The organism is Vibrio sp. D420a, assembly GCF_030248625.1.
GTDB classification, from domain to species: Bacteria; Pseudomonadota; Gammaproteobacteria; order Enterobacterales; family Vibrionaceae; genus Vibrio; species Vibrio fortis_A.
In genome coordinates, this window is record NZ_JAHGAN010000005.1 from 57,672 (window position 1) to 173,014 (window position 115,343).

The 115,343-nt window shown below is 44.4% G+C and carries 104 protein-coding genes (2 of these 104 cut by a window edge); 68 read left to right on the forward strand and 36 right to left on the reverse strand.

Translation table 11 applies throughout. The features are described 5' to 3' along the window. A protein-coding gene (locus KI743_RS05780; protein ID WP_032550209.1) for a response regulator transcription factor crosses the window boundary here: on the forward strand, nt 1-608 show its 3' portion. It extends 79 nt beyond the left edge of the window; the window shows 608 of its 687 coding nt (coding positions 80-687); its start codon lies beyond the left edge, outside the window; its stop codon occupies nt 606-608. 31 nt (nt 609-639) lie between these two features. Beyond that, nucleotides 640-1,965: a HAMP domain-containing sensor histidine kinase gene (locus KI743_RS05785; protein ID WP_285465677.1), complete on the forward strand. Its 1,326-nt coding sequence runs from the start codon at nt 640-642 to the stop codon at nt 1,963-1,965. A gap of 168 nt (nt 1,966-2,133) precedes the next feature. Here KI743_RS05785 and KI743_RS05790 read toward each other — a convergent pair whose 3' ends face one another. Next, the gene (locus tag KI743_RS05790; RefSeq protein WP_285465536.1) at nt 2,134-2,664 is read right to left on the reverse strand and encodes a GNAT family N-acetyltransferase; all 531 of its coding nucleotides are present in this window, start codon (nt 2,662-2,664) and stop codon (nt 2,134-2,136) included. 225 nt (nt 2,665-2,889) lie between these two features. Here KI743_RS05790 and KI743_RS05795 point away from each other — a divergent pair, with 225 nt between their 5' ends. From KI743_RS05795 to KI743_RS05815, 5 genes are all read left to right on the forward strand, one after another. Further along, the gene (locus KI743_RS05795; RefSeq protein ID WP_152470276.1) at nt 2,890-4,173 is read left to right on the forward strand and encodes an HD-GYP domain-containing protein; all 1,284 of its coding nucleotides are present in this window, start codon (nt 2,890-2,892) and stop codon (nt 4,171-4,173) included. A gap of 117 nt (nt 4,174-4,290) precedes the next feature. Next, nucleotides 4,291-4,617: a hypothetical protein gene (locus KI743_RS05800; protein ID WP_285465537.1), complete on the forward strand. Its 327-nt coding sequence runs from the start codon at nt 4,291-4,293 to the stop codon at nt 4,615-4,617. A 587-nt stretch (nt 4,618-5,204) separates the two neighbouring features. Beyond that, a complete protein-coding gene (locus tag KI743_RS05805) occupies nt 5,205-6,413 on the forward strand; it encodes a NupC/NupG family nucleoside CNT transporter (RefSeq protein WP_032550213.1) in 1,209 nt (402 codons plus the stop codon). 253 nt (nt 6,414-6,666) lie between these two features. Beyond that, nucleotides 6,667-6,939 (forward strand): hypothetical protein, encoded by a 273-nt coding sequence (locus tag KI743_RS05810; protein WP_285465538.1) that lies wholly within the window; start codon nt 6,667-6,669, stop codon nt 6,937-6,939. Then, nucleotides 6,939-7,547 carry a trans-aconitate 2-methyltransferase gene (locus tag KI743_RS05815; protein ID WP_285465539.1) on the forward strand — a complete coding sequence of 203 codons (609 nt, stop codon included), beginning with the start codon at nt 6,939-6,941 and terminating at the stop codon, nt 7,545-7,547. Before KI743_RS05810 ends, KI743_RS05815 begins: the two co-directional genes overlap by 1 nt. A gap of 110 nt (nt 7,548-7,657) precedes the next feature. Here the strand turns inward: KI743_RS05815 and KI743_RS05820 are convergent, their stop codons facing one another. Further along, a complete protein-coding gene (locus KI743_RS05820; protein ID WP_285465540.1) occupies nt 7,658-8,803 on the reverse strand; it encodes a DUF3541 domain-containing protein in 1,146 nt (381 codons plus the stop codon). Nucleotides 8,804-9,115: 312 nt separating this feature from the next. On the opposite strand from KI743_RS05820, the gene KI743_RS05825 reads away from it, so the two are divergent. Beyond that, nucleotides 9,116-10,468 (forward strand): diguanylate cyclase domain-containing protein, encoded by a 1,353-nt coding sequence (locus tag KI743_RS05825; protein ID WP_285465541.1) that lies wholly within the window; start codon nt 9,116-9,118, stop codon nt 10,466-10,468. Between the two features lie 150 nt (nt 10,469-10,618). Further along, nucleotides 10,619-12,220 carry a DEAD/DEAH box helicase gene (locus tag KI743_RS05830; RefSeq protein ID WP_285465542.1) on the forward strand — a complete coding sequence of 534 codons (1,602 nt, stop codon included), beginning with the start codon at nt 10,619-10,621 and terminating at the stop codon, nt 12,218-12,220. 474 nt (nt 12,221-12,694) lie between these two features. Here KI743_RS05830 and KI743_RS05835 read toward each other — a convergent pair whose 3' ends face one another. Beyond that, a complete protein-coding gene (locus KI743_RS05835) occupies nt 12,695-14,227 on the reverse strand; it encodes a DUF3612 domain-containing protein (RefSeq protein ID WP_084181830.1) in 1,533 nt (510 codons plus the stop codon). A gap of 170 nt (nt 14,228-14,397) precedes the next feature. Here KI743_RS05835 and KI743_RS05840 point away from each other — a divergent pair, with 170 nt between their 5' ends. Next, entirely contained in the window at nt 14,398-14,991 is a 594-nt protein-coding gene (locus KI743_RS05840; RefSeq protein ID WP_032550221.1) for a malate synthase, read from the forward strand. A 197-nt stretch (nt 14,992-15,188) separates the two neighbouring features. On the opposite strand, the gene KI743_RS05845 is transcribed toward KI743_RS05840, so the two are convergent. The 6 genes from KI743_RS05845 to KI743_RS05870 form a co-directional block, all read right to left on the reverse strand. After that, on the reverse strand, nt 15,189-16,205 hold the full coding sequence (locus KI743_RS05845) for a GGDEF domain-containing protein (protein ID WP_285465543.1): 1,017 nt from the start codon (nt 16,203-16,205) through the stop codon (nt 15,189-15,191). A gap of 300 nt (nt 16,206-16,505) precedes the next feature. After that, nucleotides 16,506-16,718: a cold-shock protein gene (locus KI743_RS05850; protein WP_004740083.1), complete on the reverse strand. Its 213-nt coding sequence runs from the start codon at nt 16,716-16,718 to the stop codon at nt 16,506-16,508. A 357-nt stretch (nt 16,719-17,075) separates the two neighbouring features. Then, the gene (locus KI743_RS05855) at nt 17,076-18,353 is read right to left on the reverse strand and encodes a cytosine deaminase (protein WP_285465544.1); all 1,278 of its coding nucleotides are present in this window, start codon (nt 18,351-18,353) and stop codon (nt 17,076-17,078) included. A 9-nt stretch (nt 18,354-18,362) separates the two neighbouring features. Then, nucleotides 18,363-19,601 carry a cytosine permease gene (codB, locus tag KI743_RS05860; protein ID WP_285465545.1) on the reverse strand — a complete coding sequence of 413 codons (1,239 nt, stop codon included), beginning with the start codon at nt 19,599-19,601 and terminating at the stop codon, nt 18,363-18,365. 609 nt (nt 19,602-20,210) lie between these two features. Then, nucleotides 20,211-21,434 (reverse strand): HlyD family secretion protein, encoded by a 1,224-nt coding sequence (locus KI743_RS05865; protein ID WP_285465546.1) that lies wholly within the window; start codon nt 21,432-21,434, stop codon nt 20,211-20,213. Next, a complete protein-coding gene (locus tag KI743_RS05870; protein ID WP_150868621.1) occupies nt 21,428-21,778 on the reverse strand; it encodes an MFS transporter in 351 nt (116 codons plus the stop codon). The genes KI743_RS05865 and KI743_RS05870 overlap by 7 nt, the downstream gene beginning before the upstream one ends. 156 nt (nt 21,779-21,934) lie before the next feature. On the opposite strand from KI743_RS05870, the gene KI743_RS05875 reads away from it, so the two are divergent. Further along, entirely contained in the window at nt 21,935-22,942 is a 1,008-nt protein-coding gene (locus KI743_RS05875) for an AraC family transcriptional regulator (protein ID WP_285465547.1), read from the forward strand. A 12-nt stretch (nt 22,943-22,954) separates the two neighbouring features. Here the strand turns inward: KI743_RS05875 and KI743_RS05880 are convergent, their stop codons facing one another. Further along, nucleotides 22,955-23,635, reverse strand: a complete 681-nt coding sequence (locus KI743_RS05880; protein WP_285465548.1) for a pyridoxamine 5'-phosphate oxidase family protein — start codon at nt 23,633-23,635, stop codon at nt 22,955-22,957. Nucleotides 23,636-23,725: 90 nt separating this feature from the next. Here KI743_RS05880 and KI743_RS05885 point away from each other — a divergent pair, with 90 nt between their 5' ends. Beyond that, complete coding sequence (locus KI743_RS05885; protein ID WP_285465549.1) at nt 23,726-25,171, forward strand: PLP-dependent aminotransferase family protein; 1,446 nt, start codon at nt 23,726-23,728, stop codon at nt 25,169-25,171. Nucleotides 25,172-25,207: 36 nt separating this feature from the next. Here the strand turns inward: KI743_RS05885 and yjeH are convergent, their stop codons facing one another. Continuing rightward, a complete protein-coding gene (yjeH, locus tag KI743_RS05890) occupies nt 25,208-26,467 on the reverse strand; it encodes an L-methionine/branched-chain amino acid transporter (RefSeq protein ID WP_285465550.1) in 1,260 nt (419 codons plus the stop codon). A 238-nt stretch (nt 26,468-26,705) separates the two neighbouring features. Between yjeH and KI743_RS05895 the strand changes: the two genes are divergently transcribed. The 3 genes from KI743_RS05895 (at nt 26,706) to KI743_RS05905 (ending at nt 28,809) form a co-directional block, all read left to right on the forward strand. Continuing rightward, nucleotides 26,706-27,152 carry an Lrp/AsnC family transcriptional regulator gene (locus KI743_RS05895; RefSeq protein WP_285465551.1) on the forward strand — a complete coding sequence of 149 codons (447 nt, stop codon included), beginning with the start codon at nt 26,706-26,708 and terminating at the stop codon, nt 27,150-27,152. Between the two features lie 7 nt (nt 27,153-27,159). Next, entirely contained in the window at nt 27,160-28,107 is a 948-nt protein-coding gene (locus tag KI743_RS05900) for a LysR family transcriptional regulator (RefSeq protein ID WP_285465552.1), read from the forward strand. Between the two features lie 87 nt (nt 28,108-28,194). Next, nucleotides 28,195-28,809 (forward strand): LysE family translocator, encoded by a 615-nt coding sequence (locus KI743_RS05905; protein ID WP_032550234.1) that lies wholly within the window; start codon nt 28,195-28,197, stop codon nt 28,807-28,809. Between the two features lie 81 nt (nt 28,810-28,890). Here KI743_RS05905 and KI743_RS05910 read toward each other — a convergent pair whose 3' ends face one another. Both KI743_RS05910 and KI743_RS05915 read right to left on the reverse strand, forming a co-directional pair. Next, nucleotides 28,891-30,072 (reverse strand): carboxylesterase, encoded by a 1,182-nt coding sequence (locus KI743_RS05910; protein WP_285465553.1) that lies wholly within the window; start codon nt 30,070-30,072, stop codon nt 28,891-28,893. 91 nt (nt 30,073-30,163) lie between these two features. Beyond that, nucleotides 30,164-30,394 carry a hypothetical protein gene (locus tag KI743_RS05915; RefSeq protein ID WP_285465554.1) on the reverse strand — a complete coding sequence of 77 codons (231 nt, stop codon included), beginning with the start codon at nt 30,392-30,394 and terminating at the stop codon, nt 30,164-30,166. Nucleotides 30,395-30,673: 279 nt separating this feature from the next. Here KI743_RS05915 and hcp point away from each other — a divergent pair, with 279 nt between their 5' ends. Both hcp and KI743_RS05925 read left to right on the forward strand, forming a co-directional pair. Beyond that, nucleotides 30,674-32,335, forward strand: a complete 1,662-nt coding sequence (gene hcp, locus KI743_RS05920; protein ID WP_285465555.1) for a hydroxylamine reductase — start codon at nt 30,674-30,676, stop codon at nt 32,333-32,335. 94 nt (nt 32,336-32,429) lie between these two features. Continuing rightward, entirely contained in the window at nt 32,430-33,479 is a 1,050-nt protein-coding gene (locus KI743_RS05925; protein WP_285465556.1) for a hybrid-cluster NAD(P)-dependent oxidoreductase, read from the forward strand. Between the two features lie 202 nt (nt 33,480-33,681). Here the strand turns inward: KI743_RS05925 and KI743_RS05930 are convergent, their stop codons facing one another. Next, nucleotides 33,682-35,118, reverse strand: coding sequence for a glyceraldehyde-3-phosphate dehydrogenase (locus tag KI743_RS05930; RefSeq protein ID WP_032550240.1), 1,437 nt, complete (start codon nt 35,116-35,118; stop codon nt 33,682-33,684). 792 nt (nt 35,119-35,910) lie between these two features. Between KI743_RS05930 and KI743_RS05935 the strand changes: the two genes are divergently transcribed. Then, nucleotides 35,911-38,478, forward strand: a complete 2,568-nt coding sequence (locus tag KI743_RS05935; protein WP_285465557.1) for an ATP-binding protein — start codon at nt 35,911-35,913, stop codon at nt 38,476-38,478. A 54-nt stretch (nt 38,479-38,532) separates the two neighbouring features. Here KI743_RS05935 and KI743_RS05940 read toward each other — a convergent pair whose 3' ends face one another. The 3 genes from KI743_RS05940 to KI743_RS05950 all read right to left on the reverse strand — a co-directional run bounded on the left by KI743_RS05940 (nt 38,533) and on the right by KI743_RS05950 (nt 39,982). Next, entirely contained in the window at nt 38,533-38,769 is a 237-nt protein-coding gene (locus KI743_RS05940) for a hypothetical protein (RefSeq protein WP_032550241.1), read from the reverse strand. A gap of 165 nt (nt 38,770-38,934) precedes the next feature. Beyond that, nucleotides 38,935-39,561, reverse strand: a complete 627-nt coding sequence (locus tag KI743_RS05945) for a D-Ala-D-Ala carboxypeptidase family metallohydrolase (RefSeq protein ID WP_285465558.1) — start codon at nt 39,559-39,561, stop codon at nt 38,935-38,937. A 106-nt stretch (nt 39,562-39,667) separates the two neighbouring features. Beyond that, complete coding sequence (locus tag KI743_RS05950; RefSeq protein WP_032550242.1) at nt 39,668-39,982, reverse strand: DUF496 family protein; 315 nt, start codon at nt 39,980-39,982, stop codon at nt 39,668-39,670. 195 nt (nt 39,983-40,177) lie between these two features. Between KI743_RS05950 and KI743_RS05955 the strand changes: the two genes are divergently transcribed. The 5 genes from KI743_RS05955 (at nt 40,178) to luxQ (ending at nt 45,342) form a co-directional block, all read left to right on the forward strand. Further along, the gene (locus KI743_RS05955) at nt 40,178-40,378 is read left to right on the forward strand and encodes a hypothetical protein (RefSeq protein WP_150897209.1); all 201 of its coding nucleotides are present in this window, start codon (nt 40,178-40,180) and stop codon (nt 40,376-40,378) included. Between the two features lie 60 nt (nt 40,379-40,438). Next, the gene (locus KI743_RS05960) at nt 40,439-41,092 is read left to right on the forward strand and encodes a YceH family protein (protein WP_285465559.1); all 654 of its coding nucleotides are present in this window, start codon (nt 40,439-40,441) and stop codon (nt 41,090-41,092) included. Continuing rightward, nucleotides 41,093-41,416, forward strand: coding sequence for a GIY-YIG nuclease family protein (locus KI743_RS05965; RefSeq protein ID WP_285465560.1), 324 nt, complete (start codon nt 41,093-41,095; stop codon nt 41,414-41,416). A 249-nt stretch (nt 41,417-41,665) separates the two neighbouring features. Further along, entirely contained in the window at nt 41,666-42,760 is a 1,095-nt protein-coding gene (locus KI743_RS05970) for a substrate-binding domain-containing protein (RefSeq protein WP_285465561.1), read from the forward strand. Further along, the gene (luxQ, locus tag KI743_RS05975) at nt 42,760-45,342 is read left to right on the forward strand and encodes a quorum-sensing autoinducer 2 sensor kinase/phosphatase LuxQ (protein WP_285465562.1); all 2,583 of its coding nucleotides are present in this window, start codon (nt 42,760-42,762) and stop codon (nt 45,340-45,342) included. Before KI743_RS05970 ends, luxQ begins: the two co-directional genes overlap by 1 nt. 53 nt (nt 45,343-45,395) lie before the next feature. Here luxQ and KI743_RS05980 read toward each other — a convergent pair whose 3' ends face one another. Beyond that, nucleotides 45,396-46,055: a PilZ domain-containing protein gene (locus tag KI743_RS05980; RefSeq protein ID WP_285465563.1), complete on the reverse strand. Its 660-nt coding sequence runs from the start codon at nt 46,053-46,055 to the stop codon at nt 45,396-45,398. Between the two features lie 248 nt (nt 46,056-46,303). Between KI743_RS05980 and KI743_RS05985 the strand changes: the two genes are divergently transcribed. Next, a complete protein-coding gene (locus KI743_RS05985; protein WP_285465564.1) occupies nt 46,304-46,648 on the forward strand; it encodes a HopJ type III effector protein in 345 nt (114 codons plus the stop codon). 76 nt (nt 46,649-46,724) lie between these two features. On the opposite strand, the gene KI743_RS05990 is transcribed toward KI743_RS05985, so the two are convergent. Beyond that, complete coding sequence (locus KI743_RS05990) at nt 46,725-47,033, reverse strand: DUF1289 domain-containing protein (protein WP_285465565.1); 309 nt, start codon at nt 47,031-47,033, stop codon at nt 46,725-46,727. Between the two features lie 136 nt (nt 47,034-47,169). Here KI743_RS05990 and yegD point away from each other — a divergent pair, with 136 nt between their 5' ends. From yegD to KI743_RS06010, 4 genes are all read left to right on the forward strand, one after another. Continuing rightward, the gene (gene yegD / locus KI743_RS05995; RefSeq protein ID WP_285465566.1) at nt 47,170-48,522 is read left to right on the forward strand and encodes a molecular chaperone; all 1,353 of its coding nucleotides are present in this window, start codon (nt 47,170-47,172) and stop codon (nt 48,520-48,522) included. A gap of 783 nt (nt 48,523-49,305) precedes the next feature. Then, on the forward strand, nt 49,306-50,370 hold the full coding sequence (locus KI743_RS06000) for a porin (protein WP_285465567.1): 1,065 nt from the start codon (nt 49,306-49,308) through the stop codon (nt 50,368-50,370). A gap of 249 nt (nt 50,371-50,619) precedes the next feature. After that, complete coding sequence (locus KI743_RS06005) at nt 50,620-51,252, forward strand: fumarylacetoacetate hydrolase family protein (protein ID WP_285465568.1); 633 nt, start codon at nt 50,620-50,622, stop codon at nt 51,250-51,252. A gap of 241 nt (nt 51,253-51,493) precedes the next feature. Next, nucleotides 51,494-52,123, forward strand: a complete 630-nt coding sequence (locus KI743_RS06010; protein ID WP_150868642.1) for a LysE family translocator — start codon at nt 51,494-51,496, stop codon at nt 52,121-52,123. Nucleotides 52,124-52,234: 111 nt separating this feature from the next. On the opposite strand, the gene KI743_RS06015 is transcribed toward KI743_RS06010, so the two are convergent. Further along, the gene (locus KI743_RS06015; RefSeq protein ID WP_285465678.1) at nt 52,235-53,941 is read right to left on the reverse strand and encodes a phospho-sugar mutase; all 1,707 of its coding nucleotides are present in this window, start codon (nt 53,939-53,941) and stop codon (nt 52,235-52,237) included. Between the two features lie 400 nt (nt 53,942-54,341). On the opposite strand from KI743_RS06015, the gene coxB reads away from it, so the two are divergent. The 4 genes from coxB to KI743_RS06035 are packed head-to-tail and all read left to right on the forward strand — an operon-like array spanning nt 54,342 to nt 58,731. Then, entirely contained in the window at nt 54,342-55,550 is a 1,209-nt protein-coding gene (gene coxB, locus KI743_RS06020; protein ID WP_285465569.1) for a cytochrome c oxidase subunit II, read from the forward strand. After that, nucleotides 55,547-57,193, forward strand: a complete 1,647-nt coding sequence (ctaD, locus tag KI743_RS06025) for a cytochrome c oxidase subunit I (protein WP_285465570.1) — start codon at nt 55,547-55,549, stop codon at nt 57,191-57,193. The genes coxB and ctaD overlap by 4 nt, the downstream gene beginning before the upstream one ends. An 8-nt stretch (nt 57,194-57,201) precedes the next feature. Further along, nucleotides 57,202-57,807 carry a cytochrome c oxidase assembly protein gene (locus KI743_RS06030; protein ID WP_285465571.1) on the forward strand — a complete coding sequence of 202 codons (606 nt, stop codon included), beginning with the start codon at nt 57,202-57,204 and terminating at the stop codon, nt 57,805-57,807. A 39-nt stretch (nt 57,808-57,846) separates the two neighbouring features. After that, nucleotides 57,847-58,731: a cytochrome c oxidase subunit 3 gene (locus tag KI743_RS06035; protein ID WP_285465572.1), complete on the forward strand. Its 885-nt coding sequence runs from the start codon at nt 57,847-57,849 to the stop codon at nt 58,729-58,731. 26 nt (nt 58,732-58,757) lie between these two features. Here the strand turns inward: KI743_RS06035 and KI743_RS06040 are convergent, their stop codons facing one another. Continuing rightward, on the reverse strand, nt 58,758-58,988 hold the full coding sequence (locus KI743_RS06040) for a DUF2909 domain-containing protein (protein ID WP_285465573.1): 231 nt from the start codon (nt 58,986-58,988) through the stop codon (nt 58,758-58,760). Here KI743_RS06040 and KI743_RS06045 point away from each other — a divergent pair. From KI743_RS06045 to KI743_RS06085, 9 genes are all read left to right on the forward strand, one after another. Beyond that, entirely contained in the window at nt 58,987-59,850 is an 864-nt protein-coding gene (locus tag KI743_RS06045) for an SURF1 family protein (RefSeq protein WP_306416782.1), read from the forward strand. The genes KI743_RS06040 and KI743_RS06045 overlap by 2 nt on opposite strands. Then, nucleotides 59,840-60,412, forward strand: a complete 573-nt coding sequence (locus tag KI743_RS06050; protein WP_285465575.1) for a hypothetical protein — start codon at nt 59,840-59,842, stop codon at nt 60,410-60,412. Before KI743_RS06045 ends, KI743_RS06050 begins: the two co-directional genes overlap by 11 nt. Before the next feature lie 52 nt (nt 60,413-60,464). Further along, nucleotides 60,465-61,514 carry a heme A synthase gene (locus KI743_RS06055; protein WP_150868650.1) on the forward strand — a complete coding sequence of 350 codons (1,050 nt, stop codon included), beginning with the start codon at nt 60,465-60,467 and terminating at the stop codon, nt 61,512-61,514. After that, complete coding sequence (gene cyoE, locus KI743_RS06060; RefSeq protein WP_285465576.1) at nt 61,507-62,430, forward strand: heme o synthase; 924 nt, start codon at nt 61,507-61,509, stop codon at nt 62,428-62,430. The genes KI743_RS06055 and cyoE overlap by 8 nt, the downstream gene beginning before the upstream one ends. Nucleotides 62,431-62,678: 248 nt before the next feature. Further along, nucleotides 62,679-63,029, forward strand: a complete 351-nt coding sequence (locus tag KI743_RS06065; RefSeq protein ID WP_285465577.1) for a helix-turn-helix transcriptional regulator — start codon at nt 62,679-62,681, stop codon at nt 63,027-63,029. Nucleotides 63,030-63,127: 98 nt separating this feature from the next. After that, nucleotides 63,128-63,799 carry a DUF3313 domain-containing protein gene (locus KI743_RS06070; RefSeq protein ID WP_285465578.1) on the forward strand — a complete coding sequence of 224 codons (672 nt, stop codon included), beginning with the start codon at nt 63,128-63,130 and terminating at the stop codon, nt 63,797-63,799. Between the two features lie 13 nt (nt 63,800-63,812). Further along, complete coding sequence (locus KI743_RS06075) at nt 63,813-64,028, forward strand: DUF3820 family protein (protein ID WP_032550272.1); 216 nt, start codon at nt 63,813-63,815, stop codon at nt 64,026-64,028. Between the two features lie 293 nt (nt 64,029-64,321). Next, nucleotides 64,322-65,374, forward strand: coding sequence for a 3-deoxy-7-phosphoheptulonate synthase AroG (gene aroG / locus KI743_RS06080; protein WP_150868654.1), 1,053 nt, complete (start codon nt 64,322-64,324; stop codon nt 65,372-65,374). Nucleotides 65,375-65,550: 176 nt separating this feature from the next. Then, the gene (locus KI743_RS06085) at nt 65,551-65,964 is read left to right on the forward strand and encodes a hypothetical protein (RefSeq protein WP_285465579.1); all 414 of its coding nucleotides are present in this window, start codon (nt 65,551-65,553) and stop codon (nt 65,962-65,964) included. 104 nt (nt 65,965-66,068) lie between these two features. Here the strand turns inward: KI743_RS06085 and KI743_RS06090 are convergent, their stop codons facing one another. Beyond that, on the reverse strand, nt 66,069-67,184 hold the full coding sequence (locus tag KI743_RS06090; RefSeq protein ID WP_285465580.1) for a mechanosensitive ion channel family protein: 1,116 nt from the start codon (nt 67,182-67,184) through the stop codon (nt 66,069-66,071). 269 nt (nt 67,185-67,453) lie between these two features. On the opposite strand from KI743_RS06090, the gene KI743_RS06095 reads away from it, so the two are divergent. Both KI743_RS06095 and KI743_RS06100 read left to right on the forward strand, forming a co-directional pair. Then, entirely contained in the window at nt 67,454-68,113 is a 660-nt protein-coding gene (locus KI743_RS06095) for a TrkA family potassium uptake protein (RefSeq protein ID WP_285465581.1), read from the forward strand. A gap of 8 nt (nt 68,114-68,121) precedes the next feature. Then, nucleotides 68,122-69,489 carry a TrkH family potassium uptake protein gene (locus tag KI743_RS06100; protein ID WP_285465582.1) on the forward strand — a complete coding sequence of 456 codons (1,368 nt, stop codon included), beginning with the start codon at nt 68,122-68,124 and terminating at the stop codon, nt 69,487-69,489. 70 nt (nt 69,490-69,559) lie between these two features. Here KI743_RS06100 and msrB read toward each other — a convergent pair whose 3' ends face one another. Then, the gene (msrB, locus tag KI743_RS06105; protein WP_285465583.1) at nt 69,560-70,702 is read right to left on the reverse strand and encodes a peptide-methionine (R)-S-oxide reductase MsrB; all 1,143 of its coding nucleotides are present in this window, start codon (nt 70,700-70,702) and stop codon (nt 69,560-69,562) included. Nucleotides 70,703-70,920: 218 nt separating this feature from the next. On the opposite strand from msrB, the gene KI743_RS06110 reads away from it, so the two are divergent. Further along, nucleotides 70,921-71,319: an OsmC family protein gene (locus KI743_RS06110; protein WP_032550279.1), complete on the forward strand. Its 399-nt coding sequence runs from the start codon at nt 70,921-70,923 to the stop codon at nt 71,317-71,319. Nucleotides 71,320-71,405: 86 nt separating this feature from the next. Here KI743_RS06110 and KI743_RS06115 read toward each other — a convergent pair whose 3' ends face one another. The 4 genes from KI743_RS06115 to phnW form a co-directional block, all read right to left on the reverse strand. Beyond that, entirely contained in the window at nt 71,406-72,482 is a 1,077-nt protein-coding gene (locus KI743_RS06115; RefSeq protein ID WP_285465584.1) for an OmpA family protein, read from the reverse strand. 397 nt (nt 72,483-72,879) lie between these two features. Continuing rightward, nucleotides 72,880-73,698, reverse strand: a complete 819-nt coding sequence (phnX, locus tag KI743_RS06120; RefSeq protein WP_285465585.1) for a phosphonoacetaldehyde hydrolase — start codon at nt 73,696-73,698, stop codon at nt 72,880-72,882. An 80-nt stretch (nt 73,699-73,778) separates the two neighbouring features. Next, nucleotides 73,779-75,185: an aspartate aminotransferase family protein gene (locus KI743_RS06125; protein ID WP_285465586.1), complete on the reverse strand. Its 1,407-nt coding sequence runs from the start codon at nt 75,183-75,185 to the stop codon at nt 73,779-73,781. Beyond that, entirely contained in the window at nt 75,182-76,288 is a 1,107-nt protein-coding gene (gene phnW / locus KI743_RS06130) for a 2-aminoethylphosphonate--pyruvate transaminase (protein ID WP_285465587.1), read from the reverse strand. Before phnW ends, KI743_RS06125 begins: the two co-directional genes overlap by 4 nt. A 299-nt stretch (nt 76,289-76,587) precedes the next feature. Between phnW and KI743_RS06135 the strand changes: the two genes are divergently transcribed. Continuing rightward, nucleotides 76,588-77,598: a putative 2-aminoethylphosphonate ABC transporter substrate-binding protein gene (locus KI743_RS06135; protein WP_285465588.1), complete on the forward strand. Its 1,011-nt coding sequence runs from the start codon at nt 76,588-76,590 to the stop codon at nt 77,596-77,598. A gap of 141 nt (nt 77,599-77,739) precedes the next feature. Continuing rightward, nucleotides 77,740-79,161: an FAD-dependent oxidoreductase gene (locus KI743_RS06140; RefSeq protein ID WP_285465589.1), complete on the forward strand. Its 1,422-nt coding sequence runs from the start codon at nt 77,740-77,742 to the stop codon at nt 79,159-79,161. 129 nt (nt 79,162-79,290) lie between these two features. Here the strand turns inward: KI743_RS06140 and KI743_RS06145 are convergent, their stop codons facing one another. Then, on the reverse strand, nt 79,291-81,474 hold the full coding sequence (locus KI743_RS06145) for a TonB-dependent receptor domain-containing protein (RefSeq protein ID WP_285465590.1): 2,184 nt from the start codon (nt 81,472-81,474) through the stop codon (nt 79,291-79,293). Nucleotides 81,475-81,865: 391 nt separating this feature from the next. On the opposite strand from KI743_RS06145, the gene KI743_RS06150 reads away from it, so the two are divergent. The 10 genes from KI743_RS06150 to gntR all read left to right on the forward strand — a co-directional run bounded on the left by KI743_RS06150 (nt 81,866) and on the right by gntR (nt 92,937). After that, a complete protein-coding gene (locus KI743_RS06150) occupies nt 81,866-82,975 on the forward strand; it encodes a putative 2-aminoethylphosphonate ABC transporter ATP-binding protein (protein WP_285465591.1) in 1,110 nt (369 codons plus the stop codon). Between the two features lie 20 nt (nt 82,976-82,995). After that, nucleotides 82,996-84,705, forward strand: a complete 1,710-nt coding sequence (locus KI743_RS06155; RefSeq protein ID WP_285465679.1) for a putative 2-aminoethylphosphonate ABC transporter permease subunit — start codon at nt 82,996-82,998, stop codon at nt 84,703-84,705. Nucleotides 84,706-84,782: 77 nt separating this feature from the next. After that, entirely contained in the window at nt 84,783-85,487 is a 705-nt protein-coding gene (gene phnR / locus KI743_RS06160) for a phosphonate utilization transcriptional regulator PhnR (RefSeq protein ID WP_032550290.1), read from the forward strand. A 106-nt stretch (nt 85,488-85,593) separates the two neighbouring features. Continuing rightward, a complete protein-coding gene (locus KI743_RS06165; RefSeq protein ID WP_285465592.1) occupies nt 85,594-86,496 on the forward strand; it encodes an EamA family transporter in 903 nt (300 codons plus the stop codon). A gap of 203 nt (nt 86,497-86,699) precedes the next feature. Further along, nucleotides 86,700-87,716 (forward strand): TRAP transporter substrate-binding protein, encoded by a 1,017-nt coding sequence (locus KI743_RS06170; protein WP_032550292.1) that lies wholly within the window; start codon nt 86,700-86,702, stop codon nt 87,714-87,716. 85 nt (nt 87,717-87,801) lie between these two features. Continuing rightward, nucleotides 87,802-88,359, forward strand: a complete 558-nt coding sequence (locus tag KI743_RS06175) for a TRAP transporter small permease subunit (protein ID WP_285465593.1) — start codon at nt 87,802-87,804, stop codon at nt 88,357-88,359. After that, nucleotides 88,352-89,674: a TRAP transporter large permease subunit gene (locus KI743_RS06180; protein WP_285465594.1), complete on the forward strand. Its 1,323-nt coding sequence runs from the start codon at nt 88,352-88,354 to the stop codon at nt 89,672-89,674. Before KI743_RS06175 ends, KI743_RS06180 begins: the two co-directional genes overlap by 8 nt. 85 nt (nt 89,675-89,759) lie before the next feature. Continuing rightward, entirely contained in the window at nt 89,760-90,266 is a 507-nt protein-coding gene (locus tag KI743_RS06185; protein ID WP_032550295.1) for a gluconokinase, read from the forward strand. 29 nt (nt 90,267-90,295) lie between these two features. Then, a complete protein-coding gene (gene gndA, locus KI743_RS06190) occupies nt 90,296-91,789 on the forward strand; it encodes an NADP-dependent phosphogluconate dehydrogenase (protein ID WP_285465680.1) in 1,494 nt (497 codons plus the stop codon). 146 nt (nt 91,790-91,935) lie between these two features. Then, nucleotides 91,936-92,937 (forward strand): gluconate operon transcriptional repressor GntR, encoded by a 1,002-nt coding sequence (gntR, locus tag KI743_RS06195; protein ID WP_150897256.1) that lies wholly within the window; start codon nt 91,936-91,938, stop codon nt 92,935-92,937. A 90-nt stretch (nt 92,938-93,027) separates the two neighbouring features. Here the strand turns inward: gntR and KI743_RS06200 are convergent, their stop codons facing one another. The 3 genes from KI743_RS06200 to KI743_RS06210 all read right to left on the reverse strand — a co-directional run bounded on the left by KI743_RS06200 (nt 93,028) and on the right by KI743_RS06210 (nt 97,300). After that, nucleotides 93,028-93,813 (reverse strand): siderophore-interacting protein, encoded by a 786-nt coding sequence (locus tag KI743_RS06200; protein WP_285465595.1) that lies wholly within the window; start codon nt 93,811-93,813, stop codon nt 93,028-93,030. A gap of 227 nt (nt 93,814-94,040) precedes the next feature. After that, the gene (locus tag KI743_RS06205; RefSeq protein WP_285465596.1) at nt 94,041-95,519 is read right to left on the reverse strand and encodes a peptide MFS transporter; all 1,479 of its coding nucleotides are present in this window, start codon (nt 95,517-95,519) and stop codon (nt 94,041-94,043) included. Nucleotides 95,520-95,929: 410 nt separating this feature from the next. Further along, complete coding sequence (locus KI743_RS06210; protein ID WP_150868672.1) at nt 95,930-97,300, reverse strand: L-serine ammonia-lyase; 1,371 nt, start codon at nt 97,298-97,300, stop codon at nt 95,930-95,932. A gap of 308 nt (nt 97,301-97,608) precedes the next feature. Here KI743_RS06210 and KI743_RS06215 point away from each other — a divergent pair, with 308 nt between their 5' ends. After that, nucleotides 97,609-98,472 carry a YdcF family protein gene (locus KI743_RS06215; protein ID WP_285465597.1) on the forward strand — a complete coding sequence of 288 codons (864 nt, stop codon included), beginning with the start codon at nt 97,609-97,611 and terminating at the stop codon, nt 98,470-98,472. A gap of 4 nt (nt 98,473-98,476) precedes the next feature. Here KI743_RS06215 and KI743_RS06220 read toward each other — a convergent pair whose 3' ends face one another. Both KI743_RS06220 and KI743_RS06225 read right to left on the reverse strand, forming a co-directional pair. Beyond that, the gene (locus KI743_RS06220; protein ID WP_285465598.1) at nt 98,477-99,166 is read right to left on the reverse strand and encodes a hypothetical protein; all 690 of its coding nucleotides are present in this window, start codon (nt 99,164-99,166) and stop codon (nt 98,477-98,479) included. A 227-nt stretch (nt 99,167-99,393) separates the two neighbouring features. Further along, nucleotides 99,394-99,648, reverse strand: coding sequence for a DUF333 domain-containing protein (locus KI743_RS06225; protein WP_285465599.1), 255 nt, complete (start codon nt 99,646-99,648; stop codon nt 99,394-99,396). 239 nt (nt 99,649-99,887) lie between these two features. Here KI743_RS06225 and KI743_RS06230 point away from each other — a divergent pair, with 239 nt between their 5' ends. The 4 genes from KI743_RS06230 to KI743_RS06245 all read left to right on the forward strand — a co-directional run bounded on the left by KI743_RS06230 (nt 99,888) and on the right by KI743_RS06245 (nt 103,052). Beyond that, nucleotides 99,888-100,820 carry an exopolyphosphatase gene (locus tag KI743_RS06230; protein WP_285465600.1) on the forward strand — a complete coding sequence of 311 codons (933 nt, stop codon included), beginning with the start codon at nt 99,888-99,890 and terminating at the stop codon, nt 100,818-100,820. Between the two features lie 195 nt (nt 100,821-101,015). Further along, nucleotides 101,016-101,534, forward strand: a complete 519-nt coding sequence (locus KI743_RS06235; protein WP_285465601.1) for an NUDIX hydrolase — start codon at nt 101,016-101,018, stop codon at nt 101,532-101,534. Between the two features lie 322 nt (nt 101,535-101,856). Next, nucleotides 101,857-102,363 (forward strand): DUF2059 domain-containing protein, encoded by a 507-nt coding sequence (locus tag KI743_RS06240; RefSeq protein ID WP_285465602.1) that lies wholly within the window; start codon nt 101,857-101,859, stop codon nt 102,361-102,363. A gap of 83 nt (nt 102,364-102,446) precedes the next feature. After that, complete coding sequence (locus tag KI743_RS06245) at nt 102,447-103,052, forward strand: glutathione S-transferase family protein (protein WP_285465603.1); 606 nt, start codon at nt 102,447-102,449, stop codon at nt 103,050-103,052. 5 nt (nt 103,053-103,057) lie between these two features. On the opposite strand, the gene KI743_RS06250 is transcribed toward KI743_RS06245, so the two are convergent. Further along, nucleotides 103,058-103,957: a LysR family transcriptional regulator gene (locus KI743_RS06250; RefSeq protein ID WP_285465604.1), complete on the reverse strand. Its 900-nt coding sequence runs from the start codon at nt 103,955-103,957 to the stop codon at nt 103,058-103,060. Between the two features lie 150 nt (nt 103,958-104,107). On the opposite strand from KI743_RS06250, the gene KI743_RS06255 reads away from it, so the two are divergent. Together KI743_RS06255 and KI743_RS06260 are read left to right on the forward strand one after the other, a co-directional pair. Continuing rightward, nucleotides 104,108-105,070, forward strand: coding sequence for an NAD(P)H-dependent oxidoreductase (locus KI743_RS06255; protein ID WP_285465605.1), 963 nt, complete (start codon nt 104,108-104,110; stop codon nt 105,068-105,070). Between the two features lie 380 nt (nt 105,071-105,450). Further along, on the forward strand, nt 105,451-106,824 hold the full coding sequence (locus KI743_RS06260) for a carbohydrate porin (protein ID WP_285465606.1): 1,374 nt from the start codon (nt 105,451-105,453) through the stop codon (nt 106,822-106,824). Nucleotides 106,825-106,994: 170 nt separating this feature from the next. Here KI743_RS06260 and KI743_RS06265 read toward each other — a convergent pair whose 3' ends face one another. Then, entirely contained in the window at nt 106,995-107,981 is a 987-nt protein-coding gene (locus KI743_RS06265) for a LacI family DNA-binding transcriptional regulator (RefSeq protein ID WP_285465607.1), read from the reverse strand. 233 nt (nt 107,982-108,214) lie between these two features. On the opposite strand from KI743_RS06265, the gene KI743_RS06270 reads away from it, so the two are divergent. From KI743_RS06270 to KI743_RS06280, 3 genes are all read left to right on the forward strand, one after another. Beyond that, nucleotides 108,215-109,654, forward strand: a complete 1,440-nt coding sequence (locus tag KI743_RS06270) for a sucrose-specific PTS transporter subunit IIBC (RefSeq protein ID WP_285465608.1) — start codon at nt 108,215-108,217, stop codon at nt 109,652-109,654. 165 nt (nt 109,655-109,819) lie between these two features. After that, nucleotides 109,820-110,752, forward strand: a complete 933-nt coding sequence (locus tag KI743_RS06275; RefSeq protein ID WP_285465609.1) for an aminoimidazole riboside kinase — start codon at nt 109,820-109,822, stop codon at nt 110,750-110,752. Between the two features lie 23 nt (nt 110,753-110,775). Continuing rightward, entirely contained in the window at nt 110,776-112,221 is a 1,446-nt protein-coding gene (locus KI743_RS06280) for a sucrose-6-phosphate hydrolase (protein WP_285465610.1), read from the forward strand. A 109-nt stretch (nt 112,222-112,330) separates the two neighbouring features. Here KI743_RS06280 and KI743_RS06285 read toward each other — a convergent pair whose 3' ends face one another. Continuing rightward, nucleotides 112,331-113,338 carry a polysaccharide lyase family 7 protein gene (locus KI743_RS06285; protein WP_373417819.1) on the reverse strand — a complete coding sequence of 336 codons (1,008 nt, stop codon included), beginning with the start codon at nt 113,336-113,338 and terminating at the stop codon, nt 112,331-112,333. A gap of 387 nt (nt 113,339-113,725) precedes the next feature. On the opposite strand from KI743_RS06285, the gene KI743_RS06290 reads away from it, so the two are divergent. After that, nucleotides 113,726-115,060: a dihydroorotase gene (locus KI743_RS06290; RefSeq protein WP_285465612.1), complete on the forward strand. Its 1,335-nt coding sequence runs from the start codon at nt 113,726-113,728 to the stop codon at nt 115,058-115,060. Nucleotides 115,061-115,096: 36 nt separating this feature from the next. After that, nucleotides 115,097-115,343, forward strand: partial view of a carbonate dehydratase gene (locus KI743_RS06295; RefSeq protein WP_285465613.1) — the start only. The gene runs 314 nt beyond the window's last position; only the first 247 of its 561 coding nucleotides appear in the window; the start codon lies at nt 115,097-115,099; the stop codon falls past the right edge of the window.

Consider the following 115,343-nt stretch of genomic DNA (forward strand, 5'->3'; position numbering starts at 1 on the left):
GCTATGAGGTAGAGGTTGTCGATCAAGGTAACTTGGCGGTACAAGCTATTCGAGATGTCGAGCCAGATTTAGTGCTTTTAGATTTGATGCTACCAGGGCTAAGTGGCGCACAAATTTGTCGACAGGCTCGTGAGTTTTACAATGGTATTATTCTCGTATTGACAGCATCGGCTGACGAAATGAGCGAGGTAAGCTTGTTTAAGTTTGGTGCAGATGACTATGTAACAAAGCCGATTCGAGGCCATGCTTTGTTGGCTCGAATCGAAGCGTTATTGCGCCGTGCGTCGTCTAGTTCTCCATTAGAGAGCAATGAAGAGAAGACATGCGATATTGTGGTCAATACAACAATTCAAAGTGCGACTCTTTATGGTCAGGACTTGCAGCTCACTTCTGCTGAGTTCGAGATCCTAAATTTATTAGTGAATAACCTTGGGGAAGTGGTCACGCGAGATCAATGTTGCCAGCTTTTCCGTGGTATTGACTATGCGTTCAACGATCGCTCGATCGATATGCGAATCTCTGGTTTACGCCGTAAGCTGCGTAACCACGCAAAGGACAAACAACTGATTAGGACGGTAAGAAACAAGGGGTACATGCTTGTTTCGTAAAGATGTAATACGCAAGCTAAGAAATATTTCGATGTTTGCGCGGCTCTATATTGGGATTGTGACGGGGATGATCGCAACGATCTATCTGTTTCTCAGTTTAGGTGAAGGGCACATGCGTCGTACAGAGATTGAAACGTTTCTCAACGACGGAACCTATTTTGTTGAGCAGTATATTCATCAACGCAACCATCCGACATCACTATACAGAGAGCTAGACAAAACAGGCTATCAGCAGTTCTACATTTTTAATCTTCGACTTATTGAAAACTGGGATAGCCAAGCTCCATGTTCGGACTGTACTCACTTCACGACACTGAACGGTGTTCCCATTTACCTCAGCGATCGCAATCTCTACTCGGCGGTATTTCAGCTTCCAAATTCTAAGTACAGCTTTGTGTTTAGTGAGGTTGGTGAGTTTTTCTCACCTAGTATAGAGTGGTATGAAGATTCTGAGAGACACTTTCTGATTGCATTGCTCATTGCTGTCATTATCGCGATTGGGGCGAGCATCTATCTACCAGTGCGCCGCTTTCAAGAGCGGATAGAGTTGTTGGTGGAAAAGCAGCAGCAATTTGGCCGAGGTAGACTCAGTACTCGCTCTGATATGGATGATATTCATCCCGTGTCAGAATTAGCTAACAGTTTTAATCTGATGGCGGAGGAGATCGAGAGTAAGGTAAAGCAGAATCATATATTTGCTCAAGCCATTCCTCATGAAGTTCGAACGCCATTGAGTCGGATTCAACTCGCGACCGATCTATTACGCAGGGGAGCGTCGGCTGAACAGCAAGTTCTGTTCGATGATATCGACGGCTATATTGGCGATATCGACCAGCTTACTTCTGAAATTATTATGCTCTCTAAGCTGAACGTTATCGACAGCGCGTACTTCGATTTGATAACCACAAGTTGTGACTTAGTTGACCACTGTTTGGATCGCATTCGCTATTCAAAGATCGAGAATGTTGAGTTTGAGTCGTTGGTTATCAATAGCTTTGCAACCAAATGCGACTGCACTATGGCGCGACTGGTGCTGGACAATATTCTAAAAAATGCGGGGAATTATACGCGTGATAAAGTTTGGGTGACGCTGGATGAGAACTCCGAGAGCTGGCTGATACAAATCGAAGATAATGGTGACGGAATTCCAGAAGATAAACGCGATGAAGTCTTGTTGCCTTTTGCGCGTCTTGACCAAAGTCGAACCGCAAAAACAGGAGGTTTTGGTCTAGGATTGGCAATAGCCAATGCTGCGGCGAAAAAAATGCGATGGCAGCTTAAATTAGAGGACAGCGTTTATGGCGGAGCAAAGTTTATTATTATTGTTCCTAAACGTAAGGCAGACAGTAATTCCTGATTTAGAGTTAATATTCAAAATAAATGTTCTCGTAAGTGTTTTTTGAGTTTATTTTATACGTTTAAATGCCAGTTTTTTCGCTCGGAATAAATATTTCAATCTCAATGACAAAAAAGGAGGGGTAAATATTTCCCCTTTCCTCATACTCTAATTATGCAAGCTTGTTTATTATTTGCGCGTTAAACCGTAAATAGCATGGTCGACAATTCGTCCATTTAAGTTTTCGCCTCGAGTAATGATTCCCTCAAGCTTACAGCCAAGTCGTTCACAAACTGCTCGGCTTGCCGTGTTTTCGACCGCTGCTGAGATCTCCACTTTCTCCATATCTAACTCGTCAAACGCTATCTGAGTGAGCTTGCGGACGACTTGCGTGACAATGCCTTTCCCTTGTTGAGGCTCAGATAGCCAATAACCTATCGTTACCTTTTTTAGATTGTGGCAGATCGTGTTGAAGCTACAATTTCCGACGATGTTATCTTGATAAACAATCGCGCAAGTCATGCTTTTCCCCTCGGCATAGTCGTGGAGTGAGCGTTGGATAAATATACGAAAGTCTTGTTCAGTTTTACAATGAGGTGGCCAAGCTAGCCATTGGCTTAAATATTCAGTTTGTGCTGATACCAGCTCTGCATAATGAGAAGCAAAGCTTTCTTGTACTAGTGCAATAGAAATATCGTCGTTGATTTTTATTTTAAACATCGTGTCCTCATTAACAGCATTAAGGTCATTATACTTTGGTACTAGTTTGCTCTTTATACCGTTATCTGTCTAATTTTTATGCAAACTGTGGCACGGAAAGTTCGTTATACGTTATTCATGTCACGAAACTCAATAAACCTTACATAATTTGTGACTATATACTCAAGTAATCGATTAGTATTGGCCTCCAATAAATATAAAAACGATAAAAACTAGGCTTAATTGATGAATTTGTACTGCCAAAACGTGACGGTAGATTTGCGCAAAGCGCTATTTGGTATTGCTAAGGCTCTGGATAATGTCGGTTTCGAGAGCAAGCACCATGGACAAAGAGTCGGATACATCGCGTATCGATGTGCACTGAGTGTAGGTTGGGAAGAAGAGCAAGCCCAACTCGCATTTTCACTTGGACTCATCCACGATTGTGGTGTGTCTCAGATAGATGAACAGCTCAGCCTTATCGCTGGCTTCATTCCAGACTCTACGCATCACCACTGTAAGAAGGGTTATCAGATACTTAAAGAGTGTCCGGTACTCTCTATCTTTGCTAAACCTGTGTTGTATCACCATACACCGTGGAATGAACTGAAAGACTTACCTGTTAGTCAACTAGAGAAAGAGCTAGCAGCTGTTGTTATGCTTGCGGATCGAGTTGACTATCTATGTGGTGTCGCATCGGCTGACCGCTTCGGTAACCTCACTCCTGCCGGCAAGGCGTACATTATTGAGCGCTTAACTGAACAAGCAGACCTTCTGTTCGAAACTAACCTTGTTCAGCATATGTGTGAGCTGGTCGATACCGATGATTTCTGGTTCTCTATGGATGTGTCATACATCCAGATCATGAGCGATAGGTTTAAACCAGTCCCGTTCTTTTCTCAGCAGATGTCACTAGATGAGACGGTCGCTTTCGCGGAGTTCATCGCTAACGTAGTTGATGCCAAGAGCTCTTTTACGTTTAAGCATTCATTGAAAGTAGGGCAGTTATCAGAGTATCTGGGTAAGCAGTTAGGCTACTCCTATACAACACAGAGAAAGCTCTATTTGGCCGGGCTCGTCCACGATATTGGTAAATTGCAAACGCCACGAGAGATCCTACATAAGCCAGGAGCACTTACTCCTGAGGAATACTGCTGTATTAAACGCCATGCGACAGATTCGCGCTTTGCTTTGCATGAGCTATTTAGTTCGCCACAAATCTGCGAGTGGGCGTCTAACCACCATGAGCGCCTAGATGGCTCGGGCTATCCCATGGGGAAAACGGCAGAGCAGCTCGATAAACCAAGTCGGATTGTTGCAGTTGTTGATGTATTTCAAGCGTTGACTCAGTCTCGTCCTTATCGTCCAGGAATGAGCTTAGAACAAACGTTGGCGATATTGGATGATCATGTGCAGAACCACAAACTCGACGCTGAAGTATTCAGCTGCTTGAAAAAACACGCGCAATACTGCTTTGAGTTGTCGACTGACAAGTGCAGTGATGCACAGGCCACCGCAGCTGAATATTAGTCTAGCGCGACGATGTTTTTCCGCACGCCTTACATATAAAAGTCTGTTCTTACAGCGGCTTACAGCTATTGCTGCTCTTTGATGGTAATCTTTACTATTCAGTTTAGGAGAGGTGTTGTGTTGAATAAAACATTGCTTGTGTTGTTGGCTCTATTGATGAGTGCGGTATGGGTTTCATTCTCTGACGAGCTGGGGCAACTCGTCGATCGCCCGAAGAATGTCGATTACACAAAACTTGAACAGCTTGTAGAGAAGAAAACGACCCGACAGGAAGTGATTGAGTTGTTGGGTGAACCGAAACAAAAGCTCAATAAAGAGTATTCGGTCTCCTATCTGTATGAATACAGTGATCAACTTATCGCTCTGACCTTTCATGAGGATGTGTTGTTGTTCGAAGAAAGAGCTGAAAACGATGGCCGCTATGACTTTAAGTTGGTTAAGTAAATTAAGTTGGTTAAGTAAAGAGCCAAATTGGCTAAATAGCGGACCTAGCTGGTTAAATGATGGAACATGAAAGTTGGAACAAATCGCGTAAAAACACAACGTGGACGTTATAAAGTCACGTTCTGCTACTTAATTATAGTTATTGGGATTGTTTTAATTCGTTGGACCTATGTGCCCTAATACGTATTCCTAAGAGAAGCGACAGTGAAAATTGTCGCTTTTTTTATTTCTGTTTTCCGATAAATCCCATTAAATTTGAGCGAATTGATGCATCTTTGACCGCGCGATCGTTTGCCTTTAAAAATGTGATGAAAGTCTCATTAAGTTGTTTATACTTCTCTTCCGGTTTTAAGCCGGTGCTTAGCCAATACAAGCCGTCACATGGATATGTGAATGACCCCACGGACCGGACCAGCTGCGTTCCACTGCTTGTATAAGGTGATCTTACATGAACAATTCGTTGTTACATTCGTTAACGTTGTTAACGCCCTCTTCGCGTAGCGTATTGCTTGCGATTCTTTGTCCTTTTCCTTTGATGTCATTCGCTTGGCTCATGTTCACTCTTTAAGGATTTCTAGGACAATTTTATGAATATTTTATTTGGTTTTGTTGGTGTTTTCGCACTAATTGCTTGCGCGTACTTGCTATCTGAGAGCCGTTCGGCGATCAACTGGAAAACGGTAATCCGCGCTTTTCTACTTCAAATTAGCTTTGCTGCTCTAGTGCTGTATTTCCCTTGGGGGCAAATGGCATTAACTAGCTTAAGTAGCGGTGTATCAAGCTTGCTTGGTTTTGCAGATGCGGGTATCTCATTCCTATTTGGTGGCCTTGCTACTGAAGGGTTTATTTTCGCAGTGCGTGTACTTCCTATCATTATCTTCTTTAGCGCGCTGATTTCTGCACTTTACTATCTGGGTGTGATGCAGAAAGTGATTCAAGTTCTGGGTGGTGCCGTTCAAAAACTATTAGGTACCAGTAAAGCAGAGTCTTTGGTTGCAACGGGTAACATCTTCCTTTCTCAAGGCGAGTCGCCACTTCTTATTCGTCCTTTCTTAAAGTCAATGACTCGTTCAGAGCTATTCGCAGTGATGGCTGGTGGTATGGCATCGGTCGCTGGTAGCGTGTTAGGGGGTTATGCTGGACTTGGTGTTGAACTTAAGTACCTTATTGCAGCAAGCTTCATGGCCGCGCCGGGTAGTCTTTTAATGGCTAAAATCATTGTGCCAGAGCTGGGCACACCGAGTGACTACGATAATATTGAGCTGGACAAGGCTGATCAGAGCAACGTCATTGACGCGTTAGCGAGTGGCGCAATGAACGGTATGAAGGTCGCTGTTGCTGTTGGTACTATGCTGATTGCTTTCGTGAGTGTTATTGCAATGGTCAATACAGGCCTTGAGAGCCTAGGTGAAACCGTTGGCTTTACTGGTATCACGCTACAAGCTGTATTTGGTTACCTATTCTCACCATTGGCTTGGGTTATCGGCATTCCAAGCGATGAAGTGCTAATGGCAGGTTCTTACATTGGTCAGAAGATCATTATGAATGAGTTTGTTGCTTTCATCGATTTCGTCGAGAACAAAGCGTTACTTTCAGAACACAGCCAAGTGATCATCACTTTTGCATTGTGCGGCTTTGCGAACATCGGTTCTATTGCGATCCAGTTAGGTTCTATCGGTGTTATCGCTCCTGAGCGTCGTGCTGAGGTAGCAAACCTTGGTCTTAAAGCGGTTGCAGCAGGCACATTGGCTAACCTAATGAGCGCATGCTTGGCGGGTATCTTTATCTTGCTTTAACCTGCGGTTACTCTTTCTCTCAGTTGACGCCTTTATGACAATGCGAGAGCCGTAGAGTAGAACCATATATGTATTTAACGGGCACTTGGGGCTTTTCTCCCTAAGTGCCCGTTTTTTGTTTTCGTGTTGATTGTTCTGGAAAACTCAGTATCGCTCGTTAGGGGAATAGTGGGGTGAATCCATCTCGTATATACTTCTAAGGTGCGTCATCCCCAAAGCATTGTTTTATCGCGTTATTTAAGAAAGGCTTTTTATGAAAACAAGAGTATGTGTTGGTTTGCTGGTTGCTATTTCATTAGTCTCCGCTCTGATTTTTTTGTTGGCAGGTGATAGCCACTTTCCAGTGACGCAATGGCCGAAAGAAGCGTATCTAGGTTTGGTATTTAGTGTTGTTTGGGGTGGTGGCGTGATGGCGAGTGTTGCTTACGTTTTCTCCGCGATGGTTTTTGTCACGGTAGCCGTGGTGGGTTATGCCATTGGTTACAAGATTGGCAGTTACTTACCGACTTCTAGCGATGCGAAATAATGCACTGGTTCGATAGACTCCGAATATATTGGTATCACCGAAAGCAATCGAAGCGCTGGCCTAAAGACGGCGCGCGTTCTCTTGGTTGGACCGACCGAGATTCACAACATGCTCGTTTTTCTGCGATTGCTAGTAATGTCGAGTTTGATGGACAGACGGTACTTGATCTTGGTTGCGGTTATGGCGATCTGTATCCGTTCTTGACGGCACAATACTCGATACCTTCTTATCTTGGGGTTGAGCAGCATGCGGCGTTTTATCAGCAGGCCAAAGAGCGATATCAAAACGCAACCTGTGCCTTTACACGTGGCGATATCAGCACGATTTCTTTGAAGCCATATGATGTGGTTGTCGCGAGCGGCTCGTTGAATTACGCATCTAAAAACAAACACTATCTGACTTCAATGATCACAAGAATGTATACGTTGGCGAATAAAACGGTGGTGTTTAATTTGTTAGACAAACATTACTATCCAGCTCGACAATTGCTCGTCAGTTATCACCCACAAGGGGTTTATCGATTTTGCAAAACGCTCTGTGAAGATGTCGCGCTGATTGACGGCTACTGTGATGGTGATTTTACGATTGTAATGAACAAAGCGAAGTGAAGAGCAAGCGGAAATAACGGAAAAGTAATCACCCAATGAAACAAACCCAAGCAGATGATGCTTGGGTTTGTTGTATAGACTTGAGTGCTGAGCAACTTTAAGTCGAGTCCTTAGTGTGGCTTGTTCTCCACTAAACCGTAAGGCAGACTTTTGAATACTTCCGGATGCTTTTGGAAGGTTGGCGCTTCATTCACTTGTTGCCAATCGAGCAGCATAATCGCCAGTACATTTCGGTGCTCACCATACTCTAAATCAAAATCACCTGTAATGGATGGAATCATACCTTGCTGTTTGTCGATAGACGCTTGTATTGCCAGACGAGTCTTCTCTACAACTGGATCATCTTCTAAGCCTGCTAATAAGAAGGTTAAACCAACCTCGGCAATCACATCTTCCTTGGCACGTAACAGTATTGTGTCGATATTTTCACGAAAGTAATCGTAGATCCATTGGTGCTCTTTTTCACTGACTTGATGTTGGTAGTATTCTGAATCACCAAAAATGATGTGTGTCATCCCGTAGATTTTATTACCAAACTGTTGTGTAGAGAGCTTTTTGTCCTGATCGTCAGGGTAAGCGGATTTGAATGTCTCGACGAACTCATCAACCACATCTTGTTCACCTAGTTGTCGTAACCAGTACACTTGATTTGCTAGCTGTGCAGCCCAAGCTTTTACCATCTCTTCGTTGGTTGCGTACTTAGAAAAATCGTAGCGGTGGATGACTTCTCTTAGTTTGGCATCGTTTTTATGTTCTAACCCATACTCGTTAGCGCGAGCCATTGAGCCGAGTAGATCAACTCCTAAGAATAGATATTCTGGCATATGCTTAGTGATGTTGTAGCGACGAACGCTACGCTCATCTTCTTCATCAACATACGACGCAATGCGCTTTTCTGAGTAGAGAACAATTTGTTCTTGGGTGTAAACCTCATTAGAAAGTCTGCTCAGCTTACTGGCAACGCGTGCCATGTCACTCCAAACTGCAGCCGCGTACTTTTCATCTTGGGTTTGTCGAAACATACGAACACCATAGTGTCCCTCTTTAAATGCAGGGAGCGTATAAAGTTGGCTTTCGTAAGTATTTCGAATGATATCAGCAGAAGCTTTGAAGCTTTGTTGTTGCGATGAGTTGAGTGTGCTTTGGGCGGTATTTTGTTGCGTTGTATTCTCAGCAGCTGCATTAGACTGCGCATAGGCGCCAGCAATAGCGGAGGTCGATAGCAAAATACAGAGTGTTATTGTTTTTAGCTTCATATCAAAGGTACCGAGCAGAGGGAGAGAGCTCAAAAATAGCACTGAGCTATATAATGAATGTAAGTGTTTGGTCAGCTTGTTGTTATTTTTATAGCTCAAGAAAACCATTTAAAGCAAAGTGATAACTCCAATAAATGTTTATTGGTGATGAAAAGCTCACTATTCGCATGCGGTTTTTGCAAGTTATAGATTTTTGGCCTGTTAACTGCATACTAAGAGACAAACTAAAGCAAAAAGTAGTGATTGATGTTTATTGAGCCTTATTTCTTGGCAATAAACATACAATAATAGACAGAGCAGGGGGAACGAATTATGACGAATCGTTCAAGTAAGCAGTGGTCTGCCAGGATATTATCTTGTTTATTTTTGCTAACGACCATCAGTGCGGTCGAATTTTTTCATCAAAAGCAGATAACTTTCTTAAAGAACGAAGCCTTTGCAGAGGCTCAAAAACAACTAGCCGTCGTACGATCACGCATTGAAGCGGTGATCGTGACCGATATGTATCTTCTTAACGGTATGTCCACACAAGTTGCTATTGCCCCCCAAGGCAGTGTTGAGGAGTGGAACAAGATCGCAGACAGCATTATTCAAGATGGTTCGCATATCCAATTGATTGGGTTGGCACAAAACGATGTACTTAGCTTCGTATACCCGATGGAAGGTAACGAAAGCATCCTAGGAATTGATTATCGAGACCATCCAGAACAGTGGCTTTCGGTTGTTTTAGCTCGTCAACTTGGAAAAACCTTCATCTCTGGCCCCGTAGAACTCTTCCAAGGTGGTTGGGCACTGATCACTCGAACTCCTATCTTTATGGACCCTCCCTTTAATAGAGAGTATTGGGGAGTATCAAGCGCGGTTATCAGTTTGGAATCCTTGTTAAAAGACGCCGGTGCTGAGCAGTTGGAGAGTCGCTATCATTTTGCTATCCGAGGCTTCAATAGTGCGGGAAAAGATGGTGATGTTTTCTATGGTGATGAAAGCGTTTTTGAATCTGCATTTGCTACTGAAATGGCGAGCTTCCCATATGGTGGTTGGTTTTTAGCTCTGTCAGGTGAAGAGAAGGTACTGATGGATGTGTCCTGGGTACGCATAAACATTATGCGGATTATAGGCTATTCCGTGTTGCTTTTGCTCTCGCTAGCCTTCTTTACTATCTATCGCCTCTATACCGTCGCTCACGGGCGTGCAATGCACGATGAACTGACGATGTTGCCCAACAGACGTTATTTTATGTACAGCCTTAAAATGGCTTTCAGAGATGCTAAGAGTAGTGGCTCAGAACGTTTTGCGGTGATGAATATTGACCTGGATGGCTTTAAGTCAATTAATGATACCTATGGGCATGCGGCAGGCGATAAGGTACTGGTTGAGGTTTCAAAGCGTATTCGTACTGTACTTCGAAGCTCTGATATCGTGGCACGTATGGGGGGCGATGAGTTCCTGATTTTACTGCCACGAGTGCATGATGATCAGAATCTACTTTCAATCCGCAGCAAGCTAGAACGAGATATCTGTCTGCGACCCGTTGAGTTCGATGGGCAGGAGATTGCTCTAAATGCCAGTATTGGCTGGGTAGCTTACGCCGAGGCGTTTAATGACGTCGATGAGCTACTAAAAGCCGCTGATGAAAAAATGTACCAGAGAAAGCGCGCAAGTTAATACAAGTCGAATTAGAATTTAGTTGCTGAATTGGGTTAAAAGCCTCAGAATACCGCGCTTCGTAACGCGATGTTGGTCATGATTTAGCGTTACACAGCCCATGCGAACCTCGCACTGAGCTTACCTTTTCGTTAACTGAGACATTATTCTATGAGTTTTACCTCCCTAGGCCTTTCTGCTCCTATTCTAAAAGCGATTGAAGCACAAGGTTATGACAAGCCATCACCTATCCAAGAAAAAGCGATTCCAGCCGTTTTGAAGGGAAAGGATGTGATGGCAGCCGCTCAAACTGGTACAGGTAAAACAGCTGGCTTCACGCTCCCTATCCTTGAGCTTCTTTCTAAAGGCCCACGCGTGCGTGCTAATCAAGTACGAGCTTTGGTTTTGACACCGACTCGCGAGTTGGCTGCACAAGTCAACGGTAGTGTTGTCAAATATGGCATCAACCTACCTTTGAACTCATCGGTAGTATTTGGTGGCGTGAAGATTAATCCACAAATGCAGAAGCTGCGTAAAGGTAGTGATGTATTGGTTGCAACACCGGGTCGCTTGCTTGATCTTTATAACCAAAATGCAGTGCGTTTTGATCAGCTAGAAATCTTGGTATTAGACGAAGCTGACCGAATGCTAGACATGGGTTTTATCCGTGATATTCGCAAGATCTTAGCTTTTCTACCTAAAAAGCGTCAAAACTTACTGTTTTCAGCAACATTCTCAGATGAAATTCGCAGCCTAGCAAAAGGGCTAGTGAATAACCCTGTCGAGATCTCAGTGAATCCAGCAAACTCGACGGCGAAAACGGTAGAGCAGAGCATTTATCCTGCCGACAAGAAAAAGAAAGCGCCAATGTTGGCCAAGCTTATTAAAGATAATGATTGGCAGCAGGTTCTGGTGTTTAGCAAAACAAAACACGGAGCAAACAAGCTGGCTCGTTTTCTTGGCGACCAAGGTATTACTGCTGCGCCAATCCACGGCAACAAGAGCCAAGGTGCGCGTACAAAAGCACTAGAAAATTTTAAGACAGGTCAGGTGAGAGTCTTGGTTGCAACGGATATTGCTGCACGTGGTATTGATATTCCTCAACTACCTCAAGTGGTTAACTTTGACCTTCCTCATGTCTCTGAGGACTATGTACACCGTATAGGACGTACAGGCCGTGCGGGTGAGGTGGGTAAGGCTATTTCTTTAGTGTGTGCAGATGAAGCTTCAGAGCTATTTGGTATCGAGCGCCTTATCCAGCAAGTTCTAGAGCGTCGTGAGCTGGAAGGCTTCAACCCAGTAAACAAATTGCCAGAATCTAAGTTGGATACACGCCCGATTAAGCCTAAGAAACCGAAAAAGCCTAAGAGGCCAAAGACAGAGCATTCGGATGGCCAACGTTCATCTGACAATGCTCGTGGTCATAAGCCCGTGGGTAAGAACAAACGCCATGCGCCTGGCACAGGCCCTGCACCTAAACGTCAGCCGGATACAGCTCATAAAGCGCAAGGTGGTGATGATGCCTCTGTTAAGAACAATGGGAGCAATTTTAAGCGTGGCAAAGGCAAGAAGCCGGCGAATGGTACGGGTTCAAACTCGAAGCCTGTAGGTAACGGAAAGAAGCCATCATCCGCGAAACGCAGCGGTGGTAAACCTAACCAAGCGGGTCAAAGTAAATCGGGTTATGGCTCAAGCTATGGTCCTAAGGGATCAGCAGGTAAATCGAATACGAGTAGTCGCAGCAAGCCAAAGTCTGGAACTAACAACAAATAATAAGCTCGCAAACAGCCTGTCGCTAACCTAACAAACAAGAACGCAAACTGATTTAATCATGTTTGCGTTTTTTTTGGTCTTTAGAGAATAGGCTTTTCTTTCAATATATTACTTATTGTTTATGAATTTTGAAGTTGGTGAGCGTTGAAAAGCTGTTTAAAGAGTGTTTATTGGTTCTCAGTAATAACAACATAATCACTAGCGTTATTAGTATTGGTTGCAAAATGCAATTTCAAATTGCAAATTACGAAGTCATAAACGACCAATAAGTGTGCTGATGCGTAGTAAAATGGGGTTTTAAAAGTTGGCACGCATAGTGCATTAGTATAGGTGACCCTTCTTAAGCCGAGGGTCACCTAGCCAACTGACGTTGTTAGTGAACCTTTATTGTTCACACAAAATATATAGCCAATCACGTTTATTGTGGTTGGTTTTTTTTTGCCTGCAATTTCTAAGTTGATGCTTTGGCAATGATTAATTTTCACCACATTTTGAGTAACAGCTTGGCTGACGTGGACACTCTCCACCTCGAGAACAAATAAGTCTCGCCTCTGTTTCTATCCCGCGTTCAATCCAGTTAATGTTTAGAATCTTCGCGATGGTCGTAAGATCCTTCTTGATATTGCGTGGAATAGCGACCGACCCGCCATTGTTTACACAGGAAGCTTTTAGCTGTTCTGCAATTTCTCGCGAATTACCACCTTGCGCATCAATAGCTGGATTGAGGTCGATGCCTGCACACAATACGCGGTTATTACCCGCTGGGTCCGTCATATTGATGGATTCACAACAGTAGATTCGAGGCTCGTCGCCCACATTCAAAATTGAAATCTGAGCAGAGCTGCCATCTCTAGGTTCCGATAATCGACGAAAAACTGCCCAGTGCTGACATGGGTCGGCTACCGTTCGCATGTTACCCCACGGAAGTGGGATTCCGTTACCTCGATACACCGCCTTGAGTTTCCCTGGACCGTAAGCATCAAAGTAGTGCCAGTGAGGGTAGGGCGATACTACAGTCATTCTTCGCATCGCAACAGAGGGGGAAACCCCCGCTCTTTTGTGGACGTCGATTTCATAACCAGTTCTGTCCAGTAGTTGTCTGAACGGCACTTTAGGGCAGAGTAGAGCGCCAGCAAAGAAGCTAGACTCAAAGTCTCGCCACGCTTGTAGGATGTCTTGAGAGTTAAGCTGTGAAGACGTTTTGCTTTGGGCATCGTCCCAAGTGTTGTTATTGCCCACAGACAGCACACTCTTTAGCCCCTCTTTGCTGTGCAAAATACAATGGCCAATGTAAACAGCAAGGTCATACTTGAGGCGGGTTGGATATTCTTTGAGTATCTCATTGAGATAAATGGTGCCAGGAGGCTCAAAGAATGACGTGACGAGCTGTTTTGCGTTTATCCCTAGTTCATCCACCACATCTTGAGGAGTACGTGTTACCCAGCGAATCTGTATTCCTAACCCACGAGCAATATCGATAAGGTCTTCAACGCTTAAGTTGAGCCGTTTCAGTCCAACTTCTTCGGCTGCACGTTCCAAATCTGGAAAGTGGTTTTGGTTGCTTTCTTGATGCGCTCGAATGAGTAGGTGAGCAAATTGCCGTCCAGAAATGCCCGTTTGTGAGAGCATTTCTGGAATGGCAATCTGAAGAATGTCATTCGAGAATAGGAAACTCGGCTCTAAAGCCATTCCGCTTATTCCACCACGATTTCCCTTGTCGGGGGTTATCGCTTGCTGTTCTGGCTCATCGTCCAAAAACCAAGTGGGATTTTTCTGAAAAACTTCTGCGATCACCTCGAGCATATCAATACTCGGGACGCGTTTCCCTCGCTCAATCATAGAGAGATAAGAGACCGAAGGCGCGTACTCCGGATTCACTCTAATGCAACGAGCAGAGAGATCTTCCATGGTTAAATGGTTGCGTTTCCGTAGGTTACGTATCTTCGTACCCAAGAAATGAGACTGACGAACTAAACTTTTTGACAAGGCCATATTTGTAAAATTCACATTGTAAAATTTTTGTTGTGAAATTGTAGGTAAAAAAGCGCTAGTCTACAAACTAAGCAATTCACAAAATGACGAAGAAATTAAACGTTTGTTTGGAATAATTGCTCTAGGACACACATTTGCTATGAAAATCGATGATTTTTCATCGGACTGGTCAAGAGGGAAAGACTATGAATATGCTGACATTCGATAAAACTGAAATCCAAAAACAATCTAAGCCATTTATCGCTGAAGCTGTCTTTGCCGTGGAGACGCTCAGTGCAAACCAGCAAACGGAAAAACAGATTAAAGCAAAACAGCTACTAGACCGTCTGTTTCCACTAGAGAATGGTTCACATCAAGACGTAACCAGCTATGTAATCGATTACCGTCATATCATGGCATATTTCAAAGATGGTCAACACAGCGGACTTAAACATCCTAAGCAGTTTGTTGCCTACATGGGCGAGAAATGCGACCCAGATTCAATTTTGTTCCGTGATGGAAGCGGTAGCCACCTTGAAGTAATGTTTGGTTGCCACAAAGGGACAGGGCGTATCGAACTGGTTGATATTGATGATATCCAGTTGGAAACTTGTACGACTTTCGGTCAATCACCAATGGAAGCGACTCAATCTGAACAGCGCGAAACCGCTGCCTTACGTCACTGGATCAGTCTGGTTCAAGGCGATGAGAAGGGTAAGCCGAAGGCATGTAGTGAAGACAAAGAATTTCGAGCAAAAAGTGGCGAAGATTACTGCTTAAATTACTGCTACAACATTTAAGAGCTTATAAGGGACACTGACAACGTTAAATGGCTAATGTGTTTCTAAGAAAAACAAAGCCCCGTCTATATTGATGGGGCTTTGTCGATTATTGAGGGAAAACTAACACAACCTAGGCCGTTACACAGTGCTTTTACACTTACAGCTTGAGAGTGACAGTCTTTAGAACAACAACCATTCGAGCAATAGTAATCAGCTTATAATGGCATAACTCGATTTCGCCCTAGAGACTTAGCTTCGTATAGAAGCTTATCAGCACGTTCGATCAATGAATCGGCCGTTTCGTTTGGCTGCAGCTCGGCAACACCGAATGAAGCGGTAATGTTACCCACTTGCTCGCCACTGCGACGATCTTTAATCGAAAGCTTTTCTAGAGAGCGGCGACTCGTATCAGCGATCTGACGTGCGATACGCAATGACTTATTAGGAATGATCATCGCGAACTCTTCGCCACCAAAACGGTAAGCTGAGATACCATCACGACACGCCATCTTGAGTTTACGCGCGATGCCTTTTAAGACGGTATCGCCAAACAAGTGACCGTAAGTATCATTGAAGGTTTTAAAGTGGTCGATATCCAGCAGTACCAAACACAGTGCTTGATCAGATTCGCACAACATCTGCAGGTCTTTATTGAAAGAGCGACGATTATAAAGAGTGGTTAGACTGTCAAAGAGTGCGTCTTTTTGCACCTCTACCAGCTGACTTTTTAGTTTACTGATCTCAGAAGTCGCGGCATTCAGTTGTGAATTCAGAAATTGGGTAGAGTGACGAATATTTTGTGATTCAGATACCAGCTGACGAACAAGAGACATCACCTCATCAATCGACATGCTGTTGTTATCGACTTGGGATAAGTCTTCGAAGCTCTTGTCGATCATTTCAGAGAACGCCGATGTATCGGTCAGTGTGTCGTTCATCGAACTCGATACTTCAGAAACCAACAACTCTAGATTGGCACGCAAATCATTAATGGTGGTTTCGGATTTACTCGCAACGTAGTCGTTGTACAGTTGCTCACCCAGTGCTGGTGGGCAGATACCATAATGTTCTAGCACGCCGTCCATGTCTTTGTTGAGTTGTGGAATGGCGTTGTCTACATAGGTGTACCACAAGGCGTAGTTTGCAGGTGTGGTGGACACTCTATTTTTCATCATAAGTGGCACCGCTTTTTTTAAATTTGCGGTGGATTTCTGAAATTCGTCTTTCTTCATTATTTTACTTGCAGATATATAAACCAGCTAAATCTAACGTGAACTCAAGATTAGCGGATTTTCGCTCTATTTGCTTTAAAAATTATACGATTAATGGATGCGGGTTATATAAATTACCCCATTTTCTTAGGGTTTTTGTGTTACTAAGTATTTATTGGGCAAGATATCACCAAAAGAGACTTTATGAGGTATTGGTTTGGTGAATGAAATAGGGTGAGAGTGATAGGGAGTATTTGACGAGCAGAAACAAAAAAGCGCCGGTCGAAACCAGCGCTTTAAAATCTTTTTAGCTAGAAGCTATTATTGAGCAACAACGTTAGCTGCTTGTAGGCCTTTTTGACCGTTTTCAACTTCGAAAGAAACCTTTTGGCCTTCTTTCAGAGTTTTGAAACCTTCAGAAACGATAGCACGGAAGTGAACGAATACGTCAGCACCGCCGTTATCTTGAGAAATGAAGCCGAAACCTTTCTCTTCGTTAAACCATTTTACAGTACCAGTATTTGTGTTAGACATAATTTGTCCCTTATTCAAAAAATTACTAAATTGTTGATTGCATTAATGCAATGCGCTGATAATTGAATTATTTAATATTGCTAAGAAATAAGGAAAAACTACTTACAAAAACGGGTAACGATTTTACTTGTCAATTTTACTTTGGTTCTAACTTAAATAACTCCGGCTAACAGAGCAAGAGCATGTTAACACAGTCTGCATCTTTGTACACACATTCATTACGAATTTGGCGACTTTTTTGCCGCTTAGGGCAGAAAAAATAAGGGCTTGCTGAATTTGCAGCGGTTACGTTTTCACTCTAATCGACAAACAAAAAAGGAAGCTAACTCGCTTCCTTTTCTATCAGTGTAGACGATACTAACGTTTAAAGTTAATTGCTTCTGATTTATCTAGGTTAATTTTGGTTTGCGCAGGCTGTGTTTCTGCGATCACTTTACCATGGCGCACTGAGTACTGAACGGGTACTTGGCGGCGTACAGCGTCAAAACCATTTTCAGCTGGAAGAATCAACAAGCTACCTGGTTTACCCACTTCAATGCCGAACTTGTCTTGGATATTCAGTGTGCGAGCAGAGTTTTTGCTGATCAAATCTAATGATTGGTTGATTTGATCGTAACCCATCACTTGCGTGACGTGCAGACCCATATGCAGGACTTGCAGCATGTTTGCTGTGCCAAGTGGATACCACGGGTCGAAAACATCATCATGGCCAAAACATACGTTGATGTTTGATGCGAGCATCTCTTTCACTCGAGTTACGCCTCGGCGTTTCGGGTAGTCATCGAAGCGGCCTTGCAGGTGAATGTTCACCAATGGGTTTGCAACGAAGTTGATGCCTGACATACGTAACAAGCGGAACAGACGAGACGCGTAAGCCCCATTGTAAGAGCCCATTGCGGTCGTGTGGCTAGCTGTAACCTTGTCACCCATCTCAAACTCGTGTGCAAGAGCCGCTAAGGTTTCCACGAAGCGAGACTGCTCGTCATCGATTTCGTCACAGTGAACGTCAATTAGGCGATCGTATTTGCGTGCAAGTTCAAATACATAATGAAGAGACTCAACGCCGTATTCACGAGTGAACTCGAAGTGAGGGATTGCGCCGATGACATCGGCACCTAACTGTACCGCTTCTTCAAGCAGCTCTTTACCGTTCGGGTAAGAAAGAATGCCTTCCTGTGGGAACGCAACGATCTGGATATCAACCCACTCTTTCATCTCTTCACGAACTTCCACCATCGCTTTGAGCGCGATAAGTGTCGGGTCTGAAACGTCAACGTGAGTACGAACGTGTTGAACACCGTTAGCAATCTGCCATTTCAGTGTTTGTTTCGCTCGCGTCTTTACATCTTCAATTGACAGTAACTCTTTGCGCTCCGCCCAGCGTTCAATACCTTCAAAAAGCGTACCTGAGATATTCCAGTTTGGTTCACCGGCTGTCTGAGTTGTGTCTAGGTGGATGTGTGGCTCACAGAAAGGAGTAACCGCAATGCCGCCTTGAGCGTCGAGAATATCACCTTGATGATCAATCTGATCATCATTGTCTAGAATGCGACTGAATTGACCATTTTCAATCAGAATTTGTTTCAAGCCATCTTGGTCTTGAAGCTTCGCGTTCTTGATCAATAAGGTAGTCATAGTTTTTCCTTAAGCCGTCTGAGATTTCAGAGCGTTTTTGTTCATAAGAGGGTTGAGCACTAGGTAGCTGATAGCACCTCCTAATACGGCGTTGATAGGAACAACACCTGGTAGGAAGTGACCTGCAGCAACACCAATTGCAATCGCGATAATGCCAGCCCAATTCACGGTTTGGAACTCTGCTTTTGCAAAATCTTTGTAGCGTTTACGGTTAGCAAAGAAATCGGCGATGATAACGCCACCGATCGGTGGAATCGCCAGCGATAGGAACGTTAGCCAACCTACAAAGTTGTTGTACAACCAAAGCGCGAAAATCGTACCAATGATGCCGTTCATGATCGACATTAGTGTACTTGAGCGACCGGTGATGTTTGAGAAACCTAGACCCGATGCGTACAGTGCGTTTTCGTTGGTTGTCCAAATGTTCAGACCTAATACGATAATAGCAGGAAGCAGTAGACCTTGAGCGATCATTACATCAGAGATGTCTGATTGGCCTGTCGCTGCTGCGCCTGCTGCGCCAAAGATGAACATTAGAGAGTTACCGATGAAGAAAGCGACCATGGTAACTAAAACTGCGCTCGCTGGTTTTTTACCAAAGCGAACAAAATCGGCAGTGAGCGTACCTGCACTAACGAAAGAGCCTACAACCATAGCCAACGCCATAGAGAAATCCATTGGGGTTTCTGGTTTGATAAGCTGAAGCTGTTCCAAGCCGCCAACGCTGTCTACAGCCGTCATCACTGAGTAGCCACCTAAGATTGCAATTGCAGGAACAGCAATCGCCGATAAGACCATCAAGGCTTTGATACCGAAGTACACTGTCGCCGTCATCAATAAGCCAGAAACAATAATTAGGGTGTTGGTATCAATACCGGTCGCTTTTTGCACAGGGATTGCGAACATTGCTACGCCAACGCCGAACCAGCCAACTTGTGTGCCGCCAAGGAGAGCAGAAGGAAGCCAAGAGCCTTTAGTACCAAAAGAGAATCGAGCGAGAAGGTGGGTTGAGAGGCCAGTAGAAGAGCCGATGTAGCCAAGAAAAGAAGTGTAAATACCTAGGATTAGGTTACCGATGAGAACGGCGAGGAAGAAATCATTGAAGGAGAGACCAGTGCCGAGTGAACCGCCTGTCCACATACTTGCGGAGAAAAAAGTCAAACCTAACATTACCATTGTTAATGAAGCGACTCCTTTCCTAGCCGATGTTGGAACCGGCCCTAGACTGTAGTTATTATCCGCAGCCATTTTTTACCTCCGCAATTTATAAATTAAACTAATTACGCTCGTCATATTTCAGACAAACGTGCGCATTATGGTGATATAAATCACATAGTCAATGTTATTTTTGTCATTAAGCTGTCTAAAAGTCAGTGTGGCAATATTATTTTCAATTAAAACAATTGCTTGTATGTTTGTGTTTTTTTTAATTTTTTATAAGGAAAACGTTTTCTAATAGAGGTTGTGTTTCTTTTGGGGTGGCTTAGCTATGAAAATTGGTTGTTATTGGAATGAATAGGTGTCTGTAAATTTCTGCAGAAATTTAGACAAAAAAATAGCCAACTGCAAAATGGCAATTGGCTTATATATAGTGTGAACAATGTAGGTTCACTAACAACGTCAGTTGGCTAGGTGACCCTCGGCTTAAGAAGGGTCACTAGTAGTATTGCAGGTAGTGTGCCAACTTTTACAGGCCCATTTTCGGCTGTTTTATATCAATTTGATGCGTATTTGACCGTTGTTTTTGCAATTTGCAATTCCAAATTGCGAATGGCACATAAATGCAATGTATTGAATAATAAAAAAGGCCAGCAAAACGCTGACCTTGTTGATTCTTAGTTTGTTGGAGCGTATCCGTTATATCGAGTAGAAGAAGTACAGCTGAGATTTCATTCGAATAATGATGCCACGAATTACATCTAAGAATGCCATAAAGCTGATCGGCTTCTCACCACTTACCCATGCAAGACCAACTGAGCCGACGGGAATGTCATAGCCTTCGGTTTCTTCAATCTTCAAACGAACGAAGTGGTGTTTATTCTGTAAGTTCTTGCCTGTCGTTGCTCGAACTGATTCATCGATACCCAGTAGCGTTGCTTGCGCTTCACCTGTTGCCTCAACAATGCCTTCCACCGTTGCAGAGAAGATTTTACCCGGATACACCGCTGTTGCGAACTCCGCTGGTTGACCCACTTTAATGTTACGAATCGCTTGGTGATTCACACGCATCAGTACGTACTTCTCTTCGGTGTACATCTGAATACGTGGCATCATCGATACACGCTGGCCTTCACGAAGAATGAAGTTAGTAACAAAGCCATCTGTTGGTGCGGTTACCTTAGTGCTCTTTAAATCCCATTCCGCTTGAGCCAATGTAGAGGTTGCCGTGTCTACGTCAGTCTGCTTTTTAGTGACATTGGTTTCCGCTTTTTGAATGTTTAGTTTAGCGTTTTCGGCATCTACCTTTTTCTTGCTCAGTTCGGACTTCAGTGTCGTCAGGCTGTGTTGCGCCAAATCGACAGTAGCTGTTTGCTGATCGATGTCCGATTCCGTAATCGTATGCTCTACCACGCTGTTTTGACGCAAATAGCGTTTAAGTGTTTTCTCTTGCAGTACAAGATCTGTTTTCGCGGACTCAATTTTTGCTTCTGTCGAATTGATGTCTTCGAGTGATGACTGATACGAAATCTTCGCGATATCGACTTCTTGACGCGCTGTTTCTAGAGCAACTTGCGCTGAATTAAGCTGAATCTTTGCCTTGTCACGAGCAATGACATATTTGGTGTCATCAATTTCATAGATCAGCTGGCCTTCTTCTACATCTTGGTTCGGTGTGATGTGAACCTTAGTCGTTTTACCTGACACTGCTGTGGAATCTGGTCGCAGCTGAATATGCGGTGATTGGACTACTGAGCCGCCCGATAGGTCCATCGGAGTATAGTTAATCAATCCAACCCATACGAACAGCAACCACGATGTACCACCTAGGTAAGCGAACGCTTTGGTTCCTTTGTTCCAAGGCATACCAACTAACCTAAGCAGATAAATGAAAAGAGCCCAAATAGCTAAACCTTCTAACATGCTGGCTTCTCCTCGTTGTTATCACTCTCTTGAGTTGCAGTTTTCTCTGGCGAAGGTGCACGCCAAGTATCCCTAAGATTGATAATTGCCTTTTCCATATCGACAAACGCGAGAATCACAGCCAGTACCCATACCCAATGCCAGATAAACCCTATCCAGGTGAGCGCGGTGATCAGCCCCAATTGGTGGTGCTCTTTGCTATGTGCTTTATTAATTGGCAATTCATGAACTCGCCAGAAACCGTAACCTGCAGCAGCAATAGTCGCGACAAGCACAATTCCTGCTACGACGTGAAGTGCTGTATCGGCACCGGTTCCAACAAACGGGACACTAAGAAGACTCATTGATAAACCCTACGTTAACTAAGAAACGCAATTGTGAGCTATGTCAGATATTATGGTTGCAAAGGTACAGATTATTTCTAAATTAGGTCAATTTTGATGTGATCTGTTATTTGTGATATTAAAATTGTTTCGTTTCTATGATGAATGGGTGGTTTTGTGCATAACGTTAACTTTTTGCGGGCTCTGGGTATTTTTAGTATTTATCAGCAAGTCGCGGCTAATGAGATGGCAAACATTGAGAGTTTGGGTATTCCAAGGTCGGTGTTTGATAACCCGATGAACTTGATACCTGTGACAGAAGTTGACGAGTGGTATCAGAACCTAGAGCAGCAGACACACAACCCAGACATCATTTTGCAGATAGGGCAAAAAGTTGATATTGAGAAAGCGGGACCATTAGCGAACTGGTTCTTCTCTGGGCATGATCTCGCTTCTACCATTCGCAGAGTAAACTTAAGCCTCCATTGCTTGCAGTCTGGTGCGTATCTCTATGGTGCGGAAGTAGGGCCGCTGATTAAATGGTGTTATGAGAACCCGGCGTATAGTGCGAAAGGTAAGGTTCACGACTCCATTCGGGTCGCTATTTTCATGACTAAGATATTGCGAATGTATCTTGGTGAAGACTTCAAACCTGCTGCGGTGTGTATTGCTGGCCATCGTAAAAATGTAGAGATTTACCAAGCGTACTTTGATTGCCCAATTCAATGGGGACAACCGAGGACTGAGGTGTGGTTGCCGAGTAATCTTAGGCTATCCGTTAACCAAGTTCGATCTGCTGGGCGTGCCAACCTAGCAATGAATTACCATGATTTGGACAACTACCTAAATATGCCCGATGCAGAAGATGAGCATAAGGTGATATACGAGATGATCAATTACAGCCGACATTTTGGTTTGCCAACGCTTGCCAAAGTTTCTTCTTTGCTTGGGTTATCGGAGCAGCAATTTCAGAGGCGACTGCATCGTCTTGGAGTTACATTCTCAACCATTACGGGTTACGCGTTGAGTAACGTGGCGGTTGAGTTATTGCGTTATTCCACGCCTATCGATGAGATCGCGACACGCCTTGGTTATACCAATACGGCGAGCTTCAACCGTATGTTTAAGAAACATAGAGGTTTAACACCTAAGCAGTATCGCGATCGTTTTCAGGCTCACTTCTAAGCGGCTTCAATGCTAAGCATTGTTGTTACTTTTTGGCGTATTACTCCAACGCGAACCGTAGGCTGCAGAATAGTCCGGTAAATCAATCTTACCTTCCAATTCAGGCACGGTTTCGAGTGGACCTACGACCGTTCTGTAAGGTAGCACTCCCGCCCACACAGGAATTTCGAGGTCAGACTCATCGTCGTTCACGCCGTGCTTACCGATTTTAACTGAAGCCTCGGTTAACGGAATGGCCAGCAGCTCTGTGGCTGCTAACTCTCTTGGGCTACTCAGACGCACTTCTTTTGTTCTACCTGGTGCTATCTGCTCAATGAAATGATTGAGCAGTCGGTCTTTCTCGTCGGCGTCGTCAATGGTCTCAAATGAACCAAATACCACTGCAGAACGATAGTGAGCACTGTGGTGAAAAGCTGAACGCGCTAACACCCAGCCGTCAAACAGAGTGAAAGTAAGGCAAGTCTGAGCACCTTTCTTTAATCCTTTAAGTAGGCGACTGTTTTTAGCGCCGTGGATATAAACATGGTTATCGACACGCCACGCTAGCATAGGGATGACCACCGGACCTTGCTCTCCCTCTAAGGCGATATGGGCAATAAGGCTTTCATCAATGATGTCGTATAGCTTTTGTTGTTCAAACTCCGCTTTGTGGGTTCCTTTCTTAATCGTTGTTCTGTTGGTTCTCGATAACATAATGACATCTCCATGATTGCTTTTTACTCAATCTAACGGTTAACTGGATACATAAATAGAGCCACTTTTGAAGAGTGTTTGGATCCAGTTATGCAGCCAATTGATATCGGAGACCTGTCATTAGATCTCAGTAAAACGACACGTCAGAACGCCTTGTTTCACGCTATCCGAGAAAAGATTGTGCGTGGGTTTTGGAGTAAAGGGAATAAGCTTCCTTCTACACGCAAGCTAGCTCTGGAGCTTGATGTCAGCCGGAATACAGTGATTTTCGCTTACGAACAGTTAGTGAGTGAGGGTTACATAGAAAGCCGCAAAGGAGCGGGCTATTTTGTTTCGATAGAACAGCCCGAATACTATTTAGGGGCTTCAGAAGCTCAATCGGAAACGGTAGGCAAAGAACCTAATGATGTGAATGGAAAAGCGCCTTTTGATGTGAATCAGGGCTTTGCGCCCGGCGTTCCCGATCTCCAAGCTTTCCCATTCGCTAAATGGCAGCGCATACTGCAGCGGCATGTGACGCGGTTAAACCTTGCAGGAAATCAGCAGGTTCAAGGGTCTATTGCGCTTCGAGAAGCCTTGAGTCATTACTTGGCGAGTAGTCGATCTGTTCATTGTGATTCTAGTCGAATCATTATTACGGTTGGTGCACAACAGGCGCTCTCAATAGCGTTGATGGCGACGCTTAAGGCGGGAGATGAAGTCTTGATGGAGGAGCCCGGGTACCGTCAGGTTCATAAGATCATCGATCTTTTACAACTCCAAATGCAGCCTGTTCCTGTGCGTGAGAAGCAAGGACTGTGTTTAGATAAAGTACTGGCGAGTCAAGCTCACGCGCTCTATGTCACGCCAAGTAATCAATATCCAATGGGTACGACGCTTACTACGGAGCAGAGGCTCAAGATCATTAATTGGGCAAAACAGAGACAGGCTTGGATCATTGAGGATGACTACGATAGTGAATTTCAGTTTGCTCATCGCCCATACACCAGCATGCAAGGGTTAGCGGGTAAGCTAGAGCAAGACGAACGGGTGATCTACGTAGGCTCACTCAGTAAGGTGATGTTCAACGGTTTGAGAATTGGCTACATGGTAGTACCTAAACAGTTGGTACCTCGTTGTTTAGAAATCAAAGACGCTATTACTGGCGACTCACCCACGCATACTCAGGAAGCGTTGGCGGATTTTATTAATGAAGGTGACCTGTTAAGGCACATTAGAAAAATGCGACGTCTATACAAGCAGAAGCATGAAGCGATGCTAACAGCATTAGAGCGTGAGTTCGGCCAGGATCTTGAAGTGATAAGCCAAGCGGCCGGATTGCATGTGACGGTGAAGTGGTATGGCGGGATTTCAGAACAAGATTGGAGTGAAAGGGCAGAGCGAGAAAACATTGTCGTGCGTCCGTTTAGTTTTTACGAATACACGAAAAACAGTAGCCGTAATTGGCGTGCCGTAGTTCTGGGCTTTGGAAACATTCCTTTGGAACAAATACCTCAGAAAATGCGCGCCATTGCTCAAGTTTTTTATCGTGAGTAATGGCGCAAAAAGTATCTCATTGTGAGGCGTAGGTGATTATTCCAGTGAAACGCGAGGTCGACCCAGCCAACGACGCCAAGGTAGCAGCAAGGCAGCAAACACGATGCATGCATAGAGCATTGACCAACTTAAGCAGATGAAGACTAAGGTACACAATAGCAGCGACAGCATTGCAATATATTGACCTGAACCTGACAGCAAGCGACAGGCTGCGAGCATCGCCAATAGGTACACTAACACAAAGATCCCGTTGGCAAGCTTGAGGAAAAACTCAAGATCTAATGAAGATAGTTCACCAATCACGCAAGACAGTAGTGCTACAACACCGATAGCAATCGTTGGGTAAAGTGGTGCCCCCCGTGTATTGAGCTGAGCCATTTTACCACTTGGATTGTGTTGACGAGCTTGAGCCCAAATCATGCGTGATAGGCTCTGCGTGTATAGGTTGAGACTTGCAAAGCAGGCAAAGAAGCCGAGCATGCTGATCACGGTTTTGAAGCCTGCACCAAATAGTTGTTCTGTGACCCATGGAATTGCTGTCGCATCAAATTCAGCGGAACCATACGCGCCCAATTTTAAAATCACCACTGAGCAAGCCCAGTAAACCAATCCCGCTACAAAGCAACCTGCGATGATAGCGATGGGAAAGTCTCGTTGCGGGTTCTTAAATTCTTCCCCCATGTGTGCGAATGCTTCAATACCAACAAAACACCAAAACATCACAGCCAAAGCAGAGCCGATTGCCCACATTGAACTTGAATCGACACTTGGAATCGCGACGTCAGCCATCCCGATATCTGCTTTCCAAATAAAAGCGCCGACGAGCGCGAGAATAGAGAGCGCAATGATAGTTTGCAGCCGACCTGAAGACTTGCTGCCTAAAAGATTCACAATGATCAGCAGTACGACAGTTAAAAACTGGGCACTGAGTGGTGCGTTTAGAGGCGCCGGAAGTAACTGCTGAGCAAATCCGCCAGCTAGAGCGATCGCCGCAGGGATGCCAACAGGAATCACACTTACAAATAGCCAAGCTACTGCCGTCTCCATACGTTGCCCAAATGCTTGGCGCACAAAATAGGCTGTACCGCCGGCATTGGGGTAGTGTTTTCCAAGAGCTGCGAAAGTGAGAGCAATTGGACAAATAGCAATGAACAGCAGCAACCAAGCTAATAACGATAATTGTCCTGCGATACCTGCGGCTATTGCGGGAATCATAAATAACCCAGTCCCTAGTAGGGTGGTAGAAAGCTGCCCTATACCGGAAAGCAGGGTGATTTCTTGCTTGAGTTGTGTCATTCGCCGTCCTTGAAGATTTTATCGTGGCTGGAGTGTTTTAAGGAATTCGCCAGCGCTATGTTTTATTGCAAAAGCATACTCCGTCATTACTTAGATTGCAGCTAGCGAAACGTCGTAACTTGGTGTCATTTTAACGGTGTTTTGTTTTTTAGAAGTGAAAGTGTCGGCTGTTCTAACGTTGAAATTTGTGTCAAATTAGGAAGTTGAAATAACTAGAACAATGGAAGTCGTGAGCACAATGGATAAATTTGATCGTCAAATCGTCGATATTCTAAAAAATGATGGGCGCTGCTCGGTCAGTGATATTGCCAGAGAAGTAAATCTATCGCGCTCGGCGGTCAATGCAAGAATGAAGAAACTTGAGAATGACCAAGTCATTCAAGGCTATTATGCGCGAGTCGCAGATTCGAATGCGTCGAAGAATGTATGCGCTTATATCTCGTTAAAGTTCGATCTCTCAAATAGTGACCACAGCTGCGAATCGTATGCACAGTCAATCTATCGAATTGATGGCGTTCAGTGGTGTCATTCTATTAGTGGTGAGACAGATATGATGCTCTATGTAGAAGTTGAAAGTATGGAACATCTCAATCGAATCAGAGATCAGCTGCACAACTATGCTGACCTACGCCAGCTGATGACGCACACGGTGCTCACTGAATTCTTCAATAAGCAAACTCAGTAAGGCTCTCATGTTAGGCAATATTAATCTTAATCTGCTGCGTTCACTGCATGTGTTGCTTGAAGAGTGCCATGTTAGTCGTGCTGCGGAGCGACTGCATATCACTCAATCTGCGGTCAGTCGCCAGCTCTCCCAATTGAGAGATCTGTGTAATGACCCGTTATTGGTCAGAGACGGCAATAAACTCATTCCGACTTCACGTGCTTTGCTACTTAAAGATAAATTGGACGCGCTGCTAGGGGAATTTGACCACCTTCTTGATGATCAGCCTTTTGATCCTAAAGAGTGGAAAGGGGAGTTAGTACTGGCGTCGAGTGATTATGTTGCTCAGTACATCTTGCCCAACATTGTTGCCGACGTTTCTGAGGTCGCGCCGCATATCAATCTCGCCTATCGGTTGTGGGATCCCAGTTACCTTGAATGCCTTCATGATATGGGGATTCACTTAGCATCTAGCATGTTTCCAACTAAACCAGAGCATGTATCAAGCATGAAGTTGGGTGAAGACAAATCGGTATGCCTGATGCGAAGCTCGCACCCTTTAGCACGACAAGAAACATTGAGCATCGATGATCTCGTTAATTTTGCGCATATTAAAGTGACGGGAGGCGGAGATAAAGACACTCAGGCTGACATCGCTTTAAAGCAGCTAGGGTACTCCCGAAGAGTGGCTTTGAAAGTACCGTTTTTCTCGGCGGCGTGTAACGTGCTAAACCAAGATGACTACCTGATGATTGTGCCCGAGCATATTGCTTACAACTTAGCTCGTCATCAATCATTGACCTACCGCTCATTGCCCTTTGAAACTGATAGCCATACCTACTGGCTGATGTGGCATCCTAAGTTTGATAATGATTCTGCTCACAAGTGGGTACGTGAGAAGGCGTATCTTGCTATGCAGAAATCCAGTTACAATATCAGTATGATTTCAAATCATAGCAATGATGATTATCTTTGATTTCAATTTATAGCTTGTTCAAATTAAGGTGACAACATAGTCAGCGAGGATAGTCTGCTCGCAGTAATTGAGTGTAGGAATGGAATAATGACAATAACGATTTGGTTTTCTTTATTAGCAATCTGCTTGTTGGGCGCGATGTCACCGGGGCCAAGCTTAGCAATGATTGCAAAACACAGCCTAGCTGGTGGACGAATGAATGGTCTTATCGCGGCTTGGGCACATGCGGCAGGGATCGGTATCTATGCGTTTGCCACTATTATCGGTTTGGCGGTCGTGTTAGAACAGTCGCCAATGCTATTTAAAGGCATTAGCTTAGCGGGTGCCGCTTACTTGGCGTATCTAGGTGTTAACGCGCTGCGATCAAAAGGTGGTGTGGCGGCAAAATTAGAAGGTGGTGAGCCTGTCACGTACATGCAGTCTGCTCGTGAAGCCTTTCTTATCTCAATTCTTAGCCCAAAGATCGCGCTGTTCTTTATCGCTCTGTTCAGTCAGTTTGTCGCTTTAGGCAATGAGCTGATGAACAAGGTAATCATCGTATCGACACCGTTGATTGTGGATGGCCTATGGTACACCTTCATTACACTGGTATTGTCGAGCCCGATTATTGTTGATCGTATCCGTTCGCAAGCCCAGTTGATAGATAGGCTATCGGGTGTGGTATTGATTCTATTGGCTGCACGTGTGGTATGGACAATCTAGAAAAGACGCTTTAGAACGCAAACAAAGGCTCATCATGTATTGTGGTGAGCCTTTTTTTGAGCATGGTAACTGGCTATGAGCTTACTTTGAGTTTGCCATAACAGTGCCAGACGCCATCATCTCACTAAGTTTGTGCATGTTATCTTCAAAGTATGGGTTGAAGGTTAAGCGAGCGTGATTTTTGTCCGGCTCTTGATAACCCCAAGCGGAATACCATGTTTCCTCTCCAGCTTGGCACTCCTCTTCTAGTCCTTCAACTTGACCATTGGAGCATATCTTCTCGCTACCGTTTACTCCGTAATAAGGGTTCTGTGGAGAGAACAGTAGCCCCATATGAGAGCCATTAGAGATGCGTTGCTCTGGTAGCTTCATACTATAACGTACCGCTCTTGGATCGCTTAACTCTTGCTCCCCTTGCCAAATCATCACGTTGCTTGGATTTGGCATCGATTGGCTAAAGGCATTTTCCACATATTGCGTGTCAATCACGCTGTCGCCTTCGCTCATCAATACAAATACCGGCTTGTCGTATTGTCCTTGCTGGAGATCGTTGCGCACAATCTCAGAGGTTTGGTAGTAGACCGATGCTCCATTCATTGGTAACGAGTTGTAGCGCAGCATATTGTCTTCAGGATCTTGATCGGCCCATGTGACAAAGTAGCTTGCGAGCTCTGCAAACTGCACGGCTGAAGAGTTCGGTTGAAACGCTGGAGAGAACAGCAGTAGACCGGAAATCGTATCGTCTTTCATCGCTTGTGAGGTAACTAGGTTGGCACCTGTTGAGTAACCTCCTAGCCACACCGAATCATACTCCTGTTGAAGCAGCTTGGTGTGATGAGCCACAACCCCTTGCCAGTCCTCTAAACTAGGCAACATTAAATCTGCAACACGGCTCCCGTGACCTGGTAGCAGTACAGTTCGCACCAGATAGCCTTGTTGAGCAAGGTAAGTCGCGACGTCGTGGAATGAGTACGGAGAATCGCCGAGTCCATGCACAAGGAGAACTGCTTCGCCGTTTGGTTGATCTGGTTGATATTCGGTTGGAGAGTTTAACTCAATCTCTTTTTGGTGGTCTTCTGAGACAAAGATACGGTGAGAAGCTAGCCATTGCTGTGTTTCTTTTTGGTAGCGATCAAAGCTATCTTGCTGATAAGCAGGGAGCTCACCAGATGCTTGATATGCGGGAATGACAGGTTCATGGGAGCAACCATATGTGCCCATTAATGTTAGCGTAAGCAAGCTTAATGTGATGATTTTCTTCATGTTGGGTTTACTAATCTATTTCTTTTATGTTGCTTGTCGAACAGTGGGCGCTGTGCCCACTGTGTTGCGCTAGTGCTAACTCATCTGTGGCTTATCGTTTGTTCGACAAGTCTTCGTATTCGCCTTCAATCACACCAGCATCTCGATTCGCTGAGTAGTGATTACTCATACGTGATGTAAAGCCTTGTTGGCTCATTTGCTTCTGAATTTTTTTCCCTGTGATTAGGGCAGCAATCGTTAGAGGGATAGCAAGCAGCAAGCTGGTAAATAGTGCGATAAGACCAGTGAAGAGCGCTGCAACAGTAACTAAGATATTTTTCATAATTCATTTCCTCTTTTTCTATGTTGTCACTCTAACAAAGCTTTTCTGAACGAAACATGAACGGTGTTCAAAAAAATCTTTGAAAGTCATATTGACCTAGGTGTGTTTAATTTTAGTCGTCTTTTGTAGTCATAAATACGCACTAAAAATATGGCTATGTAGCTTTTCTATTATAAAACAATGAGTTAAAAGTTGGCATGGAAGGTGCTCTAGGGAGTAGGAAAAATAAATCATTGTGAGCCAAGAACTTACAACAAACGACTATTACTGGAGCCCAATATGTTCTGTATTCAATGTGAACAAACTATTCAAACGCCAACCGTTAAAGGCTGCTCATTCGCACAAGGTATGTGTGGTAAAACTTCTGAAGTTTCTGATTTACAAGACGTGTTGGTGTACTCACTGCAAGGGGTTTCTTTTTGGGCCAACTTGGGCCGCGCTTGCAACGTCATTGATACGGAAATCGATGAGTGGGCACCAAAAGCGTTTTTCGCGACATTAACTAACGTAAACTTTGACCCTGAGCGAATCATTGAATTTGCTCAACAGTCACACGAATACAAGCAGCGTTTAGAGCAACAAGTTCGTGCTGCTGCGCTGGTGGTTGGTTTTGAAATTCCGGCACTGTCACCAGCTGCTCAATTTGATCTTCCAACAGATAGCACTCAGTTACTTGCTCTTGCACCACAAGCTGCTGTTAACCGTGGACACGATTCTCAACACGAAGACGTAATCGGTCTACGTCTGCTTTGTCTATACGGCTTGAAGGGTGCAGCAGCATACATGGAGCACGCACGTGTTCTTGGTCAAACAAACCAAGATATTCACGCTGAATACCACCAAATCATGGCGTTCTTGGGGACTGATCCTACGGATCTGAAACAGCTGCTTGATACATCAATGCAGATCGGTCTGATGAACTACAAAGTCATGGAGATGTTGGACAAAGGCGAGACGGATACCTTTGGTCACCCACAACCAACGGCTGTGAATGTTAAAACGAAGAAAGGTCACTGCATTCTTGTTTCTGGTCACGACCTACATGACCTAGAAAAGATCCTGCAACAGACAGAAGGTAAGGGCATTAATGTCTACACCAACGGCGAAATGCTTCCAGCTCATGGTTACCCTGAACTAAGCAAATACCCACACTTAGCAGGTAACTACGGTAGCGCATGGCAAAATCAACAAAAAGAGTTTGCTAACTTCCCTGGTGCGATTGTGATGACGTCTAACTGCCTACTTAACCCAGATGTTGGTGCGTACGCTGATCGTCTATTTACACGTAGCATCGTAGGCTGGCCGGGTGTTGCTCATCTTGAAGGTGATGACTTCAGCGCAGTTATCGATTGTGCACTAGCACAAGAGGGCTTTAAACACGACGAGATCGAACAGATGATCACTGTAGGCTTTGGTCGCAATGCACTTATGGAAGCGGCTCCAGCAGTGGTTGAGCAAGTAAAAGAAGGTAACATCAAACACTTCTTCTTAGTGGGTGGCTGTGATGGTGATAAAGTTGAGCGTAGCTACTACACAGACTTTACTGCTCAAGCGCCTGACGATTCAGTTATCCTGACTTTGGCTTGTGGTAAGTTCCGTTTCAACAAGAACCAGTTTGGTGACATTAACGGTATTCCACGTCTTCTCGATGTTGGTCAATGTAATGACGCATACTCTGCAATCCAGCTTGCCCTAGCATTGTCGCAAGAGTTTGATTGTGGGATCAACGAGCTTCCATTAACTCTAGTCCTTTCTTGGTTTGAGCAAAAAGCAATTGTTATCTTACTGACCCTGTTCGCACTGGGTGTGAAAGGTATTTATACAGGCCCAACTGCACCTGCGTTCCTAACTGAGAATCTACTGAAAATCATTCAAGACGAGTTCGACATGCGTGCTATTTCTACGCCTGAGCAAGATCTTAAAACAATCCTAGCGGCTTAATCTCGCTAACCAAGCCTCGTGCCTAATAGACTGAGTCTATTTAAGGCTCGAGGCTTTTGTCGTTCATCCCAAATTATAAAAAGTGAGTATAACTATGTACGCTTGGTCTGATAGCGATTCAATCTCTTTGGTTTGTCTTAAAAAATGGCATGAAACGCCTGATACGGTTAGCTTTGAGCTGGGCTCAATTCCGCAAGATCTCCATTTCAACTTCAAGCCGGGTCAATTCATCACTCTAGGCTTGAACATGCCACAGAAAATGGATTATCGAGCTTATTCGATTGCCTCAGATACGGATGACAACCGTTTGAAGCTGACAGTAAAACGTGTCGATGGCGGGTTAGTGTCAAACTTTATTGTGGATGAACTGGACGAAGGTGATGAAGTCACGGTACTCAAGCCAGCGGGTGAGTTTAACTGCATTGATTGCAAGCCGAGCACTACTAAGAAGGTTACTTTGGTGAGTGCTGGCTGCGGTATTACGCCGGTGATCTCGATGGTGAAGTACTGGTTAAAACATGATCCTGCTATTGAAATTGATTTCATCCACATGGCACGCAGCAAGCAAGAAACTATCTATTTTGAAGAGCTTAATCAGTTGGATGAAATGCATTCGAATTTCAACCTCAAGCTATTATTGAAAGACAACCAAGGGACCACAGCACCTCAAGGGCGTTTAGATAAGAGTTGGTTGGTTCGTCTGTCTCCTGACATTCTAGAAAGAACCGTGTACTTATGCGGTCCAGTTGGCTTTATGGAAGATGTTGAGCGTTATCTGACTGAGCTGGAATTTAACATGGCTAACTTCTACCAAGAGAGCTTCACTCCAACTTCAAAAATGGATACAGATAATCAAGCAGAAAGCGTTGAAGCGCGCGGATCTGTTGAAGTATTTGTGCCTGCGTTTGGTGCGAAAGTTGAAGCAGATCTAGGAACTCCGTTAGCTGACTCACTAGAGAAAGCGGGCGTTCCGATCATCATTGCATGTCGTAGTGGTATTTGTGGTTCATGTAAATGCAAAGTGACCAAAGGCAACGTCAGTTCCAGCAGCCAAGAAACTCTTACCCCAGAAGAGATCGAGCAAGGTTACGTGCTGGCATGTTCAAGCACCATTGATAGTGAGCTTGAAGTCGAACTTGGGTAGTTGGCTGTTTTATCTGCTTTACGCATTCAATGAGATGAATTACTAGAACGAAAAAGGCCACTTAGTTCGGTTAGAGAGAGCAGAACCAAGTGGCAACTTTCCAAGAATTGACCGTAAAGTACTCAAGGAAAGGGGGGAGCGAAGCTCATACGAACTTCGCCTATATGATTATTATGTTGTGGAGCTTGTAGTACCTAGAGGATTAAACCGCTGGGTAAGTTTTGTAGCGTACGCCCATCATCTGTTCCATACAGTGAACCACTTGGCAGCTGTATCCGAACTCATTGTCGTACCAGATGTATAGAACAGCGCGGTTGTCTTGCGCAATAGTTGCAACACCGTCAACAACGCCTGGGTGGCGAGAGCCGACTAGGTCAGTAGAAACAACTTCTGTCGAATCTGTGTAGTCGATCTGCGCTGAAAGCGGAGAAGATAACGCCATTTCACGTAGGTACGTGTTTAGCTCTTCTTTTGTTGTCCCCGTCTCAAGGTTTAGGTTTGCTACGGCCATTGACACGTTTGGTGTCGGTACGCGAATTGCGTTGCCTGTTAGCTTACCTGCCATCTCTGGCATTGCTTTCGCTACTGCTTTCGCTGCACCAGTTGATGTCAGAACCATGTTTAGTGAAGCCGCACGGCCACGACGATCGCCTGAGTGGAAGTTATCAATCAGGTTCTGGTCGTTTGTGAATGAGTGAACAGTTTCGATGTGACCCGATGTTACGCCAAACTTGTCGTGTACTGCTTTAAGTACAGGAGTGATTGCGTTAGTCGTACAGCTTGCTGCAGAGATAATGGTATCTTCTGGTTTGATAACGTCTTCGTTAACACCAAATACAACGTTCTTGATGTCGCCTTTACCTGGAGCAGTAAGAAGTACTTTGCTCGCACCGTTACAAGCAACGTGCTGACCTAGGCCTTCAGCGTCACGCCATACACCAGTGTTATCAACAACCAGTGCGTTATCAATACCGTAAGCTGTGTAGTCAACGTCTTCTGGCTTGTTCGCGTAGATAACTTGAATGAAGTTACCGTTAACAATGATCGCTTTGCGCTCGTTATCAATAACGATGCTGCCGTTGAATTGACCGTGTACTGAGTCACGGCGCAATAGGCTTGCACGCTTCTCTAGATCACCATCTTTACCGCCACGAACCACGATAGCACGTAAACGAAGTGGGTAACCTGGGCCACTTTTCTCAACAAGAATACGAGTAAGTAGTCGACCGATACGACCGAAACCGTACAACACAACATCACGAGGCTTAGTCATCGCTTCGCCTTCTAGAGACTCAATAAGAGCCGTTTGAAGGAAGTCATCCATTGCCGTTACATCATCATGGTTTTCCCAGTATTGATGCGCTAGGCGACCAACATCAACACGGCATGGAGACAAGCGCATTGATAGTAGGTGTTGAATGATTGGTTGTGTTTGTGAAGGGGTAAGCGGGGAGCCTGTGTAGTGCTTTGAAAGTCGGTGAGCTTTGATGATGTCAATAGTTGTTGCGTTAACTAGAGTCTTTCCGAAAAGAATGACTTCAACGCCTTTTTGACGGTATAGCTGACCAAGAGTTGGGGCGATAGATTCAGCAATAGTTTGACTAGTTTGCCAGTCTAGGAGGTGCTTTTCAGGGCTCATCTTTACTTGGGACCTTTCACGTTAAGTTTTGCAGGCTTGGCGAGTGTAGGGTGCTTACCTGCTTGGGGGATAAACCGTTGTGCTGTGATCTTAAATTGTCACTTTTAATGGCACGAATAGGCTTGTATTTAAGTTGTAATTTTTATGTGGCGGGATTGTAAGGTACGGTCTGTTATTCTGCTAGTAAAATTAAATCTAGCTATATTGGCTAATATACCTAGAATTATTGGTTATAACTTCGAGTTTTGTGATATGCAACACTATTGACTTTATCGATTTGTAGTACTTATTTTTCGTCGAAAAATACTAAGATCAAAAACAAGATGCAAACGGTTGCTTTCTATGACTCTAAAATGTGATCTGAATTTGTAAATAAATGAAATGAGTTAACATTTTGATGAAAAAGCATCCACCTAAGTCTATTGCCTCTCTAAATCAGCCTATTTCTAATGATTTTTGGGAATTCAGAAAGAAAAATATTCGACTATTTTCCTACATAAATCAGTTCGTGGTGCCTTACCACTCTCAAATTTGATACTAACAATATTCACAATAGCAACCATAAGGGCGAGTAATTGCGATGAAATCTATGAATTTGAAATGATTTATAAAGCGTGAGCGAAGAATCAGTTAGCACAAGTTGCATATTTGATAAATTAAACGCCGTGAGTGTCCTATTATTAGAATTAGACTTGTGACATTGCTTTCAAGGAAGGGAGTGATTTAACGAAAATGATAAATATATCAATTAGGTGGCGGTTAATTTTGCTGTCCTCTATCTCGATTCTCTTTATGCTGGGTTTTACTATAAATGAAGCTTTAAAGAACCGAGAACAGGTAACGAACTTGGAGGCGACTCGAGTTAGGGTTGAAGCGCTTCAAGCTTTTAGTGCGTTGTCTGGCGATATATATCGTTTACTCCGATTGCCAAACTCTTCGCCAATTCGAGAGAGGGCTTATAATTCAGCCAACAAAGAGTTTGATCTTATCCTCCAATACAATAAGCAACTGGAAGGGCTATCTGCGCAATGGGATATTGCCGATTCCCTTCGAGATTTTAATCAAGTACTGGTAGAGCTCCAGCATCCCTCGCCAGCGCAAAGGCCCTACCTTGGGGTATTAGCATTTGATGTCTTGCAAGATATATTGGTTGAGTTAAATGATGTCGACATCTTTCTCGCTGATGACAGTATCAAAACAGAAGGTAAGATCTTCAGTGACCTTAATAACTTTGTGTTTTGGACGCAGAAGGAGGCTTGGTTCGGTTATAAACTGTACCTCTACCCAGAGCTAAGAGAGGACAGTCTCGATCATTACCTCAGTACCATTCATCGACAATCTCAATATCTGAATGCCTTTATTCGCAATAGCGACTCTTCCGCCCGACTCCGACAGCTCATCGATGTGTTTGCAAGTGAGGAGTATCAAGAGAGTATCGACTTTAGAGAACGAATATATAAGAGGCAGTTTGATTCGCAAGAGATCAAACATTATGTCTCTGGCTTAGAACAGAGACATATCGTGACACTGCAAGTAGTGGATAGCTATACCGCAGAGCTGCAAGGGCAGCTGGGTTCGCGCATTGAAGCGCAGAAGATCCGTACTACGTTGACAACGATGTTTGTGATTACGTTGGCGTCACTCGTCTTTTGGCTGACATCGACGACGTCTCTACGCTTAAATCGAAATCTATCCTACATTCTTGATGGCATGTCTGATCAAAATCGCGGTACTGGAGAGCATAAGCCCATTGAAACAGAAGGGCATGATGAGTTGACGCAATTTGCAGAAAAGATCAATGAGATCATGAGTGATAATCAACAACACTATCGAGATTTGGTTGAGGCAAAAGAAGACGCTATTTCAGCCAACCGGGCTAAGAGTGCCTTTTTGGCAAACATGTCCCATGAAATAAGAACGCCACTCAATGGTATTATCGGTATGGCTGAGATCCTTTCGCAAAGCCAACTGAATGCGAATCAACAAGAAGTCCTTTCAGATATTGAATCCTCCTCCCACACTCTTCTTGTATTGCTTAATGATATTCTTGATTTGTCTAAGATCGAATCGGGTAACTTGCTGCTATCTCCACAGGCCGCGGACTTACGTGAAGTTGTGTACGATTCGGTCAGTGTTATTTTGTCTAAAGCGATCAGTAAAAATGTTGAGCTAAACATCAATATCGATGCTAATACACCACATCAGTTGTTGTTTGATGAGCATAGGCTACGTCAGGTTTTAACTAATTTGCTGTCCAATGCGATTAAGTTTACTGACTCAGGTGCGATCAGTACGACCGTAACATATACACCAGGGTCTGAAACGCGCGGCATGGTTGAGTGTCAGGTTGCTGATACCGGAATTGGTATTGAAGAGAGTAAACTCGATTCTATATTTGAGCCTTTTACTCAAGAAGATGGCAGTATCACTCGCCAGTTTGGCGGTACCGGGTTGGGTTTGGCAATCTGTCGACAGTTAATCGATCTTATGGATGGCCGAATCGCGGCAATGTCAGTAAAAGGCGAAGGCTCAAAATTCATCTTCAGTTTTTATGTTGATACGGTAGAGAGTAAGCCGAAAACATTCGATAACTTGAAAAATGCGCTTATTGTTTCCAATGGCTTTAACTATGTTGCTCAGCTAAGCAGAGAGTGTGAACGTTTTGGCGTCCAATCTGAAGTGGTGCCTTCGATTAATGATATTTCGAACTCTCAGCTAGATTGCGACGTTTTGCTCTATTGTCATACGCTACATCAACAAATGGATCGGGATCTTGCCGCCTTGAAACAACGCTATCCACTTTCGAAAGTGATAGTTTGTCAGCATCACCTGTTTAAAACCAATCAGATTTCCGAGTCCGTACACTCGACACACACGGTACCATTCTTAGGAAAACGTTTTTCAAATAGCTTGTTGGCACTTGATAATGGCGTTACTCAATCGACTGATAGACCGACAAAATCGGAAGATGTGCATGAACTCAATCGCAGAATATTGATCGTTGAAGATAATTTAATGAATCAGAAAATAGCCAGTTTTTTCTTAGAAAAAGCAGGCTACGAGTACATCATTACTAGCAATGGCCAAGAAGCGGTGGATGTGGTCACTCAGGGGGAGCAGTTCGATGCAATACTCATGGATTGTATGATGCCGGTAATGGACGGTATCACTGCAACTCAGACGATTCGTGCTTGGGAGAAAGAGCAGGGTACTTCACCGCTGCCAATTATCGCATTGACGGCGAGCGTACTTGATGAAGACATCAAAGACTGCTTTGAGGCAGGCATGAACGCTTACCTTCCCAAGCCATACAAATCTCACCAGTTGTATGAGCTTTTCGATAGCTTGGGAATTGTTTAATCAATATCGATTTTTATTCGTTAATGACCGAGTCTAGCCGTATAGATAATCTATCTAACGCACTTCCATACCTAAGTTGTATTGCGCTAAACAACGCCCCACGTAACTCACCTTTAAAAACGCAGCAATCACAATGGTCCCGATATGAGCAGCTATCTGTGCCGCAAGGGAAAAACTGTCAGCAAGAGGGTAGGCGATAATGATGCTAATGATCATGAGTAATGTGGTGATGATCAATCCAGCATTGGAGACAGACAGAAGCGTTTTAAAAGTTGTTTGAGTTGGTTTCATAATGCGTCCTCATAGGCTTGGTTTACTATGAATAGAGCAAAAGATGTTCCAGTTATTTTATTCTTTTTAAATCAGGTGTTTATTTGTTATTTGATATTGAGGTGAGTCATAATGACACTCTTAGCTTTGTTGTTATTATGACTCTCTGTTGTGTTATTTACATGGTTACCACTGTCTGAAACCACAAGTGTCTATATGAAAACGGACACCATCATATAGTCCCAGTCCCACATGATGTTCCTTACCGTGTTGAGCGTGGATTTGTTTTAACTTTACATGTAACTCTTCACGCGAAATATCTTCAGATGGCACCATATCGAGAGCACAAAACTCAAGGTGCTTACTGCGAGGTGCGCCTCCCGCTTGTTGGTTGTAGCTACTGGTTCGCTCACCAGAGACAGGAATAACGATACCGATTTCAGGCTCAATATAGGTCTGTATAAACTTCAGCGTTTTGATCATTTTGGGCATGTGTTGAACATTTGGTAGGCTGAAGAGCGTGGTGTCACTCAAAACCCAATCCGTGCCCTGAAGCAAGATAAGATGAAGAGGCATGGTTTCTTTAATACCCGCATCTCTAAGTTGCTGACCAATGTTGGCAACTTTCTTCTCTGCATTGTTAAGCAGTACCCAGCCTTGGAAAGCAGCTTTAGTGGGTACTTTGTAACCCCGAACATCTACAACAAGGTCGTCATAGCTGATCTCTCGTTCGGTTGTGTACAACTTTTCAAGTTCGTCGGCGTGTGGTTCCGTGGTAGATAAAAGGGCGGCAATTAACAGAGCGGTATACATGAGGCGACTCCAACGGTGGCAGTCATTTGAGTATAGTCGTTAAATCTAGGGTCAAAAAAACCCACTTAATAAAGTGGGTTAATATCATGCGTTGGACAACAAGGGATTATTTCTTGCCTTGAGTCTGCTTGTCTTCTTCCGTTAGCTCACGGATGCGACGACTGATGTCACGACGAGCTTTAGAGATTTCTGCACTCTTGATGATGTGGTCATCAACACGATCTTCGTAGTCCGCTTTCATGTTTTTGATGATACCTAAGATTTCATCGTGAGACATTTCTGGCTTGATGTAATCTAGTAGGTTGTCTAGAAGATCTACACGTTTGCGGTTATCACGAACTTTCTTTTCGTTGTCTAGAAGTTCACGCTTAAGTTTGTTCTTACGACGTGCCTGGTTAACAATTTCAAATACGCTACTCATAGATTCCTTTTCCTAATCGTCATATACGTTATCTGATTCTGATTAAAGCACATCGAATGCGGTTGTAACAGTCTTTAGATCAAAGCAAAAGTAAGGTTGTTTAATAATTCAGCACTCTGTTACTCAGCTGATTGTTTTTCTCAGACAGTTCACGATAGTATCTTGTATAGAAGCAAGCATTATATGAAATGTGAGATGAACCAGTCAGAATCGAATAATGAGGAATCGAACGAGATTTCTCAGGAAGCTTGTAGTGAGCAAGACAAGCTTCGAACCGCTTATGTAAAAGAGCGCACCAACCTAGAAGTGGTGGAAATTGAACTAAATCGTTCTAAGATCATGGTGATTGACGAACAAGGCCGAAAACGAAGAGTCCCGATACTGTCTGAACACTAGCCTGTTAGGTTAGCCTTGAATGTGTACAGACGGAATTGAAAATAATAAAAAGGAAAAATAATGAACACGCAACTTTCCGCAATAGAAGCTCGTATTATTGGTTGTTTAATTGAAAAAGAGGTAACAACCCCTGATCACTACCCTCTTACTCTCAATAGCTTAACAACCGCGTGTAACCAAAAGAGCAATCGTGAGCCTGTTTTATCCTTGTCTGAGTCAGAGGTGCTTGACGCCGTTGATGGGCTTATTTCACGCCGTTTAGTGAGCGATGAAAGTGGCTTTAACAGCCGTGTGAGTAAGTACCAACATCGTTTCTGTAATACCGAGTTTGGCGACCTGCAATTTACCGAACAAGAGCGTGCAATTATCTGCTGCATGTTACTGCGTGGCGCACAAACTCCTGGTGAATTAAGAACACGCACAGGTCGTTTGGCTAACTTCACGGATGTCAAAGAGGTAGAAGCAGTTTTAGACAAGCTAGCAGCTCGTGAAGAGGGTGCTCTTGTGGTTAAGCTACCTCGTGAAGCTGGTAAGCGTGAGTCTCGTTATCAGCACCTGTTAAGTGGTGAAGTAGATGTGGAAGCATTGGCATCTGCGGCGCCAGCGATGACATCGGGTTCTGGTAATGAGCGTGTAGAAGCTCTTGAGTTCGAAGTTGAGAACTTGAAAAAAGAGCTAGCAGAGTTAAAAGCTCTGGTTGAATCTCTGATTTAGATGACAGACCAAAAATCAGATGCGGATTGGGTTGTGTACCTGATCCGCACTCGTCACAACGCCCTTTATTGCGGTATCACCAACAATCTGACTCGGCGCTTTGAGCAGCATCAGCAAGGCAAAGGTGCTAAGGCTTTGAAAGGTAAAGGTCCTTTATCATTGGAATGGAGCCATATTGTCGATTCGAAAAGTCATGCGCTTCGAATGGAATACGCCATAAAACAACTCTCTAAACTGCGTAAAGAGTCCCTTGTTAAAGAACAGCTATGCATCGACATTCAGGATGATAAAGTTGTTTATTTTGAACCAATGTTCAACTCTTAGTTGATTCCCTTTGACAGTGGCTTAATTTTCTCTTTATTACTTGGGTGAATGTGTTTCTGGTTGATTCTGAACCCCTTTTATCATTTTAAAACCAAGTTCATAATTTTTAATGGGAATGATGTTCTAATTATTGTTTGAGCCTATCATTTTTCACGGTTGTCCTACATAATATATAAAAAGTCATACAACGATATGACATCAGGCTAGGTAAAAAATGAGCCAAAGTAGCTCATAAAAAATGAGAAAATAATGAAACGTTCACTTATGTTGCTAGGGGCTTCGCTATTGTCAGGGCCGGCCCTTTCTCACGGTACTCATGTGCTCAATGGCTATTGGGAGTACCAAGAATTTTTGGATAAATTCCCAGCTCAACAAGCCCTCACTGAACAGATGAACCAAGCCGTTCAAAAACACCCTGTTCCTCTACAAGTTAAACAACAAGCTCCCATCACCATATCGGTCGTTTACCCTGGCCAACAGATCTCGGATTACTGGGTGAGAAATATTCAGGCGTTCGAAAAGCGTTTGGATAAACTCAGAATCAACTATCAAATCAATCAAGTATTTACGCGTGTGAATGCGGATTTGACGCAGCAAAGTATCTCTCTTCAAGAAGCGATAGAAAATAAGACCGATTATCTGATTTTCACACTCGATACAACTCGCCATCGCAAATTCATTGAGCACGTGTTGAGCTCAACTGATACCAAGCTGATTCTGCAAAATATCACGACGCCAGTTCGTGCTTGGCAAGAGCGACAGCCTTTTATGTATGTCGGATTCGATCATGCGACGGGCAGCATTAAGCTGGCTGAATATTTTAAAACTCACTCTGGAGATGAGAGTGAGTACTCAGTTCTTTATCGTTCAGAGGGCTACATCAGTGATGCTCGTGGTGACACTTTTATCCACGAAATCAGTGAAGAGACAGACTTCAAACTTAAATCTTCTTTTTATACCAAATCTGACATGGATAGCGGCTATAAAGCGGCCAAGATCAGCATTGCGCGCAATCAGAATCTCGATTTCATTTACGCATGCGCTACCGATGTCGCATTAGGTGCTGCCCAAGCCATTAAAGAGTCCGGTTTGGATATCAAACTTAATGGTTGGGGTGGTGGTTCTGCTGAATTGGAAGCGTTGGCTCGTGGAGAGCTAGATGTTACTGTGATGCGAATGAATGACGACACTGGTATAGCGATGGCAGAAGCCATTAAGTGGGATTTAGAAGGCTTTGCTGTACCGACCGTCTACTCTGGAGACTTTGAAGTAGTCACCAAAGAAGATAGCCCAGAACATATAGAATCGCTGAAACAGCGAGCCTTTAGATACTCAGGAAAATAATGAAGAAAAGCTACGCTAACACGCCACGTAATACACTCGCGAAACTCATCACTCGAATTATTATTTTGGTGATTGGTGTGATGGCAATTGGTGTGTTGATTCATAACTATGAAACCAGCAGTAGCATTGTAAAACAAGAAACCAAGCGAACGGTTCAGCAAACGTCGAGTTTGATACAGAACATGTTTGATTATCGCTTGTCGGTTCTCCAAATCCATCAAGATAGCAGCTCACACAGTACTATGCTCAAACAGTATTTCGCGAGTGGTGACAAAGAGGAGCTGAGCTATTTCTTCTTTGGTGTTGACCAACGAGAGCCCAACCATGCACCGGATATGCGTTTTGTCACCACGCATGATGGTGTGTCTTGGGATGATGGTAATGGTCAGTTCTATGGTTTTGATGAGACCAGCTTAGAATACATCTCTACTCAGGTTGCGTTCAGCAGCAATTGGCATTTTCTCGAACTAGACACAGAAATTGGCAAGCGCCATCTTTTGGCACGTAAAACTCCTATTGTCGATAACAAAACGGGCGAAGTGCTCGGGCAGCTCTACATCACTATTGTATTGGACAATAATTTCTCGTTAGCTGAGTCCATTCAGCAGGGTAGTAACTGCGAGAATATCGTTATAGAAGCACATGGCGATCCTGTCACCTCGACATTCAGTGGTGACGAAACTTACTCTCTTGAAGACGTTCTCTCTTATCGTGTTCATGAACAACTTCCTGAGCACTTCGTTACTATTGCTCGAATTAAGATCAACTCGGTCGATACACCTCTTACGATTCGTGCCGTACAGAAAAACAATAATTTTATTGCGCTTGAAGAAAACTATGAACGTGCTATTGCGGCTGTGATTATTGTTTTGATTGTTATGTCATTCTTCGCAAGAGGCTGGATTCACAAGCGTGTCTCTAAAGAGCTGAATAAACTGATGGAATTCACTCGTTCAGCGAGTGACAACCATGAAGTACATAAGTTTGATGGCTCCAGTATCTATGAATTTCACCATATTGGTTGCACCTTAGAAGATACGTTTGAACGCCTTGCGGAGCAGAGCCAAAAATTCCAAGACCTGTTTAACTTTGCGCATTCTCCAATTTTGGTTTGGTCGGAAAATGGTGCTCTGATTCAGATGAACCCAGCCGCTCGTATGGCAATGTTTGCGGATGATGACTTCAAAGGTGTGCTAGCCAAAGAGTTCGAGAAGAAGATGCAACCTAATGTGTTGATGGTTCTTCAAGGAGCGAAGCTAACCGGTATCAACGTACCTATCGGTGACAAGGTATTCCGTTGGAATATGTCCGCGATACGCGTCGAGCATGGTATTACTGGTGTGGTTGTACAAGGCCAAGACATTACGAAGCTGGTGGAAGCAGAACAACAAGCTGATCGCGCCCGCGAAGAAGCGGAGCACTTAGCCAACGTGCGTGCTGATTTCTTAGCTAAAATGAGTCACGAAATTCGAACGCCACTTAATGGTATTTTAGGTGTGTCGCAACTCCTAAAACGCTCTATGACCAGTGAGGGCAATAGAGAGAAAGTCGATGTTTTGGTTAACAGTGCCGAACATCTTCTTGCCGTGCTCAATGACATTCTAGATTTTTCTAAGATCGAGCAGGGCCAGTTTAATATCCAGAAAAAAGAGTTCCGCCTTTCAGAGCTTATCAATACGTTAGATAGCATCTATAAGCCGCTCTGTGTTGAGAAATCGATCAGCTTTGATATCGACAGTCGATTGCCTGAAGAGCTTGAGATCTACACCGATCAAATCCGCTTAAATCAGATCATGTTTAATCTACTGAGCAATGCTCTGAAGTTCACCCATTTGGGAGGAGTGTCGGTCTCGTTTGACTTAGAAACCACCATTAATACCAATCAAGCAGGCTTAATTATCACCGTCAAAGACAGTGGCATCGGTATCGAGCCTGAGAAGTTAGATGCGGTGTTTGAACCTTTTGTTCAAGCCGAGGAAACCACGACACGTGAATATGGCGGTACTGGGCTAGGGTTAGCGATTGTTAAGAACTTAGTGGATATGCTTGAAGGCGATATCAGAGTTAGAAGTCGCAAAGATGCCGGATCTGAGTTTGTTATTGATATTCCAGTCATCTATCGAACTGAACCAGTAACGGGGCCTAAGTTGGATGAGTCTATCGCGCCAAGAGACCTGTTTGATAAATCATTGAGGGTATTACTGGTTGAAGACAATCATACGAATGCTTTTATCGCTCAAGCCTTCTGCAAAAAATATGGGATGTCGGTAACGTGGGCCAAAGATGGCTTGGAAGCCATGGCATACGCCGAGCTTCAACCGTATGACCTTATTTTAATGGACAACCAACTTCCAAATTTGGGCGGGGTAGAGACTACGATTAAGCTCAGAGAAGATCTGCATTTACAAACCCCAATCTATGCTTGTACGGCAGATGCGCAGATTTCGACTCGTGATCGCTTTATGGAGGCAGGGGCAAACTACGTGATTGTGAAGCCGATAAAAGAAGAGTCATTGCATCGGGCTTTTATTCATTTCAAAGAGCATTATCAGCCGGCTGAACGCCTCGTTGGTAATGAATAAAATCAGTTAGAAATAAGAAAGGCGCATTATGCGCCTTTCTTATTGATATCGTGTTAGAGGTTACCAGTGTTAAAAGCTAGTTCGAGCAGAAGCTTTTTCAGCTCTTCGTCTAGCTCAAGGTGCTCTGGGAATTGAATGCCAAGAAGCCAACCTTGACCATGCCGCTTTTTACTCACCACTTTATAGGCCAGATCGCTTGGCAGATGTTCATCTAGTATCGATGACACCTTGATCTTCATACCAACATCGATGTCGGATTGCTGAGATAAGAACACCCCACAACCAGAAATTGAAAAATCGATCAGAGTAGCATCAAGCGTCAACGTGTCGAATGACGCTTCGCAGCTGAGGTTTATTTTGTAGCGCTCATGTTCGCGAATAGGCTTAGTCGCGAAGTTAGATGGCGGTCTTAGAAAGATCAGGTGGGCTGGTTGAGTAATATGAGAGAGGACACTCGTCTTAAACGCGACGATATGGCCTAACTCGGTGTCGGTGATAGCTCGAATAATAATATCGACATTATTTAGCTTTCTGAGGGTCAGAGCTTCGGTCGATTTTTGAGATAACTCAAGTACTAAGTATTGATCTTCTTTGTGACCAATATAGAGAGTACTCACTTGGATAGAATCTTGTGGGCCAAATTCAAGAACACCTGCTGTACGCGTTCCTGGTTTCAGATATCTAAACAGTTCTTGGTTATTATCTTTTGGCATATTTCCGTATAAGCAGTGTTAAACAAGTGTTGAAACAATATAACGCCCTGATCGTGTTATGTCATCAGTTTCATTACGCTAATTAATGGAAAATAGAAGCCAACAAATCACGTTTTATGGTCTGATGAGTAAATAGGCAAGCTTTTGAAAATAGTGTTGATTTTATTGTTTACGGACGCGTTACAGCCTTGCAGTCACGTGCAAACTCGATACACTGCTACAGAACGATATTAATGGAGAAAAGAGAAATGGAACTATCAACTTTTTTGGCTAAATTAGACAACCAGCCAGAAAGCGTTCAGTTTGAAGATACAATGCAAGTAATTGAAAATGGCTACGTGTTTACAGAGCGTGAATTTGCTAACGGAGATGTGGTGAATGCGGCAGGGCAGAACAACGGATCGTGCAAAATCTTTGCGTTTGGCCAATTGGAAGGGCTATCTGAGCAGCAAACCTTGACCTGCTTTGGTCAGTACTACCGTCACGATGTTCTTGAGTTTCCAGAAAACGATGATCACCAAAACATTCGTAACTTCATCAAACACGGTTGGCAGGGTGTTCGTTTCTCAGCGCCGGCATTGGTTAAAAAATAGTAACTTACTATTCTACTGAGACAAACAACAAGAGGGCACTTTGAGCCCTCTTGTTATATATATGCAATGCTTGATGCTATTCGATAGGCAATGCAGAAAGGCACTTGCGACACATACATAAGCCTTGCTTCGACACACTGCTAGTATCTCTCTTCTCTAGTTCAAAACACCAACACGTTTCCTTACCGGCACTAATGTCGCATTGTGCGGGCTTGCTGCATTGAGGACATTCGTGAGTTGCCCCTTCCGCAGAAAGGTTTTGCATCACTTGCTCTCTTTGCTCATCGGAAAGATTCTTCCAACCGATGATCTCATTCATTGTGCGATGGCAGCCTCCGCAAATACCGCCATTATTCTTACAAGCTGCGATACAAGGTGTTTTCATTTTTCGATTCCTGAAGCATTTGCGTGGCAATGTAACATACTGAGCATAGATGTTAAGAATAGTTCGGTTTGACCTAGCGATTTATAGGTAATTCAGGTAGCATCTCGCCCCTTTTCTAGCTTGGGGGATATGATTGATGTTCATCGGATTTGACTATGGAACGGCAAACTGCTCAGTTGCAGCAATGATAGAAGGGGCTCCTCGTCTACTGCCTCTTGAAGGTGATAACCACTATATTCCCTCAACGGTTTTTGCTCCAACACGGGAGAGTGTCTCTGAACACTTGTTTCGTCACCTAAACATCAAACCAAGTGACGCGATTGGCGAGCAAGTACTGCGTCGTGCAATTGCGGCGAACCGTGAAGAGAGCATCGATTTGGTACCGGAAGATATGGCGTTTGGTCAGGCAGCTCTGGACTTGTATCTTGAAGACCCACGAGACGTTTATTACGTAAAGTCACCGAAGTCATTCTTGGGTGCTAGCGGCTTACATGATGTCCAAGTGAGTTTCTTTGAGGACTTGGTGTGCGCCATGATGGCGAACATTAAACAGCAAGCTGAACGCTCTACACAGTGTCCGATTGAACAAGCGGTTATCGGCCGTCCAATCAACTTTCATGGCCGTGGTGGAGAAGAGGCGAACCAACAAGCTGAACGTATACTGACTCGAGCAGCTACACGTGCGGGCTTCTCAGATATCGCCTTTCAGTTTGAACCCGTCGCCGCCGGGCTTGAATACGAAAGTACGCTCACTCAGAACCAAACCGTTCTTGTGGTCGATATTGGTGGTGGTACTACCGACTGTTCACTGCTTGAAATGGGTCCTACATGGGCAGGGAATGCGGACCGAAGTGCAAGCTTGTTGGCTCATAGTGGTCAACGTGTCGGCGGTAATGATTTGGATATCTATCTTGCCTTTAAACGTTTGATGCACCCATTTGGGATGACGAGCAAAAGTATCTCTGGGATCGATATGCCATTGACTCAGTTCTGGAACCCAATTGCTATTAATAATGTTGAGGCTCAGAAGAACTTCTATTCTCGAGAAAATCTCTCTGCTTTGAAATTGTTGCGTAAAGAGGCGGCTGAACCAGCAAAGCTTGATAGATTAATGCGCGTATATCACGACACCTTAGGCTACAGCATTGTAAGGCGTGCCGAAGAAGCCAAGATTGCCCTTGCCGACAGCAGTGAGTATCGAACTGCGATTCAGGTAGCGTCCGAATTGGTCGAAGTAGATATCTCAGTTGAACAAATGGTTGAAGCCATTGATGCACCAAAAGCCAAGATGATTGAGTTGGTTAAAGAAGCGATACAACAAGGGCAAAAAACGCCAGATGTTATCTATATGACAGGCGGTTCTGCACGCTCTCCAATTCTGCGTCAAGCTGTAGAACAGGCTGTGCCGAATGTTCCAATTGTTAGTGGTAACTATTTTGGCTCTGTTACCGCTGGGCTAGCGCGTTGGGCGGAGACCTGCTTTAAATAAGCAACAAACAACCAATCGGATTGATAGCGAAGAAGCAACCTTTACTAGGGCGTGTTGATCTTTCGAGCTGATTTTTGCAGCGAGTTGCTGGGTATTTCGACAAGGCAGAGGTTTTGATGTGTAGCTAGCCTACATGAAAAGCCGATAACGCAGTAGAAATGACCAGCAAACGCTGCCCAAAGGGTTCAGCTAAAAGCGTTTTACTCTTTGTTGAGGGGGATTTGCTTAGAATGACTAGGCTACTTCCCCCTCGCCGCGATTAAAACGCTTTTGACTAGGCGTCCCCATCCGAACAAAACTTAACCACGAAAGGTCAACACGCCCTAGAGGTTGCTTTTTTTTGTATCTGCATCATATCGCTTTTGGTTCAGATTCTAACGCAGTAGTTATTTTCGATTGATATGGTGAACCAATAAATTACACACCGCTAAAAAATTCGGCATGTTACATAATGTTGCGAAATGTTTCTTAGTGGAAAGTGAGATTAACAGGGTAAAAGCCCATGTGAATTTTAATTCGAAATTAATGAATTTTTAGTAGAAAATGTATTTTTATAACTATAAATGTTTTTGGTTTTTCTGAGAGGTTTTGTATTTTAAGGTTTTGTTTTTATTTGTAATTTTGTTTTCTATAGTTCCATTTGTTTTATTTTATATATTTTAATGCAACTTTTTTGTCATTCATCGCTTACGGTTGCCTCACTTGTTAAATGAAGGTAACAACTTCGGTTTCGGCTAGAGGTTGTTAGTGAGTAAACACCCCAAGTTACAAATGGATATGACAATGAATAAGAAACTTTTAGCGCTTGCTGTTTCTGGCGCTGTATTTGGTACACAGGCAGTTGCAGTAGAACTTTACAACGAAGACGGCACAACATTCTCTATTGGTGGTCACGTATCTGTTGCTGTTGGTGACGTAAACAGTGGCGATCGCATTAGCAGTGACGATATCGGTGTTGAAACTGTATCTCCACGTATCAACTTCAACGCAACTCACGATCTAGGCAACGGCTTTACAGCTGATGCTAAAGGTGAGTGGGCGCTTAACATGCTTGATGGTGGCGACAATGCATTCTCTACTCGTCTTGGTTACGTTGGTCTAACTCATGATGACTTTGGTCGCGCAGCTGTTGGTACTCAGTGGGCACCATACTACAGCGTAGCGGGTGTTGCAGATATGCCAATCGCATTTGCAAACGACTTCATCTACGACGATCACGGTAACCTAGGTACAGGTCGTGGTGAAGAGATGGTTAGCTACTCTAACGCACTAGACTTTGGTGATGCTGGTTCACTAGGTCTTGGTGTTGCATGGCAAGGTCGTAAAGCTGACTCAGTTAAATACAGCGACGCTGTTACTCTAGATAACGAGTACGGCAACCGCGCTCAGGTTGCTCTGAACTACAACATTGCTGATTTCTCAGTGAACTACGCATACAACACTGGTGATGTGAACTTTGAAGGCATCTCTGGTTCCAAAACTGCAGACTCTAACGTTGTAAGTGCTACTTACGGTTCATACGGTTCAGGTCTATACCTAGCAGGTGTTTACGCAATGAACAACTACATGAACAAGACTTCTGCCGGTCCTTTAGAAGAGACAACAGCAGTTGAACTACTTGCTGCTTACGCGCTATCTAACAGCTTAAACCTAAGCGTTAACTACGAAGCGGTAGAAGACGAGAAGCTAAACGCAACTGTGTTCAGCACAACTGCTGTACAAGCTGAATACAACTTCACGTCTCAGTTCGTAGGTTTTGCTGGCTACCAGTTCGATCTACAAGGCTCTGGTGTTTACAAAGACAAAGCTGACGACCAGTGGCTACTTGGTGCTCGTTACTACCTATAAGCCAACCATAATTCAGCATAGTGTTTACTCCCAAGAGTATTACCCCTCTTAGGATACTGTCCTAAACACTTGCTAGGCCCCTTCTAATCGAAAGGTTTGAAGGGGCTGCTTTATTTTGTATCTCAAAAACTTCCCTCTTACTCATCCTGCGCTAAAGATCAGATATTTGAAACAAGGTGTTAGGTTGTCAAAGATTCTTCATCATTGATCAGTTAAACTCTTTGCTCGATTAATAGTCAGGGAAAGACAATGAGCAACACGCATGTAGAGCAGCAGTGGCAGGACTCCAAAATTACCGCGGCACCAAGCAAAGTTCTTTGCGTAGGTCGTAACTATGTTGATCACATTGAAGAGTTGAACAACGCCATTCCTGAACACATGGTGGTCTTCAATAAGCCTAGTACCTGTGTGACCTCGACCTTAACCTCTTTCCACCAAGAAGCACTCCATTATGAAGCGGAGATCTGTTTTATTGTCGAACAAGGGCAATATGTTGCTGTCGGCCTAGGTCTAGATCTTACTAAGCGTGAACTCCAGAGTTACCTAAAAGGGAAGGGCTTACCATGGGAGCGTGCCAAAGCATTCGATGGTTCTGCAGTTCTTAGCCGTTTCGTGCCGCTAGACGGAGTGGACCTATCGGACCTTCATTTAGAGCTCTTTATCAACTGTGTTCGAGTTCAGAAAGGCCATGTTTCGCAGATGCTTTACCCACCGCAAACTATCCTTGAGGAGCTGAGTTCGTACACTACGCTGCTTGATGGTGATGTGGTTATGACGGGCACACCAAAAGGTGTGGGTGAGGTTCATCAAGGCGACCTATTCTTGGGTCGATTGAAGTGTGGTGAGCAGACTTTGGTCGAGATAGAATGGGTAGCTAAGTAACGAATTAGCTAAATATACTATCGATTCAGACGACTCAGTTCCCCCGTTGTTTTTAGTCTACGGATAACAATTACCCCTCAAATATAGCTATCTTTAAGTTGGATTAGCGAATTACGTTGATGAGTTGTGCTGCTTTGGTTTTTTATTCGTTAAATAGCCAAGGTTTCAACTGATTGCATCTAGTTAAAAGTGTTTGGTTGATATAAAATCCGCCGTCTTTTTTATATCAACGCACAATCTAATGATCGATCTAGCTATTCTTCCTGTTTACCTCACTGCCGTCGTTGCACTGCTTCTTCTTCCTGGTCCTGACATGTTACTGATCGCTAGCTCTAGTATGAGTTACGGGCGAAAAGTAGGCTTGTTTGCGAGTTTAGGTAATGCGACGTCTGGGATCATTCTGACGGTTTTAGCGGCTATGGGTGTATCGGCGTTGATTGCAATGAGCCCGCTTGCTTTAAAAGCACTTCATCTGTTGGGTGGTGCATACCTGTTGAAAATGGGGTGGGATTGCCTTCGCTCTGATCAAGGTGATGCACCTGAACTTAGTGATAATTCGGCGGCCAAAGCGTACTACCAAAGAGCGCTGATCAGTAATCTACTTAATCCAAAAGCATTGGTGTTCTTTGTGATGTTTCTCCCTCAGTTCGTTTCAACTAACATTGAAGCCACTTCGGGTGAACAAATGCTTGTGTTGGGCTTGCTGCTTAACTTATTAGGTTTGACCTTTAATTTCTTGCTGGTTGCACTGGCAGGAACTCTGGGCAAACCATTATTGGAAAACGCGAAGTTTAGAACGTATCAACAGAAAGTAATGGGTGGCGTGTTTGTGATCTTGTCGCTTTGGATGCTGTCTTCGTTTTTTGGTTAATCTAAACCAAACTCAATTGAATAAAAATGGACGCCTGCGCGTCCATTTTTGTATCGAAAGAGCTGTTTTACTAAGCGTCTAGTTTCACTCTCACACGCCAGTTTAAAGCTACTATTGGTTGAGTTCACTCTGATGCTGTTCGATGAGCTGGTTCATGTATACCTCACCTCGTTGAATCGCTTCAGAGTAGCTCTCACCCTGTTCGTAAGAGGTGACCGTTTCGTAGTACACCTTCACTTTAGGTTCTGTACCTGAAGGTCGAACGATAATGCGTGACCCGTCTTCTAGATGGTAAATAAGTACATCACTTGCAGGAAGGTTGATCGCTTCCGTAGCTCCACCGACCGTAACACGTAGCGATGATTGCAGGTCTTCAATGACTTTTATCGCAATGCCATTGATGGCCGTTGGCTGTTGGCCTCTCAATTTAGATCCAATGGAAGGGGCTGTTGGGTCAAGCGCAATGCTACGCTGAGCGTTAGTATATAGGCCGTGTTGCATGTAGATATCAGCGAGCAAGTCCCACACTGTCTTGCCTTGTGATTTGAGCTCTTCAACAAGTTGAGCAAATACCACTAGAGCAGATAGGCCATCTTTATCGCGGACTAGGGTACCCATGGTGTAACCAAGTGCTTCTTCATAGGCAAACAGGAACTCATTGTTTTCATCTTCCAACTGCATACCAACGTTAGTCAGCCATTTGAAGCCTGTTAAGGTTTGGAAGTATTTTGCTCCATTCGAATTTGCGACTTTTTCCAGCAGGGTTGAAGAGACGATACTGTTACCGATAAGCTGTGTTTTCGCGTGAGCCTTGGCTGACAAGTACTGTGCGAAGAGCACGCCAACTTGGTCACCGGTCAGCATCTTATAGCCGCCCTCTGGAAGTTTGACTGCAACCGCAAATCTGTCTGCATCCGGGTCGTTAGCACAAGCGATATCGGCATCTACACTCTCTGCCAATTGAACAACCAGATCCATAGCTCCTTTCTCTTCGGGGTTAGGGAAGTTAACGGTCGGGAAATGCCCATCCGGTTCTCGTTGTTCAGCAACACTGAATACTTTATGGAAGCCATTGTCGTGGAGTAGGTCCTCAGCCATTTGCGCGCCGACGCCATGCATCGCAGTATACGCAATAACCGTTTCCAATTCAGAGCCTTGTTTGCTGATAAAAGAAGCTTGATTCACGGCTTGGCGGTAAGCTTGATAGTACTCTTCCGTTAGCCAAACCAGTTTTTCATCTTGTTCCGCATCACTTAAGCTCATTAGCGGGATGGGTTTAGTCGCCGCGATGTCGATCTCTGCTGCGATGCCACTGTCGTGTGGTGGGATGATTTGTGCGCCATTCTCCCAGTACACCTTGAAGCCATTGTACTCTGGCGGATTGTGACTCGCTGTAACAACAATTCCAGCAGCAGCTCCAAAACGTTCAATACCAAAGGCGACGATAGGTGTTGCGGCCACTTTACTCGTTAGGTAAACCTTAAAACCAAGTGCACATAGAACAGATGCGGTATCGGTAGCAAACTGCTTCGAATCCAGTCGTCCATCGTAGCCAATAACAACACCACGTTGCAGCGCTTGTGGAACATGGTCAGCTAGGTAGTGGCCTAAACCTGTTGCTGTTTCTTGAATCACTAAACGATTCATTCGATTAGGGCCGCAGCCCACTTTGCCGCGTAAACCCGCAGTACCAAACTCCAATCTTTGACTGAATCGATCGCCAATTTCATCGTGATTCTTTTCATCAATCAGCAGTTGAAGTTCTTCGCGAGTTCTTGGATCTGGGTCTCTCGCCAACCAGCTCATGGCATCTTGCATATTCATTAACCTTCTCGTTATAAATCGGCTCTGCAATCAATGTAATTGATATTCATTCGCATTACCTTGAAGGCAATCGTAAAACTTGCGCAAACAGTGATAAAGGTTCGACTTTTTTGCTGAGGCACAAATTAAATAATTGAGCATTTAGTAACTAATGCGACCTTGAATATTTGAGTATCGATAACTAGCCTTTTACATAAATATAACAAAAAGTAACAACTTCGCTGTTTTTGAACCTTTTATCGAGTTTGCTCGTAGCTTTTAACAGGTAGCAGTGTTGGCAATCTTTCATTGAGGATTGCTTGTCGGTCTGATTCCAAGTCTTTCATTTTTGAGACGGCGTTTGCCGTTTGATAGCTCGCACATATCCAATATGGATGGATAGAGGAGAGATCTTTTGAAACGATTATTGCTGAGGTATGCGCTACTTATCAGTAGTGTTATGTCGCTGTTAGTGGCTCCACTTGTTCAAGCAACGAGTGAATACAACATGACGCAAGGGGTAACGGAGATTAGTGGCAAAGTCTACGAGCTGCACATGCTGATCTTCTACATTTGTTGTGCCATTGCGTTTGTTGTGTTTGGTGTGATGTTCTATTCGATCCTAAGGCACAGGAAATCGAAGGGAGCGGTTGCCGCACATTTTCATGAAAGCACCAAAGTCGAAATCATCTGGACCATCATTCCTATTATCATCCTTATCGCAATGGCAATCCCTGCAACCAAAACCTTGATTGCAATGGAAGATACTTCTCAATCTGAACTCACAGTTAAAATTACAGGCTCACAATGGAAGTGGCATTACAGCTACTTCGGTGAAGACGTCGAGTACTTTAGTTTACTGGCAACCAGTGACAAAGAGATTGAAGGTATCGAAGCGAAGGGCGCGCACTACTTGTTAGAGGTAGACAAACCACTTGTGCTACCGATTAATCGTAAAGTCCGTTTCTTAATGACCTCGGACGATGTGATTCACTCTTGGTGGGTTCCTGCCTTCGCTGTGAAAAAAGACACAATTCCAGGTTTTATTAATGAAGCTTGGACAAAAATAGATGAGCCCGGCGTTTACCGTGGTCAATGTGCCGAGTTATGTGGTCGTGCTCACGGCTTTATGCCGATTGTTGTTCAAGCCATGGAAGAAGAAGATTTCGATGTTTGGCTGGCTGACCAGAAGGCGCTTGCGATTGCTGAGGCTCAAGCCGCTAAGGACGCATTAGATGCGTCACTTTCTTTGGAAGAGCTAAATACTATTGGTGAGCAAGTTTATGCATCTCGCTGTGCTGTTTGTCACCAAGCAAACGGCGAGGGGATTCCAGGCGCGTTCCCTGCTATTAAGGGTAGCCCAGTGGCACTTGGAAATGTATCGGAGCATATTGATGTTATCGTCTATGGCCGTTCTGGAACTGCGATGCAGGCCTTTGATAACCAACTTACAGAAAAAGAGATCGCTGCAGTGATCACCTACCAACGAAATGCTTGGGGTAATGATACTGGTGATGTTATTCAAGCATCAGACATCAACGCCTACAAGCAGCAAGTTGAAGGCGGGGGTGAAGATGCAGCCACCGACTCGAATGCAACGCCGAATAGCAAGGAGGCGATATGAGTTCACCAATTAACAAGCCGGTGAAATCTGCTCCGGCTGAAGATTTAGCGGCTAGTCACACTGCTGACGATTTAATCGATGTAACTGAGCATGACCATCATGAAGCTCCTAAGGGGTGGGCTCGTTGGCTCTATTCCACTAATCATAAAGATATAGGTACGCTCTATCTGTGGTTCAGTTTTGCCATGTTCCTGACGGGTGGCGCGATGGCCATGGTGATTCGTGCCGAGCTATTTCAGCCAGGGCTACAGCTGGTTGAGCCAGACTTCTTCAATCAGATGACAACCGTTCATGGGTTGATCATGGTGTTTGGTGCAGTCATGCCGGCGTTTACTGGCCTTGCCAACTGGATGATCCCGATGATGATCGGAGCGCCAGACATGGCTCTGCCTCGAATGAACAACCTCAGTTTTTGGATCCTTCCTTTTGCTTTCCTCATTTTAATTGGATCATTGTTTACTGAAGGTGGTGGCCCAAGCTTTGGTTGGACTTTCTATGCGCCTCTATCGACAACTTATGGGCCAGACAGTACGGCACTGTTTGTGTTTTCTGTTCATATCATGGGGATCAGTTCGATCATGGGTGCGATAAACGTGATTGTAACCATCGTCAATATGCGAGCTCCAGGTATGACTTGGTTCAAGCTGCCGATGTTCGTTTGGACATGGTTGATTACTGCGTTCTTGTTAATAGCGGTGATGCCAGTCCTCGCAGGCGCGGTAACTATGGTGCTAACCGATAAGTACTTTGGGACGAGCTTCTTTGATGCGGCTGGTGGGGGAGACCCTGTGATGTTCCAACACATCTTCTGGTTCTTTGGGCATCCAGAGGTGTACATCATGATCTTGCCATCGTTTGGCATTGTTTCAGCGATTATCCCAGCTTTCAGTGGTAAGCGTTTGTTTGGTTACCATTCAATGGTTTACGCAACCTGCAGTATCGCGATCCTGTCTTTCTTGGTATGGGCACACCATATGTTCACCACTGGGATGCCGGTCTTCGCCGAGCTGTTCTTTATGTATTGCACTATGCTGATTGCGGTGCCTACAGGAGTGAAGGTGTTTAACTGGGTTGCGACCATGTGGCGAGGGGCGCTGACCTTCGAAACTCCGATGCTCTTTGCGATCGCCTTTATTGTGCTGTTTACCATTGGTGGGTTCTCAGGGTTGATGTTGGCAATTGTGCCCGCCGACTTCCAATACCACGATACCTACTTTGTGGTAGCGCATTTCCACTATGTTTTGGTGACCGGAGCAGTGTTCTCTATCATGGCGGCAGCTTACTATTGGCTGCCCAAATGGACGGGCAACATGTATGACCACAAATTAAGTTTGTGGCACTTCTGGACTTCGGTTATTTCCGTGAATGTTCTGTTCTTCCCAATGCACTTCCTTGGTTTAGCAGGTATGCCACGTCGTATTCCTGACTACGCGATTCAGTTTGCTGATGTGAATCAGGTGGTGTCGATTGGTGGCTTTGCCTTTGGTTTATCGCAATTGATCTTCTTATGGTTGGTTATCAAATGCATCAAAGGTGGAGAGCCAGCAGAGAGTAAACCTTGGGATAGAGCTGAAGGGCTGGAGTGGACAGTCCCAAGCCCAGCACCGCATCACACCTTTACACACCCGCCAAAAGTGGAATGAGGTGATCTATGGACAAGCAATCACAAGACGAACATACACAAACGCAAAATAACGCCACAAAGCGGTCAACCAAGAAACTGACGGCCTATTTGATATTGAGTGTGATTGGCATGTTTGGCTTTGGGTTTGCTTTGGTGCCACTCTATGACGTGATGTGTGAAGCTTTGGGTATCAATGGAAAGACCAATACCGTGTCTTCGGTTCAGCCTCAAGGTATGCAGCCCGATTACAGTCGCACTGTGCGAGTTGAGTTCATGTCGCATATTAAGCCCGACATGCCATGGCGATTTGAGCCAGAAAAGCGAGTGCTTGAAGTCCATCCTGGTGAGGTGATTCAGACTAACTACATTGCTACCAATATGTCTGGATTGAATCTAGTTGGGCAAGCGGTTCCGTCTGTGTCTCCCGGCAACGGCGCAACGTACTTCAATAAAATGGAGTGCTTTTGCTTCAATCAACAACCGTTGAACGCCAAGCAGAGTACCGAAATGGGCTTGATCTTCTATATCGAGCCTAATATTCCAGAGTCGATCCACACTCTGACTCTCTCTTATACCTTATTTAACATTACCAATGGGACGTCATCAGAGCAGGATGTAGTCGCGAAAAACTGAGCCGTCGCAAGAACCTGTATCAACAAAAGGAGTTGAGCAATGAGTTCTAAAAAGGAAATCTACTTTGTTCCGCATCAGAGTCACTGGCCTCTAGTTGGCGCTGTCGCTCTATTTCTTGTCGCGCTAGGCTCAGGGTTAACTGTGCAGAATATGGGGACCGACGCCGCGGGTGGAGTATTTGGCAAAGTTACTCTGGTACTGGGCTTTGCGGTGCTGCTTTATATGTTGGCAGGGTGGTTCAGTAATGTGATTACCGAGTCGTTAAGTGGCCTCTATTCTGAGCAAATTTCCCGCTCTTTCCGACAAGGTATGAGCTGGTTTATTTTCTCTGAAATCATGTTCTTCGGTGCTTTCTTTGGCGCACTTTTCTACGCGCGCATGATCTCGGTGCCTTGGTTAGGTGGTGCAGGGAACAATGAGATGACTCATGAGGTGTTGTGGCCGATGTTTCAATCGATGTGGCCGCTAACAACCACGCCAGATGGTATCACTACTCAAGCTATGTCTTGGCAGGGATTACCGCTGAAAAATACCGTCATCTTGTTGCTCTCGTCTGTGACACTGCATATGGCTCATATCAGCCTTGAAAAGAACCAACGTATGGCGCTAACGGTTTGGTTAGAAATTACGATAGTGCTCGCAGGCTTCTTTCTTTTCTTCCAAGCAGAAGAATATATCCACGCCTACCAAGAGATGAATTTGACTTTACAATCAGGCATCTACGGTAACACTTTCTTTTTACTAACTGGTTTTCATGGCTTGCATGTCTGCTTAGGGACTATCTTTTTGATCGTGTTATTAGGGCGTGTAGCCAAAGACCACTTTACGTCTAAAGACCATTTTGCCTTCCAAGCAGGAAGCTGGTATTGGCACTTTGTTGATGTGGTCTGGCTAGGTCTGTTTATCTTCGTTTATGTGTTGTGATTGCTCTAGACATTGTGTGCGAGCAATTAGTAAGGGCGCGGATTAGGCGTGATAAAGCCAGTTGCCATCGCAAGTAGCAATAGGATCACCACAATGGCAGAGAAAAAGACGCGTCGCCCTAGGAAATGACTTAGTTGTTTGCCACTGTGTTTGCCCGATGAAAACTGAAATAACGCTTTCATGAGGTTGAAAGCAATAACAAACAGAAGGGCGACAAGAAGAACTTTAAACAAGATTACGGATGTCGATGAAACCATGGTGTTAACCCCTAATGAAGCAAATCATCAAAACAATCAACGTCGAAATGTCGGCGTTTGGGTGGTTGCTCTTTTAACTTTGGTTTCTGTCAGCTTATTAATCAAGTTGGGGTTATGGCAAAGAGAGCGTGGGTTTGAGAAGCAGCAGCTTGAACAACATCTGGCGATGAAAGCAAGTCAACCAAGTAAGCCATTGGTTACTGTGCTAACGGATTGGGAAATCTGGGTAAATAGTATTGAAAGCGATGATCTTTCTATAACGGAACAGAGTAACAACGCTGCAAGCAGCGAATACTTAAAGATGCTAAATGGAACCAAAGTAACGGTGAACTTTGCTGAAGATAACGGGTTGATGTTCTTACTGGATAATCAAACTCACCAAGGCAGTGTTGGATACATCTTGTATCAGTTAATGCCCGTAGTTGGTTTCTCTAAGCCAAAGTACATCTTAGTGGATTTAGGTTTTGTCAAAGCCAGCAAAAAGCGTAGTGAGCTTCCAGTGATTGAATTGCCTTTGATGCCTCAACAAGTTTCGGGTCGTTTATACGTTCGTTCCACTAACCCATTAAGTTCTGATTTGGCTTTAGAAGAGACCAAGCCGAAGCGTATTCAAAACTTGAATATCGCAGCGATATCCGATTATACCGCCACGGATATTCTGCCTGTTTTGTTTCAACCGATTCAGGATGAAACGTGGCCTTATGAATTGCTATGGCGGCCAACAGCGATGAAGTCAGAAAAACACTTTGGCTATTCAGTGCAGTGGTTTGCTATGGCGGCAGTACTGTCGGGATTGATGTTGCTAATGGGCTACCGTTTTTTCATCAAGCGCGACAAAAGGGAGAATCACGATGAAAAGTGATGAGCAAATGGCGTTTGAGAAAAGACGGCGCAAAGGACGATGGCTACTTGTCGGGCTTGTTATTATTTTTGCTTTGCCAGCCATTATCGCGAAAACCGTTTTAGACCAGCACTGGTACAACGAAGGGGCAACCAACACTGGTTTACTTATTGAGCCAAGGGTGACGCTTAATGATCTCTCTATAGATTTTGAAGATCCAAATCAGGGGTGGCTTATTGGTTATGTTGCCCCTGAAGGCTGTAACCAACTATGCGAGCAGCAGCTTCATTATATTAAACAAAGCTATCTGGCCTTGGGTAAAAATCGTGAACGTGTGACGCCAGTGATCTTTGCTACTAGCGCTGAAGGCAACAGTGCTGTTGACCAAGAGGCTTTCACACAAGTAATGGGTAATCAACAGCTTACCAATAGACTCGGTGAAGCCTCTATTGTTGTCATCGACCCTCTAGGGCAACTGGTGATGGTGTATGAGAGTGTTGCGCAGTCAGAAGAGCTAGTACCTCAATCAAAAGGCTTAATCCATGATTTGAGGAAGCTACTAAAGTTGTCTCGAGTCGGGTGAGTTTCTAAAAGAGTAGCGAGTTGTTTCACAACAGATAGGGAGATCGGTATTGATGATGAATTCAACCCCTAGATCATTGCTGTTACTAGTTAAAGTGAGCTTGATTCTGACGCTCATCGTGATTGTATTGGGCGCATATACTCGTTTGTCTGATGCAGGGCTAGGTTGCCCTGATTGGCCTGGCTGTTATGGCAAGCTCGTAGTGCCCTCGGGTGAGTCGGCTGTCGCTAATGCAAATTTAGAGTATCCAGAGCGAGCTCTAGAAGCGGATAAGGCTTGGATAGAGATGGTGCATCGCTACTTCGCTGGCTCGCTTGGTCTACTTATTTTTGCGATCGCTGCTTGGAGTGTCTCGAAACGTGTGACGCCAATAGGGTTGCCGTTACTTATCGTAGCCACCGTTATCTTTCAGGCGCTGCTTGGGATGTGGACAGTAACACTGAAATTGATGCCAGTCGTCGTAATGGCACATTTGATGGGAGGCTTCACGCTTCTGTCATTACTGAGCTTGCTGTACTGCCGTTTGAACAAGATAGGGCAGGGTTTTGCGCCATTTAAATCATTGTGGTTAAGGTTTTGGGCAAGCATCAGCCTCGTGGTTGTGGTCGGGCAGATCTTGTTGGGAGGCTGGACGTCATCGAACTATGCAGCATTAGTCTGTACCCAATTGCCAATTTGTGAAGGTAACTGGCTTGCTTATTTAGACTTTGATAAGGCGTTTGATCTTTGGCAAAGCGGACACGACAACTACGAGTTTGGTGTGTTGGAATATCCTGCTCGCTTGACCATCCATGTTATGCACAGGTTCGGAGCCATGGCCGCGGTGTTAGTGGTATTAATTACCGTTTATCAGCTCTGGTCTCAAGCTGGACATGGGCAAAGAAAGCTCGGGGCTATTTTAGCGTTTGTACTGTTATGTCAGGTTGGACTCGGTATCAGTAACGTCTGGTTCCATTTGCCTATCTCAGTTGCCGTAATGCACAACCTAGTGGCGGCACTGTTGCTGGTCACATTGGTCGTTACCAACTTTTTGGTATGGCAGCGTCAGACAAGGGACTTTTTATTGAAGGGAAGCGCATTAGGCGGAGGTAAGCATGGCTAGTAGAACGGATACTCATAATCAATTTGTACCATCGTCTAACACTGTTGTACGAGAGAAAGCAGTGTGGAGAGTCTACCTAACTCTGACCAAGCCTAAGGTTGTCGCGTTAATGCTACTCACGGCGCTAGTTGGGATGTGCCTTGCCGTACCTAACGGTCTACCGATTCAACAAACTGTGGTCGGGATGCTCGGTATTGGGTTGATGGCTGGATCCGCCGCGGCATTCAATCACTTAATTGATAGAAGAATTGATGGGCAGATGAGTCGGACGAGTCGAAGACCATTACCTTCAGGAGAATTAAGCAGCGCTCGCGTATTTATGTTTGCGGCATCGATCGGTGTTATTGGCTTTGTTGCTTTAGTTGTGTGGGTGAACGCGCTCACAGCATGGTTAACTTTCGCAAGTTTGTTGGGTTATGCAGTGATTTATACCATGTATCTCAAACGCGCGACGCCTCAAAATATCGTCATAGCAGGTATTGCTGGTGCTATGCCACCTTTGCTCGGTTGGACGGCTGTCACTAACGAGTTGCACTCTCATGCTTGGCTTTTGGTGATGATTATCTTTATTTGGACACCACCTCATTTCTGGGCGTTGGCGATTCACCGTAGAGATGAGTACGCTAAGGTGAATATCCCTATGTTGCCGGTTACTCATGGCATTGAGTACACCAAGACATCAATTCTTCTATACACGCTTTTACTTAGTGTGGTGTGTATTTTACCTGTGTTGGTTGGTATGAGCAGTTGGATATACCTCAGTGCCTCTTTGGTGCTCAATGGCGGCTTTGTTTACCACGCTTGGGTTCTGAAGTATCGCAGCAATGCCGCAAGCGCGATGCAGACCTTCAAATTCTCTATCTATCATTTAATGGTATTGTTTGCCGCGTTGCTGCTAGACCATTATTTGTTGTGAGTGTCAGCAGGTATGAAGATCACTTGCTTTAAACGCTTTTGACACATTATTCAAATTGATAAATCAGGTATGCAGATACAGTGGGCATGCCTGATATTTCTGTTTGGATGACTCTTTTAGGTGGCTAAATTAGTACAAAATTGGGTTCATAACACAACCAAACCTTTGGTTTTCACTAACCTTACGTTGACATAATTTCTATAGAAAAAAGCACAATTAATAGGTCTGAATTATACAAAGGGAACCCCATGGAATTTACCGACCTAGATAGAGAGGCGCTTTATCAAACTTGGATGTCACAGAAGTCACGTATGCGCCTGACTCAGATGGAATTTTCAAAGAAGCTGGGTATGAATCAACTCGCTTTCTCAAGAGTACTAAGAGGCGAAACCCCACTAACAATGTCTTTTGTCAGCCAGTTTTGTCGTTTGTTGCACCTCGAGCCCAAGAATGTTTTGCCATCTTTAAAAGAGGGCAGTGAAGGGCCAAAAATCGTCTATTTACAAAGTAGAATGAGTGTTGATGGTGAGATCCAAAACGCTTATATAGAAGGTAATCAAGTCGTTGTAGAGTACGCACATACCGTAAAGCCAAATTAGCTTTAGAAATTGGTCGTATATCAACAACAAACTTTTCGACATATTTTTTATATATGGTATAGCATACTCGCGTTGTTCAGTTAATGGTGAGTGCTAACATGACCTTTCTAAAATATTCCCTTCTGGCTGCCATCAGTGTCATCCTTGTCGGATGTGCTGGTGGGCCGATCCAAAAAGCCACTAAATTTACCTCTTACGAAGATTTTACTCCCGGACCTGATGGTGGTGTCGATTTGGTGTGGGCTCGTATTGGCCTGCGGGACGCAGAGCGCCTACAGAATAAATTAGAAGAGTATGATTCAGTCGTTATTGACCAGATCTTCGTGCTCGCGGAAGAAGGCTCGATTGATTCTGACGATATTCAAGAGTTAACCGACCACATGAATGAACGGCTTACCGAGCGTATTTCTCAATACAAGAAAGTAGTGAGCGAGCCCAATGGCAGCAGCTTGAGACTGAGTATCGCATTAAGCAATGTGGAAACACCGAATCCTATTTTAGCCGTAACGAGTAGCGTACTGCCGTTTGGCCTCGCGATGTCGACGATTTCCAAGGTAACCACGGGTGAGCATACCAACGTAGGCAGTGCAAGTATTGAGCTGTTGGTCAGTGATGCCCAAGATGGAACACCGCTGTTTGCTGCGATAGACCGTCAAGCCGGAAACAAAGACTTTTCGACCATGATTGACTCGCTTGATGACGCGAAAGACGCGATCAACTACTGGGTTGAGCGTTTAGGTGTTACCCTGACCAATAAGAATCAACTCTAAGAAAGATGAAACCATGTTAGACAAAGAGAACTTGATGAAGCTGGCACGGGTACAGATGCCATTTGGGAAGTACGCTGGGCGAGTACTCATTGACCTACCTGAAGAGTATTTGCTGTGGTTTGACAAGAAAGGCTTCCCCAATGGAGAGCTTGGAGACCTGTTGAAGCTCTGTCTGGCATTGAAAATTGAGGGGCTGGACAGTGTTGTTAAGCCTCTGAAAAGAATGTAAAGCGTAAAACAGCTGGCAAAATGTCAGCTGTTTTTTTATTCGAATCGCGAAAAAATGAAGCTAACTTTGTGCTAACTGTTTGTAAAATTGACGATTTTATTGGGTGTAAATTTATATATACAAAGTGTTTTTAATGTAAAACATAAAAAAAATTGCGTTTTTTTAAAATTAGTGATTGAAACTCTCGTTTTTCCTAGATAAGTTACAGGGAACAAGACGATAAGCGCTGATGTGAAAATTGTGCAAACAATATGCATACTCAGCTCAAGGATAGAAATAGGAAGAAGTAAGCAATGTTTCAAACAGATGATGTACGAATTAATAAAGTAAAAGAGTTATTACCCCCTGTTGCGGTACTAGAAAAGTTCCCTGCGACAGAAGTTGCTTCTTCTACAACTTTTGAAAGCCGTAAAGCGATTCACAATATTTTAGAAGACAAAGATGATCGCCTACTTGTGATCGTTGGCCCTTGTTCTATTCATGATCCAGAAGCTGCACTTGAGTATGGTAAGCGTCTGAAAGTACTGCGTGATGAACTGGGTGATCGTCTAGAAATCGTAATGCGTGTTTACTTTGAGAAGCCACGTACTACCGTAGGTTGGAAAGGTCTAATCAACGACCCGTACATGGATGATACGTTTAAGCTAAACGATGGCCTACGTATGGGACGTAAGCTGCTGTTAGACCTAACTGATATGGGTATGCCAACAGCAAGTGAGTTCCTAGATATGATCACGCCACAATATGTAGCGGATTTGATTAGCTGGGGTGCAATTGGCGCTCGTACTACTGAGTCTCAAGTACACCGTGAGCTGGCATCTGGTCTGTCTTGCCCAGTTGGTTTTAAGAATGGCACGGATGGCAACATTAAGATCGCGACAGATGCAATTCGTTCTGCGAGCTCGTCTCACCACTTCTTGTCTGTAACTAAGTACGGTCATTCTGCGATTGTAGAAACGGCAGGTAACCCTGACTGCCACATCATTCTACGTGGTGGTAAAGAGCCAAACTACAGTGCAGAGCACGTTGCTAAGATCAAACAAGAACTTGAAGCATCAGGCTTGCCTCAAAAGGTAATGATCGATTTCAGCCACGCAAACAGCTCTAAGCAGTTTAAACGTCAACTGAACGTTTCAGACGACGTTAGTGCACAAATTGCTGGCGGTGATGCTGCTGTCTTCGGTGTAATGATTGAGTCACACCTAGTTGAAGGTCGTCAAGATCTTGTTGATGGAAAGGTAGAGACTTACGGTCAATCAATCACTGATGCATGTATTGGTTGGGAAGACACAGAAACAGTATTACGCCAATTGGCTGATGCAGTTGAGAGTCGTCGTAACAAGTAACGTTATCTAACTCATTGAATAAAAACCTTGTTGTGCTGCAGCAAGGTTTTTTTGTTTTCTATTACAAGAACTTCGAGCCACTCTCTTTATAGGGATATAGATACCATAAAACATTGACTTACCGTATCGCTGATGGTTAAATTGAATGATGTTCGATAACTTGAAGGGTTTCATTCATGAAAACAAAATTCGTGCTTCCGAGCGTTGCTTTAGTGGTACTAGCGGTGTTCAACGCTCCTACGGTAGAAGCTGCGCAAGGGTTTACTGCAGAGCAACTATGTAAAGCTGGTCTTGCTTTAGCAATCGATAAGAAACCTCGTGGTATTAAAGCGACTTCAAGTGCAAGTAATCAACGTATTCTACTTAGCCTGAAAGACGGTAAGAACGAATGGGACTACCGCTGTAAGGTTAACCGTGGCAACAAAACAGTAAAATTGGAAGCGCGTGAACTCAAGCGAAATGATAAGTTTCTAGGTCAAGCGATACGTTATGACGTCGCCGATGCAAAGCGTTCAGTTAAAGTGACGATGAAGAAACGTAAAGGTAGTGGTTTGATCAACGAAACGTTTACTAGCATTCAACTGAAATAGTTTTACAGTGATTGAGTAGAGGAACCTCTAAGCCATAGACTTGTGAGCTGTGAAGAGCCCCAGAGAAGTAAAGAGCCATACATTAGGTATGGCTCTCTTTGTTTTTAAAGGCTGCTTTCTGGTGTGATTGGTGCCGCGTGCTCTGAGGTAGGGGCGACACCTTGCTGCAAATGAAGGGTTTGTGTTGGGAACGCGACATCAGCTTGATGGGCGTGCACAATCTCTAGCACTTTAAGCAACACATCCTGTTTTACTTCGTGAAAACGAATCCAGTTGACCGTTTTTGTGAAGGTGTAAATGAAGAAGTTGAGGGATGAAGGACCAAACTTATCAAAGTTCACGATTAGTGTTTGCTTGGCATCAATATCCGGATGGTTTTCTAGCATCGTCTTTACTTCATCCACAATCGCTTGCATCTTGTCAGCATCTTCGTAACGAAGGCCTATGGTCTCATTGATACGGCGATTAAGCATGCGTGATGGGTTCTCCACTACGATATTACTGAACACCGAGTTCGGTACGTAAATCGGTCTTTTGTCGAACGTTCTGATGATAGTCATGCGCCAGCCGATGCGTTCTACTGTACCTTCAATCTGACGATCTGGAGATCGAATCCAGTCTCCAACTTTGAATGGGCGATCGAAATAGATCATCATGCCGCCAAAGAAGTTAGATAGTAGGTCTTTCGCTGCCAAACCGACGATTAAGCCACCCACACCACCAAAGGTCAGAAGGCCAGATAGACTCAAACCAAAGGTCTGCATGATGGTGAGTGCTCCCATCACCATAAAGAACAGACGGAATACTTTGGCTATCGCCTGAACCGTTGTCTCATCACGTTTCTTCTGCGCTAGGATGTACTCTTCACTGTTGGTGATCATTCTGAGCGTGAACCACACGAAGGTACAGATAATCAAGATGTGCTTGAGGGTACGAAGCCAATTGATTTCGCCCCCAAATTCCCCTTGTAAAATCAATCCCAGAGAGACAGTGCCTGGCCAGCACCAAAGTACGGTACTGACTGGCGTTTTTAGCGCATCGAGCAGCAAATCATCCCAATGGAATGCGGTTTTCTTGGCTAATATTTCCAAGCGACTATGAAGGATTCGCCACGCAACCCATGCGAAGAAGCTAGCAATAGTGATGAATAAAACACTGCTGCTCCATTCATGATGGTTTGCATTTACGTATGTCTGAACTTGTTGAATTAATTCGTTCATGTTTTGAATTCACTCAGTGATAACGCGGATGTCATAGCAAGTGTTGTGCCCACAAGAAATAGAATAGCTGCGTCTAGATAGCTTTATGCAATTGTGTGCTATGACAGAAAAATAAGTGGCCCGAAATTAGCAGAAATCCAATTTGTTCTCTACCTTTAAAATCAAGAGATTAGGAAATTTTATCAGCGTAATGATGAATAATCTTATTCACTCAACGCTGCTGTTCAAGACTTGTTGTTTAGCCTCAACCAATGAGGATAGAGGAAATTATGACAGATAAACAGTTTGCAGTGATTGGGTTAGGTCGTTTTGGGCTCGCGGTATGCAAAGAGCTTCAAGATTCAGGGGCGCAGGTGCTAGCGGTAGATATTAATGAAGAGCGAGTTAAGGAAGCGGCTGGCTTTGTATCGCAAGGTATTGTCGCAAACTGTACCAGCGAACAAACCGTGAAGGAATTGCGATTAGATGAGTACGATATGATCATGGTTTCAATTGGCTCTGATGTGAACGCCAGTATTCTGACCACACTTGTTGTGAAAGAGGCGGGTGCTAAAACGGTATGGGTGAAAGCGAATGATAAGTTTCACGCTAAGATTCTGACCAAGATTGGCGCAGACCATGTCATTCTTCCCGAGCGAGATATGGGTATCCGAGTCGCAAGAAAGATGCTCGACAGACGCGTGTTAGAGTTTATTGATTTGGGTAGTGACCTCGCTCTGACTGAAATTGTAATAGGGCATAATCTACTTGGGCGGCCGCTCTCAGACCTCAAACTGTGTCAACAAAGTGATGTGCATGTATTGGGTTTCAAACGAGGCCCTAACTTGGTCAAAGCACCTGAATTAGATATTAGTTTGGAGATTGGGGACGTGGTCATCATTGCGGGCCCTAAAGAGTTATTGGCTAATCGACTTAAATCATTGTCATAAGGCGGTCTATGCATTCAGTTCAAAGAAGAGGGCTGTTCTACACTTTAAAGCCAGACAATAAGCCGAAGAAAGGCTCTGAGCCAAAGATCATCCTCACCAGTTTTCTTGGAGTTCTCATTCCGTCAGCAATTCTTCTCACTTTGCCTGTCTTTTCGGTTACGGGCCTTTCATTCACTGATGCCCTGTTTACTGCGACCTCAGCAATAAGTGTAACTGGTTTAGGTGTTGTGGATACTGGAACCCATTTTACTCTGGCGGGTAAAGTCCTATTGATGTTCCTAATGCAGGTAGGTGGGCTTGGCCAAATGACGTTGTCAGCGGTACTCCTATATATGTTTGGGGTGAGGCTTAGTTTGAAGCAACAAGCGCTCGCTAAAGAGGCATTAGGACAAGATAAGCGCGTTAACTTGAGAAGCTTGGTCAAAAAGATCATCGCGTTTGCGCTTATCGCGGAAATCATTGGTTTTATTCTGCTCTGTTTTCGTTGGGTACCAGAATATGGATGGGAAACCGGGAGCTTTTATGCTCTGTTTCACTCTATTTCGGCTTTTAACAACGCAGGCTTCGCGCTCTTTTCAGATAGCATGATGACGTTTGTCGATGATCCTCTAGTGATCTTCACTCTAGCAGGGTTGTTCATCTTTGGAGGTTTGGGGTTCACTGTTGTCGGCGATTTAGCTTCAAATTGGCGCCGTGGCTTCAATCACCTGCATCTACACACCAAAATCATGTTAACAGCGACTCCGACACTGCTTTTAGTTGGAACCATATTGTTCTGGTTGTTAGAGCGAAACAATAGTGAAACGATGCAAGGTCTCACAACGAACGGTCAGTGGCTGGCAGCATTCTTTCAATCAGCCAGTGCTCGTACCGCAGGGTTTAATAGTGTCGACCTTACTCACTATACTCAGCCCGCTCTGCTCGTCATGATTGTCTTGATGTTAATCGGTGCCGGCTCAACTTCTACGGGGGGAGGGATCAAGGTATCAACGTTCGCAGTGGCTTTTGTGGCTACGTGGAGTTTTTTACGCCAGAAAAAGCACGTTGTGATGTTTAAGCGTACCGTTTCATGGCAAGCAGTTACCAAATCCTTAGCCATCATCGTGGTCAGTGGGGCTATGTTAACGACAGCGATGTTTTTATTGATGTTAACGGAGAAAGCGGCATTTGATCGTGTCATGTTTGAAGTGATATCAGCCTTTGCAACCGTTGGTCTGACTGCAGGGCTAACTGCAAACTTATCTGAGGCGGGCAAATACATTATGGTGGTCGTTATGGTTATTGGCCGAATAGGGCCGTTAACTTTGGCTTATATGTTAGCAAGACCAGAGCCTTCGCTGGTGAAGTATCCAGAAGATACTGTGCTAACGGGATAATTCTTCATTGGATTGAAATGATAAAGCCAGCTTTAATGCTGGCTTTTGTCTGTTATATTGCTAGTGATGATTAACCCTCAAACATCTCCAAATAATCTCCGTATCCCTCTTCAGCTAGCTTCTCGACCGGAATGAATCGCATAGCCGCTGAGTTCATGCAGTAACGTAGTCCTGTCGGCTTTGGTCCATCTTTAAACACGTGACCAAGGTGTGAATCACCAAAGCGGCTGCGTACTTCGGTACGTGGATAAATCAGCTTGTAATCGGTTGTCGTCACAATGTAGTTGTCATTGATTGGTTGAGTGAAACTCGGCCAACCCGTACCTGACTTGTACTTGTCTTTTGATGAGAAAAGCGGTTCACCGGTTACGATATCAACATAGATGCCTTCTTCTTTGTTATCCCAGTACTCATTATCGAACGGGCGTTCTGTCGCGTCTTTTTGAGTCACGTTGTACTGAAGCGATGTCAGCTTCTGCTTGATCTCGGACTGTGAAGGCTTAGTGTAAACTTTCACGTTTGCAGCTTGGTTTTTGCCATCTAATAGTTGGCGAATCGTTTGTGGGTTTTCTTGGCGATCATCACCAAAGATTTTATCTAGGTACTGATCTCGACCTGACGCATAACGGTAGTAGTTGTAACGAACCTTACTCTTCTTGTAGTAGTCTTGATGGTAGTCTTCTGCTGGCCAGAATTTTTTAAACTCAATCAGCTCAGTTTTTAGAGGAGCACCAAATAGGTTTGCTTCTTCGATTTCATTCATGAAGTTTTGAGCAATCTCTTTTTGCTCAGCGTTATGATAGAAAACAGCTGGACGATATTGAGGACCACGGTCGACAAATGAACCTTTGTCGTCGGTTGGGTCAATATGACGAAAGAACTGGTCAAGCACTTGCTCATAGTTAACCACGCTAGGGTCATAAACAACCTTGATTACTTCGATGTGTTCCGTTTTGCCTGATGCTACTTGTTTGTATGTTGGGTTCTCTAGCTTTCCACCTGAGTAACCCGAAACAACATCGATTACGCCATCGAGTTTTTCAAGATCGGACTCGGTACACCAAAAACAACCACCAGCTAAAGTTGCAACTGCAGTTTTACCAGAGTGTGCCTCTTTATCCATTGTATTGGCTGTGCCTGTTTGGCTAACAAATAGTGAAACCAGTGGTAATGCGACCACGAGTGAAACCAATATTTTAGATAATTTCTTCATAGATACCTCATCTTGACGTTTACTCATTCGATGCTGAATGTACGAATAGAGACAGGACTTTGATGGAAAAAATTACATTATTCACTAAAAAAATATTTTGAAATTAAATTGTGCGTGTTTAAACGGGACGACTTGCTCTCCGATACGACCAGTAGTAGGGTGACGTTTATGTCGTTGTATAACCATAATGAGTGCGCGTCACTCGACTAAGGAAAAACATGAAAGCAGAAGTTAAATGGGTAGAAGGCTTTAAGTTTCTGGGCCAATCTCAATCAGGTCACTCTATCGTAATGGACGGTAGCGGCGGTGCAACGGCTCCTAGCCCTATGGAGATGGTATTGATGGCTGCTGGTGGTTGTAGCTCTGTTGATGTGGTCGATGGCTTAAAAGAAGCAGGACAAGCGATTACAGGGTGTAATGCAAAGCTTTCGACAGAACGCCGTGAAACAGCACCAAAGATCTTCACTGCCATCAATATTCACTTCGAAGTGTCTGGTGACAACTTAGATGAAGAACTGGTTGCGAAAGTATGTGCTGATTCATTAGAAAAATACTGCTCAGTTTGTTTGATGTTGGGCGCAGGTGTTGAAATGACCCATAGCTGGGAAATCGTCTAACAAGAAGAAAGGCCATGCATCTAAGATACATGGCCTTTCGTTTTACGAATAATTACGCTAGGTCGTTTGAGCGGTGTAGCTAATAATTATTGGGTTGTCTCTTCAACCATGATTTTTTCAACTTGAACTTCTTCAGTGTATTCAAAGCCTGGAATAGTTGCTTCGACACGTCGGTTCATCGCACGACCTTCAGCTGTATCGTTTGATGCTACAGGGTTTTCTTCACCTTCACCAGTTGCTGTGATACGGCTAGCATCGATGCCTTGCTCTTCGATATATGCAGCAACTGCTGCCGCACGTTTCTTCGAGATCATCATGTTGTATTCCGCGGCACCCGTTGAATCAGTATGACCAACTACTTCTACACTTGATTGTGGGTGAGCCTGAAGTACAGCAATCAGAGGACCAAGGGCCGCCTTACCATCAGATGAAAGTTCAGTACTATTGGTTGCGAACATCTCTTGCGAGAAGCTTTCGGTTTGCTCTTTGGTCACAACAACCGTTGTTTTCTCTTCCACGACCACTTCTTGTACTTCTGTAATTGGCTCAGAAGGTGCTTGAGTTACTACTGCAGTAGTGGCTGCCGCCGCTGCAGCAGAAGCCGTTGTTGCGCCTGTGCCAAAGTTATAGCTAACACCAACAGAGAACAGATTTGCGTTCAGATCTTGAATGTAATTGTCATCGAAGTCATCGAAGTATTGGTATTCAACTCTTACAGCCCATGTATCTGAGAATTGTTTTTCTACACCAGCCCCTAAAGATAAAATGAAAGCGTCTTCACCGCCGTGAGAGATGTACGCTGGACCACCTTTCACAAAGAAGTCAAACTCTTGCTCTACCGGTAAACGGTACATAGGGGTTAGAGAAATAGCGATTAGAGGGTCACTGAACTGTGCTGCGATGCCACCCTTAGAGAAGCTTGTTTTGTAATCTCCTAAGAAGTCAGAACTTAGCTCAACACCAATGCGGTCTGTAAAGTTGTAACCGGAGTAGATGCCGGCTCCTACTGCATCATCGTCACACTTGAGGCCGTCTACACAAGCGCTGTCTAACCAACCAAGACCAAGTTTAGCACCGACGTAAGTTGTCGCTGCGATAGATGGCGCAGCCGCAAGACCTGAGGTCGCAATAAGTGCACACATAATTTTTGACAGTCTTTTCATAATCTTATCCTTGTGATTAATTTTTATTCTACCTGGATCTGCCATTAAATGGTCATCGACTGTTTGTAACACACTGCTTGCAGACGATAACTGGAGGCATTGATCCAGTTGGAATCTATCTATATGAGCGGTATTTCTATTGTTAATCCGATTGCACATGGTAGTCAACAAAATTGTTAAAAATTATACATTTAACTAAATTCATGTATTCACTGGGTTGATAATAATTGGTTGTATATATAGCTATAGCTCAAGGTCATGATTTTACAAATTATTTTGGTAAAAAGAGTGAATCTTTTATGCCACTTTATTCGTATAAATCAAAAGTCCCGACGTCAACTAATTGACATCGGGTATGATTTGAGGGGGAAGATTTTAGGCTGTTTGTTTCTATAAACTAAGGACGTTCACCACGTAAGATGCGAGCCTCGATCTGTTCGATAACGTTCGGTAGATCAGCAATAGTATCAATTAGATAGTGTGGTTTAGACTTGCCGAGTTTTTGCTTAGCTTTGTTACGAGCTGCGGCAAGCGTTGCTTCATCCGCTTGTTGGTACTCCTCGAAGGTTAAGCCCGCTTCATTTCCAGATAAAAGAAGACCAACTGTCCACATGCCTGCATTGTGGCCTTCATCGATCCCCGGAGCAGCATCATCAACCTTAATACATGAAGCGACATTGGTAACACCAAGGTCGATGACGTTCTTTAATGCCATGAATGGTGCAGGGCGGCCACCTTGTGGAAGGTCATCAGTGGCAACTACGCAATCTGGATGATATCCGTAGTCCGCTGCGACTGGAACAAGCACGTCCATCACTTGGCGAGGGTAACCTGAACATGAACCAATCTTTACGCCTTGCGATTTCAAGTTATTTACCACTTCGATGGCATTTAAGATAGGCGCGGCGTGGTCAGCTACTTTTGCTTTCTGTAATGGCATGAATGCCGCGTATATCGCATCGATATCTTCAGAGTTCATGTCTCTACCGAACTGTTCATTCCAGCGAGCCTTTACAGAAGGTAATTGGCCCACAGCTTGAATGTGGTCCCATTTACCGAGCCCCATAGGCTCGCGAGCTTCTTCAAGAGAAATATGAAAATCGAATCCTTGTTTGAACGCTTCTACAAAAATGCTGGTTGGAGCGAACGAACCGAAGTCTACGATGGTGCCCGCCCAGTCAAAAATTACCGCTTGGATTGTGGATGATTTCGTCATGATTGTTTGTCCTTTGTAAGCCTTGATATCAACGTCAAGGCTGTCACTAATTTGTTGGTGATGATTAACGTTGAATGAGGTTAAATCTGGTATCCAAAGTCTCGACATACTTTATCGATAGCCGCTTCAAAGATATCTAGAGCTGCATTGAGAGCGCTGCGTTCGATGATCAACGGAGGACTAAGTTGTGCGACATTCCCTTGTGAAACTTTAAAGCTCAAACCTTGATTTAAACACTGGTAAAGCAGCGCTTCAGCTTCATCGTATGCACGAGTCTTGGTGAGAGGGTCTGTTACCAATTCGACTCCCCATAAAAGGCCAATTCCGCGCACATCGCCGATAACGGGGTAGCGTGCTTTCATATCGAGCAAGCGTTCTTTGACGAACTCACTATCGTCTTTCACTTTTTGTAAAAGGTTGTGCTGTTCGATGACTTGCATGGTTGCCAGTGCTGCAGCGCAACCGATCGGGCTTTTCTCGTGGGTGTAATGACCGAGTGAGACTTGTGCTGCCGTGTTATATTTGTCTTTGGTTACCATTGCTGCGATCGGAACCAAACCACCGCCAAAGCCTTTTCCAATACAGAGAATATCTGGCTCGATGTCATAAGCTTGATGAGTAAACCATTCGCCACTGCGTCCCATACCATTAGGAATATCATCAATGATCAGCAGCACGTTGTGCTTGTCGCAGATCTCTCGGATTCGTTTCCAATAGGCTTTGCTTGGCACTTGGACATCAGTGTTTCGAACCGCTTCTGCAATGAATGCGCCAATGCCTCCCTCTTTCTCAATCACATACTCAAGGTAGTCGGCGTAATGGACATCTGAGTTTCGGTCGCCATCGTTCATTGGGAAAGCACCTCGGTACGACACCGCTGGTGGAATACGCTCTACTCCAGCCATTAATGGCCCCATGCCTTCACGAAAACATGCTTCACCACCGACAGAGATAGCATCTAGAGAGGCTCCATGAAAAGAGTCCCACAGCGAAACGACTTTAAAGTTGTTAGTTACGTGCCTTGCTAGCTTCAGTGCCATCCCAATCACAGAGGTACCACCGGGTGCGAACAACACACGGTTGAGTTCGCCACCACAGATTTGCGTTAGCTTTTCTGCGCACTCGATGGCCGTTTCGTTAGTAAAGCGTCGCGGAGAAAACGGCAGCGAAGCCATTTGTTCGGTTACTTTCCTGATGACTTCTGGATGTCCGTATCCCAGTTGATGGACATTATTCCCATGGAAGTCCATGTACTTTTTACCCGTTGCATCCTCTATATAGATACCTTCTGCATGTTGCAACGTATCTAAGCAGGGCGTTGACATAGCTTGGTGAAGAAACACATCCGAATCTCTCTTCAAAAGCGCTTGAGTGGCTTTATCGTCCAGAGAAGCGTTCCACTCCTGTCGCGCTGGTGTTGTGTTTACATCTCCTTCACTGCGAAAGTGAGTGTGAGAGTGGTTCTCTTTTGATTCACACTGCATCATGCGTTCACTTCCCAGTACTTTGCCTTTCCGATCGCACTTATTAGACGCTCAATGTCAGAAGGGTAAACCTCACCAATGTTGCCAATGCGGAAACAGTCAGCGTTGGACACTTTACCCGGATAGATAACGAAGCCTTGCTCTTTAAGGCGCTCATAGAACTCTTTAAATTGGTAGTCGCTATGAGTTGGAGAATAGAAAGAGGTGATAATAGGAGAGTGAAGATCGTCGCTCAGTAACGGTTCGAAACCCAGAGAACGCATTCCAGCCACCAGTGTTTTCTGGTTGGTTGAATAACGTTGGAATCTCGCTTCGATGCCGCCTTCTTGCTCAAGCTCGATGAGTGCTTGATAAAACGCGCGCACGGTATGCGTTGGTGAAGTAAAGCGCCATTTACCATGGTTCGTTTCCATACAGTGCCATTGGTCGTAAAGGTCTAAACTCAGTGAGCGAGCTTGCCCCTTACATTTCTCAAGTTCATCTTGTTTGGCAATAACAAAACCAAAACCCGGTACACCTTGAATACATTTATTTGCTGAGCTGATCATAAAGTCGATACCTAGGTCAGCGATGTCCATTGGGATACCACCAAAGCTTGACATGGCGTCGAGAATTACGATTTTTCCTTGTTGCTTAGCCAGTTGTGCAATCTCTTTAATAGGATTCAACATGCCTGTTGTGGTTTCGCAATGAACAATTGCAACATGGGTAATGTTTGGATCCATGGCCAATGCCGTTTCCATTTCGTTGAAGTCAGGTTGTAATGTTTCGCCTGGTGAAACGACATGGCATGGAATATTTAAATACTGCGCAATTTGTGCGATGCGAGCGCCATAAGCACCGTTATCGACCACCAGTAATTTGCCTCCTGTGCCGATTACACTGCCAATCGTCGCTTCAACAGAAGCAGTGCCACTGCCTTGCATTAATACACTTGTATAGCCTGTTTGTTGCGTTGCAAACTGAACCAGCTTATGGCGGATGACCTGTACGATGTCTTTGTTGTATTCATCGTCCCATGTACACCAGTCTTTTAGCATCGCTTGGCGAACTGATTCAGAAGTGGAAAGAGGGCCAGGGGTTAAGAGCAAGTATTCGTTTTTCATCTTGATTTCCATTTGGACTATACCAATATTTGCAATTACTCTATCAATCGAATCTGATGGAGGTAAAGAGTAAAATCACCAGATTCACAAAAGCTTCACATTCAAAATTCTTGATGGTCATCTCGTCAGTAAAGATCTTAAAAATGCCATTTTTTGTTCATTTAATCGTCATAAAACTCGAATAGGTTAATATTTGTCATCTGGTACATACCAGTAAGGTATGTGCTCATTAATGAAAATGAAAGAATGTAAGTCAACTTGGCTGCATCCACTCTTGCTAGACAGTTCAACTGGAGAACATGATGAAAAACCGTTTTATGAAAGGATCACTTGCTGCACTTGTGTCACTACTGGCTACCAACGCATTTGCGGCCGAGGAAGTGACGGTTTATACAGCGTTTGAAACAGATATTTTGGCGAAGTACAAGAATGCATTTGAGAGCGAAAACCCGGACATTCGCATCAAATGGGTACGTGATTCAACGGGCATTATGACGGCTAAGCTATTGGCTGAAAAAAACAACCCAAGAGCCGAAGTTGTTTGGGGGCTTGCGGGCTCATCAATGGCTCTGTTGAAAGAAGAGGGTATTCTTCAACCATATACGCCTCAAGGTGTTGATGCACTTCGCTCAAATCTGAATGATCCACAATCTACTCAAGCTTGGTACGGTAATGACGCATTTTTCAATGCAGTTTGTTTTAATGAAGCCGTTGCAAAACAGTTGAACTTGCCTGCACCTCAATCTTGGGAAGACCTCACCAAGCCTATCTATAAAGGCCACATTGCAATGCCAAACCCGGCATCTTCCGGTACTGGTTACATGCAAGTTTCAGCATGGCTGCAAAACATGGGCGAAGACCAAGCATGGAATTACATGCAAAAGTTAGATAAGAACATTGCACACTACACGCACTCTGGTTCTAAACCTTGTGTACAAGCTGGTATGGGTGAAGTTGCTATCGGTATTTCTATGGCAAGCCGTGGTGCTAAGTTGAAAACGCAAGGTGCTCCATTGGCCGTAATTACTCCAGCAGGTATCGGCTGGGAATCTGAAGCAGTTGGTCTTGTTAAATCATCAGAAGCAGCAAAACGTGTTGTGGACTGGTCGATTTCTAAAGCAGCAAATGAGCTTTACATTGAGATGTACCCAGTCGTTGGTCATAAAGACGTAACAGCAACAGTGAAAAACTTCCCGAATGTTGAGAAGAACATGGCGAAGATGGACTTTGCTCGTATGGGTAGTGAGCGTGCAGACGTATTGAAAACTTGGTCTGATAAGTTTGACGCGAAGTCTGAACCTAAATCTTAATCTTACCCCTCTAAATCAAAGGAAGGCTTAGGTCTTCCTTTTTTGATCAATCAGTGCAGCCCTTTAATGCTCGCTCTCTAATAATTCTCAATATTAATCACACCGTACGTTTTGGTGTCGATTTCGCTAGGTAACTCTTTTATGTCAAAACACTACTCATACTGGTTCAAACAAGCCTTGCAACAGGAGTTTGGTCAGGACACTCCGCCAAGTGATGCTGGTCAACCACTGACACAAGATATCGAAACAGACATCGCTATTGTTGGTGGTGGGTACACAGGATTATGGACCGCTATTTTAATTAAACAGCAACAGCCAGAAACGCGAGTTGTGGTTATTGAAAAAGGTTTGTGCGGTAGTGGCGCATCGGGTGCTAATGGTGGGTGTATGCTCACTTGGTCCACTAAGTTTCCAACTTTAAAACGCCTTTACGGAGAGCAACAAGCAAAATGGCTGGTGGAGCAGTCTGAAAAGGTCATTTTTGAAATAGAAGCGTTTTGCAAAGAGCATGATATTGACGCTCACCTTTATCGCAGTGGTACCTATTATACGGCGACGAACCAAGCACAGAGAGGTGGCATGGCCCCTGTTGTAAGTGAGCTGAAAAAGCAGGGAATCAACAGCTGGCAGGAGTGTGGTGATAACCTCAGTCGTCAGGCGGGATCAGAGCGTCACATCGAAGGTTACTATTCCGAAGCGGCCGGTAGTGTTCAACCGGCATTGTTAGCAAGGGGTCTTCGCCAAGTTGCAATTAAGTTAGGTGTCGAAGTTTACGAAAATACCCCGATGCTAGAGTTGAATTACGGTGAGCCAGCTAAGGTCGTAACACCCGCAGCAACCGTTACGGCCGATAAAGTGGTGCTAGCGCTGAATGCATGGATGCTTGACCACTTTAAAGCTTTCAAAAGAAGTATCGTGGTTGTCTCTTCGGATATGGTGATTACTGACCCGATTCCAGAAAAGCTCGGGGAGTATGGCCCAGAGCAAGGCGCAGCTGTGGTTGATTCGAGGATCTTTGTTCATTATTACCGAGATACACGAGATGGCCGACTGATGCTTGGCAAGGGAGGCAATAAGTTCTCTTTTTCCAATCAAGTCGATAATATGTTTAACCAGCAGACGCAGTACCTTCCACTACTTAAAAACTCATTTCAAACCTTGTTTCCAAAGCTAGAACAGCAAGATTTCGCTTACAGTTGGTCTGGCGGTTCTGATCGTTCTGTTACCGGGCTACCTTTCTTCGGTAACATTGAGAATCAATCGAACATCTTTTATGGTCTCGGCTACTCAGGCAACGGCGTTGCTCAAACTCGTATGGGAGGCAAAATTCTTTCGTCGATGGTTTTGGGGTTGGACAATAAATGGACAAGAAGCGGCATGACAGAAGGCCCGCTCGGTCATTTTCCACCAGAGCCATTTCGTTGGCTGGGAGCGATGATGGTGCGCGATGCGGTGCGTCGAAAAGAACATGCAGAAGATGTAGGTCAAAAGCCGATGTGGATAGACAAGCAACTGGCCAAGTTGGCTGGTGCAGCAGGCAAAGCGGACAAAATTACTGGGTAGTTTTGGGATATTGCTTGGTGAATAAATGGAAGGCAACTAAGTCATCTTTTAGTTGCCTTTTTGCTTATCTAAAGCTTGTTTTTTCGCGGTAAACCGGGAACGCTTCGTTCAAATAGCTTTGGAGCTTATCTAGAATTGGTAAGCTGCACTTAGTTTAATTTCTCGACCAGGTGAAGCGACCCCATTTGATAGATACGCTTCGTAGTAACGATCTGTCAAGTTAGTCACAATTGCACCAAACGAAAGCCCTTTAACTTGCTGAACTTCCCATGTCGCATAGATGTCTTGCAGAGTATATTGGTCACTAGGTTTGTTGCTGTAGGTTTTGTCTTCACCTGTTTTGGTTTGAGCGTCGTACCAGCGAAGTTTCCAACCTGTTGTTAAGCCCTCACTCCATTCATAACCCAAACCAAGGTTAATGTTGAGTGGTGGTGTATTAGGGAAGTCTTCATCACTGCCTGTTGAATCGGCTAGACTGCCTTTATATTTCCCGCGAACGTAAGCAACAGAAAAGTCGCTAAAGAAATCAGCAATACGATATTGGCTGATTAGTTCGAAACCATGATTCTTGTAGCCATCTAGGTTGGTGTTCCAACTTTGGTTTTCATCCGTTTCTTTGTCTAAATTCGCACCTACTCGGTTGTGTACGTGGTCACTCACATCATTGAAGAAAACAGTAAATTCAGTGCCAATAGAATCGCTATCGCTAAATAACCCATCAGTAATGTTGATGACACTTGCTTGATAGGCATGGATTCGTGACACCTCAAGGTCGCGAGCGGTTGCCGTCGCCGTTGCCCGTGCATACTGAACAGAATATAAGTTATCGATAGTTGGTGCTTTCAATGCATATGCGTATGAGAAATTTAAGCGCGTACTATCGGTCGCTTCGTAATCAAGGTCGATGCGAGGGCTGAAACCTTCATGTGTTGTTTCGCTGTAGTCATGTCCTGCAGCTGGATCGTTATAATCTGGTGCAGCATTTCCTTTACCTTCACTGACCACATACTCATACCTTATGGACGGAGTAACCGTGAAGCTAGGTGTTGCTTGGAAGTGGTCAGCAATATAAACCGCATAGGTTTTTTGCTTACCTGAAGGCTCATAATATGGCGTGTACCAGCCGTAATTTTTCTCTGCTTTGCTATCGTATGACGCATTGAAAACCAATGAATCACGTTCCGTTCTTTGATATTGAAGGCCCGTGACTAAGGTGTGGTTACCAAGAATCGCGGTGTTATAGATATCGACAAAATCGCGTTTGTAGCTGAGCCAAGACTCGTGTCCATAGCTACCTACTGATACCCACATTTTTTCAAAGGCAATATCTGGGCGTACCCAGTGACGATCATTCTCAGATCGCGCAGTCTTAATGTTGAAATCAATGTACGGGCTGGACGGTGAGTAATGATATGAAGCTGTCGTCGTGTTGTCGGTGTATTCGTTGTATACCGTATATGCGTATTTTGCAGCTTCTAGTGAACCATATTTTTTGATCGTCCATTCGGTAATATTTGGCATTTCGCCGCGTCGGTTTGCCCATGGTTTACGACCTTCATCTTTATAGCGAGTGTGGCTCACTTCGAATTGATGATGGTCGTTTTCATAACCTACTTTAAACAGCATGTTTTCTTGTTCATACCCAGAATAATCTAGGCCATTGTCTGAACCACCGACGTGGATATCATCAGAGTCTGTCACCGAGCCATTGGCGATATAGTAAAATCCGGTATCGCTTTTGCCGTAGACGCTCAGGTTGTATGCCATAGAGTCGCCGTTGGTGTTGTATCTCTGATTTGCACGAAAGCCGAAGTTTTCTCCTGGTGTTAGCAAGTCATCAACTGTCTTGGTTTTGATGTGAATAGTGCCACCAAACTTACCGTTGAGCGCTCTATAGTCATGTGCACCTTTGATAACTTCCGCTTCGCCAATCAAAAATGGGTCGAAGAAAAATGTACCGTAACGGTATTGTTGAAAACCGATCGGTGCGCCATCAACGAATACGGCTATGTCACTTGGGTCAGAGAAACCACGGATATTGATACGCTCACCACCGGAACGAGCGCCACCGTCAAGGTGTGCACCAGGCACTGAATCGATAAGAGACGCAAAGTTGGAATATTGTTGCTCTTCCACTTCTTGCCAGTCGATAGTAGTTTGACCCGGTTCCGATACGGTAATTGGTTTGGCGTATTGAACACCAATGACTTCAACAGACTCATCCGTGGCTTCAGAAGAAACTGCGTTAAATGATTGAAAGACAGCAATTGAGAGCAGGCTTAACTTAAAAATGGGGTTCGAGTAAATACTCATAACAATGACTTATAGTAGTTATTTGGAGGGAGGATTATATGAATATTTATAAATTACACAAACATTAATGATATTTATTATCATTAATGTTTGGATTGTATCACTGTTATATTGTAGCGATATGGGCATATCAGCTGGTGTTTTGATTGCTTTATAGGTAATTCATCTAAACTTATCTAAGGCGCTGAATCAGTATGACCCTGGTAGAGGAGTCATACTGGTACTCATATTCGGTAAATGATCTTCTCAGACTTCTAGCACTTATCGAGCACGAAACCGAACCGTTATACAAACGCAATATAACTGTCATTTAGCTTCTATAAATTTGTCACTCAACTGAAATATTCAGGGTTTAGATTTGGTATATACCATTTAAAGAGTGCTGCAGAAAATGAGCAATTCAACCTATCTGAATATAGAAAACGTTGTAAAACAGTTTGGTCAATTTACAGCGTTAAAAAACATATCTCTGTCGATCGAGAAAGGAGAGTTTGTCTGTTTCCTGGGGCCGTCTGGCTGCGGAAAAACGACCCTTTTACGTGCAATTGCAGGGTTAGACCTTCCCACCTCTGGACGTATTGAACAGAACCAAATTGATACAACCTTTCTTCCACCTGAGAAACGTGATTTTGGCATCGTATTCCAGTCTTATGCGCTTTTTCCTAATCTGACCGTAGAAGAGAACATTGCGATTGGCTTAAAAAACCAAGGCATGTCGAACAAAGAAGCGTTGGAATCGGTTGAAAGCTGGCTAGAGACGATTGGTCTGACTGGATCTGGACAGAAATATCCAAACCAATTATCAGGTGGTCAGCAGCAGCGAGTTGCGCTTGCTCGTGCGTTAGCACTTTCTCCAGGTCTTCTACTGCTTGATGAACCGCTTTCTGCGTTGGATGCCAAAGTAAGAACGCATCTACGAGATGAGATTTGCCAGTTACAAAGAAAACTCGGTATTACCACTATCATGGTGACACACGACCAAGATGAAGCGTTAACTATGGCTGACCGTATTGTGGTGATGAATCACGGTGTTATTGAGCAGGTTGGGGCGCCACAAGAGATCTACCAAAAGCCCGCGACTCGATTTGTCGCCGAGTTTGTTGGTTGTATGAACTTTATTGAAACATCAGTGATTGCGGATTCTAAGATGCGTATTGCTGAATCCATTCTAACCTTGCCGAAGTTAGATAACCTGGACACGAACGTCGGCGACCGATTTGATATTGCGATACGACCTGAGCAGCTTCAGTTCGTGGAACGTTTTAGTGAATCTCTTCCTGTTCGTATTGTGTCGAGCGAGTTTCTAGGCGCATTCTATCGTGTTGAGTGTAAACTTCAGCATGACCCAAGAGCAAAGCAGATTGTGGTTGATGTGCCAGTCAAAACCTTTAATGAAATGAAGCTGCGCCGTGGAGATATTCGTTATGTGGCGCTCGATCAGGATGGGCTGCGCGCATACCCAAGCAATGAGCGTCTTGTATCTAAAGATGAGGCGGCGTAATTGTCATGGAATCGACACAAATGATGCAATCTAAGCGACGAATTCAGCAGCGCGTAACACCACTTCTCGCTCGAGTGAGTAAAGACAATGTCATCCTGTTCAGCTTGTTGGCGTTCTTATCTGTAGTGATGGTACTGTTCATCTTGATGCCATTGTGGGCGATGCTTAAGAAGAGTGTTCAGAATGGCGAAGGGGAGTTTGTTGGCCTACAAAATTTCGCGACTTATTTCTCTTCAGCAAGCCTTTGGCAGTCGGTGGGTAACACATTTACTCTTGGGTTACTGGTGACAGTTGTCGTAGGTGTACTCGCATTTGGTTATGCTTATGCCTTAACGCGCTCTTGTATGCCGATGAAGGGGTTATTCCAAGTACTCGGTTCTGCACCGATATTAGCGCCTTCTTTGCTCCCTGCGATAAGCTTAATCTTTCTGTTCGGCAATCAAGGCATCGCTAAAGAAGTGCTCGGTGGGCACTCCGTTTATGGCTTGATTGGAATCTCATTAGGTTTGATTTTTTGGACCTTCCCACACGCCTTGATGATCCTGACAACCTCATTGCGCACGTCAGATGCTCGTTTGTACGAAGCAGCAAGAGCTCTTAATACTTCGCCTCTCAAAACTTTTTTCATCGTGACTCTGCCAGCAGCCAAATACGGTTTGATCAGCACACTCATCGTTGTGTTTACGCTGGTGGTGTGTGATTTCGGTGTACCGAAAGTAATTGGTGGCAGCTACAACGTTCTTTCCACTGACATCTTTAAGCAGGTGGTTGGCCAGCAGAACTTCTCAATGGGTGCGGTTACCAGTATCTTGTTACTCCTGCCTGCGGCTTTGGCATTTGGTGTGGATCGCTGGGTACAAAAGAAACAGAAAAGCTTGTTTGATACACGCTCTGTCGCCTATCAGCCACAACCTAGTATGGTTCGAGACAGTGTCTGCTTTATCTATTGTTTGATTATTTCTGCTGCTGTTGTGGTTGTTTTAGGAATGGCGATATACGGCTCTATGGTGACGTTTTGGCCTTGGAACAAAGCGCTGACGCTTAACAACTATAACTTCGCTGAAATGAGCACTTATGGTTGGGCGCCGTTTTTCAACTCCCTAACACTGGGTGCTTGGGCGGCGGTTATTGGTACCGTACTGATTTTCCTTGGTGCATACGGCATAGAGAAAGGCCGCGCATTTGCACCAATTCGCCAAGTCATGCAGATGTTGAGCGTAGTACCTATGGCGGTTCCAGGCATGGTTCTAGGTTTAGGTTATATCTTTTACTTTAATGACCTGAACAATCCACTGAACTTCCTGTATGGCACGATGACATTCCTCGTTATCAATACTGTGGTGCACTATTACACGGTCGGTCATATGACAGCTCTCACCGCATTAAAGCAGCTCCCTGCAGAGATTGAGGCGACAGCTGCCTCGGTCAACCTTCCTCAATACAAGTTGTTCTTTAAAGTGACGGTGCCGGTATGTTTGCCCGCTATATTAGATATCGCGACTTACTTGTTTATTAATGCATTGACCACGACTTCTGCGGTAGTATTCCTATATTCAACGGATACCATTCCAGCCTCAGTCTCGGTACTCAATATGGATGATGCTGGCCAAACTGGAGCAGCTGCGGCGATGGCGGTCATGATTATGCTGTCGGCAGCGAGTGCGAAAGTGGTGCACTTGGTTATCAATCAGCTGTTTGAGAAGCGCACACAGGCTTGGCGTAAGCGATAATTCGCGGCTTGGCGAATAAGAATTAATATGTGTGGCCATGGAGCGGCTACCAGGAAGAATAATTAAAAGGAAAATTGGTGCAGTACGTAAAAATTAAAGATGTCATTGTTGAGCAGATAGAGTCGGGGATGCTTTCTCCAAGACAGAAACTGCCTGCAGAGCGTAAGTTAGCAGAGTCTTTCGATACGACTCGCGTTACATTGCGTGAAGCTTTGTCTTCATTAGAAGCGGAAGGACGCATTTATCGTGAAGATCGCAGAGGTTGGTTCATTTCACCGGAGCCATTGCGTTACGATCCTACTCAAACGCTTAACTTTACCAACATGGCATTGTCTCAGAACCGTCAACCTAAGACGGAGTTGATCGCAGCTAAAGGAATACTGGCTACGAAAGAGGCGACTCGATTGTTAAAGTTGGCGCCTTTCTCTGATGTTTACCGAGTCGACCGAGTTCGTTATTTAGAAGACAGGCCAGTGGTGTATGTGACTAACTACATTCGTCCCGAGTTGTTCCCAAATCTGTTAGAGCATGATCTCTCCAAGTCACTTACTGATATCTATCGAGAGCACTTTGGTGTTGTCTACCAGACGATCCGTTATCGAGTGAGTACTACGTCATTGCTGGGAGAGACGGCTCAGGCACTTCGAGCGACATCAGGCTCACCGGCGATGGTGGTTGAAAGGATCAATTACAACCAAGATGGTGAACTGATTGATTGCGATATTGAATATTGGCGACATGACGCCATCAGTATCGAATCCGTTGCTCACCTAGAGCGGTAGAAGGTTAGCTGAGTGAGCGAATCGGTGCTCGTCGGTTAATTAAGCTTCAATACCTAATCAGGTCTCTAAGTTAGAGGCCTTTTTTATCCTCAAAATTGGAAAGAACATGGAACTGTCCGCCATAGTCATAGTGATAATTTCAGCTTTACTTCATGCAGGCTGGAATGTACTGGGCAAATCAAACCAAAGCTCTGGCTCTTCATTCTTCTTGGCGTCGAGCTTTGCAGCTGCCACTTTGCTCACCCCTTACTTGATTTGGTACATCAACACTGTCGGTTTCTCTAATATCAGTGTACCGTTTTGGCAATTGTTGCTGCTGAGTGGAATCTGTCAGGTGATTTACTTAGTGGGGTTAGGGGTTGCTTATAAGCAAGCTGATATCGGTGTGATATATCCAATGGCTCGTGCTCTGCCTGTTTTGATGGTGGGGTTCGGAACTTTGCTGTTGGGATATTCATTGACGTACAACCAGTGGCTTGGGTTTGCGCTGATAACCCTAGGTTGTTTAGTGGTGCCCCTTAAGAACTTTAAAGATCTAAAGCCACGAGCCTATTTGAACCTAGGTGTACTTTGGGCACTCATCGCAGCGATTGGCACAACTGGTTATTCAATCATTGATAAAGAAGCCTTATTGCTGCTCGGCGACATCGAATCCAACAAGGTTACAAATAGAGATGCATCGATCTTTTATTTGGGCATGCAGTTCTGGGCGATAGCTTTGCCACTTAGTACTTGGTTATTGCTCACAAAGCAGAGTGTAGAGTTTGCAAACGCATGGCGAATTCGCAAAAAAGCCGCTACTGCTGGAGTAATGATGGCCGCGACTTATGGACTGGTTCTGTTCGCAATGACCATGACTGAAAATGTCAGCTTGGTGGTAGCGCTAAGACAGGTGAGTATCATCTTTGGTGTTGTGATGGGGATCTACTTTTTGAAGGAAAAGTGGCACATAACTCGTGGTGTAGGTGTTCTATTTATTCTGTCAGGTTTGGTTATCTCATTGTTTTAGAATAACTATTATATGGTCAATCATTCTTAAAGTGTGACTTTTCGCACGCAATTCCCTTATTGATAGCAAACGTTTTACTGTTGTTAAAGATGTGATCTATCTCATAGACAGTCTGGTAAAGTTACCGGTAACATCGCGCTCAACGTTACCGGTAACATAAAATAACAAACCGGATTAAAGTGAAACCCATAAGGATACCCCGAATGAAAGCTATGACTAAAACGCTGATTGCTGCTTCCCTAACAGGTCTATTCGCGACTTCTGCAATGGCTGCAGACTTCAAACTGAAAATTCAATCTTCAGATCCATCTGGTGATCTGAACTTCAAAGTTCAACAGAACTGGGCTGAGCGTGTTGAGACTATGTCTAATGGTCGTATCGACATCGATCTTCTACCGGTAGGTGCTGTGGTTAAGCACACAGAGACACTAGGCGCGATCAAAATGGGTATCCTTGATGGCCAAGTAACTGCAACAGGTTACTTCTCTGGTAAAGATCCAGCATTCGGTCTTATCGGTAACATGGTTGGTGCTTGGTCTGATACAACGCAACTGCTGCAATACATGAACTACGGCGGTGGTAACGAGCTAATGACTGAGCTTTACGCTCCTTACGGCGTTAAGTTTGTTGGTGCTTCGACTACGGGTGTTGAGTCGTTCATCTCGAAAGTACCAGTAGACGGTGTTGATGATCTTAAAGGTCTTAAACTGCGAGCTCCTGAAGGTCTAGTGCAACAAGTATTTGCAGCGGCAGGTGCGACACCAGTTAACTTACCAGGTTCTGAAGTATTTACTGGCTTAAGCAAAGGCGTTATTGATGCGGCTGACTACACAGTATTCTCTACTAACCAAAAAGCGGGCATGAACGACATCGCAACACACCCAGTTCAACCGGGCTTCCACTCTCTTCCTCTGATCGATATCTCTATCTCTCAGAAGAAGTGGGACAAAATGCCTGCGGATCTACAAACTATTCTGCAAACGTCTGTTCGTGACTTCTCTTACGACATGACAACTCAGCTGAAAATGGCTGACCAAGCAGCAGTGAAAGAAGCGCAAGCAAACCCAGAAATCACGATTCACAATTGGTCTGACGAAGAGCGTAAGAAGTTCCGTGAAATCGCGAAAGGTCAATGGAAAGTATTTGCTGAACGTTCTCCAAATGCACAGAAAGTATACGACTCTGTAACTGGCTTCCTAGAGACAAACGGTCTACTTTAATTCACAACGATTATCCAGGCTAAATACCTATTTTAGCTTCTCTTTTGGAGGGCAATTGCCCTCCGTTTTTTTTGAGTAATACGTTATGACAGATAAAACGCCTCATGCGCCCCAAGAGCAAGAAGAGCAACCAAGAAACATTCTCGACCGCGCCATAATCAAGGTCAGCAATGTTCTAAGTGGTTTGTTCATCTTCACTGTATTGATCTCTTTTTACGAAGTGGTGATGCGTTATGCGTTCGATGCCCCAACTACTTGGGTACACGAAACCGCTTCTTTTGTTGGTGGCTCGCTATTTATCGTGGGCGGTATTTACGCCTTTGCTGCTAACAAACATGTTCGAGTTGTTCTTATTTACGATGCAGTTTCTTCTCAAACTCGAAAATACCTAAACCTAGTTCACCACATAGTGGGTTTAGCGTTTGCAGGTATGTTGGCTTACGCCTCTTATTTCATGGTTCAAGAGTCTTGGTTTACACCCTGGGGTGACCTTCGTCTTGAAACATCAGGCTCGGTACTGAATGCTCCGTACCCAGCACTTCTTAAAGGCATCATCTTTGTTTGTCTTTGTATTCTTGTTGTCCAGTTTGTATTGCACCTGATCCAAGAGATTGTAGGGCTAGGGAAGAAAGACGATGTTTGATTTATCTTCTATTGGCATCGCATGGGGCAGTATCCTCATGCTGGTGATGATGATCGGCTTGCTACTCACGGGTATGCAACTGGCATTCGTAACAGGCTTCGTTGCCATCTTTTTCACACTGTTTTGGTTTGGTCCAGATGCACTGCCTCTAATTGCTAGCCGTACTTACAGCTTTGCATCAGGTTATGTATTCCTCGCGGTTCCGATGTTTGTATTGATGGCCGCGCTGCTTGACCGTTCAGGCATTGCTCGCGACCTCTTTGACGCAATGAAGTCCGTAGGCCGAAGAGTTCGTGGTGGTGTTGCCGTACAGACTCTCTTGGTTGCGGTATTGCTTGCTTCAATGTCAGGTGTTATCGGTGGTGAAACCGTACTGCTGGGTATTCTTGCACTGCCACAGATGCTGCGTCTTGGTTATGACCGTAAGTTAGCTATCGGTACGACTTGTGCGGGTGGTGCACTCGGTACTATGCTGCCTCCGTCTATCGTACTTATTATCTACGGTATGACAGCAAGTGTATCAATTGGCGACCTGTTTAAAGCCTCATTCCTTCCAGCCTTCATTCTGGCAGGTTGTTACATCGGTTACGTACTGATTCGTTGTAAGTTGAATCCATCTCTAGCTCCGATTCCAAGTGATGAAGAGATCGCGGAAGACATGGAAAATCAGCCAAGCTACTTCAAAGCGCTGTTCTTCCCACTGCTTTCAGTAGCAACGGTTCTGGGCAGTATTTACACAGGTATCGCGTCAGTAACAGAAGCGTCGGCTCTGGGTGTTGTGGGTATCATGATTTCCGCTGCGATTCGTGGTGAGCTTAACTTCAATATGCTCAAAGAGAGTGCCATCGCAACTATGCGTACCTGCGGCATGATCATGTGGATCGGTATCGGTGCAAGCGCGCTGGTTGGTATCTACAACCTGATGGGCGGTATCGACTTTGTTGAAGAGGTGATTCTAAGCCTAAGTGGCGGTAGCCCGCTTGCAACACTGCTTATCATGATGGTTATTCTATTGGTTCTAGGTATGTTCCTTGACTGGGTTGGTGTAGCGCTTCTAACTATGCCTATATTCGTACCAATCATTACAAGTCTTGGTTACGACCCAGTATGGTTTGGTGTGGTGTTCTGTCTAAACATGCAGGTGTCATTCCTATCACCTCCGTTTGGCCCAGCAGCTTTCTACCTGAAATCGGTGGCACCGAAAGACATCAGCTTGGGCGAGATCTTCAGTTCACTACTGCCATTCATCGGCCTACAGGTTCTCGTACTCGGGATGGTGATTGCATTCCCTGAGCTCGCGATGTGGTGGAAATAATCCCCACCTTTTAAAGACCTAAAGAACCCCCAGATTATATAGACAGCCTCCAGTGTGAGTTGGAGGCTAAGGATAGTATTGTCCAATGAAAGCGAAAAAAATCTTAGTAATGGGCGTTTCAGGCTGCGGTAAAAGCTTGATTGGTAGCGAAATTGCTAACGCTCTAAATCTGCCTTTTCATGATGGTGATGATTACCACCCACAATCAAATGTGGACAAGATGGCAGAAGGCATTCCTTTAAATGACGATGATCGTCAAGGTTGGTTGGAAACTCTAAACAAGGTTTACGTTGAGAATGAAGCTGCAGTGATTGCTTGTTCAGCGCTAAAACCAGCGTACCGCGACATTCTACGAAACAATAATCAAGAGCTGGTAATCGTTTACTTACAAGGCTCATTTGACACAATTTGGAATCGTCATAAGTCGCGTGAAAATCACTATTTCAACGGCGAAGCGATGTTAAAGAGCCAGTTTGAAGCATTGGTTGAGCCACAACAAAGTGAGGCGCTGTTTATCGATATTTCTCAAGACGTCCAAGGTGTTGTTGCTGATGCGCTACAAGCAATTAAGCAGCTTGAGGAGAAGAACTAATGAGCACTTCAGATCTTTCTCAGTCAAGTATGCCTCAATCCAGCATTGCGATGATTGGCCTTGGTGTTATGGGCAAAAGCCTTGCGTTGAATCTACTTGATCAAGGCTTCAACGTGACAGGCTTTGATATCAGTGAAGCACATCGTGAGCGTGCTGAATCAGAAGCAAAAGAACTCGCGCAAAAAGTCGATAAAGGTAGCTTCTATAAAGCCGCTGACCTGAACCAAGTTCTCGACTCTCTGGTTAAGCCGCGCGTGATTGCCTTGTCTGTCCCTGCTGGCAGCATTGTTGAGGCAGTGATTGACGATCTGCTAGCCGTTGGCCTTGAGCAAGACGATATTGTTATTGATACGGGTAACAGCCTTTGGACCGATACAGAAGCTCGTGAGTTGAAATATCGTGGCAAACTACGATTCTTCTCAACGGCGGTATCTGGCGGCGAAGTAGGAGCGCGTACAGGCCCTGCACTGATGGCTAGCGGTGACAAAGAGGCTTGGAATTACGTTCAACCAATGTGGGAGGCCATCTCAGCCAAGGTTGACGAAAATGGTTTGCCTGTTGGTCAATTCGAGAAGGGTGAGCCTTGCGCGGCTTACCTAGGTCCTGCCGGTGCTGGTCACTATGTCAAAATGGTGCATAACGGTATTGAGTATGCGGACATGCAGCTCATTTGCGAGGTCTACCACTTTATGTCTGAAGTGCTAGAGATGCCTGCACAAGAGATTGGTGAAGTCTTTGCTAAGTGGAACCAAGGTGTACTGAACAGCTATCTGATGGAGATCAGTGCTGATATCTTACAGGAGTTAGATCCAACAACACAGAAGCCGTTTGTTGAAGTGGTGCTTGATAAGGCTGGGCAGAAAGGCACGGGGCTTTGGACGGCAGTGAATAGTCTTCAAGAAGGGGCGCCAGCGCCAACCATTGCTCAAGCGGTATTCGCTCGCGCTCAAAGTAGCCAGAAAGCGGTACGAGTACAAGGTGCGAAGGTGTTGCGAACGCACGTCCAACCAAGTTGCGGTAAGGCCAAACAAGAGACCATCGAAGAGCTACATGATGCACTGTACTGCGCTAAGCTTTCGGTTTATGCGCAAGGCTTTGACTTAATGAAAGCAACCTCAACCAAAGAGGGTTGGGACCTCGATTTTGCTCATATTGCTAAGATTTGGCGTGCAGGTTGTATTATTCGAGCAGTGTTCTTACATGACATCACTAAGGCATACCAAAGCGATGCTGAGCTGAGCAACTTGCTATTCGCAAATCGTTTTGTTGAAGAGGTTCATGAACGTTCTTGTGGTTGGCGTGCAGTCGTTGCAAACTCGGCATTAACCGGTGTTCCTATGCCGGCTATTAGCTCTGCTTTGGGCTATTTCGATTCACTTCGCTGTGAAGTACTACCGGCTAATCTGCTTCAAGCACAACGCGACTACTTTGGATCTCACACCTATTCGCGCGTTGATAGCGATGAGCAAAATAAGTTTCATATAATTTGGAGTGAAACACCACGCGCAGAAGTTGAAGCTTAGTTCTCACCATTTAAACGTCCTCATTATGGGGACGTTTTTGTTTGTGGTACTACATCAACATTTCGTTAGATAAGGCTTCAAATCCTAAGTCAGTTGGATACACTGTTACCAGTAACATAATCAATAAAAATAATAACTAATTTACTATGTCAAATAAGAAAAAACGTCCTACGTTACAAGATGTTGCCAATTTAGTTGGCGTCACCAAAATGACCGTAAGTCGCTGTTTACGAGACCCTTCACAGGTTTCTGAAGCACTACGAGACAAAATCAATTCAGCGGTTGAAGAGCTGGGTTACATCCCAAACCGCGCCCCAGATATCCTCTCAAACGCAAAAAGTAATGCCATCGGTGTACTGGTTCCCTCGTTAACCAACCAAGTTTTTGCCGAGGTCATTCGTGGGATAGAACAAGTCACAGCGCCTGCGGGCTATCAAACCATGATTGCTCACTATGGATATAGCGAGGAACTTGAAGAGCAGAGTATCGCATCACTGCTGTCTTACAATGTGGATGCGATCATCCTCTCTGAAAACGTCCACACAGAACGTGCTCGTAAGATGCTACAAACCGCATCCATTCCAGTTATTGAGATCATGGACTCTGTGTCACCGCGTATCGAGCAAGCTGTAGGTTTTGATAACTTTGATGCTGCGAGAGAAATGACCAAAGTGATGATTACCCGAGGCCGTCAAAATATCGCTTATCTTGCGGCTCGAATGGACGAGCGTACTCGTTTAAAAATGGCGGGTTATGAGCATGCAATGGAAGAACACGCACTCACGCCATTGACGATTCAAACCGAAGACGCCTCCTCATTTACTTTAGGTGCAAAGCTGCTTGGCGAGCTGCTTGAAACGCACCCTGAGGCTAACGGCATCTTCTGTACCAACGATGACTTGGCAATCGGTGCCTTTTACGAATGTGTTCGTCGTGGTATTCAAGTCCCTGAGCAGATGGCGATCGCGGGCTTTCATGGCCATGATATTACGATGACCATGACACCGCGTTTAGCAACAGTGATAACTCCAAGGGAGCAGATAGGCAAGGTCGCTGCTGAGCAAATCGTTTCACGCTTGCAAGGCAGAACAGATTGGACGGCTAAGTTGGATTTAGGTTACGCGATTGAGCTTGGTGAAAGTATCTAGCTGCTTATTCTAATCATTAAAAAAACGCCCTTACCGTTCTCCGTTAAGGGCGTTTTTCATGTTCAGGCTGCCAGTTGCTAAAATCTGATTTTAAGCTTCGGCTTGCGCTTTCGCGTCTTCTTGCTTTAACACTTTATGGCCATCTTCACTCACACCACGTTTCCAGTAGCTGCTGATGTAGATGTTCTCTTTAGCCACTTCCTTCTCATTACGGAAGTATTGACGTAGTGCACGCATGTTCTCGAATTCACACGCTGTCCATACTGCTGCAGTGCCTTCAAGCCAAGTGAGCTCTTGAACCTTATCGGACAGTGATGACGCCTGTTCCGATTCTATCAACCAGATGATCTCCAGCTGACTTGGTGCGTCCAATGGCTGCTTGTCTTGCTCTGAGGCGATTTGAATGACAGCGTAACCTTTTGCATCACGCGGTAGGCTTTTCACTTTTGCAGAAAGAGCAGGCAGTGAAGTCATATCAGCGGCCAAGAAAAACCAATCAGCGTCTTTATTTAAGCCTTGAATAAGACCCGGGCCACCAATAGTGATGGTTTCACCTTCTTGTACGTTCATCGCCCAACGAGCTGCGAAGCCACACTGTAGGTCAACGGTGTTGTGGCGAACAAAGTCGACTTCAATTGAAGGCACGTCTGGGTTGAACTCGCGAATCGTGTAAGTTCGCATGGTTGGGCGTTTGCCCTGCTCAAGAGTCGTCAAATCTGTTCCACCCAACTCATTAAACATCAACTTGATGTAACCACCTTCACAATCATTAGGAAAGCGACTTAGACCGTCACCACTAAGGGTGATGCGCTGCATGTTTGGTGTGATGGTTTTGGTACTTGTAACAGTAACTTGGATAGGACTTGGCTTACTCATAATGGACTCTCTTTCTCTATAAGCTAACTATCATAGTAGCCTTCATTAAATGACTCAATAGTAATGGTTATCATTTACATGAATTTACGTCATGCACTTTTAGCATAAACTTATTTGCAGGAGAAAGGCGTGAGTAATAAGGGGAAATAAAAAACGCCCTAATCAGGTATTAGGGCGTTAGTGGCGTAATTACATAAAGTAATTACTGTGCAGGCTGGTGAGTGGAATTAGCTATTTGCTTCTTCTAACTCAACCGCTTGCTCTGCATTTTTAGCTGCGTCTAGCATCTTACGAATAACAAACGACGCCGCCATTGCGATAGCAACCATCACAACTGCTAGTACTGTTAGAAGCTGGAAGTAGTCACCGTAAACCGTTTGAACGATCTCTTGAGTGATCTCTTGGCCTTTCTCTAACGCGATTGACGTAGAGAATACGGCACCAACGATACCAGATAGAGCGATAGCAACAGAGAATAGACTTACAGAGAAGTTTTCGATGTGCTTAGGTGCTACAGATAGGATGAAGGCAACAACCATAGAACCTACGATAACTTCTGCAATTGCTTGGAAGAAGTGAATCGCTAGGAAAACCTCTGGGCGGATAATTACGTCTTCACCAACTGTTGTTACAGCGAATGTAAGGATACCAAATGCAATCGCTGTTAGTACGAAAGCCAGTGCTACTTTAGTTGCCGTAGATAGGTGAATATCGCGCTTTTCTAGCATACCGAAGAAACCAGCAACGATAGGGCCACCAACCATACACCATAGAGGGTTCATCGCCATTGCTGCTTCAGGCTCAAGTGGAATGAAACCGAATAGAGAACCTTTAAGCGTATTGATCGCAACCATGTTCATCGAAGTCATCATCTGACCGTAGTACACGAAGAAACATGTGGTTAAGAACGTGATGATTAGGATAGTACCCATCTTCAGAGACTCTGCCTTGCTCGCTTTGAACATCAGAGAAACGAAGTAAAGGATAGCTGCGCCGCCGATTGCATAAACGATGTTTTGGCCAACGTCCATGTTAGAGAACATGAAGAATACAAGACCGATCATCGCAATTGAAAGGGCACCAAACATTGCCCAGTTTTTTGCTGGAACTGGTTTTTGGTCTAACTCTGCACCAACTTCAATAAGGCCTTTACGACTCATGATAAGCATACCAAGTGCAGCTGCTGCCATAATGCCCGAGATAGCAAAGCCACCGTGGAAGCCAATAACCAGCACGATCATTGGGAATAGGTATTGACCTAGGAAAGCACCCACGTTGTTGATTGAGTAGTTGATCGGGTAGCCTTTCTCAAAGTCTTCTTGAGAGTTGAACGTACGCTTGTATAGGCTTGGGTAAGATGGTGACATCAAACCACGACCGTAACTTGCTAGTGCGATACCGCACATAGAAAGAGGAACGTTGGTTGCCGATGCGCCTAAAACTAAAAGAACGTAACCAGACGCGAATGCTAAGAAACTGATGGTAAGAGAGCGGTAAGCACCAAGGAATTTATCGGCAATGAAGCCACCAGCGATAGCAAATAGAGGACCGATCGCGGAAAAGGCACCCACGATCATCATAGTATCTGCTTCGTTGTAGTTTAGGTCTTCAAGGAAGAAACGGGTTAAGCTAACGAGTACGCCATAGAATGATAATCCAAACATCATTTGGCAGAACATCATTGATTTGTTTAATCTATTCCACATTATTTTCTTCTCACATTTATATTTAGATATAGTGTAATCACCTAATTATAATATCATTACTAGCAAGACATAAACTGAAACATTTGTCTCATTAGAGCTTTAACTCGCCGTACCTTTTCTTATGTTGGCATTGATATTTTTCATGAATGAAAATTGCAAGGTAAGATTGCGCAGGGCGATGTCTCACTACTTGAAAGTGGTTTCAATCTAACTCCCCAGTTAATAAAGGGAATTTGGTCAAGTATTAACCGTATGCATTTCACAAAGAGTGGTAGTGATTTATAAAAAGGCGTTTCCAAGTGAACAAAAAGCCAGCGCGGAGGCTGGCTTTGTTTTAAATTTGGAAACTTAGTTTACCGTTGTGAGGTGTCGCTTCAATTCAAGTTAATGAGGCTGACCATCAAAGTTATTTATTCACACGGTGGCGCCATATGAATCACAGCTAGGCCACCCAAAGACGTTTCGCGATACTTTTTGTTCATGTCTTTACCCGTTTGGTACATGGTTTCGATCACCTTGTCCAAAGAGATTAAACACTTGCTGGTACGCTTCAATGCCATTCGAGAGGCGTTGATCGCTTTCATTGCACCCATTGCATTACGTTCAATACAGGGTACTTGTACTAAGCCACCAATCGGGTCGCAGGTCATGCCTAGCGAGTGCTCCATGGCGATTTCAGCGGCAATACAGATTTGCTCATTGCTACCACCACGCAGTGCAGTAAGGCCTGCAGCCGCCATTGAGGAAGAAACACCAACTTCGCCTTGGCAGCCTACTTCAGCCCCAGAAATGGAAGCGTTGGTTTTGTATAAGATGCCAATCGCACCAGATACTGCAAGGAAGTCCTTAAGCTGTTTAGTATCGAGCTCTTTGATAAAGCGATGGTAGTACATCAGAACGGCTGGGATAACGCCTGCAGCGCCATTTGTTGGTGAGGTAACCACTTGGCCACCAGCGGCGTTCTCTTCGCTTACTGCGAAAGCAAACAGGTTAATCCAATCCATGATCTCCATCGGATCGTTTTCAATCGCGGCATTGGCTTCCAACTTTTTCAGTAGGGCAGGAGCGCGTCGAGTTACCTCAAGGCCACCGTCAAGAATCCCCTCAGTTTCAAAGCCTCGCTCCATACAGAGTGACATCACTTTCCAAATCTGCTCTGTGCGCTGATTGATCGCTTCCATGTCTTGGAATGAGGTTTCGTTACGTAACACCAAACCGCCTAGGCTAAGACCGTTTTGGTCGGCCAATGCAAGCAATTCATCTGCAGAGCTAAAGGGAAATTCAACCTGGGTTTCTTGCTCTTGCTTTCCGTTTTGGAGTTCGTCTTCTGTGGCAATGAAGCCGCCACCAATCGAGTAATAGGTTTCCATATCGAGCAGTGTGCCCTCTGCGTTAAATGCAGAGATGGTCATGCCATTTTCATGTAGGGGTAGGTTGGTGGTGTGAAACAGCATATCGGTCTCAACGTCGAAATGAACGTTATGGTGACCACTAACGGCAAGGCTCTTATCTTCAATGGCTTTTTGCATCGCTTGATTGGCACTGCTGATTTTAATCGTGTCAGGCTTATTACCCAGTAGACCCAAAATCGTAGCGCGGTCGGTGTGGTGCCCTTTACCTGTTAGGGAAAGAGAACCATAAAGGTCAATTTGCACTCTCGCCACTTCTTCCAGTTTAGAGGCGATTTTTTGAGTAAACTGAAACCCTGCGATCATTGGTCCATTGGTATGCGAGCTGGATGGACCAACGCCAATCTTATAGATATCAAAAATAGACAGCATAATAACTTCCTGTGAAGGGTTCGCTTCGTACGAACTCTGATGTAACTGTTTTTACATACCTCGCTTCTTATGAGCATAGTGTATGAATGATATTGTTATGTTTTATACTCATGGGCACTTGTTCCATGTGTCAGGGAAAAGGTGATAATTTCCTCTTCTCACTGCTACACGGTTCACTACCTATAAAGTTGCCATCAATAGAGAGCATTATTGCGAGCAACTCATGAGAATTTAAAAATACTTTTGTTAACAACTATTGTATACATAATTCACTCTATCTAATTGCGAAAACGAGACTTGTACATTAAATGAGCATTAAAAACCTTGTAGTTGTTCTGGGTAAACGGCTAAATAAGAATGAATTGACTGCAGAAGGACAGGGTAGAGTTGAAGCTGCCATCGATTATCTGGTAAGTCGCTCAAATGACGAAGTAGCGATCGCGTTTTGTGGTGGTGTAACACCGGGACAAACTCTGTCTGAAGCCGAAGTGATGTATGAGTACTTCTTGCAACTGGAAAGTCAGCTTGAATCACCTTTGAGCATTCAAGCGAGGTTATTAGAGAAAAAATCAACCAATACGATAGAGAATATCCATAACTTGGCGCTAGAACTCATTGAAAGCGGCCTGTTCGAGAATGGTCAACAGTTGAATGTGATATTCGTGTCCAATGATTACCACTTGCAGCGCATTTTTGAAATCCAATCATTAATGGATGCGCAAGGGCTGCTTAAGGTGCTTGAAGAGCGTTGTGGGCAATTGGGTGTGTCTCTGAATATTGAGCGAGATATCGATCAGCATGTTGTGGTGCCTTATCCACATACGACCGTACAAGGTCAGCTCTTTCTATTGACTGACAGTCTAACGACTTACCGAGTTTACCTCGAAGGCACAGTAGCAGGACGTTTTGTAGGGCAAGAACAGCAGACTCGTAAAGTACCTGCTCAGTTAGGGCTAGAAGCGATCGACAAGGCGATACAACTCTCAGAGAGCGGTCAGTTTAGTTTACTAGATTCGCTGTTGCCTCTATTACACAACTGTATCGAAGATACTCCTGTAGGAACGGACAAAGAAAAAGTCAGGGAGTATCTCGCATTGCTGGATACCAACCTGACTTTACTGAACCGTTATCTCGATCCAGAACAAGATCTGGATACTCGCTGGTGGCGCTAATCGATTATGACGATTGATTTGCCTTGTTTCTGAATCCGTTGACGGTTTTAACGCTAGCAAAGGCAATCAAACAGTAAGCCAATAGCTCCGTGCCTTCCTCAGCGATGATTTTAACTTCACGTACATAATCAGCGCCCATAATGTTGTGCCAAAAGCTGCCCATGCCAAACAGACGAGAGAACACAAGCAGTAGCATCACACCAGTAATCAATAGGTTCATGTGTGGCGAGGCTAGGATATACGCAATTTGATCAAGCGTTTGTTTGCCATTTTTGATTGCGTAGAAAATAGCACTACCGGCAACCAAGATTGCTGGATAAACCCACGCCCCGTGAGTAATCATATCAAACCAAAAGTCCAATTCGCGTATCAACATAACAGCAAAGAACGCGCTCATTAACAAGGCGGCATGCTTAACTTGGCTGGTGTGTTTCGCCATATATAAGAATGACAGTGAAGAGGTCAATAGTAGTAACTGTTCTAGGACTTCAGTGACAGACAGTTCACTCAACTCACCACCGATTAAGACGTAATCAATACGTAGCGCTAGGTTGACGATTATACCGATGGCAAGAACGATAAGCGCGGTTTGGCAGCGCTTAAAAATCACTTGAGACGTCGATTGAGAGATATTGAATTCAGGGATCTCTAGAGACATCGAGCTTTGGTCGCTGTTTTTGGTTTGGCTTTTCATAATGAACTATCTGTAAATAAATGTAACACAGAGCACATTTTATAGGTCGAAGGAGCGCCAATGTCAGAGTAATGTCAGGAATAAAACACTGTTCATTTGCGGTGCGCACTGTAAAAGCAAAGGCTTACAGTAAAAATAAAACGGATCTGTTTATAAGGCAGTCTTTATTTATCAATAAGATAAGGGGAAGTGTTCAAGTGGCGCCCTGGCCACTTGAGATAGAGATGTTAGCTTTCAGTCTTTTGCTCGTGGTTTTGGCGATAATATTCCCATTGCTCAACACGGTCGCCGTTTTCAAAGACACAGTAGGTCGTGCGCTGCTCATTTTCTGTCACGGTGTCAAGCTCTGCTCCCTGTTGAACACAGTACACGGCAGCAGGGTTAGCCACTGAAACTCGTTCTGACTCACTGTATTGGTCGTACTCGCTCGCACAACCCCCTAAAACCAAAGTGAACATTGCCATCAAGCTAATTGTTTTCATGCTATCTCCTTAGCAAGGTTAGGAAGCTCTTTTAATGAGTATATTTTAGAATCAGGAAAAATCCGTGATTATTTAAGCAACAGGTTGAATTAGTATGATAATCCGACAGATTTAGAGCTATTTTGAGTGTTGGATCAAGCTTACTTATATTGCTTGCATATGGGTTAAGTGAATGGCTTGATTATAGATATTCTGTGCGGTTATCTTAGCTTAATATGTTTGATGACAAAGGAATGAAAATGTCAGACCCAAAATACCGACTCGTTACCCGTAGTGACTTTGATGGCCTTGTGTGTGCCGTACTTTTAAAGCAACAAGACCTCATTGATGACATCAAATTTGTTCATCCAAAAGATATGCAAGACGGCATCATTGAGATCACTGAGAACGATATTGTCACCAACTTGCCTTATGTTCCTTCGTCATATCTGACTTTTGACCACCATCTTTCTGAAACCATTCGTAATACAGGTGAGCGTACTAACCATATTATCGACCCTGATGCGCCTTCAGCTGCGCGTGTTGTTTGGGATCATTATGGTGGTCTTGCGACGTTCCCTGAAGAGTGGCAAGAGATGATGGAAGCGGTTGATAAAGGCGATTCAGCACAGTTCAACAAAGATGAAGTGTTGGATGCGCAAGGTTGGAACTTACTCAACTTCCTTATGGACGCGCGTACTGGTCTTGGTCGTTTCCGTGAGTTTAGAATTTCCAACTACGCCTTGATGATGGACCTGATTGACTACTGTAAGAATCATACGATTGATCAGATCCTCGAACTGCCTGACGTGAAAGAGCGCATCGATCTCTATCGTGAACATGAGCAGAAGTTTAAGGAACAGGTGACCCGCTGTGCGCAGGTCCATCAAAATCTGGTGTTCCTCGATCTTACTGAAGAAGAAACCATTTACGCGGGTAACCGTTTTATGATTTATGCACTGTTCCCAGAGTGCAATATCTCGATTCATAAGATGTGGGGTTTCCAGAAGCAGAATATTGTATTTGCAACTGGTAAATCTATCTTCGATCGCAGCTCTAAAACCAATGTAGGTGAATTGATGCTGCAATACGGTGGCGGCGGTCATATCGCAGCTGGTACCTGCCAGATTGCGATTGATGAAGCGGCTCAGGTTCAACAAGCTCTGATTGAAGTGATTACTGCAGACGGTTAAGTCTGTGTTAAAGCAGTACGCTGATAGTGAAAGCCTTACATGAGACTCGAAAAGGGCAAACATGTAAGGCTTTTTTCGTTTGAGAGACGTTAATGTATAAGCTTTGGTACTGTTAAGCATTGAATCATATGCTTGAATTCAATCTATTGGTGATTGTGATATGATGCCGCCAAATTTTGCAGAGCTATAACGACAATGAGACACCTGAAAACAACGATTCACCCTGACATTGAGCACTTAGATAACCAAACTGTGTACAAGCGTAACGCCGCTCGTGCAATTGTGTTGGATGGTGAGAACATTCTGATGCTATATACAGAGCGTTACCACGACTACACCATTCCTGGGGGCGGCTTAGATGAAGGTGAGGACGTTATTGCGGGTATGGTTCGTGAGCTGCAAGAAGAGACAGGAGCTCAGAATATTCATGGCATTAAACCATTTGGTATTTTTGAGGAGTTTCGTCCTTGGTATAAAGATGATGCCGATATCATGCACATGATCTCCTACTGTTACACCTGTAAAATAGATAGTGAATTGGGTGATACAGCGTACGAAGATTATGAAGTTAAGAACGGGATGAAGCCGGTTTGGATCAATATCCATGAAGCTATCGCCCATAACGAAAAAACCATGGCAGAAAGCCCTAAGAAAGGCATGAGCATTGAGCGCGAAACCTTTCTATTACATTTGGTTGCTAAAGAGATGCTGTAATTCACAAGCTTACTTGGGGTAGCAGTATCAGTGCTGCCCCACACATTACTACCTTTTTTATTGTGTCCCAACCCTTCTTATTGTCTTCCAGTCTATCTCTGAACTCCTCCAATCTCTGTTCTCTTACTCCTCATGTCGCATATTTGTAATGTTTAGCGATATTTGCTCGATTTTATAACGCTAAATGATATAAGTTCTCAATATTGCCTTTTATGTCAATGAATTAAGTGATGATCATCCGGTAACAATGGGATGTTTTTGTCAAAAAATTTTGGTTTGTACCGTTAGGGTTATGCGTTATTGCATATTGAGAGAGAATAAAATGAAAAAAGTCGTTATTGCGTTAATGTTGTTATTGCCTTTGCATTTATCAGCGAGTGATTTTTCCAAGGCAGAAAAAGTGAATGCGTTAGTTGAGGTTATGAATTTAGATGAGATGCTAGATTCGATGAACATCCAGATAAATAACATGATCGGCAGTATGCATACACAATTGGAGGTCTCCGAGTCTGAACGTCCTCTCTTTGAAGAATATCATCAAGAGGTGCTTGCGATTATGCAAGCTGAGTTGAGCTGGGAGCAGTTTGAACCGATGATAGTCAACATCTACAACAAACATTTTTCTGAAGAAGAGATCACCGCAATGTTAGAGTTTTATCGTTCAGAAACGGGTCAAAGTATCCTGAGTAAAATGCCTGTTGTGATGCAAGAGTCGATGGTAACAAGTCAAGCATTAGCACAGCGAGTGATGCCAAAAATTCAAGCGCTTACGGAAGAGTTTCACAAAAACCTGAAAGAGCACCGCAAGCAAGAAAAGCAGACTCAATAATAACTTCTGCATTGAATTGATCGCCAAGAGAGTGAAACTTTTGGTAGGTATCGTAACTACGCCGGAAATAGCTAGGAGGTCATATGGATTTGGTTCTCTACAGTGCCGCTGGGTCGAACAGCTCTGAACGAGTGGAGTGGGCACTGAACTACAAAGGTATTCCATACAATAGGGTAGAAGTGACCTCACAAGAGTTACAAACGAGCTACTTAGCGATCAATCCGTTTGGATATGTGCCTTCACTTTCTGTCGATGGGGTGGTGCTCTCTGAATCAATGGCCATTATCGAGTACATAGAAGAGACTTTTGACGGTCGTACTTTGTTGGGAAATGAGCCTTTGGTTAGGGCTGACGTGCGTCGGGTGTGTGAGTTCGTTAACTCGACCATACACTCTTCACAAAATCGCACGGTGTTGCGTTTCTTGCGGCCCGAACTTGAGGAAGATTCGAAACGAGCACTACGCGGAGAATGGATTACTCGAAGTCTTGATAAGTTGAGACCGTCGATCTGCCTAGACTCAAGGTTTGCGATTGGCCGTCAATTCACTCTGGCAGATATTTTCATCGCTTCTATCTATAAAAAGGCGCTACAACACGGCTCTGCACCTATCTCTTTTTATGACTCTCATTTGAATAATTTGAGAGGTATCGAACGCATTGCAAACGCGGAGCCAACAAGGCTCGATTAAGTGGCCTATTGGGTGATCTTTTCATACAAGAAGTCGATCAATACGCGCACTCGGCGAGCCTTTTGTGTGTTTCTATGGAAATAGAGATAGAGTCCTGCGGTATCTCCCCAATGCTCTTCTAAGACAGGAATTAACTCGCCTGACTCGAACAGAGGCTCAACCATTGGTGAGATAATACGCCCAATTCCCAATCCTTTTTTGGCCGCGTCAACCATGAGGTCAGTGTCGTTCACGGTAAGAGCTGTCGGGATTTTCACATGGACAGTATTACCATTGTCGATCATGGGTAAAGGCGCCACTTTCTTTGAAGTAATAAAGCGATACTGGATTTGTCTATGTTGTGACAGCTCACTGATGCTCGTCGGCATTCCGAAAGCAGAGATATAAGCAGGGGAAGCGAACACGGCTTCTTTAAAGTTTGGAGTCAGTGGTTTGGCGATCATACCTTCTTCGACCTTGTCACCGAAACGAATTCCCAGATCCATACCCTCTTTGAGAATATCGACCGTTCCATCAAAGATAGAGATTTCCAACTGTATTTCAGGAAAGCGCTGGCAAAATTCCGCGTATATTGGCTCAAGCAAGTACTGATAGACGAATCTGGGAACGGTAATTGAGACACGACCTGATGGTGTTCGACTTAGATCCGCAACGCTTTCGACAGCAAACGAGAGATCACTGATAGCATCCAAAGTTCTTTCATAAAGCGCATGGCCTGCCTCTGTGAGTTCGACACGACGCGTGGTACGGGTGAATAGTGGCAGCCCTAGCTCACTCTCAAGAGACTTGAGTGCTTGACTAACCGAGGGGGGAGCAACCTCTAACTGCCTTGCTGCGCCTGAGATTGAACCCTCTCGCGCAATCGCATGAAACATAAGTAGTTGATTATACGTTGTTCCCTTCATTAGTTGTCTCCGACAGTCATATCAGGTCTATTCTATTTTAGTTATTTGTTAGTTTCTACCTAATAGTTAATTAAACATTAAGCCTCTAAAAATAAATAATGGCGACACGTATGATTTGCTCATCCACCAATGACGATGAAGAAAATGAATATGAGCAAAACAGTTGTTATTTCGGGTCACCCGAATTTAGAAGAGTCATACACAAACACAGTTATCCTCGATGCTTTGCAAAATGGCTTGGATGACGTGTCTGTACGTCGTTTAGATACGCTTTATCCGGACTATAAGATCGATGTAGAAGCTGAACAGCAAGCGCTTATTGAAGCGGATGTGATCGTCCTTCAGTTTCCATTCTACTGGTACTCTGTGCCAGCTCTAATGAAAAAGTGGTTGGACGATGTTATGGCGTTTAACTTTGCCTACGGCCCTGAAGGTGACAAGTTAAAAGGTAAAGAGTTTTTCTTATCTTTCACTGTTGGTGGTCCGTCAGAGTCTTATGATCCATTGGGTTATAACCATTTCACTATCGAGCAGCTCGTGTTTCCTCTGCAGCAAACAGCGTACCTTGCTGGAGTGAAATACAATAAACCAGTGTATACTCACCGAATGGTTTACATTCCAAATGTATACAATGAGTTAGAAGAAGTACAAGCGCGAGCGAATGACCACGCAGAGCGACTGATTGCCTCAATTCGCCAAGTAACAGAGTCTGACGAAGCTCGCCTGCACCGCTTCGTGGCAGAGTGGTTTGGTCAATTTGATCAGCTCACAGAGCAAAGCGATTACTTCTTGGAGCATCTTAGTGAAAAAGTTGAGATGACGATGCCGGAAGGTAAGTTCATCGGTCACTCAGGGTTCGAAGATTGGTACGCGATAGCTCGCGCTACATTCAAACCAAATTGTGAGCACGATGTAGAGCAGCTTGCGATTAAGAAGGTAGAACAAGGCTATCAGTTGGATTTACGAATTCGACTAAAGGCAGATACGTACTCGAACTCGTTATTAAAAGGCGAGTCATTAGAGCTTTCGGTCAATGAAACATGGCAGTTGTCTCTAGATGATCAAGGCAAGGTAACGATTCATGAATACTTAGTTACGCCTCTAGTAAGTTAAATCTCTATCAATGTTCAATGAAGCAAATGGGCTGTAACGGCCTATTTGTTTCATTATCTGACATCATCCAACGTATCAACGAAGGCAAATCTTCTTCGTTTTTGTCGAATTTCTGTGCCATGGTTTATGTGCGCTTGCTACCAATCACATTTCCCTTTCTTATCTTTATCGTGATGCGCATAACAGAATTTAATAAATTCGGTAACGTTCCCGAAATTTATCGATATTATCCATCCCAAGGTCACAAGCCAGATGTTTTTCTAAGTATGAATATGCATCAAAATATCGGCTTATCATCTGTTTTCTATTCTTAAATCGCCTATAAATTTTATTGGGAACGTTTGCAATAATTCTTAATATCATTACGTGGGACAAAGGACATGAAACGACATAATTTAGCAATGGCTGTAGCAATGAGTTTGGTAGCTTTACCAGCAATGGCATCAACAGAGGTCTCTGAATTAGAAAAGCGAATCAACGAGTTAGAGAAAAGAATCGAACAAACTGAACAGGTCGCAGTGACAGCCGATGAGAAGGCATCGACATTTGAGTTTCACGGCTATGCACGATCTGGGTTATTAATTAATGATGATTTAAATGGCGCGACAGGTACAGGGCCATACATGACAGCTGCGGGAGCTATTGGTGCACCAATAGGTCGTTTGGGAGTTGAGGACGACCACTACGTAGAAGCGAACTTGATTCATAAGCGCTTTGCGGATGATGGTTCAAGTGCGTTGTTTAGAATCATGCTTGCGGACAGTACTGAAACAAACAATGAATGGACGGCAAGTGAAAGCCAATTGAATGTACGTCAGGTTTATTCAGAATTGAATAACTTAGCAATGTTCTCAGGCTCAGGGACATTTTCAGAGGCAACGTTCTGGGCGGGTAAGCGATTTGATAGAGATAACTTTGATATCCACTTCTTTGACTCTGATATCGTATTCTTGTCGGGTACTGGTGCGGGTGTTTACGATGTTCAACTAAATGAAAGTTGGAAGGCTAACTTCTCGATTTACGGTCGCGACTTTGGGGAAATTGATAGCTCATCAACTGATGTTGAAAACTACATTGCGACGATGAACAACCGCATTGGGCAGTGGCAATTTATGTTGAGTGCGATGACGTCAGCAGACAATAGTGATCGTACTGATGGCGCCGCTGATCATGGTGAGCACGCGATGCTCGCTTTCCATGCAGAGAGTTTCTACGGAATGAGCGAAGGCTTCTCAAAAACTGGATTCATTGTTGGTAGTGGTTTGGGTGCTGAGTTGAAAGGCATAGGGTCAAACGGCGATCTGCTGGATGACGCGAAAGCAGTACGTTTATTCAGCTATGGTGTCACACGCTTTGCTGATAATTGGCGTGTTGCTCCAGCGTTTATGGCTGAACGCAGTCAAGATCGCCTAGAGAAGAATGATGAATATACATGGGCGTCACTCAATGTTCGATTAGCTCAAGAGTTCAATGAAAACTTTGAAATGGTGTATGAGGGTTCATACCAATATATGGACCTTGATAACTCTGTCGAACAAGCGAGTGGTGGTTTTTACAAGGCGACCGTTGCCCCGACTTTGAAGCTTTCAACAAGTACCGGCTTCTTTGATCGTCCTGAACTACGTTTTGCTGTGAGCTATGTAGATTGGAGCGATGAGCTGAATGGTTATGCTATCAGCCAAGAACCGGATGCATCTACGATGGGTGACGGCGGAGAGGTTCTGTTCGCGCTTCAGATGGAAACTTGGTTCTAACATTAACTTTTAATTACTTAAGGTACAGTTAGTTACTAAGAAAAAGTTAGTTACTAAGATAATATTAATCACTAAGACAAAAATGCCAACCGCAGAGGTTGGCATTTTTATTGAGTCCTTATTGAGAATGAGAACGGAAGGATAGCCCTTTCCTGCCTTTGTTGAAGCGATTAGCAAGACTGCCTGTCAATGTTTTGAAAGGTGAGTACCATCTTACTCATCTCAAACCCTTTATTTGCAATTCGATCTAACAGCAATTTTGCACCATTTTCTCCCGCCTTATCAAACGCATAGTTGAACGTTGATAGGGTAGGGGTACAGACTGAAGCGAGTTCATCGTCACCAACACCAAGTACGAAAATATCTTTCCCAGGCTCAAGTTTGGCTTCTTGAATGGCTCTCATGGCACCAATCGCAATACGGTCTGTCGCACAGAATAGGCCGTCTAATTTCGGGAACTTCTTGAGGTGTTCTTTTGCCAGTTCGTAACCCGACTCAATCGTAAAATCGCCTCGAGCATGGAATTTTAATTCGAGTTCATGGTGTTTGAGGGCATCTTCAAAGCCTTGAGACCTCTGCTTATCAACGGCGATATCGTCGCCTTGAACGCCAATAAAGCCAAGTGTTTGGCATCCTTTACTAACCAGACGATTTCCAGCTTCAAAGCCAACACGAGTATCGTCATGAATGATGCTAGGTATGTTGAACATCGAACCATCTTGACCGACCAACACCACTGGAACGGCAGAGCTTTGAATTGCCTTTACGAGCGTTTTGTCTAGGTGGGTGGCGTAGAGAATAATCCCTTCCACTCGCTTCTGATTAAAGATATGGATGTATTCCAACTCTTTTTGATGCGCTTGATGGGTACTGGCTAACAATACGTGCTTGCCTGCCTGCTCAAGCACTGTCGTTAAGCCGTCAACGCCTTGTGACGTAGCGTGAGAGGAGACGCGTGGGACAATCACACCAACAAGGTTTGTTTTACGAGATTTAAGGTCCTTTGCGACTTGATTAGGAACATAGCCACACTCTTCTACGGCCTTGCGAACCTTGATCTTAGTGGCCTCTTTGACGCCATATTCATCATTAATAACACGTGAAACTGTCGACTTTGAGACGCCAGCTAGAAGTGCAACATCATGCAGACTTGCCATTCACACTATCCATTCATTTATTTTTGGGATTGTTTGCAAAGAGATGAGACTCGTTGCTTAAGTTAATGGGAATTTTAACCCTGTCGGAGTTATTTAGGGAGATAATTTAAAGATCTTTCTCACACTCTTGAGCAGATATCTTTGATCATTTGTTAGTAATCAGCAAAAATTCTTTTTGCAAACGTTCCCGAAAATTTCGAAAGGCTCAAATTAATAATCCAATGGGGTATGAAATGAATTATCCAGCAGTAGCCAAAGAGCTGTTAACTCTATTAGGTGGCAAGAGCAATATTACCGCTCTCGCACACTGTGCAACGCGCTTGCGCCTTGCCGTAGCCGATGAATCAAAAATTGACGAGCAAGCCATCGATAATCTTGATGGGGTCAAAGGTCAGTTCAAAGTTGCGGGTCAGTACCAAATTATTTTCGGTTCGGGAATCGTTAACCAAGTTTACGCCGAGCTGGCGAAGTTAACCGGCATGAGTGAGATGTCGACCAACGATGTCGCATCTGCAGGTGCCAACAAACAGAATATTGTGCAAAGAGCGGTAAAGGGACTCTCTGACATTTTCGTTCCGATTATTCCAGCAATCGTTGCTGGTGGTTTGTTGATGGGCATTTATAACTTATTGACTGCACAAGGTTTGTTTATTGATGGCCAATCTCTAATTGACGCCAATCCAGGGTTAACTGACCTTGCGAATATGATCAATACCTTCGCTAATGCTCCTTTTGTTTACTTACCTATTTTATTAGCGTTCTCGGCAAGCAAGAAGTTTGGCGGTAATCCATATCTAGGTGCAGCATTAGGTATGCTGATGGTTCACCCAGAACTGCTTAATGGATGGGGCTTCGGCGGCGCTGCTGTTTCAGGCAATATTCCTGTTTGGAACATCATGGGTTTTGAAATCCAGAAGGTTGGCTATCAAGGTTCAGTACTTCCGGTTCTTGTTTCAGCGTTTATTCTGGCTAAGGTCGAGCTTGGTCTACGTAAAGTGATTCCGTCGGTACTGGATAACCTTTTAACACCGCTATTGGCCATTTTTATCACGGGTCTACTGACGTTCACCGTTGTTGGTCCGTTTACACGTGATATCGGCTTCCTACTAGGTGATGGCCTAAACTGGCTTTACAACTCTGCTGGCTTTGTTGGTGGTGCGGTATTTGGCTTTATTTATGCACCGTTTGTTATTACCGGTATGCATCACAGCTTTATCGCAATTGAAACACAGCTGCTTGCTGATATTGCAATCACTGGCGGTACATTTATCTTCCCAATTGCAGCAATGTCTAACGTATCTCAAGGTGCTGCAGCACTTGCAGTTGGCGTCATGAGCAAAGACAAAAAGATGAAAGGGATTGCGATTCCATCTGGTGTCACCGGTCTACTAGGTATTACCGAACCTGCTATGTTCGGTGTAAACCTAAAACTGCGTTACCCGTTCATCGCCGCTGTGTGTGCAGCAGCTCTATCGAGTGCCTTTATTACAATGTTCAATGTGAAAGCGCAGGCACTAGGTGCAGCGGGCTTACCGGGTATTATCTCAATTTCTCCTGAGCATATTGGTTACTACATTGTTGGTATGATCATCGCGTTTATTACGGCGTTTGCACTGACTGTTGTTCTTGGTATGCGTGAGCAGGTAAAGCAAAACCGTAAGGCTACGGCTTAGATTTGAACTCCTTAAGGGTGGGGTTCCCCCAATTCCACTTCTTTTCCTAAATTGTTGGGGCGCTAGCCAAGCATCTTATCTTGGCTAGCCTTTTTGTTTTTTCATTGATATAGGCAACGAGACGTCGCCGCTTATTTATCAATATGTTTGTTTAAGGTAAGTATGATGAATCAAGTATGGGTAACAGGTGATGCTGTTGTTGACTTAATTCCCGACTCGGACTCGACGCTATTGAAATGCCCTGGTGGTGCGCCTGCCAATGTGGCGGTTGCCGTTTCTCGTCTCTCGGGCAAAAGTGCTTTCTTTGGGCGAGTAGGAGATGATCCGTTTGGTCGTTTTATGAAGACGACATTGACTAAAGAAAATGTAAATGTCGATTTTCTGGTTCAAGATCCGACACACAGAACATCAACGGTAGTGGTTGACTTGGATGATGATGGTGAGCGCAGCTTTACCTTTATGGTTAAGCCAAGTGCCGATCAGTTTATGGTCAAAGATGATATTCCAAGCTTTCAACAAGGTGATTGGTTACATGTCTGCTCTATTTCTCTGGCTAATGAACCAAGCAGAAGTAGTACATTTGAAGCAATTGATAGAATCAAACGCGTCGGTGGTTATGTGAGTTTAGACCCAAACTTGCGCGAAGAGGTATGGGCGAATCCGTCTGAAATAAAAAGTACTGTAATGAAAGCTGTGGCACTGGCTGATGTCGTCAAGTTCTCTGAAGAGGAATTAGTGTTTTTGACAGACTCTCAATCGGTTGAACAAGGTCTAAACATTATCGCTGACTTTGACAACACGCTCATTTTGGTTACGCAAGGTGCCAAGGGAGTGTGGCGAATCTTTGAAGGTTCAGGAAAGCGAGTAACAGGTCAAGTCGTACAGCCAGTTGATACGACTGGTGCTGGTGACGCCTTCGTCGGTGGCCTGCTCGCAAGACTTTCTCAACAGCAACATTGGGATAATCTCGCCACGATCGATAAAGCGATCGAGTGGGCAAATGGCTGCGGTGCACTTGCAACAACGCAAAAAGGTGCCATGACTGCACTCCCTACCCAAGAAGAACTTATTCAGTTCATCCACTGCGCGCAGTCGTAGTCAACGAGACTAGAGAACAATGCATGAATGCAAATAGTAATTGGACTGTGGAACAAAGGTATCGCCGTTTAGAACAGATTACATCGCAAGAAGTGGCTGAAATGGAGAGTGCTCGCGTTACGGATGCTGGCTTTCCTAGTTATCACATTGCCCCAAAATTTGGCTTACTGAACGATCCAAATGGTCTTTGTTATTTCAACGGCGAACACCACATCTTCTATCAATGGACTCCGGTTGGCCCTGTTCATGGCATGAAATATTGGTACCACGTATCAACCAAAGATTTTGTCCATTTTACCGATCACGGAGTAGGCCTAGAGCCTGGTGATGATTACGACTCACACGGTGTCTATTCGGGCGGAGCGCTTGTCGATAACGAGCAAGCCTTGCTTTTCTTCACAGGTAATAGACGCGACCAAGACTGGATCCGAGAGCCTACGCAGTGTTTCGCAACCATGACGGCAGAAGGTACGATCGAGAAGCAGGGCGTGATTATTGAAAATGATCACTACACTGAGCATTTTCGAGACCCTAAGGTATGGAAAAAGGATGACCAGTACTTCATGGTCGTGGGCGCTCAAACTCCAGATGAACGTGGCTCAATGGTGCTTTATCAAAGTTCAGATTTAAAGACTTGGCAGCATAAAGGGCCGATAAAAACTCGTTACCAAGATTTCGGTTACATGTGGGAATGTCCTGATTTTTTTGAAATTGATGGCAAATCAATCATGCTGTTTTCTCCACAAGGTGTGTCATCCAGCAATGCTTACGATTTTAAAAATATTTACTCGGTCGCCTATATTGTTGGTGACAGATTGAACCTTGAGTCAATGGAACTTGAAGGACACCAAGATATCATTCAACCTGACTATGGCTTTGATTTCTATGCACCTCAGACCTATTTAGATGAACAAGGTCGCCGTATTTTGATTGCTTGGATTGGGTTACCTGACATCGACGCGCCATCGGTAAAGAATCAGTGGGCAGGTATGCTGTCATTACCACGTGAACTACGTTTGGAAGGGGGCTACTTAATTCAATCAACTCTCACTGAACTCGATGAGTTGAAAGGGGAGGGAGAAGTCTTCTCTGGAGCACATGTGTTGAATCAAACAAGCTTTATGCTTCGTTTGGAACTCGACACTGATGAGTTTGCTTTAGAGTTAAGAAATGGGCGTGGCGACAAGGTAACCTTTAGTGCTGACGAAAATGAATTTACTCTCGCTCGCGGCCAAATGTCTCAGAACTATGCTCAAGAATTTGGAGATGTGAGAAAAGCACCGAGGTTGAGCAAAAGGCAGGTGATTGACGTCTATGTTGATAATTCGGTGATGGAGATTTTCATCAATGGCGGTAGACATACTATGACCAGTCGTTTCTTCATTGATGATCTACAGTTGGTCTCTGAGCAAGGTATAGCGCGAGCTTGTTACTATTCAATGCAACCTGTGACCGGATTGTTCGATTAGAAAAATACTGACTAAAGCCTTCATCATCAACTCATATAATCGCATTGATAATGACCTTCAAGCCATCGTGTTTGAAGGTCATTTTTGTTCTATGACACTAAATAGAGCGTTATTTTCCGTTTAACTTCAACGCTGAGAAGGTCACGCTGTTGTAGTCACCATTCTTCTTGTCTGTTGCGAAGTCACCTGTACCTGCACAACCCGGTCCCCAAATTGGATGGGAATCGTTCACGCTACACTGACCGTACGCGCCGGCTTTAAAGTAGAAGTCATCTTCAGCGTAACCTGTAGGGAAGTCTTTCTCATCAATCCCTTTGCTTAGGTCAATTTCGTATTTCACCGTGTCATGACGTGCGGTTTCAAAGGTTAGATACATCATGGTCTCTTTCACTTCGACGCGGTAGCTAAACTCTTCACCCAACTTGATGCCTGCCTTGCCCGGTTCTTGTTGGTTCTCCCAAGTGTTCCCCCAAACTGGATAAGCGATATCAGCACGGTTTGGATCTTTCTTCGCTAGGTTACGCTCGTAGTTCCAGAATACAGAGCCGTACTCGTGGCCCGGAAATTTTTTATAGAAGATTTTTAATGGTTCGTTTCCGTGCCCATAGCCTGTTTTTGCTTTGATGAGTTCATTGTGTTTCTTGGCGTGGATCTGACCCACTACTACAGAGTGTGCAGGGTACTTCTCAGGGTGTTTAGCATTGATGGATACATGATCAACTTTTAGAGTCGCCTCGAGTGTTCCGCCAACGGCGCTGTACTCATCCGCTTGAGGGTGGCTAGAGAGTGCCCATTGATTGAGTTTGCCGTCGGTAAGAATGTTGTCAAAGTTAGCGCCGCGCGGCATTTGGCGTAGTTCCGAACGAGCGTTCTTTGAGTTCTTGGTTGTGATCGCCTTGTTGTGTACCTCAAACACAAGGTGTCCATCTTCGTTCAGGAAGAAAAAGTCCTCATGAGAGTAGCTCATCATTGCGACGCCTTCGATCTCGTCGATGCGCCCATCTTCATTGATGTCAGAAGGAATCGTGATCTTCCAGTTTCGCATGTCAAACTTATCGGCAGGGACGGCGTGGGATACGCCATTGTTAATCACTTCAGCCATAGCAGCTAAAGGCATAGACAACAGTACTGATGCAGCAATTAGGGTTCTTTTGTTCATTATTGGTACTCTTATTATGTAATATTGTCATACATAATAGTTATCATTGAAACAAGAAAAAGGCTTGATCGCCCTATGTGTAAATAAGATCACATTTTTCTTGGGATTTAATGGGGTCACTGTGAGGGCGGTCTGACTGTCCATAGTCTCGATAGGAATGACTATTAAAGCTCACTAATAAGCTCATCAATAAACCATACAAAGAGTTACAACCTTATATTGGTTATGTTATAACGTAACATTAAATTGAGCGTTAGCACCTTTGTTGTCTTGAAGAGGGGCACCAATAGTCTAGTGGTCATTGCAACCCAACCTTTAACAATGACAAGGAGCTTGTTAAATACTATGTCTGCAACGCTGATCAAAAATGCCCAAGTGGTGAATGAAGGGGTGGTTATTGAGACTGACGTGAGAATTGTTGGTCAACGCATTGATAGGATCGCAAAGGGGATTGAGGCGCATCCTGATGACTCAATTATTGATGCAAAAGGTCGTTTTCTTATTCCGGGAATGATTGATGACCAAGCGCACTTTCGCGAGCCAGGTTTAACCAACAAAGGCTCCATTGCTTCAGAATCTCGCGCTGCGGTAGCTGGAGGTATCACCAGTTACATGGAGATGCCGAATGTAAACCCTGCGACGACCACGATTGAAGCGCTAGAGAAAAAGTTCGCTATCGCAGAAGAGCGCTCGTTAGCAAACTACTCCTTCTACTTGGGTGCAACGGAGGACAACTTAGAACAGATCAAGCGACTAGATCCAGCGATTCACTGTGGCGTGAAAGTGTTTATGGGTGCATCGACAGGTAACTTACTAGTGGAGGCTCCGGATGCTTTGGAAGCGATCTTCGGTGATTCCCCTGTGCTTATCGTTACCCACTGTGAGAGTGGTCCGGTAATCCAGAAAAACCTAGACAAGCTTAAACAGTCAAAAGCGACATTGGAAATAGATGATCATCCAGTGCTAAGAGATGACGAGGCGTGTTATGCGTCTTCTTCTTACGCGGTTGGTTTAGCTAAGAAGCACAACAGTCAGCTGCATGTTTTACACATTACGACTGAGAAAGAGCTCGCTCTGTTTGACAAAGGACCGATTGAGGGCAAAAACATCACCGCTGAAGCGTGTGTGCACCACCTTTGGTTCAGCAACGAAGACTACGCCACGTTAGGCAACCAGATTAAATGTAACCCTGCTGTGAAATACCCTAGCGATCGAGATGCGATCGTAGCGGCTCTTCAGACGGGCCAAATCGATATTATTGCGACTGATCACGCGCCTCACACTTGGGAAGAAAAACAGGTTCCTTATGAGCAAGCACCAGCGGGTTTACCGCTTGTACAGCACGCATTGTTGACTCTGTTCGATCACGTCAATAGCGAGCGTATGACGATTGCGCAGGTCGTTCAAAAAACGGCTCACAACCCATCTATCCGTTACGGCATTAAAGATCGTGGATTCATCCGAGAGGGGTACTTTGCTGACTTGGTGCTTGTCGATATTGAATCTTCAACAGAAGTGACCCACGAAAACAGCTTATATCATTGTGGTTGGACGCCTTTCGCTGGACATACTTTCTCTTCACGTATTGATGGCACTTGGGTCAACGGTCAACTTGTGTATGAGAACCAAACCGTGACTGACCAACCAGTTAAAGCGATGCGCCTAGCATTTGAGAGATAGTTTAAGTTTCAAAACCTGTTGTTGTGAGTAAGTAGTATGTTAAGAAGAAATCCAAGCGGTCATATGCCGCAAGTCTCTGAAAAGGCATTTATCGACCCTACAGCCATCATCTGCGGTAAGGTTATTATCGAAGAGAATGTATTTATTGGCCCATACGCTGTGATTCGTGCTGACGAGGTGAATGAAGAAGGTGATATGGAAGCGATTGTCATCAAGCGCGATACCAACATCCAAGATGGGGTTGTGATTCATTCGAAAGTGGGAGCGGCGGTCACCATTGGCG

What these genes read in the sequence shown, in the direction of transcription:
- gntR (WP_150897256.1), top strand. Translation starts at nt 91,936, where the DNA reads ATGTCAAATAAGAAAAAACGTCCTACGTTACAAGATGTTGCCAATTTA.
- KI743_RS06030 (WP_285465571.1), top strand. Translation starts at nt 57,202, where the DNA reads ATGGACAAGCAATCACAAGACGAACATACACAAACGCAAAATAACGCC.
- KI743_RS06285 (WP_373417819.1), bottom strand. Translation starts at nt 113,338, where the DNA reads ATGCCTTTAGCTGCTATGGCTGAAGTGATTAACAATGGCGTATCCCAC.
- KI743_RS06250 (WP_285465604.1), bottom strand. Translation starts at nt 103,957, where the DNA reads ATGAAGGGAACAACGTATAATCAACTACTTATGTTTCATGCGATTGCG.
- KI743_RS05785 (WP_285465677.1), top strand. Translation starts at nt 640, where the DNA reads ATGTTTGCGCGGCTCTATATTGGGATTGTGACGGGGATGATCGCAACG.
- msrB (WP_285465583.1), bottom strand. Translation starts at nt 70,702, where the DNA reads ATGAAGAAATTATCTAAAATATTGGTTTCACTCGTGGTCGCATTACCA.
- KI743_RS06135 (WP_285465588.1), top strand. Translation starts at nt 76,588, where the DNA reads ATGATGAAAAACCGTTTTATGAAAGGATCACTTGCTGCACTTGTGTCA.
- aroG (WP_150868654.1), top strand. Translation starts at nt 64,322, where the DNA reads ATGTTTCAAACAGATGATGTACGAATTAATAAAGTAAAAGAGTTATTA.
- yegD (WP_285465566.1), top strand. Translation starts at nt 47,170, where the DNA reads ATGTTCATCGGATTTGACTATGGAACGGCAAACTGCTCAGTTGCAGCA.
- KI743_RS06155 (WP_285465679.1), top strand. Translation starts at nt 82,996, where the DNA reads ATGATGCAATCTAAGCGACGAATTCAGCAGCGCGTAACACCACTTCTC.
- KI743_RS05810 (WP_285465538.1), top strand. Translation starts at nt 6,667, where the DNA reads ATGAAAACAAGAGTATGTGTTGGTTTGCTGGTTGCTATTTCATTAGTC.
- KI743_RS06280 (WP_285465610.1), top strand. Translation starts at nt 110,776, where the DNA reads ATGAATGCAAATAGTAATTGGACTGTGGAACAAAGGTATCGCCGTTTA.
- ctaD (WP_285465570.1), top strand. Translation starts at nt 55,547, where the DNA reads ATGAGTTCACCAATTAACAAGCCGGTGAAATCTGCTCCGGCTGAAGAT.
- KI743_RS05790 (WP_285465536.1), bottom strand. Translation starts at nt 2,664, where the DNA reads ATGTTTAAAATAAAAATCAACGACGATATTTCTATTGCACTAGTACAA.
- yjeH (WP_285465550.1), bottom strand. Translation starts at nt 26,467, where the DNA reads ATGACACAACTCAAGCAAGAAATCACCCTGCTTTCCGGTATAGGGCAG.
- KI743_RS06205 (WP_285465596.1), bottom strand. Translation starts at nt 95,519, where the DNA reads ATGTGGAATAGATTAAACAAATCAATGATGTTCTGCCAAATGATGTTT.
- KI743_RS06085 (WP_285465579.1), top strand. Translation starts at nt 65,551, where the DNA reads ATGAAAACAAAATTCGTGCTTCCGAGCGTTGCTTTAGTGGTACTAGCG.
- KI743_RS06070 (WP_285465578.1), top strand. Translation starts at nt 63,128, where the DNA reads ATGACCTTTCTAAAATATTCCCTTCTGGCTGCCATCAGTGTCATCCTT.
- KI743_RS06145 (WP_285465590.1), bottom strand. Translation starts at nt 81,474, where the DNA reads ATGAGTATTTACTCGAACCCCATTTTTAAGTTAAGCCTGCTCTCAATT.
- KI743_RS05910 (WP_285465553.1), bottom strand. Translation starts at nt 30,072, where the DNA reads ATGAAGAAAATCATCACATTAAGCTTGCTTACGCTAACATTAATGGGC.
- KI743_RS05855 (WP_285465544.1), bottom strand. Translation starts at nt 18,353, where the DNA reads ATGACTACCTTATTGATCAAGAACGCGAAGCTTCAAGACCAAGATGGC.
- KI743_RS06245 (WP_285465603.1), top strand. Translation starts at nt 102,447, where the DNA reads ATGGATTTGGTTCTCTACAGTGCCGCTGGGTCGAACAGCTCTGAACGA.
- KI743_RS06210 (WP_150868672.1), bottom strand. Translation starts at nt 97,300, where the DNA reads ATGCTGTCTATTTTTGATATCTATAAGATTGGCGTTGGTCCATCCAGC.
- KI743_RS06010 (WP_150868642.1), top strand. Translation starts at nt 51,494, where the DNA reads ATGATCGATCTAGCTATTCTTCCTGTTTACCTCACTGCCGTCGTTGCA.
- KI743_RS05965 (WP_285465560.1), top strand. Translation starts at nt 41,093, where the DNA reads ATGACAGACCAAAAATCAGATGCGGATTGGGTTGTGTACCTGATCCGC.
- KI743_RS05850 (WP_004740083.1), bottom strand. Translation starts at nt 16,718, where the DNA reads ATGTCTAACACAAATACTGGTACTGTAAAATGGTTTAACGAAGAGAAA.
- KI743_RS05820 (WP_285465540.1), bottom strand. Translation starts at nt 8,803, where the DNA reads ATGAAGCTAAAAACAATAACACTCTGTATTTTGCTATCGACCTCCGCT.
- KI743_RS05955 (WP_150897209.1), top strand. Translation starts at nt 40,178, where the DNA reads ATGAACCAGTCAGAATCGAATAATGAGGAATCGAACGAGATTTCTCAG.
- KI743_RS06115 (WP_285465584.1), bottom strand. Translation starts at nt 72,482, where the DNA reads ATGAAAAGACTGTCAAAAATTATGTGTGCACTTATTGCGACCTCAGGT.
- KI743_RS06175 (WP_285465593.1), top strand. Translation starts at nt 87,802, where the DNA reads ATGACAGATAAAACGCCTCATGCGCCCCAAGAGCAAGAAGAGCAACCA.
- KI743_RS05905 (WP_032550234.1), top strand. Translation starts at nt 28,195, where the DNA reads ATGACAATAACGATTTGGTTTTCTTTATTAGCAATCTGCTTGTTGGGC.
- KI743_RS06090 (WP_285465580.1), bottom strand. Translation starts at nt 67,184, where the DNA reads ATGAACGAATTAATTCAACAAGTTCAGACATACGTAAATGCAAACCAT.
- KI743_RS06225 (WP_285465599.1), bottom strand. Translation starts at nt 99,648, where the DNA reads ATGAAAACAATTAGCTTGATGGCAATGTTCACTTTGGTTTTAGGGGGT.
- KI743_RS06260 (WP_285465606.1), top strand. Translation starts at nt 105,451, where the DNA reads ATGAAACGACATAATTTAGCAATGGCTGTAGCAATGAGTTTGGTAGCT.
- KI743_RS06275 (WP_285465609.1), top strand. Translation starts at nt 109,820, where the DNA reads ATGAATCAAGTATGGGTAACAGGTGATGCTGTTGTTGACTTAATTCCC.
- KI743_RS05925 (WP_285465556.1), top strand. Translation starts at nt 32,430, where the DNA reads ATGTACGCTTGGTCTGATAGCGATTCAATCTCTTTGGTTTGTCTTAAA.
- KI743_RS05985 (WP_285465564.1), top strand. Translation starts at nt 46,304, where the DNA reads ATGGAACTATCAACTTTTTTGGCTAAATTAGACAACCAGCCAGAAAGC.
- KI743_RS05900 (WP_285465552.1), top strand. Translation starts at nt 27,160, where the DNA reads ATGTTAGGCAATATTAATCTTAATCTGCTGCGTTCACTGCATGTGTTG.
- KI743_RS06140 (WP_285465589.1), top strand. Translation starts at nt 77,740, where the DNA reads ATGTCAAAACACTACTCATACTGGTTCAAACAAGCCTTGCAACAGGAG.
- KI743_RS05830 (WP_285465542.1), top strand. Translation starts at nt 10,619, where the DNA reads ATGAGTTTTACCTCCCTAGGCCTTTCTGCTCCTATTCTAAAAGCGATT.
- KI743_RS05885 (WP_285465549.1), top strand. Translation starts at nt 23,726, where the DNA reads ATGCAGCCAATTGATATCGGAGACCTGTCATTAGATCTCAGTAAAACG.
- KI743_RS06265 (WP_285465607.1), bottom strand. Translation starts at nt 107,981, where the DNA reads ATGGCAAGTCTGCATGATGTTGCACTTCTAGCTGGCGTCTCAAAGTCG.
- KI743_RS06050 (WP_285465575.1), top strand. Translation starts at nt 59,840, where the DNA reads ATGAAAAGTGATGAGCAAATGGCGTTTGAGAAAAGACGGCGCAAAGGA.
- KI743_RS05970 (WP_285465561.1), top strand. Translation starts at nt 41,666, where the DNA reads ATGAAACGTTCACTTATGTTGCTAGGGGCTTCGCTATTGTCAGGGCCG.
- KI743_RS05990 (WP_285465565.1), bottom strand. Translation starts at nt 47,033, where the DNA reads ATGAAAACACCTTGTATCGCAGCTTGTAAGAATAATGGCGGTATTTGC.
- KI743_RS05950 (WP_032550242.1), bottom strand. Translation starts at nt 39,982, where the DNA reads ATGAGTAGCGTATTTGAAATTGTTAACCAGGCACGTCGTAAGAACAAA.
- gndA (WP_285465680.1), top strand. Translation starts at nt 90,296, where the DNA reads ATGCCTCAATCCAGCATTGCGATGATTGGCCTTGGTGTTATGGGCAAA.
- KI743_RS05840 (WP_032550221.1), top strand. Translation starts at nt 14,398, where the DNA reads ATGAATATGCTGACATTCGATAAAACTGAAATCCAAAAACAATCTAAG.
- KI743_RS05895 (WP_285465551.1), top strand. Translation starts at nt 26,706, where the DNA reads ATGGATAAATTTGATCGTCAAATCGTCGATATTCTAAAAAATGATGGG.
- KI743_RS06095 (WP_285465581.1), top strand. Translation starts at nt 67,454, where the DNA reads ATGACAGATAAACAGTTTGCAGTGATTGGGTTAGGTCGTTTTGGGCTC.
- KI743_RS06270 (WP_285465608.1), top strand. Translation starts at nt 108,215, where the DNA reads ATGAATTATCCAGCAGTAGCCAAAGAGCTGTTAACTCTATTAGGTGGC.
- codB (WP_285465545.1), bottom strand. Translation starts at nt 19,601, where the DNA reads ATGGCTGCGGATAATAACTACAGTCTAGGGCCGGTTCCAACATCGGCT.
- KI743_RS06230 (WP_285465600.1), top strand. Translation starts at nt 99,888, where the DNA reads ATGTCAGACCCAAAATACCGACTCGTTACCCGTAGTGACTTTGATGGC.
- KI743_RS05930 (WP_032550240.1), bottom strand. Translation starts at nt 35,118, where the DNA reads ATGAGCCCTGAAAAGCACCTCCTAGACTGGCAAACTAGTCAAACTATT.
- KI743_RS05870 (WP_150868621.1), bottom strand. Translation starts at nt 21,778, where the DNA reads ATGAGTCTTCTTAGTGTCCCGTTTGTTGGAACCGGTGCCGATACAGCA.
- KI743_RS06065 (WP_285465577.1), top strand. Translation starts at nt 62,679, where the DNA reads ATGGAATTTACCGACCTAGATAGAGAGGCGCTTTATCAAACTTGGATG.
- hcp (WP_285465555.1), top strand. Translation starts at nt 30,674, where the DNA reads ATGTTCTGTATTCAATGTGAACAAACTATTCAAACGCCAACCGTTAAA.
- KI743_RS06005 (WP_285465568.1), top strand. Translation starts at nt 50,620, where the DNA reads ATGAGCAACACGCATGTAGAGCAGCAGTGGCAGGACTCCAAAATTACC.
- KI743_RS06125 (WP_285465586.1), bottom strand. Translation starts at nt 75,185, where the DNA reads ATGATGCAGTGTGAATCAAAAGAGAACCACTCTCACACTCACTTTCGC.
- phnX (WP_285465585.1), bottom strand. Translation starts at nt 73,698, where the DNA reads ATGACGAAATCATCCACAATCCAAGCGGTAATTTTTGACTGGGCGGGC.
- KI743_RS06165 (WP_285465592.1), top strand. Translation starts at nt 85,594, where the DNA reads ATGGAACTGTCCGCCATAGTCATAGTGATAATTTCAGCTTTACTTCAT.
- KI743_RS05795 (WP_152470276.1), top strand. Translation starts at nt 2,890, where the DNA reads ATGAATTTGTACTGCCAAAACGTGACGGTAGATTTGCGCAAAGCGCTA.
- luxQ (WP_285465562.1), top strand. Translation starts at nt 42,760, where the DNA reads ATGAAGAAAAGCTACGCTAACACGCCACGTAATACACTCGCGAAACTC.
- KI743_RS05845 (WP_285465543.1), bottom strand. Translation starts at nt 16,205, where the DNA reads ATGAAGAAAGACGAATTTCAGAAATCCACCGCAAATTTAAAAAAAGCG.
- KI743_RS06215 (WP_285465597.1), top strand. Translation starts at nt 97,609, where the DNA reads ATGAGCATTAAAAACCTTGTAGTTGTTCTGGGTAAACGGCTAAATAAG.
- KI743_RS06000 (WP_285465567.1), top strand. Translation starts at nt 49,306, where the DNA reads ATGAATAAGAAACTTTTAGCGCTTGCTGTTTCTGGCGCTGTATTTGGT.
- KI743_RS06055 (WP_150868650.1), top strand. Translation starts at nt 60,465, where the DNA reads ATGATGAATTCAACCCCTAGATCATTGCTGTTACTAGTTAAAGTGAGC.
- KI743_RS06255 (WP_285465605.1), top strand. Translation starts at nt 104,108, where the DNA reads ATGAGCAAAACAGTTGTTATTTCGGGTCACCCGAATTTAGAAGAGTCA.
- KI743_RS06150 (WP_285465591.1), top strand. Translation starts at nt 81,866, where the DNA reads ATGAGCAATTCAACCTATCTGAATATAGAAAACGTTGTAAAACAGTTT.
- KI743_RS06180 (WP_285465594.1), top strand. Translation starts at nt 88,352, where the DNA reads ATGTTTGATTTATCTTCTATTGGCATCGCATGGGGCAGTATCCTCATG.
- KI743_RS06040 (WP_285465573.1), bottom strand. Translation starts at nt 58,988, where the DNA reads ATGGTTTCATCGACATCCGTAATCTTGTTTAAAGTTCTTCTTGTCGCC.
- KI743_RS05980 (WP_285465563.1), bottom strand. Translation starts at nt 46,055, where the DNA reads ATGCCAAAAGATAATAACCAAGAACTGTTTAGATATCTGAAACCAGGA.
- KI743_RS06240 (WP_285465602.1), top strand. Translation starts at nt 101,857, where the DNA reads ATGAAAAAAGTCGTTATTGCGTTAATGTTGTTATTGCCTTTGCATTTA.
- KI743_RS06235 (WP_285465601.1), top strand. Translation starts at nt 101,016, where the DNA reads ATGAGACACCTGAAAACAACGATTCACCCTGACATTGAGCACTTAGAT.
- KI743_RS05825 (WP_285465541.1), top strand. Translation starts at nt 9,116, where the DNA reads ATGACGAATCGTTCAAGTAAGCAGTGGTCTGCCAGGATATTATCTTGT.
- KI743_RS06185 (WP_032550295.1), top strand. Translation starts at nt 89,760, where the DNA reads ATGAAAGCGAAAAAAATCTTAGTAATGGGCGTTTCAGGCTGCGGTAAA.
- KI743_RS05880 (WP_285465548.1), bottom strand. Translation starts at nt 23,635, where the DNA reads ATGTTATCGAGAACCAACAGAACAACGATTAAGAAAGGAACCCACAAA.
- KI743_RS05805 (WP_032550213.1), top strand. Translation starts at nt 5,205, where the DNA reads ATGAATATTTTATTTGGTTTTGTTGGTGTTTTCGCACTAATTGCTTGC.
- KI743_RS05940 (WP_032550241.1), bottom strand. Translation starts at nt 38,769, where the DNA reads ATGAAACCAACTCAAACAACTTTTAAAACGCTTCTGTCTGTCTCCAAT.
- KI743_RS06110 (WP_032550279.1), top strand. Translation starts at nt 70,921, where the DNA reads ATGAAAGCAGAAGTTAAATGGGTAGAAGGCTTTAAGTTTCTGGGCCAA.
- KI743_RS06290 (WP_285465612.1), top strand. Translation starts at nt 113,726, where the DNA reads ATGTCTGCAACGCTGATCAAAAATGCCCAAGTGGTGAATGAAGGGGTG.
- KI743_RS06170 (WP_032550292.1), top strand. Translation starts at nt 86,700, where the DNA reads ATGAAAGCTATGACTAAAACGCTGATTGCTGCTTCCCTAACAGGTCTA.
- KI743_RS06075 (WP_032550272.1), top strand. Translation starts at nt 63,813, where the DNA reads ATGTTAGACAAAGAGAACTTGATGAAGCTGGCACGGGTACAGATGCCA.
- KI743_RS05960 (WP_285465559.1), top strand. Translation starts at nt 40,439, where the DNA reads ATGAACACGCAACTTTCCGCAATAGAAGCTCGTATTATTGGTTGTTTA.
- KI743_RS06035 (WP_285465572.1), top strand. Translation starts at nt 57,847, where the DNA reads ATGAGTTCTAAAAAGGAAATCTACTTTGTTCCGCATCAGAGTCACTGG.
- KI743_RS05945 (WP_285465558.1), bottom strand. Translation starts at nt 39,561, where the DNA reads ATGTATACCGCTCTGTTAATTGCCGCCCTTTTATCTACCACGGAACCA.
- KI743_RS05915 (WP_285465554.1), bottom strand. Translation starts at nt 30,394, where the DNA reads ATGAAAAATATCTTAGTTACTGTTGCAGCGCTCTTCACTGGTCTTATC.
- KI743_RS05815 (WP_285465539.1), top strand. Translation starts at nt 6,939, where the DNA reads ATGCACTGGTTCGATAGACTCCGAATATATTGGTATCACCGAAAGCAA.
- KI743_RS05865 (WP_285465546.1), bottom strand. Translation starts at nt 21,434, where the DNA reads ATGTTAGAAGGTTTAGCTATTTGGGCTCTTTTCATTTATCTGCTTAGG.
- phnW (WP_285465587.1), bottom strand. Translation starts at nt 76,288, where the DNA reads ATGAAAAACGAATACTTGCTCTTAACCCCTGGCCCTCTTTCCACTTCT.
- KI743_RS06045 (WP_306416782.1), top strand. Translation starts at nt 58,987, where the DNA reads ATGGTGTTAACCCCTAATGAAGCAAATCATCAAAACAATCAACGTCGA.
- KI743_RS06200 (WP_285465595.1), bottom strand. Translation starts at nt 93,813, where the DNA reads ATGAGTAAGCCAAGTCCTATCCAAGTTACTGTTACAAGTACCAAAACC.
- KI743_RS06220 (WP_285465598.1), bottom strand. Translation starts at nt 99,166, where the DNA reads ATGAAAAGCCAAACCAAAAACAGCGACCAAAGCTCGATGTCTCTAGAG.
- KI743_RS06015 (WP_285465678.1), bottom strand. Translation starts at nt 53,941, where the DNA reads ATGCAAGATGCCATGAGCTGGTTGGCGAGAGACCCAGATCCAAGAACT.
- cyoE (WP_285465576.1), top strand. Translation starts at nt 61,507, where the DNA reads ATGGCTAGTAGAACGGATACTCATAATCAATTTGTACCATCGTCTAAC.
- KI743_RS05935 (WP_285465557.1), top strand. Translation starts at nt 35,911, where the DNA reads ATGCTGGGTTTTACTATAAATGAAGCTTTAAAGAACCGAGAACAGGTA.
- KI743_RS06100 (WP_285465582.1), top strand. Translation starts at nt 68,122, where the DNA reads ATGCATTCAGTTCAAAGAAGAGGGCTGTTCTACACTTTAAAGCCAGAC.